The sequence below is a fragment of the Alteromonas sp. MmMcT2-2 genome, assembly GCF_022348305.1.
In the GTDB taxonomy this organism is placed as follows: Bacteria; Pseudomonadota; Gammaproteobacteria; order Enterobacterales; family Alteromonadaceae; genus Alteromonas; species Alteromonas macleodii.
Genome location: NZ_JAKRFA010000004.1, coordinates 1 through 115343, shown reverse-complemented (window position 1 = coordinate 115343; position 115343 = coordinate 1). Strand labels below are relative to the sequence as shown.

The window sequence follows — 115343 nt, the reverse complement described above, 5'->3', positions numbered from 1 at the left end:
TGCCAGAGCCCACGGTGAGGTCTATTTATCGCGGTGTGGATGCGTTCAAAACCCACGCTTATGACAGCATCATTGCTTTAGGTGGTGGAAGCCCCATCGATAGCGCAAAAGCCATCGCTATTTTGGGTAAGTACGGCGGCGAAATGCGAGACTACAAATTCCCGCGGGTTGTAGATGAAGCGGGACTGCCGATCATTGCTATTCCCACAACAGCGGGAACGGGCTCAGAAGCAACGCGATTTACCATTATCACCGACGAAGATACCACAGAAAAAATGCTGTGTGTTGGTTTAGGGTTTATGCCAACGGCAGCCTTGGTCGATTATTCATTAACGCAAAGTTTGCCTGCCCGCGTGACAGCCGATACAGGCATTGATGCGCTTACTCACGCTATTGAAGCGTTTGTTAGCCGCAAAGCCAATCTTTACAGTGATGCACAGGCGTTATCAGCCATGGCGTTAATTGCGCCTAATCTACGCACTGTATTTGCAGACCCAACAAATGAAACGGCGAGAGAATCAATGATGCTGGGCTCAACGCTCGCGGGCATTGCTTTTTCAAACGCCTCAGTGGCCCTTGTTCATGGAATGAGTCGACCCATTGGCGCTGCTTTTCATGTGCCCCACGGCTTGTCGAACGCCATGTTGTTGCCTGCTGTCACCGCCTTTTCTATTCCTAGTGCCTCTGTGCGTTATGCTCAATGCGCTCGCGCTATGGGTGTTGCTACCCAAAGTGATTCAGATGAGGTGGCGAATCAAAAGCTTATCAACGAACTAAAAGCACTGAATGCAGATTTGCAGGTACCTACGCCTGCCGACTTCGGTATTGATAAAGAGGCATTTTTTGCATCGACGTCAACAATGGCAGAACAAGCTCTGGCATCAGGCTCTCCCGGCAACAATCCACGCATCCCTACCATTGAAGAAATGGTTGCCATTTATGTATCTCTTTGGGAATAACGCTTTTTAGGATGGGTCAACTAAATGAAAAAAGACTGCTTATTGCAGTCTTTTCTATGTGAAAAGAAATATTGTGTAAAAAGCTAAGCGTTAAAAAGCTTGCGGGTTATCGAGCCGTCCAGCCCCCATCAAGCACCATGGTTTGCCCAGTTATATTGCGGGCACTGGGCGACATTAAGAAGCTTGCGGTATCTGCAAGTTCTTCAACGCTAACAAATTGCTTTTTAGGCATGGGCTCTAACATTATTTTTGTTATTACCTCTTCCTCGGTAAGGTTATTTTCTTTTGCCTGCGCTGCAATTTGTTTCTCCACCAATGGTGTTTTTACATAGGCGGGGCAAAGGGTATTGATAGTTACATCGCAATCTCCTGTTTCAAGCGCGATAGTTTTTGCGAACCCTAACAGCCCATGCTTCGCCGCTACATAAGCAGACTTATAGGGCGAGGCTACCAACGAGTGAATAGATCCTACATTGATAATGCGCCCGTAATTTTGCTTACGCATGGCAGGTAAAAACGCTTGGGTCAAAAGAGCAGGGCCAACAAGCATGATATTTATAAGCTGCTGCCACTTATCTGCAGGGAAGTCCTCGATGCGTGAAACGTGCTGAATACCGGCATTGTTTATAAGCACATCAACGGTATGTTTCCCTAGTACCTCAGGTAGCGCTGCGACTTGTTCTGCATTGCATACGTCTACCGCTACTGCGCTGGCCGATCCGTCTAAATGCGCAAGTCGAGTCACAGCCTCTTTTGCTGCCTGTTCTTTTATGTCGGCGATGATCACATGGTGCCCTTGTTTCATCATTGACTCAGCAATGCCAAAGCCAATGCCGCTTGCCCCACCCGTGATAAATATTGTGCGCTTAGTCATTGTTACTTCCGTTGGATTTATTTAGTGAAGGTGCACTATTTAATGAAAACAGCAGCTGTTTTACTGCGTTTATTTGTGCGCCGTTCCTGTTGGCGTAATCGCCAGAGGCATAGCCCCACCAATCCCAACAGCCTTGTGGATTTAACGGCATGAATAACGACTTCTTAGTTTGCGGATAAAGCACAACAATATTGTTGTCATCAGCCCATTCATTCAGCCCTGTTTGGGTAGTGTAGGCATCGCCAACGGCATCGGCATACTGGTTACAGCCGTGGAAACTAATATGGGCTCTGCACGGCTCGCCTTGTGCACAGCTTTCAGGCACATACACAAAACCTTCGCTTGCTAATGTTTTGGCATCGCCACCCGCTATTTTTTGCTGATCAATTGAATGAATTTGCCCTGACAGTGACTCGTCGGGTGTCGAAACATCTTCAACAAGATGAGAGAGCATGGCACCTGCTGCATCGTAATCGCAGTTTCCAATGAAGGGGCTCTCTGATTTCATGCAGTTAACCCCATTGTTTTTGGTGGGAAAAAGGTGAGCCATCGGTTTGTCATTGATATAGGCAATATTTTGTGTGTCTGTCCACAATTTGTATTGCTCAAATAATAAATCGCTCACTGGTGCAATCACTCTGGTGTCTTGCGTACCGTGAAAAAGCCAGACTTTTGTGTCTTTCATATTGGAAAGCGACGCAATTTTTCCTTCAGTTTCATACTGTTTGGCTTTTTCATTCAGCGCTTCAAGGTTAATTTCTCCCTCTACCTTATTCACGCACTGTGCCAGGGCAGTGGTTATATCACCTTGCGCACAGAAGTACGGGCCACCAGCAATAACGCCAACGCCTTTTACCCAGTCGCTGTGTGCTAACTGAAATTGTGTTGCCATGTAACCGCCTGACGATAAGCCAGATACGGTAACGTTCTTTAAATCAATGGTGAGTGAAGGGAGCGCGTCTTGCGCCGATGACTCGTTACCGAATACCGGTACACTAACGGCAAGTGCGCTTAATACAGACAGACAAAGCGCGTGGCGTAAAAAGGGGGTAGATTTCATCATTGCATTACTGCCTTATCATTTTCTAAAAATTGGCGAATAGCCTGAGCCTGAGCGGATACATTCGTCACGCCTTCCAAATGACCTAATTTGCCATTTAGCGTAACCAATGTGCTGTCGTTATTCATTGAAGTTAAACCATGGTGTGCACTTTGCGATAAGTAGGGCATAAGAAGCAAATCAGTTTGAGCTGGAATAAACAGCGTTTTCGCCTTTATCGACGCCAGCCCTTGCTCAAGATTACCTTGATGCCCAGCAACGAAGAGCTGGCAGGCTCGAACCAAATATAAAAGGTGGTTTGCGTCCATAGATTTTGCCCGGGTCTTTGCTCGCTCACGCAGCCAGTTCACAATACTGTGTGATTGACGTATGTCATTAAGCGGCGCCGACTCAACACTTTTATACCCCAACGTGTTGCCGGTTTGGTTAAAAAAGGAAGGGGTAAGGGCATTTTGCGTAATTAACATGAGCGAGGCAGCTAAGCCATTAAGGGGCGCTTGCTCTTTGGAATAAGCGCCGTTGTTCCAGTTTTTATCTAGAGTGATTGGCGTTGCCCAGTGTTCCAATGCCGCGGTAGTCCATGCATCGCTTTGACCTGCGCCGATAACTGAAATCATACGTTCAACCCAGTCTGGGTAAGCGCTCGCCCAATCGATAGCCTGCATAGATCCCATAGAAGGCCCAATAACCGCATACAGTTTGCTAATGCCTAAACTTTCGAGAAGTGCTTTTTGAACATTGACAAAGTCACGTATTGTCACGACGGGAAAGTCTAAGCCATAAGGTTTGCCTGTATCTGGATTTATTGACGTAGGACCGGTTGTAATAACGTGCGGGTCGTAAGCATTTAGATTGGCCAGCGTATCAACGCTTATTACATAAAAGCGGTCTGTATCAATCGCCTTGCCGGGGCCGATAATACTATCCCAGTAGCCTGGCGCTGGATCGTTTTCATCGTACTTTCCAGCGGCATGAGAAGATCCAGAAAAATAGTGGGTAATGAGGATCACGTTACTTTTGGTGTCGTTTGGTGTTCCGTACGCCTCCCAGCCAACTTTTACGTTTTTAATTTGTTTACCACCAAAGGTTGTGAAATGAGGCATTTCAAAAACGCGTTTTTCTACCATCAGCGAAGCGCTTGGCAAGGAAGAAACGGGCTCAGAAGTAGGTGCTTTTGAAGAACTGAGCGATGGCGATGTATCGTCGGATTCGCCAGCAATGCCTTGGCAATGTACCGTCAACATTAGTGTGGCAAATAATCCCACCAAGGAGCGCTGCTTTTTAACTAAATACACCTCAACCAAATTTGCTAATGCTAACTGTTTCTGCACTCGTTGTGAGCTGAGCTGTTTCAATAGCTTATTGATGCCTTTGCTCTTACTCCACACTAGCGTGGAAGCAAGCGTCTTTTTCCAATTCATACTTTCTTATCCCTTTCTCTGGCCGCATTTTTAGATGGCAATGTTTTGCTAGAGTGACTTATATATCGTGCGGCCTTAGGCCATATCGTTGGCTTTGACTAATGCTACATAATGCTAAACAGGCCAATGGCCATGGCAAGGCCAATAACTGGCACCACAACTGTTAGCGCACCAACCGCCCAGTAGGCAGCCTGATGGGTTTCGTTACAAATGGCGCGTATGGTAGTAACCACATAGCCATTGTGAGGTAACGAATCTAATGCGCCTGATGATATAGACACAATTCTATGTAGCTGTTCTGGCTCTACGCCTTGGTCAAGGTAATGCGGAGCCACCAAGGGTAAGGCAATGGCTTGTCCGCCAGATGCACTTCCTGTTAATCCTGCAATCACGCTTACGGCAATGGCGGCACCAATAAGCTCGTTACCAGGAATTTGGGTCATAAGCGCTACTGTTGTTTGAAACGCTTCGGTGTTTTTTGCTATAGAGCCAAAACCTACAACAGCGGCGGTGTTACCTATGGCGATCAATGCGCCGGTGGTACCCGCATTTATGGCAACCGGTAAACTGTGAAAATGTTTGTAGTTAATCGCCAGCAAACACAGTACGCCGCCGCCTAACGCCAGAATAAGTGCAAGCTGAGCGAGTTCTTCATGGAATAGAAACGAAATGACTAACACCACGACTAACGGCACAATTCCGGTAAGCGGGTGGGGTAGCGCTCTGTCTCGCACTTCAGGGTCGCTTGCTCTGGCTTCAAACACCTCGCCGTTATTAACGGCTTTTCTGATCATCTTAGCAAGCCACCAGTAACCGAAGCATGCCATGAATATGGCGACGACAAGGCTAACTTCCCACGCGGCAAAAGGGGAGGTACCCAAATACTTTATAGGGATCCAGTTTTGGATTTCTGGCGAGCCCGCGGAGGTCATCGTAAATGTTACCGACCCGAATGCCATGGCAGCAGGTATGAAGCGACGGGGTAGGTTGGCATCTTTAAACAAACTCACCGCCATAGGGTAAACAGAAAACGCTACCACAAACACGCTTACACCACCGTAGGTCAAAATAGCGCAAGCTAGCACAACAGCTAATACGGCACGCTTGTAACCAATTTTGGTGATAATCCAGCGAGAAACAGCATCTGCTGCTCCTGTGTCTTCCATGAATTTACCGAATAACGCACCAAGTAAAAACATGAAAAACCAAGAGGCGATAAAGCCAGAGAAACCACTCATATAGGTTTGAACGAAGTTTACGTCGCCGGTGAAGACGCCGATATTATTGGTAATGGCAACTACAAGCGCACACAAAGGTGCAGCAATAAAGAGGTTCATTCCGCGTATTGTCAAAACAATAAGCAACAACAGACCGCCTACTAAGCCAATCATACTTAACATAGTTATTATTCCTTAAAAAATCTGTGACCGCAGATGATCCGAAACAGTTAAGTCGATTTAAGATTTGCTTACAGTCAAAACCACAAAGTGTATACAAATCAGATAAAAAGCGTTCATAACAGACATAAAGTTTGACGTTACTTTTATCAAAATCCCATAGTACGATGGTACTACATACTATTAACAATTAATTAACTAAAGTGATTTTGACCGTAGGCAATACATCCGGCAGTGACCAGAACTTAGAACGACAAGGACTCACTATGTCTCAATCAATACACACAAATGGCTTGGTTTCACCCTACCAACCACATTCAGCCGCTGTTAGCACAGAAGAATGCAAAAGCGATTCAGTTAAGCCCCCCATGCACAGCCTATGTGCCCTAGCGGTGGCTAGCGTTTTAAGCACAGCGCCAGTATTTGCTCAGGATAGTCAAGCTGATGCCGATGCCGAAGCGCAAAAAGGAAAATTAGAACGCATTGAGGTGACAGCGCGAAAAACTGTAGAGTCGCTACAGGAAACGCCGGTAGCTATCACGTCTATTGGTGCGGTTGAACTTGGCGAAAAAGGGATTAGCGTGCTGACTGAAGTGCAGCAGTTTTCGCCCAACACTACGCTACAAACCAGTCGCGGTACCAATTCCACCCTGACGGCATTTATTCGCGGATTGGGTCAGCAAGACCCGCTTTGGGGCTATGAACCAGGGGTAGGTATTTATGTGGATGATGTTTATATTGCTCGCCCACAAGGGGCCGTACTTGATTTGTTAGACGTACAGCGTATTGAGGTGTTACGTGGCCCGCAGGGTACGCTTTACGGAAAGAATACTATTGGTGGCGCGGTTAAATACGTTACGAAAGAAATGACCGGCGATACACAGATGAACGTTGAAGCTACGGTAGGTAGTTACAGTCAGCGTGATATCAAAGTGACAGGTCAAATACCATTGATTGAAGACACGGTGTATCTAGGCGTGGGTTATGCCAACTTAAACCGCGACGGCTTCGGCGAATATCTGGTAAGCGCGTTGCCCAATCAAGATAAAGAGAATTATAACAAAGATCTCTGGGCAGCCCGTGTAACGCTAGAAGTTCACCCGAGTGAAGACTTGTTTTTCCGTATTGGATGGGATAAGACCGAAGACACATCAAATGCGAAAGGCGGCTACCGTTTAATCCCAAGTATATTAACTGATGCGCCCGTGCCTGATTCGGTTTTCGATTCGTACACCAGCTTACCTACATGGAATAAAGTCGAGTTAGAAGGCTATAACTGGCTGGCACGATACAGAGTGAATGATGATTTAGAGCTTAAATATATAGGTTCGCATAGAGAGAGCTATTCACCTACCAACATTGATTTTGACAATACGCCTCTGCCTATTTTTGATGTACCGGCAGAGTATGACGACAGTAATGATACTCACGAGATTCAAGCGAATTATACCGGGAACGCGTTTAGTTTAGTGTCAGGGCTCTATTTTAACGATGGTGAGAGTTGCGGTAATTTTGATGCCATTTTAGGTGTGTTAGGTCAATCGCTTGGTGCCTCAGGGTTGACGCGGGAAGTGACGGGTTGTAATAACTCAGAAAGCTGGGCTGCCTATGCGCAGATGAACTATGACGTAACTGATAAGCTATCGCTTTCGCTTGGTGCCCGATACACCGATGAAGAAAAGACCGCGTTTGTAAATAACGGTCTGGTATTCGCCAATGTTTATCCTTATACCGACTGGATTGATGGGTACGTGCGTCCCGACGGACAATTAGTGCCTCAAGTACTTGGGACAGACACCGATGGCGATGACGTGTTAGATGCGCCAGCGGTAGAGAGTTGGTCGCGCTTTACCCCTCGAGTGGGCGTGGAGTATCAAATGGACCGCGATACCATGTTCTTCGCGAGCTATTCACAAGGCTTCAAATCGGGCACGTTTAACCCTCGTGCTCAGACTAACGAGCCTGGTGTTGAACCAGAAGTCGTTGACAGCTTCGAAGTGGGTGTGAAGAGTGACTTAACCGACGCACTTCGTATGAATATCACATTGTTCTCTTACGACCACAAAGATCGTCAGTATATTGGTGTAGAAGGGGATTTGTCTGATCCAACAGCCCTCGACCAGCGACTGCGCAATGCTGCAGAAACGGCTGCAAAAGGCGCCGAGTTGGAGATGACGTGGGTAGCCACGGATAACCTTCAGTTTGACGTTGCTTACGGTTATATTGACTTTGAGATTAAGAAAAACAATGCAATTCCTCCGTTGATTGGTCTAGCAAGTACGCCAGAGAATACCTTTAATCTTAATGCCAACTACCTACTAGAAACGAGTTTTGGGGATATTACTTTCAACGCCAACTACTACTATCGCGATGATTATCTTATCTTTGAAACCAGCGATCTTATTCAACAAGATGCCTATGGTATGGTGAACTTAAGCGCGCGCTGGGAAAGCGTTGAAGGCGACTGGTATGCTGGACTACACGTCAAAAACCTGACCGATGAAGAGTATTTGGTTGGTGGTTATGACTTTGTCACTCAAGACGATGAAGGTAACTTTGGTCCGGGCCTTGGTGGCGATACCACACTTATCGGTTATTACGGTGACCCACGTACAGTTCACCTTACGGTAGGTTATCGATTCTAAACGGTATGTTCTGAAGAAGACCAGCAACACGTTTCACGCCTAGGCCATTGCGCTTAGGCGTGCTCACGTTTGCTCGACCTCTTTCGGTTGTGTAGGCCGGCGGATATGTCGAGTAGTGAAGGGCGTGGTGCAGACCCTTACCCAATTACAGATACGCAATAACAGATACGCCAATAAGATTAACCTTTTTTTATCGGCGTGGTAGTATGTTGATTAACAAGGTAGTTACAAGTTGATAGCATTATGTCTGTGAAAATCTTGATTGCTGACGATCATCCTCTGTTCAGGGCTGCGATGTGCCATGCGTTAGCTAGTGTGGAGCATATCGAACTTGTAGAAACTTCCACGTTCCCCGATACACTCGCTAGTCTTGAAGAAAATGACGACATCGATCTGCTTTTCTTAGATCTCACTATGCCAGGCAATGAAGGGTTAAATGGCCTTGCTGAGGTACATGCGCTCTATCCTGATGTACTTGTTGTTGTTATTACCGCACAAGAAGAGCCTGATGTTATGGCAAAATCGTTTGCGTTAGGCGCAAGCGGCTTTATACCCAAATCAGCTTCGGTCGATTGCATTATTGACGCGGTAAATACGGTGTTAGACGGTGAAACTTGGATCCCGCCTTCAGTTCACAATGCATCAGCTACGATGCCAAATGCCACTGCATCGAATGCGAATGGCCACTCTGGCCAAGATGATTTCACAAACCGATTAAAGCAACTTACCCCTCACCAACTTAAAGTGTTGCGAATGGTATCAGACGGCTTGCTTAACAAGCAGATTGCTTACGAACTGGCCATTTCTGAGTCCACCGTTAAACAGCATGTATCTGCAGTATTGAGAAAGCTTGGTGTTATTAACAGAACCAAGGCCGGTATCGCGTTCAAAAATGCAATGCATTTAAGTTGAGCACAGTACAAAACAAGAAGTAAGCCGAGACAGCTCATATTTTTTTGAGAAGGAGTGCGCGGTTAGTCACCCGTACTTGCCTTGTTTCCTTTTTGAAAAGGCATTTTTACAATGCAGCTCGTCGTGTTCAATCGATCTCCTTACATTCCTGTGATAGCGCAAAAGTAAAAAGTATTTTGATGCAAACCCACTACCAAAAGAAGATGAAATATTTATTGCCGTACTACAAATGCGATCACGAGTTCTCTATTAAACAAGCGATTGCTTTAGCAGTCGCTTAAGTGCCGCAGGCTTTAAGGGTTTTGGCAGGTAGCTAAATTGTTGCTCCGCTGCTTCTTCTCTTATGTTGTTACTTCTGTTGGCAGTGACTAGAATCTTTAAGGCAAAACTCACGTTATTTTCAGAAAGAATCGCTGCAACGTCAAAACCGGTTTCGCCATAATTTAGGTGATAATCGGCGACGAGCACATCAAAGTGTTCTTGTGAAATACTCGACACTTCTGCTCCGCCCGCTATCAATGTTGTACTCCCTCCCCAATCTCTCAGTAAGGTGCACATTGCATTTGCCACTTGCTCGTCGTTTTCTACAAGTAGAAAACGGGTGTCTTTTAAAAATGCATTGTTGTTTTTATTCGCTGAGTCTAAAGAGGGCATTTGATGGGAGTGCGAGGAGACAGGGCGAGAACGGCTGTCTAATGCGCTTTTTTGAACGCTTACTGAATTATTTGGCGCACTTGCTGAGTTCTTCGTTAATACCGAGTTATTAAAAGGAGAGTCAACATGGTTAGTGTTACTTACGTGCGCGGTGGGTATCGAGGCTTCGCTTTGAAATGCTCTAGATACAGCCACACTGAAGCAGCTTCCTTTATTTGGCGATGAAGTCAGCCCGACTTCATGACCGAGTAGTCGACATATCTTATCTACAATAGTCAGGCCTAATCCAATTCCTTCGCCTTTGTTGTTACTCTCTAGCTGGTGGAACTCACTAAATATTTCATGCTGTTGGTGATCGGCGATACCTAGTCCGGTATCGTAAACACAAAGCTTTATAACCTGCTCGGTATTTGTGACTCTTGTGCGTCTCACGCCCACCAAAATACGGCCTTTTGCGGTATAGCGGACTGCGTTGGACAGCAAGTTTTGAAGCACCCGTCGCAGTAGTACTTTGTCCGAGTACACCATAACTTTGGTCGGTACATACCTGAGCTCAATACCTTTTTGCTTTGCAATGACACTAAATTCCTGCACTAACGAAGACAACATATCACTGACTGGAAATTCAGTCTTTTGAGGGGTAAGTACGCCAGCGTCTAATTTCGTCATATCAAGAAGCATTGAAAGTAAGCTCTGCGCATTGTCCAAAGAATTTACCACGCCTTCAGATAGTGTGGCCAGTTCACTGCCTTGCGTCTTTTTGCTGAGCATGCTGGCAAATAATGTTGCGGCGTTGAAGGGTTGCATGAGATCGTGCCCAGCCGCGGCCAGAAATTTGGTTTTGCTCTCGTTAGCTTTGTCAGCGCGTTGTTTGGCTTCTTCTAATTCTGATGTACGTTGCGCAACCCTTGCCTCCAAGTCTTCTTTTGCACTTTCTAATTCTTTTTGAATTGCTATGTATTCAGTGATATCGCTATAGGTAGTCACGTAGCCGCCACCAGGCAGAGGCGCGCCATTAAGTTCTATCACTTTTCCGTCAGGCTGTTTGCGAATATGTTTATGACGGGTGCCTTCCAACATGTAGCTAACGCGCTTTTCGATAGATGAGGGGCTAAACAACCCCCGGTTTGCGTTGTAGCTAAGTATATCGGTAATGGCCATGCCCGCTTTTAGAAATCCTTTAGGGTAGGCAAATAATTCCACGTAGCGTTCGTTCCACGCCAGTAGCTGAAGTTTGTCATCAAGCACACTTATGCCTTGCTCAATGTTTTGCACTGACGATTGAAGTACCTCGTGGTTAAACTGAAATGACTGAGAAGCTTCTTCTACCCAGTCAACCAGTTCTGGAAAGCTATCGCTGCCTGTATCTGCTATGGCACCCAGTAATATACGAGCACTAGGTGCTCCTACTTGTGCAGCAAGCAACTTATTTACCCTGTCGATAAGCGCCTGACTGGCATAACCACTGCTAGCGGCGCGATTGACGTCAACTGATAGCTGCTTAACCAGTTGAGAGTGCGTGGCACTTTCGAGCACACGTTCGGTGAGTGCAATTAAGTCCCTCACTTTTACCAGTAAACGAGGTGTGTCGTGATCTGTGAGGAGCGTATCATTTGGCTTCATGCCACGTCTTGATGTAATCAATGCAACCGTAACGAATGTTAAGCAATTAGCCAATAAGGAAAAGGCAAAGCCCAAACCAAGCGCTTGGTCAGTGGGTGCTGGGTTGAAATAATAACTCGACAGTAAGCTTGGGTAGAGGAGGAATGCTGCCCAACATGTAAACCCTACCAATAAGGCGCAAATAGCGGCAGCTTTGTTGCTTTTCGTCCAGTAAAGACCAAACATAAGTGCAGGCATGCACTGTGCTAATAATGCTATAGCAATCACCCCGCTTTTAACCAGAGGTGCAGCCTGACTTATATTCAAGTGATACCAGAGCGCAATACTAAGTACGACCACAACGGTAATACGACGTATAGACAGTATTTTGTTTGGCTGCATTGAACGGTTGGGCGAAGCCTTTAGTCGCGCTTTTAGCCAAAGTGGCGTGACAACATTGTTCGAGATCATTATTCCCAGCGCCAAGGTTGCAACAATCACCATGCTGGTGGTTGCAGAAAGACCTCCTATGAAAGCAAATGACGACAGCGCGATATTTTCAGCATATAAAGGAAGGGCAAGCACGTAAGCATCAGAGCTCGTATCCACTGGCAGCAGCATTTTTCCTGCAAGTGCAATAGGAATTATAAAAAGGGTCATGCCAAATAAATAGAGGGGAAATAGCCACCTTGCCGTTCTAAGCTCTCCCTCACCGTTCTGCTCAACGAAGTTCATATGAAACTGTCGTGGCAAAACGAACATAGAACAAACGCCCAAAACAACATGTGATACATAAACCCAGGGTGCGCTATCAGCATAAATGACTTCTCGAGCACTGGCATTTGAAGCGGCGTTAGACACCAAATCCAACACACCATCAAACAGATAGAAGCAAACGAAAACACCTACAGCGCACAGGGCAACAAGCTTTATAACCGATTCAAACGCTATAGTAAGTAGCAGACCGGGGTGTTTGTCGGTCAAGTTGAGTGTACGGGTACCGAAGATAATGGCAAATAATGCGAGCAAGATAGCTACATAGATACTTAACCATGGCGTGCTTGTATGCGCGTCGTCAGTCAACAAGTTTATTGATTTCGTAATGGCGTCTAACTGCAGGGCAATGTAGGGCACTACACCGAAAAAACACAGTAAAGTGATAAGCGCGGCAATCAAGTGGGAGTGCTGATACTTAAGTGAGATGAGGTCTGCTAAAGAGCTGATGTTGTGTTGTTGACACAGTCTGCTTATATGAAGCACCACAGGAAACGCAAATGCCATAGTCAGCATAATCCCTAAATAAGTAGGGATGACTGCCCAGCCATATTGTGCTGCTTGCGAGGTAGTGCCGAAAAATGCCCAAGATGTACAATGCACGCCCAACCCAAGACTGTACAGTATTGGATGTTGCCGGTTGTCACGCAAACGCTTATCACCCCAAAATGCTAAAGCGAAAAGTGCGAGGAGGTAAAAACCAACAATAGTGCCAACCGTCCAAATACTTAGCATAGATATTCCGTCTCGTAGCGCTCGATGAGTTGAAATGGTAGTAGTGCGCTTTTCTCTGGAAATTACATTAACACGGTTTTTACACTCGTCACAGGTTCACGGAACAGGGCAGTAGATATTGGAGCTCTCCGGGCAAACAATAGGTTTAATGGCGGGGGGGATATGAACCTCATTTGAGCCGGAGTGAATATACCAAGGTTGAGCTTGGCGTTAGCGAATTAACATGAGTACGTTAGCCTCATTTCCCTACTTATAAATTTTTTAGCATTACATCCACAAAAATATTGTGGATACCCTTGAACACCTTAAATCTAGCCCCATAACTAAGCGCAACAGACTTATTCCCAATAATTTTAACGTTATTGGGCAATGCCTAATTAAGAAAAACGTTTGGAGGTAGGCATGAGCGATAATCGCGACGTGCAGGCAGAACAAGAAAATACAGTTGATCAAACTGTACAAAATGCTGAAGAAGCGCAAGTAGAAGCGTCACAAGCAGAAGGCGTAGAGCTTGATGAAAATGCACAACGCATTTACGAGCTAGAAACGGCACTTTCTGAGGCGCAAGCCACAATCAAAGAGCAGCAAGATGGCGTGCTTCGCGCGCGCGCAGACGCTGACAATGCACGTCGTCGTGCAGAAGGTGAAGTAGAAAAGGCGCGTAAATTTGCTCTTGAACGCTTTGCTGGCGAATTGCTTCCGGTTATCGATAACCTAGAACGTGCGATCGAAATGACCGATGGCGACAATGAAGCAGTTAAGCCGCTTTTAGAAGGTGTGGAAATGACCCACAAAACTTTCTTAAGCACTATTGAGAAATTTGGATTAAGCCTTATTGATCCGCAGGGTGAAGCCTTTAACCCTGATTTGCATCAGGCAATGTCGATGCAAGAAAGTGCAGACCACGAGCCAAATACAGTGATGGCTGTGATGCAGAAAGGTTATCAGATTAATGGTCGTTTGCTACGCCCTGCCATGGTTATGGTATCGCGTGCACCAAGCGGCGGTGTGGACACGCAAGCGTAAGTCACGCTTTTTGCGATAAACACACAAAAGTGTCAGTTTTTTTTACTGACATCTATTGAAAAGGCTGGGGAATAACCCCACTAAAAGTACAGAATTAAGAAACTTTTTCGGAGACACGAAATGGGTAGAATCATTGGTATCGATTTAGGTACAACGAATTCATGTGTCGCAGTTCTAGACGGCGACAAACCTCGCGTAATTGAAAACGCGGAAGGCGATCGTACAACCCCTTCAATCATCGCTTACACAAACGATGGGGAAACATTAGTTGGTCAGTCTGCAAAGCGTCAGGCGGTAACTAACCCGACTAACACATTATTCGCAATTAAGCGTCTAATTGGTCGTCGCTTTCAAGATAAAGAAGTACAGCGTGACATCGACATCATGCCTTTCAAAATTGTAGGTGCTGATAATGGTGATGCGTGGGTAGAAGCGAAAGGCGAGAAAATGGCGCCTCCGCAGATTTCTGCTGAAGTACTTAAGAAAATGAAAAAGACAGCTGAAGATTATCTTGGTGAAGAAGTTACTGGCGCAGTTATCACTGTTCCTGCTTACTTCAACGATTCTCAGCGTCAAGCAACTAAAGACGCGGGTCGCATCGCTGGTCTTGAAGTTAAGCGTATTATCAACGAGCCAACTGCAGCTGCTCTTGCCTACGGCATGGACAAAAAGCAAGGCGACAACGTTGTTGCAGTATACGACTTAGGTGGTGGTACGTTCGATATCTCTATCATCGAAATCGATGAAGTAGACGGCGAACACACCTTTGAAGTACTAGCAACTAATGGTGATACTCACCTTGGTGGTGAAGACTTCGATAACCGCGTTATCAACTACCTAGTTGAAGAATTTAAGAAAGACCAAGGTATCGACCTTCGTAAAGATCCGCTTGCTATGCAGCGTCTTAAAGAAGCCGGTGAAAAAGCGAAGATTGAGCTTTCTTCTTCACAACAGACTGAAGTTAACCTGCCATACATCACTGCTGATGCAACAGGTCCTAAGCACTTAGCTATTAAGCTTACTCGTGCAAAACTTGAGTCTTTGGTTGAAGACCTAGTTAAGAATTCACTTGAGCCGCTTAAGAAGGCACTAGCTGATTCAGATCTTTCTGTAGGCGACATTAACGACATCATCCTAGTTGGTGGTCAAACTCGTATGCCGCTAGTACAAAAGTACGTGACTGAATTCTTTGGCAAAGAGCCACGTAAAGACGTAAACCCTGACGAAGCAGTTGCAGTAGGCGCAGCAATTCAAGGTGGCGTACTGTCAGGTGACGTTAAAGACGTACTACTTCTAGACGTTACACCTCTGTCTCTAGGTATCGAGACTATGGGTGGCGTGATGACTGTGCTTATCGAGAAGAACACGACAATTCCAACGAAGAAGTCGCAAACGTTCTCAACTGCTGAAGACAACCAGTCTGCGGTAACAGTACACGTACTACAGGGTGAGCGTAAGCAATCAAGTGGCAACAAGTCTCTTGGTCAGTTCAACCTAGAAGGTATTCGTCCAGCAGCACGCGGTGTACCGCAAATCGAAGTAACATTCGATCTTGATGCTGACGGTATCCTACACGTGTCTGCGAAAGACAAAGACACAGGTAAAGAGCAGAAGATCACTATCAAAGCCTCTTCAGGCCTAAGCGATGAAGAAGTAGAAAAAATGGTAGCTGACGCGGAAGCGAATAAAGAGTCTGATAAGAAGTTTGAAGAGCTGATTCAAGCGCGTAACCAAGCTGACGGTATGGTTCACGCCACACGTAAACAGCTTGAAGAAGTTGGCGATGCACTAAGTGCAGAAGACAAAGCGCCAATCGAAGAAGCACTTTCAGCACTTGAAACTGCAGTTAAAGGCGAAGACAAAGCGGACATCGAAGCGAAAACGCAAGAGCTTATCCAAGCATCTAGCAAGCTGATGGAAGCGGCGCAAGCTCAGCAAGCTGCAGCCGGTGGCGCAGAAGGTGCAGAGCAGCAAGCATCTTCTGGTAAAGCAGACGATGACGTTGTTGACGCTGAATTCGAAGAAGTGAAAGACGACGACAAGAAGTAAACTGTTGTGTCAGGCCCGTTACTTAGCATGTTAGCGGGCCGTGTAAGCAGTTCAGGCGCAGCAGGAATTTCTTGTTGCGCCTTTGTTGTGTAAATGACTTGGCTTTATTGAATGTGTGTTCAGGTTATTTTCACAACAGTCAGATGTAGATTCGATGAGCATAAAATGCTTATCGACAAAAAGTAGGATATGTAAACGATATGTCGAAACGAGACTACTACGAAGTACTCGGGGTAGATAAAAGCGCAGGCGAACGCGAAATTAAAAAGGCGTATAAGAAGCTGGCGATGAAATATCACCCTGACCGTACGCAAGGCGATAAAGGCCTGGAAGATAAATTTAAAGAAATCCAGGAAGCCTACGAAATTCTGTCAGATTCGCAGAAACGTGCAGCATACGACCAATATGGCCACGCGGGAGTAGATCCTAACCGTGGTGGCGGTGGCTTCGGTGGTGGTGCCGATTTCGGCGATATTTTTGGTGATGTATTTGGTGATATCTTCGGCGGTGGCCGAGGAGGTCGTCAATCTCGCGCACGTCAAGGTTCAGACCTCCGCTACAACTTAGAGCTAACGCTTGAAGAAGCGGTTCGTGGCAAGAGCGTAGATATTCGCGTACCAACTTTGGTCGAGTGTGAAGTCTGTGATGGTTCTGGTGCGAAGAAAGGCTCTTCACCTAAGACTTGTCCAACCTGTCACGGCAATGGCCAAGTTCAAATGCGCCAAGGTTTCTTTGCTGTTCAGCAGACTTGCCCAACGTGTTCGGGCAAAGGCAAGATCATTGAAGATCCTTGTAACAGCTGTCATGGCCACGGTCGTAAAGAAAAGACTAAGACCCTTAACGTTAAAATTCCAGCTGGCGTAGATACTGGTGATCGTATTCGTCTATCAGGCGAAGGTGAAGCTGGGGAGAACGGTGCACCTCCAGGTGATTTATACGTTCAGGTCCACGTACGTGAGCACGATATCTTTAAGCGCGATGGCAACAATTTGTACTGTGAAGTACCGTTAAGCTTCACTACGGCAGCCCTTGGCGGCGAGCTAGAAGTGCCAACGCTAGATGGAAAAGTAAAACTGAAAATCAGCCCTGAAACGCAGACTGGCCGAATGTTCCGTCTACGTGGTAAAGGTGTTAAATCAGTGCGAAGTGGTGCCATGGGCGACTTAATGTGTAAGGTTGTGGTCGAAACACCAGTAAACTTATCATCTCGCCAAAAAGAACTACTTCAAGAGCTTGAAGAGTCGATGGGTAAAGCGTCAAGTAAGCACAGCCCGAAAGCGCAAGGCTTCTTTGACGGCGTTAAAAAGTTCTTTGACGATTTAACGAACTAATTGCTTAGTAGTACATACTTTATTTGAAAGCCCTCAGTTGAGGGCTTTTTTATTTTTGAAAGGCATTTAAACGCGCTCTTATGAGGGGCCAATTATCTATGCAGATTGGTATTTGTAATAGAAAGTGCTCACTTTAAGAAGGAAAGGGGGAGTTAGTCTTTTCTTTACTTACTTTTACCGCTAAAAATCTTGCGCATCATCCGACTATTCGTCACGATAACCCAAGTATCGGGACTTTTAGCTTGTTGATTACAAGGCTTAAAAGCCCGTTTGAGACCAATGAATAATATTTACCTAACAAGGGAACAGGCATGAAATTTTCAAGTAAATTGCTACTGAGCGCTGCCACGGCAGGCGCAATCTTATCAGGCTCGGTATTAGCTGCTGACGTGACAGAAGCAACGTCAGAAAAACACGCGGGAGCTGCAACACAATATCGCCAGGCCGTTTTTCAGTTAGTACGCAGTAACATGGGACCGTTAGGTGGCATGGCAAAAGGTGCTCTACCATTTGACGAAAGCGTTATGGAAACAAATGCCGTACGTCTAGAACAACTTGCTGACATGATGGGCGATTATTTATCAGTTGATACCCGTAAGTTTGACGTTGAAACTGGCGCAAAAGATGAAATTTGGGAAAATTTCTCAGATGTAGAAAAGAAAGTGATGGCACTTAAAACGGCAGCGCAAGGGCTTCAAGCAGCTGTTAAAGCGGGTGATGAAAGCGCGTACAGAGGTGCAATCGGTAAAATTGGTGCAAGCTGTAAATCATGCCATGACGACTATAAGAAGGACTAGCCCAAGCTTGTTTTTCAACACGTGAAAGCGCTCTAATATCGGGTCAGTAAGAATGTGCCTATTGCATTTTACTGACCCAAAACCTCGGTTAATACTTCGATGTGTTAATTAGTATTTTATAATTAAATCATATAGATAAATTGAGAATGGCGCTGAAGCGCAGACTCGCAACCTTCCTCAAACAGCAGTGTACTTTTTCGTCCAGGGCTTTGTAGGTAATAAGCATCAGGCATCGCCACACACTACGTTTCAATACCCGGATTGCGTGTACCGCAAAATATATCAATGAATAGCGGGCCAAAATGGCGGAATTAGTATCTCCGTTTAGCGATGTCGGCAAACTGTTTCTAGCGCGCTAAGCTCAGTAGTGTTAGATCCTGTTCAGATAAAAGAGCTCGCAAGTACTATCCCGGATTTCAAATAGTTAATTCGTAATAATAAGAACTTTCCGCGGGTTCGAAACGTTTCAATGGGTTTTTGCTGGAAATTTGTACAATTCTTGGCTATGTTAAACACTCAGGCTTGGCGATAATTTTCTTCGACTGAAGGTACGCGTTTAGGTCCCCAATCTTCGCAGGTCCTGCTTTTAAAAAATATAAAACAGCTCGTAGACAACTGAAACAGCAAAACTTGTAACGCGCTTAAAACCACGACACAACTTTTCATCCTTTTATTGTCGTGCTGCTATCGTTTGTGCTGAATTCGAAGAGATATCAAAAGGTTTGCTTAGATGGATTTACGCAGTGAACGCATGTTGTCAACCATGCGCACAACACAGCAAAACATTTCTGTGTTGCTCAATGAAAGTCGAACGAAAACAGAGGCTCTGTGTATATTACTTGCCTCGGTAAACCCTAGCAATGGAAGAGCAACGGTATTATCTTGCGACGTAAACCACCTATCATTAGAAGCCGAGAGTGTTGTTTTTCCTTCACATGTATTGCTCATGCTCCCGCTTACACCTTTGAGCGCTCCAATACCTTGCAAAGATTTTATCTTTCCCCCTTCACTCGAACATTATGCTGATAGCTATGTAGTAGTTGCTACCGTGCGAGATATGCAAAATGAAGTATTGGGTGTTGTTCTCACTTTTGTACGCCACAGTGTATTGAGCCCTCTACAACATACATTGATAGATATTACGCGCCAAAAAGTAGAGCTTAGTTACCAATATGAGCTGGCGCGTCATCCCTATTCAGACAAGTTATCCGAACAGCTTGCCTTGTTAGAAGAGGTGAGTTCAATTTCTAAAGTGGGCGCGTGGGAGATTGACAGATTCACAGGCGTACTTTCTCTGACTGAGGTGATGAAAGCCTTATTAGGCTTACCTCGTGTAAAAAGCGTCGGCATTAATGAAGTGCTCGATATGCTTACCTCGAGTGATAGAAGAGACTTAAAGCAGCGCGTTTTTAAAGCGCTTAAAGAAGATAGAGAGTTCGTGAAGCACTTTGAATTTCACGACAAGCAAGGTCGCAGAAAAAGTATAAAACTAACCGTGTTCTTACAGGTTCAGCGAGGAAATGCTAGCGGAATTAAATTAACCCGGCTTTATGGCGCAGTGCAGGATGAAACGGAAATACAGCGTCTATCGGATTCACAACATAACTACACAGATTATCTGACCAGTTTATTGAATAATGTGGATAGCGTGGTGTTAAGCATAGATGAACATGGCACTATTCTAACTGCAAATGAACGCGTTTATTCTGTATTAGGCTTTGAGCCCGAAGAGCTGATTGGCCAAGATATAAAATTAATATCAACCAAGGTGCAAAATACCGATGCGCCTTCTTGTTTCATAAACATACCAGCGGGTTTAGCATGGTGTAGCGAAAATGGCTCGGTAAACGAATGTCTTCGCCATAAAAATGGTAAACGTATTGCCTGTGAAGTTAATTTGTCGAAATGCTCTGTACATAATCAACAATTAATTATCGCCTCAGTGCGCGATATCACTAATCAAAACCACGAAATTGAGCATTACAAACAACTCGCTTTAATCGATACGGTGACAGGTCTTCCGAACTTACACCAATTTGAGCGATACCTTGGCGATAAAGCTCATGACGACAAGTCATCTAAACCATTTGCCATGTTTATGCGCGTTGCTATCTGTAACATAAAAGAATACGAAAATGCGTTTGGGGAGCCAACGATAGATTATATTCTGAGAATTTTGGCCAGTCGCTTCATTCGCATATTCGAAATTAACAAGCGCAATTCAGCCAGTATATTCAAATGTGAGAGAGGTGCTTTTTATATTCATCTTCATCAATATTTTAGTGAAGAAGCACAGTCTCTAAATGCTGCACACGATTGCGCTATTCTTATCCACGATCACGTGCTAGCGCCAATAACCCTGCACAACAGCCTCTTAAATATTGAAACGCAAACCATAAGTTGCACGGTTCCAACAAAGCATTTTTCGTTTAAAAAGATAAAAGAACTATTGTCGAGAAAACCTTTAAGAGAGGTAAAAAATACTTCTACTTTTAAGTCGGAGCACGAGTATTTTCATGTTAATGCAAGTGATATCGAGCGGTACAATTACATTAAACACTCTCTGAGCAGGGCTATTTCTAACAACGAGTTATATATTGAGCTTCAACCTCAATACGATGCAACGAAGAGCCTTATAAGCTCAGAGGTGTTGTTAAGGTGGAAGCATCCTCATATGGGTACAGTAAGCCCTTCTGAATTCATTCCTATTGCCGAAGAGAATGATTTTATTGCTGAACTCGGGCTGTGGGTGTGTAACGAAGCCTGCGGGTTACTTAGTGAATGCCAGTCAAAGAAAATTAACACTAAGTTGTCTGTTAATATCAGTGCAAAGCACTTAGCGCGAGCTGATTTTGTGAGTAAGTTCGTAGCAATAGTAAATAAGTGGCGCGTGTCACACAAAAATTTAACTCTAGAGCTCACTGAAGGTGCATTGATAAGAGGGGTGAGCGTTATTCAACGTCGCGTTAGAGAATTAGCGGAACAAGGGTTTAGTTTGTCTATCGACGATTTTGGTCTTGGTGACTCAAATTTAAATTATCTTCAAGATTTGCCAATTACCGAACTGAAAGTAGACAGGGTATTTGTCGAAGCGATGGAAGGCTCGCAGCAAAAAACATTATTAGTTACAAGTATTTGCAACATGGCCAAAGCGTTACACATAAATACCGTAGCTGAGGGAATAGAGACAACGGGTCAATTAGATCAAGCTAAGGCATGTGGTTGCGGAGCATTTCAGGGATATTACTTAGATAAACCCATGAGTGTAGGTGATTGGAAAAGTAAAATTAGTGAGAAGCAATATAAAGAAGGTAGTTAACCCTACGCAGTCGAGGGCTTATTCAAGTATGCGTTGAAACAACCGCTTCGATACCTCTTGTTATCAAATGGACATACAAAGTTTAAATTTATGTAAATCAATTTGTTAGTCGATCTACGCCTGAAGTCTTATTAGTAGATGTCATGTAACTATCGTAGGGTGAAGATAAACCCTACTCAGGACATGGTTATGACTTATAAAGATGAATATATTGCCTCGACCCAGCACCCCGATGAGTTTTGGTTAGAACAAGCACAAAAGCTAGCGTGGTTTCAACCTCCTCAAAAAGGATGCCAACCTACAGATAATGGTTACTTCGACTGGTTTAGGGGAGGGCAGCTTAACACCAGCTATTTAGCGCTTGATCATCACGTAAAAAATGGTCGTGGCGATAAAACCGCGCTTATTTATGACTCACCTGTTACACAAACCACTCAGCACTTTACTTACAAAGAGCTATTAAACCGTGTTGCCGAGTTCGCAGGCGGCTTATCTCGCTTGGGTGTGACGAAAGGCGACCGCGTGATTATCTACATGCCCATGATCCCGCAAGCAGTGATCGCGATGCTTGCTTGCGCCCGTTTGGGAGCTGTGCACTCTGTGGTGTTTGGTGGCTTTGCCGCAAATGAGCTTGCAGTACGAATAGATGACGCAAAACCGGTAGTTATTGTTACTGCGTCATGTGGCATTGAAGGCAATAAAGTTCTACCGTACAAACCTCTTGTTGATGAAGCAATATCATTGGCAGAGCACAAACCACAGGCATGCGTGTTGTATCAACGCCCTCAGCTAATTGCTGAGTTAAATGAAGCAACTGACCACGATTGGCTCTCTCTGATTGAAGCTAGCGTGCCAGCTTCTCCTGTTGCCGTCGATGCAACTGACCCGCTTTATGTTCTTTATACTTCAGGTACAACCGGTAAACCCAAGGGGGTCGTTCGAGATAATGGCGGGCACGCGGTTGCTCTTCATTATTCAATGGGCGCGATTTACGGTATTAGTGAGAACGATATTTTTTGGGCTGCATCGGATGTTGGTTGGGTGGTCGGTCATTCATATATTGTCTATGGCCCGCTCATAAAAGGCGCAACGACGGTACTGTACGAAGGAAAGCCCATTGGCACTCCTGATGCCGGTGCATTTTGGCGTATGATAGAGTCTCACAAAGTGAATGTGCTTTTTGCAGCTCCAACAGCATTTAGAGCGATACGAAAAGCGGACCCTGATGCTGAGTTTTTATCTAAATACAATACGTCGAGCTTGCGTACCTTATTTATGGCGGGTGAACGTCTAGATCCGCCAACATATTTCTGGGCGAGCGAGAAGGTTGGTGTTCCCGTTATCGACCATTGGTGGCAAACCGAAACTGGCTGGCCAATTTGTTCAAACCCGATGGGGCTTGAACCATTGGCCACGAAACCCGGTTCATCAAGCGTGCCTACGCCTGGATTTAACGTAAAGGTATTGCAAGGTGCTGATGAACAGCAAGTAACCGGTGAAAAAGGCGCTATTGCTATCAAGTTACCGCTTCCCCCAGGTTGTTTGACAACGATTTGGCAAGACCATCAACGGTTTGTTGATGGCTATTTACGAGAATTTGAAGGGTATTACAGCACCGGAGATAACGGGTACGTAGATGAAGATGGCTACGTATTTATTATGGGTCGCACCGACGATGTCATAAACGTTGCCGGGCACCGGTTATCTACCGGTGAAATGGAAGAAGTGCTTGCAGGACATCCTGCCATTGCTGAATGTAGTGTAATAGGCATCCATGATGCACTGAAAGGGCAATTGCCAGTTGGCTTGGTACTGCTAAAAGACGGCGTTACCGTTGATGAACAGGCACTTGAGCAAGATTTGGTTCAACGGGTTCGAGATAAAATCGGGCCAGTGGCGTGCTTTAAGCGAGCCATCGTCGTCAATCGTTTACCCAAAACCCGGTCAGGTAAAATACTTCGAAAACTGCTGCGTCAAATTGCAGCCAATGAATCTGTTGCCGTACCCTCAACCATCGATGATCCGTCAAGCGTAAGTGAGATTGAGACGCTCATGCGAGAGAAGGGCTTGGTCAACAAGCCCACGGCTGTTTAGCTAGTAGTAATATTCATCTGCCTGTTGAGCTGGCGGGTATACTTCAATAGCCACATATACAGCTGCTGCGGCGATGAGCGCCACAACAAAAGCACGTAGAATTCGCGAGTCAGTAATACCTGCTGTTGCTGACTCCTTATTGCCATGCACCATGGCGGGAACCAATTTTTGCTTCTTATACACGCTGTAAAATATTACCGCGCCTATATGAAGTGCGATAACGTAAAGTAACACATCAAAGGCAAGGTGATGCAGAGTGTTCATTAGCGCTAGTGTTTCTTCTCCGGCTAGCTGGCGATAGGGACCGTCTAAGAAAATATCATCGGTCATGAACAATCCCGATACCGCTTGTATGGCAAGCAACACTAGCATAACGACGACAAACCATCCGCCTAAAGGGTTGTGGCCAATAGCGGGTTCGGACTGCTTATTAAATAAGGTTTTTATATAATTGAAAACCGTTCTGGGACCAGTAATAAAGCTACTGAACTTGGCGTGTTGCGTACCAACAAATCCCCAGATTATGCGGAAAACGATAAGGAATAAGGTGAAGTACCCAATGTAAAAGTGCCATTGCACTTTGTTTTCAAGCCATTCTACTGTTGCATATTGCGCTAAAAGGCTCGCTACAATAAGCCAGTGAAAAAGCCGGGTGGGAATATCCCATATAAGAGTTTTTTGCATAGTAAATTTAGTTGGGTTGTATTCTGACCTATCCACACTTACCGTTCAGCGGTGACGAATAAGTACTCGGTCATCTGTTAATTGCCATAGCGTCGCTTAACTTACTCTATAAAACAAGTAGGCCCAACGGCAGAAAACCTCTGTTTGTCTTAGTGTTGCAATTAGGACATGTTGATCTTTGCATCAAAAATGCGCAGTAAAGCTCAACATGTCCTAAGCATCGTGTACTGAATTTTTTTAACATCCGAGCCTGAAGTTTTGGCATAGAACTATGCAGATTGGTACTAGTTAAATCTTACCGATTCCTTGTTATGCCTATTTAATATGAATCTCACATTGCAATAGTGACGGCATTTGGCAAAATGCCTCACAGTTGAAGGTTTATAAAAGTGTAAAACGAAAAAATGAAAGTAGGATTATTTGGCGCCAACGGGCGTATGGGACGGGTTTTAGTTGAAGCGCTAGATTTAAGTGACGATGCACAACTTAGCGTGGCAACGGTACGCGATGATTCACCTTGGGTTGGACTAAATGTGGGCGAACTTGCGGGCATTGGCAAAAAAGACGTTGATTGTACTGCGCTATCAGATTTAAGTGGTAATGATGCAGATGTAATGATCGATTTCACCCTGCCTTCGGTTATTGAAAGTAATCTTACGTGGTGCGTTAAAAATAAAATGCCTGTTGTTATTGGAACTACTGGATTAAACGATTCACAGTTAGCGGCACTCGACGAAGCAGCAAAGCATATACCTATCGTATTTGCGGCTAATTACAGTGTGGGCGTAAATTTAATGCTTTCCCTGGTTCGACAAGCTGCAAGTGTGCTGGGTGAAACGGCTGACATCGAAATAACAGAAGCACATCACAGATTTAAACAAGACGCGCCCTCTGGTACAGCCATGGCCATTGGTGAAGCCATTGCTGACGAATTGGGCCGTGATTTAAAAACCTGCGCTGTATACGGCAGAGAAGGAAAAGAGCCTGAACGCGACCAAGGTACTATTGGCTTCGCAACAATTCGAGCCGGAGACATTGTCGGTGAACACACAGCCTTATTTGCAGATATTGGTGAGCGCCTGGAGATTACGCACAAGGCATCAAGTCGACTTACTTTTGCGAAAGGTGCAGTGCATGCAGCAAAGTGGTTGTATGGAAAAGAACCTGGTCTATACTCCATGATTGATGTACTTGATTTAAAGCTATAGGCGTTTTTGGATGTTTGCTTGCTATGGCTTAAAAGCACGCAAACTCCAAGGCGTTATCAAAGTGTTAAACTAAAGTTGCACTTTAAATGAGCAATAAGCCGTACTTTCGGTGGTTCTGCGCAAAAAAGGTGGTAAAAGCGTTATTTTAGTAAATTATTACAAATAAATTTGCCATTTTCGGTCAGTGATGTATACTCGCCGGAATTTGCCAGAATTTCGTATTCTGAGGCCGGTAAAACGGCTCAAGAGTGCGGTTTTATTAGCTGCAAAGATCGTAAAACGGGATGTATTGTTATCAATAACTCCCGTTTTTTGTGGGGTTTGTGCAGAAAACTGCACAAACACATAGTTATCCTTAATCTGGAGGTTGACTTGGCTAATTCTGCCCTTTTGGTGTTAGAGGATGGTTCTGTTTTTAAAGGTACGGCGATAGGCGCTACAGGCTCCGCCGTTGGGGAAGTTGTTTTTAATACTTCCATGACCGGCTATCAAGAAATTCTCACCGACCCATCCTACGCTGAACAACTCATCACCCTTACTTATCCACACATTGGCAACACCGGCACTAACGAAGAAGACGTCGAAGCAGATAAAATCTGGTCGAAAGGTCTAATCATCCGTGACCTACCTCTTGTTGCTAGTAACTTTCGTCAACAGCAAACTTTGTCTGAATACCTTAAAGCGAAAGGCGTTGTGGGTATTGCCGACATTGATACACGTCGCTTAACGCGTATCTTGCGAGACAAAGGTGCACAAAACGGCTGCATTATTTGCTCTGATGAATTAGACGAGTCTAGCGCACTAGCGCAAGCAAAAGCTTTCCCTGGCCTTAAAGGCATGGATTTGGCAAAAGTAGTAAGTATTACTGAGCCAAAAACATGGACAGAAGGCAGTTGGGAACTTGGCAAAGGCTACGTAACACCAAGCGAGTTCAAATATCACGTTGTTGCATTTGACTACGGTGTTAAAAATAATATTCTTCGCATGCTAGCTGACCGCGGTTGTAAAGTTACGTTAGTACCAGCGCAAACGCCTGCTGAAGACGTACTAGCCATGAATCCTGATGGTGTATTTTTGTCAAATGGCCCAGGCGACCCAGAGCCATGTGACTACGCAGTAACCGCAATTAAAACTATCGTCGAAACGGGCACGCCTGTATTTGGCATTTGTCTTGGTCACCAACTGCTTGCAATTGCAAGTGGTGCAAAGACAGTGAAGATGAAGTTTGGTCACCACGGTGCAAACCACCCGGTGAAAGACCTTAAGCGCAATGTAGTTATGATCACCAGCCAAAACCACGGTTTCGCTGTAGATGAGTCTAGCTTGCCAGATAACCTAGAAGTAACTCACATTTCGTTGTTCGACAAGTCGTTGCAGGGTATTCACCGCACCGACAAGCCTGCGTTCAGCTTCCAGGGTCACCCTGAAGCCAGTCCAGGTCCTCATGAAGCGGCGCCGCTATTCGACCACTTCATCGAACTTATTGAACAACACAAGCAGTAGGAATTAGCCAACTATGCCAAAACGTACCGACATACAAAGTATTCTTATCATTGGTGCTGGCCCTATTGTTATCGGCCAGGCTTGTGAATTCGATTATTCAGGCGCGCAAGCGTGTAAAGCCCTTCGAGAAGAAGGCTACCGTGTTATTTTGGTTAACTCTAACCCAGCAACCATTATGACCGACCCAGAAATGGCAGATGCGACTTATATCGAGCCTATTCACTGGGAAGTAGTTCGCAAGATCATTGAAAAAGAACGTCCAGATGCCATCTTACCTACAATGGGTGGACAAACTGCGCTTAACTGTGCGCTAGAGCTAGACAAGCACGGCGTACTTGAAGAGTTCGGTTGTGAGCTCATCGGTGCAACGGCAGATGCAATCGATAAAGCAGAAAACCGCGAGCGCTTTGACAAAGCAATGAAAAACATCGGCCTTGAATGTCCACGTGCGGAAATCGCGCACAGCATGGATGAAGCGCACGATGTGCTAAGCCGCATCGGCTTCCCTTGTGTCATTCGTCCGTCTTTCACCATGGGTGGAACCGGCGGCGGTATCGCGTACAACATTGATGAATTTAATGAAATTTGTCACCGTGGCTTAGACCTTTCTCCTACCAACGAGCTTCTTATCGATGAATCGTTGCTAGGTTGGAAAGAGTACGAAATGGAAGTAGTACGCGATAAAGCAGATAACTGCATTATTGTATGTACTATCGAAAACTTCGACCCTATGGGCGTGCATACCGGCGACTCAATCACAGTTGCTCCAGCACAAACCCTGACTGACAAAGAATTCCAGCTAATGCGTAATGCAGCGATGGCTGTACTGCGCGAGATTGGTGTTGAAACCGGTGGTTCAAACGTACAGTTCGGTGTAGATCCGAAAACTGGTCGTGTAGTAATCATCGAAATGAATCCTCGCGTATCGCGTTCATCAGCGCTTGCTTCGAAAGCAACAGGTTTCCCAATTGCGAAAGTAGCAGCGAAACTTGCGGTAGGTTATACGCTAGATGAATTAGCAAACGACATTACAGGTGGCCTAACGCCAGCATCTTTCGAGCCGTCTATCGACTACGTAGTGACTAAGATCCCACGCTTTAACTTTGAGAAGTTTGCCGGTGCTAACGACCGACTGACTACTCAAATGAAGTCGGTAGGTGAAGTGATGGCCATTGGCCGTAACCAGCAAGAATCACTGCAAAAAGCCCTTCGCGGTCTTGAAGTAGGTGCGACAGGCCTTAACCCAATGGTTGACCTTGAAGACCCTGAGTCACGTAATAAAGTGGTTTACGAACTTCGTCAACCTGGTGCAGAGCGCATTTGGTACATCGGTGATGCATTCCGTATGGGCATGACGGTTGAAGAGGTATTTAACCTTACCAATATCGACCGCTGGTACCTTGTACAGCTTGAAGATCTTATTCTTCTTGAAGCTAAAGTAGCAGAGCTTGGTTTACCAGGTATTGATGCTGACTTTATGCGCGCACTTAAGCGTAAAGGCTTCTCTGATGCGCGTCTTGCTGAGCTAACCAAAGTGGCAGAAAGCGATATTCGTGAAACCCGTCGTGACTTTGGTATTTCTCCTGTCTACAAGCGTGTAGATACTTGTGCAGCAGAATTCTCTACCAGTACAGCTTACATGTACTCAACGTATGACGAAGAGTGTGAAGCAGCGCCAACTGACAAAGACAAGATCATGGTTTTGGGCGGCGGTCCAAACCGAATTGGTCAAGGTATTGAGTTCGACTACTGCTGTGTTCACGCGGCGCTTTCAATGCGTGAAGACGGTTACGAGACCATTATGGTTAACTGTAACCCTGAGACAGTATCTACCGATTACGACACATCAGACCGTCTGTACTTCGAGCCAGTAACGTTGGAAGATGTACTTGAAATCGTTGCTAAAGAGCAGCCTAAAGGCGTTATCGTGCAGTATGGTGGCCAAACGCCACTTAAACTTGCCCGTGCACTAGAGGCGGCGGGTGTACCGGTTATCGGTACCTCACCAGAAGCGATTGACCGTGCCGAAGACCGTGAGCGCTTCCAGCAAATGGTGAACAAGCTTAACCTCAAGCAGCCGGCGAATGCCACGGTAACTAACGTTGAGCAAGCGCTAACTATGGCTAAAGAGATTGGCTTCCCGCTAGTGGTTCGTCCAAGCTACGTGCTAGGTGGTCGTGCGATGGAAATCGTGTATGACCTCAAAGATCTTAAGCGTTACCTTAATGAAGCGGTTAAAGTGTCCAACGACGCGCCAGTATTGCTAGACCGTTTCTTGGATGATGCTATTGAAGTTGATATCGACGCTATTTGCGACGGTAAAGACGTAGTGATTGGCGGCATCATGGAACACATTGAACAAGCGGGTGTTCACTCTGGTGACTCTGCGTGTTCATTACCTCCACACTCGCTTTCAAAAGAGATTCAAGATGTCATGCGCGAACAAGTTAAAGCCATGGCGCTTGAACTTGGCGTAGTCGGTCTGATGAACACACAGTTTGCGATTAAAGATGGTGAAGTATACCTAATCGAGGTTAACCCTCGTGCAGCACGTACCGTTCCATTCGTTTCTAAGGCAACGGGTGTACCTCTTGCTAAAGTTGCAGCACGTGTAATGGCTGGCGTGAGCCTAGCCGAGCAGGGCGTAACAGAAGAAGTGATTCCACCTTTCTACTCTGTGAAAGAAGTGGTGCTTCCATTTGCTAAGTTCCAAGGTGTTGATCCACTGCTAGGCCCAGAGATGCGCTCAACGGGTGAAGTAATGGGCGTTGGCGATACCTTCGAAGAAGCCTATGCTAAAGCTAACTTAGGTGCGGGTGCGCCACTACCTAAGCAAGGTAAAGCGCTTATTTCAGTACGTGATACCGACAAGCCTCGTATGATTGCTCTGGCAAAAGCGTTGGTTGAAGCGGGCTTCAGCATTGAAGCTACCCGCGGTACAGCTACCGAGCTTTATGATGCAGGCATCATGAGTACTGTGGTTAATAAGATGTCTGAAGGCCGCCCTAATATTGTTGATGCAATCAAAAATGGCGAATACGCGTATTTGATTAATACAACAGAAGGTCGTCAAGCCATCACCGACTCAGTGTACATTCGTCGTGAAGCCTTGCTAAACAAGGTAACCTACACCACGACAATGAACGCAGCGTTCGCAACTATCCGTGCTAAGTCTGCTGATGACCGCAATAAAGTGGCGTCAGTTCAAGAACTACACGCTAGACTCAAACACTAATGACATACGCTAGGATACGAGGTATCCTAGCAATATTACATTTGTGTGATCGAATAAAAAGTGCGCCTTCGCGGCGCACTTTTCTGTTTAAATTACTAGCTAAGTGAGACGGTATTCATGAGTCAGTATCCAATGACAGCGCGCGGCGCTCAAATGCTGCGTGACGAATTAAATGAGCTAAAAACCAAAACACGCCCACGTATTATCGAGTCTATTGCCGAAGCACGTGAACATGGTGACTTAAAAGAAAATGCTGAGTATCACGCGGCCCGTGAGCAGCAAAGCTTCTGTGAAGGCCGCATTCAAGATATTGAAGGCAAGCTATCAAATGCACAGATTATCGACGTTACCAAAATGGAAAATACGGGTAAGGTTATTTTCGGTACTACCGTAACCATTCTAAACGTCGATACCGATGAAGAAACCACCTACCGTATTGTTGGTGATGACGAAGCTGATATTAAGAACAACTTGATTTCGGTTAATTCACCTATCGCTCGTGGCCTAATAGGTAAAGAGCTTGATGACATGGTAACGATTCAAACGCCAGCCGGCGCAGTTGAAGTTGAAATCATCGAAGTAGAATATATCTAACTACGCAAGCCAGCAGAGTCTTTCTGCTGGCTATCTCCACTCCCATACTTTTTAATTATTCTCTGCTTTTCTCATACACTAGCTCATTTATTGATCTTTTTTATCAGTTACTAAGCCTTTTCGATACCGTGCAGAGAGATTCACGTAAGTAATCATTGCTCAATCATCTTACTCTAAGTATGATTTTTCCTTTTTTTCGAAAGGATGCAGCATGGCTTATGATTTTGGTTCTCAGACGCTAGGGATAAAGAACCCGTTTAAGACAGAAGGAGCGCTTAGAACACTGGGTGGTGTCTTAACGCTATTGTTAGCGGTTTACGTTGTTTTCACCGTACCTGCGATATTTGAAGCCAACAAGGTGAAAGGCTATACCTTGCTAGCGGTGGGTTTTGTTTTAGTGGTATCGGGAATACGCCATACGGCGGTTGGTATCCTCCAACTTATGCGCTTTTTTGTAGGTAGAACGGTCCCCACTTCACTGGCCTACAACTTCTCAAAATCTGAACAAGATGCTGCTCAGGCAGAGCAAAAATCTCTGCTTTACTCAAAAGAGTCACTGCACTCTATGCTTATGGGAAGACGAAATACTACCTTCGAGGAGCCAAAAGGCTGGCTCGCTCGGCTAGTTCACAGCGTTTTTCCTAAGCTTGTTTTCTTACCTTACCCGCTACGCCATCTTGCCCAAGAAATTTTAGCCATGGGGGCGACACTTATCGTGGGCTTAGTTACCTACGCCATCGTCTATTTTTTAGTAAGTAATGGCTTTGCAGGTGAAGTCGCAAAAATTGTCGTTATGCCTGTTCTTTCTTTGGTATTGCTTATCTATTTTGTTGCCAACTGGACCTCTACGGCAAAGGGCATCCATAACGAAGGAAACTCGCAACTTGCTAAAGCGGGAGGGTTGTCAATTGGTGTAATCATTGGATTAGCACTAGTCGTTCCTCTTGTTGCGGGTGTGTTTCTCGATGGTGTGGTGGGAAGTAATATCAATGAACTTAAAACCTGGTCTGAAGAACACGCTTTTTTTAGCGCTTGGCTGAACTTTGTATACCTTTTCATCAGTATCGGCGTGGTGATAGGTCTTGTATTTCCATTACTTAAAAAGCGCATGGATTTAGTGACACCACAAACTGACGTCAGCGAATTTCGAGCAAACATGCAAGAGTCTGTTCATCCCAATGAGATTTTTATCAATATAGAAAACATCGTGCTTGCCAACCGTCGTTACAAGGAAGTCCCAAACAGAATATACGCCGATTTTGTTCCTAAGCTTAAAGAGCAGGCTGAAGGGAAGGGTAGTTTTGAAGGGGAATTACTGATAGAAACTCAGCCAACCCTCAGTGAGGGGGTAGCATTACCCAAAGGGGCTAAAGTAGCGCTGAGCGCCATTGCGCAAGTTGCCGTCGTTGTTGCCGCGGTATTGTTTTACTCATCTGGCGTACAGCTCGCTGAGCTACTACATCTGGTTATCAATATCGGTGTAGATAACAGCGCACTGTTGAATAATGCTTTTTCTATGGTCAATAATTTGCTCATGCTGATATTCGCTTGGCTTACTTTCAGAGCGGCAGGAAGTATTTTAAATAACGCGTCTCACATGTTTTGGGGCGAGCTGAACTTTAACTCTTTGCTGATGTACATGAAAACCGAAGGCACGTATACCGAGTCTAGAGTTTCAACAGGTATGGCAATTCACGATTCTACACGGTCTGAAAATGTCGTAGTTAGAAGCAGTATCACACCGTGGATCATTACTAGCCGAATTAACACTTCTATATTCGCCACTAGCGGTATGAACAATCTGGAAGCCCCGCGCTTTGTAATGGGAATGAACAAAAACGACGGAGAATTGAAGGAAATCGTCGACGAAATTAAAGCATTCTTACGCGGTAGAGAGACCATCGCTTCAATCACTAATGAATCAGACTTAGCCAATGCAAGTACCATTCATCAAGTTAATCAACAAACCCGAGCGTTTAATAAAAACCCTGACGATCGCCTAACACTTAAAGAGACGGAAGAAAGTGCAGGTTTTCTTCGAAACGAAAAAGACAGTGAGTGAGGAGTGAGGCATGGCTGATATTAAAACACTAGATACAAAAGTTGTGTACGAAAACAAATGGCTTCGCGTAAGAGAAGACAAAATACAACGCAGCAGTGGAAACGAAGGCATTTACGGCGTGGTGGAAAAGCCTGACTTCGCTATTATTTTGCCGATAGAAGGCGATACGGTTTACATGGTTGAGCAATATCGCTATACCATAAAAGAGCGCCAGCTTGAGTTGCCTCAAGGTGCATGGGAAAGTAACCCTGATGTCGACCCTGTTGAATTGGCGAAAGGTGAACTTAAAGAAGAGACTGGCTTAACTGCAGATTCAATGGAATATGTGGGTTTTCAATATTTAGCATACGGTTTTTGTAATCAGGGTTATCACATTTATGTAGCTAAAGGCCTCACCCAAGGCGCACAAAAACTCGATGTTGAGGAAGAAGACTTGCGCGTTGTTTCACTCCCCTTAAATGAGTTAAAGGAGAAAATAAAACGTGGAGAAATCAAGGACGCAAGCACCTGTAACGCAGTGGGGTTAGCCATGCTTAAGGGGATTATCTAAACACCCTGTTACAATTTGCTGACTGTTTTTTTCTTTCTGAGAAGCTAGGGTTTACAGTTTATAACTAAAAACCATTTATAAAGAGATATTTATGGCGTTCAAAGGAAGCTTTTCCATTACTCAATGGGACGAAGACACACTTAGTGAAAGATCAGAGGGAATTAAGGTATCTCACGCTAGTATTAAGCAGGTGTATTCTGGTGAAATGAGTGGCGAATCTAATGTCGAGTTTTTGATGTCTTATCAATCTCAGATGTCTGCCAAATTTACCGGGTTTGAAACCTTCGTTGGTGTAGTAAACGGTATGCGCGGCACGGTTACTTTTCAGCATGCCGGTAAGTTTGAGAATGGAGTTGCAAGCAGCGAATTTATATCAATTGAAGGGTCTGCTACAGGTGAACTGACGGGAAAAAACCTTCGAGGTAACTTTAAGTCTGGTGAATCGGGTAAAGCTGATTACGCCATTGAAATCGACAACGCTTGAGTAATGGGTAAGTGGCAACGAAAAGCGATTTTTTTAAGCCCAAAAAAAACGGCGCCGAAAGGCGCCGCTAAAAGTTGGGAAACAAACCAAGAAACTAACTATTAATTTTCAATTAAACGAGAACCAATCTCTATTTGACGAGGCTTCTTGGCTTCAGGAATGACTCGCTCCATATCGATGTGTAACAGACCGTTTTCCATATCTGCAGCTAGCACTTTTACATGGTCGCCAAGTTGGAATTTACGCTCAAAGTTACGCTCTGAAATGCCCTTGTGTAAGAACTTACGCTCTTTGCTTTCTTTATCGTCCGCTTCCGTTTTCTTCGTGCCCGTAATCGTCAACGTGTTTTCTTCAACCTGAATAGAAACGTCGTCTTTACTAAAGCCGGCGATAGCCATGGTTACACGATACTTGTCATCGCCAAGTAACTCTATGTTATACGGCGGGTAGGTACTTTGCTTCTCAGCACGAGATGCTGCATCAATTAATGACGCTAGGTGATCAGAACCAATGAATGAACGGTAAAGTGGAGATAGATCGATAGTACGCATAGTCATATCCTCAAAATTAAGCAATATGTTAAAAGTTTAAATGCCCCGACTCTGCGGCGGCGGTTTTGTCGACCTGACCTTTCAGCGCCGACAAATCAGATATAGGAATGGTCCAAATACTTTTCAAGAAAGAAAATGCATATTTTTTCCAAAAAACTTGGATTTAATTTTAAGTGTATGTATTTATTGGTTTTATTTGTTTCTTTTTTTACGGCATGAAATAAATCGCATGCTTTTCAATAAATATTGAGAAAAAACCTCACATACAATAAGTGTATGCGATGTTTTTTATAAAACATTTAGCAATTGTTTAACCAATCCGGTTGTTTATAAATGCTACAATTTGGTTAAGCAAAATGTCTTACCACTTTTATTTGTAAATTTAAAAAATGAAGAAAGAAGTTATAGTTTTAAATTGCGGCAGTTCGTCCGTAAAGTTCGCGATAATTGACGCTGACACTGGAGAGGCTGGACTGTCTGGTATTGCTGAAGCACTAGGTAATAGTGATGCTAGTTTGTCTTACAAGTTAAACGGCAAGAAAGAAAAACGCGCACTACCTGAAAAAGCTGGCCATACCGAAGCGTTAAGCGCAATTTCAGAAGTTATCGCTAGTACGGGCGTTAAGCCTATCGCAATAGGGCATCGTGTTGTTCATGGTGGTGAAAAGTTTAAGCAGGCTGCACTTGTCGATGATAGCGTACTAAAAGCAATTGAAGATTATGCAAGCATGGCTCCGCTTCATAATATGGCGAACCTAAAGGGGATCGTCACGGCGCAAGAGGCTTACCCTGACCTGCCTCACGTAGTCGTATTTGATACTTCTTTCTTTCAAACCTTACCCCAAAAAGCCTTTATTTATGCTTTACCCATGTCGCTTTATCGCGAGCACGGCATAAGACGCTACGGATTCCATGGAACCAGTCACAAGTTCATACTTGATAGCATGGCAAAAATTTTTGAGAAGCCGGTTTCAGATACCAGCATTATCAGTGCCCACCTAGGCAATGGCTGCAGTGTGTCGGCTATAGAAAAAGGTGTGGCGGTAGACACAAGCCTTGGCTTTATTCCTCTTGAAGGCTTAGTTATGGGCACTCGCTGTGGCGACTTAGATCCGAGTCTACCGGGAACGCTGCAGAAGAAGCTTGGCAAAACCGTAGATGAGATAAGTGATTTACTGAACAAACAGTCTGGATTACTTGGTATCTCAGAGCTGAGTAACGACTGTCGAACCCTTGAAGATGCGGCGCTTGAAGGTCACGAAGGTGCATTATTGGCCATTGAAATTTTTTGCTATCGCTTAGCTAAATACATCGCGGGTTATATGGTAGCCGTGCCCACGTTAGACGCTATTGTATTTACAGGCGGAATAGGGGAGAACTCATCGCTTATTCGTGAGACAACTATGGGGTATTTCGCCCACTTTGGAATTAGCTTAGATGAGCAAAGAAATGCCGACGCGCGATTTGGTCAAGGTGGAAAGATTACCGCTGATACCGCATCAACGGCAGTTTATGTTGTGCCTACAAATGAAGAATGGGTGATAGCCGCAGAAGCTGCAACCTTCGCGTAAATTATATAAGCAACGCCAACGCGTTAGCAAAAGCAGGAGTAACTATGTCTCGCAGAATTATGTTGATCCCCGTAGGCACAAGTGTTGGCCTAACTACGGTCAGCATGGGCCTTGTTCGTGCTATCGAGGAACAAGGCATAAAGCTCAATTTCTTTAAGCCCGTTGCACAGCCGCGCAAAGGCGATAACGGCGAAGAGCGCTCTACAGCAATTATTGCGCACCATGCCAGTGTGTCTCCCATCACGCCTTTCGAGCTTGAATACGTAGAGCGAATGATCAGTAACGACAGTACCGATGAACTCTTAGAGGAGATCATCGAGCGGTTTGAAGAAAGCAGTGTTCAAGAGGCTGTTACTGTTATTGAAGGATTGGTGACAACTCGCCATCATCCTTATGCAGAACGCCTGAATTTAGAAATTAGTCGGGCACTTGATGCCGACATCGTTTTCGTGGCTGTGCCGGGAAATGAGTCGACCACGGATATCAATCATCGCCTCGAAATCGTTGTAGACACCTATGGCGGTCACAAAAGTCAAAAAGTAGTGGGCTGTATCTTCAATAAGGTTAACGCGCCTTTTGATGAACATGGTCGCTTACGCGCTGATATTGGCGCAATAGAAGCCCCTGAGCACGACGAAGAGCGATCCCAAGCGTTACGTGATTTGCCTATTTTCAAAAAGGGCTTGAGTCTACTTGGCACAATTGACTGGAGCGCTGATTTAGTATCTCCTCGCGCCACCGACGTAGCGAAGCATCTTAACGCTAGCTTGTTAAACGAAGGTGAGCTGGCTGAGCGGCGTTTAAGTAGTGTCACGTTTTGCGCGCGAGAAATTCACAACATGACGCACACCTTAAAGCCGGGGGCGCTACTTGTAATGTCGGGTGATCGCGGCGATGTTTTTGTGTCGTGCTGTTTAGCTGCATTAAACGGCACAAAGCTAGGCGCGCTCTTGCTTACCGGCGGCTATCAGCCGGATGAAAACATTATGGCGTTGTGTAGCCAGGCCATGGAAACGGGCTTACCGGTTATGCTGGTAAATTCCAATACGTGGCAAACAGCACAAGCACTTCACGCTTTTAATCAGGAAGTACCTGTAGATGACAGTAAACGCATTGAAAAGGTGATGGTTCACACTGCGGAAAGTTTAGACGCAAGTTGGGTAAATTCACTTACCCAAAAAGTGTCGCGCCAGAAAAAACTCTCTCCATCAGCGTTTCGTTTTTACCTAACAAACCGTGCAAGGCAGGTAAATAAACGCATTGTGCTTCCTGAAGGAAACGAGCCAAGAACCGTGGTGGCGGCCTCTATTTGTGCCAAACGGGGTCTTGCTCGTCCTGTATTGCTAGGCGATGAAACTGAGATTAGACGGGTAGCAGAACAGCAAGGTGTTGTACTGAGCGAAGGCGTTGAAATTCTCTCGCCGTCGGCCATTAAAAAAGACTATGTTGAGAGCTTAGTGGCGCTACGCGGCCATAAAGGTGTGACGGAAGTGGTTGCCCAAGAGTTGTTAGAAGATAACGTAACTCTGGGCACGATGATGCTTCAGCAAGATGACGTGGATGGATTAGTGTCAGGTGCAGTAAATACAACTGCGAACACTATTCGCCCAGCGCTCCAGTTAATAAAGACCGCTGAAAACGCGTCTTTGGTGTCGTCAGTATTCTTTATGCTGTTGCCTGACCAAGTTTTGGTTTACGGCGACTGTGCAATTAACCCAGATCCCAACGCTCAACAGCTCGCTGATATTGCTATTCAATCTGCGGAATCTGCACAAATGTTTGGCATTGAACCGCGGGTTGCGATGATTAGCTACAGCACTGGTTCGTCAGGAGCAGGAAGCGATGTAGAAAAGGTGAGAGAAGCGACCAAAATTGCGCAAAGCCTTCGCCCTGATTTACTTATTGATGGTCCACTTCAATACGATGCAGCGGCTATCGAAAGTGTGGGCAAGAGCAAGGCACCAAATAGCCCTGTTGCTGGTAAGGCAAACGTGTTTGTTTTTCCTGACCTCAATACCGGAAATACCACTTACAAAGCGGTACAGCGTAGCTTCGATCTAGTGTGTATTGGCCCAATGCTGCAAGGCATGCGAAAGCCCGTTAACGATTTAAGTCGCGGTGCATTGGTTGACGATATTGTATTTACCATAGCACTTACTGCTATTCAGGCGGCAGGTAACGTTTAACAGGGTAGACTACCTATCTGTTGTAAGGTAGTTGCTGCTAACAAAAACGGCGCTACTTCAAGTGAAGTTAGCGCCGTTTTTTATTTCTTAGTCTGATGCAGTGTGATGTATTGCTAAGCTATTAACCTTGCGTAGCGACTATCCTCTGCTATGCTCCGTGCAGCAAGCTGCAATCTATGAACTACAAGCTAAAGATTTTCCTTTAGCGGCCATTCATCACATCGCGTACTGCTTCACAATTTGTCCATCTTTCATAACAAAGCCCACTTTTTCCATAAGGCTCATATCATCTAGTGGGTTGCCGGGCACTGCGACGATATCTGCCAGCTTACCTTTTTCCAAACTTCCAAGGGTAGCTTCTTGTTTCAGTAAGCGGGCAGGGTTAATAGTAGCAGCTTGAATAGCCTGAATGGGGGTCATACCGAACTTCACCATCCGGGCAAACTGCTTAGGATTATCACCGTGAGGGTAAACCCCGGCATCGGAACCAAATACCATATTTACACCAGCTTTAACTGCCTTCTCAAAGTTTTCGCGCTGAGTTTTACCAACAATACGCTCTTTATTCAGGCTTTCTTCTAGAATACCGGCTTTCTCTCCTTCACCCAGAATATATTCAGTTACGTAAATATCCATAGAGAAGTAAGTACCGTTCTTTTTCGCTAAATCTATCGCTTCGTCATCAAGCAAACTTACGTGTTCTACTGAATCTACACCCGCTTTAATGGCTGCTTTAATGCCATTAGTGCCATGAGCATGAGTCGCTACTGTCAAACCACGCAAATGGGCCTCATCAATGAGGGCTTTCATTTCTTCGAATGTGTATTGCTGTGCACCTACTTTTGTGCCTTTAGACAAAACGCCACCTGTAGCGCAGAATTTGATCACGGTAGCGCCGTACTTAATATTTCGACGTACTTTTTTGCGTACTTCCCACGGGCCATCGGCTACACCTTCGCTATAATTGTCATACTCATAGGGCAAAAGATTGCTGTCACAATGGCCGCCAGTTACGCCTAGGCTTGGCCCAGCTACAAACATGCGCGGTCCCACTACGTCGCCCGCGTTGATGGCATCTCTTAACGCAACATCAGCAAAACCAGGTGCACCCACATTACGCACAGTGGTAAAACCTGCATCTAACGTTGCTTTAGCGTGTTTAACGCCAGTAATAGCCGCGCGGGGGAGTGATACTTCTAAACGCTTGTACCCGTGTCGAGTTGCATCACTGGTTAAGTGTACGTGCATATCCATTAACCCAGGCATTAGCGTGGCATTGCCTAAATCAATACGTGTTGCTTCGTTTGGAACTGTCAGGTCTTTAAGACGACCAGATGCAGTAATTATATTGTCCGTTACAATAACAGCCGCCTGTTTGACGACTTTCCCGTTAGCAACGTCAATCATGCGATCTGCAGTAATTACCGTTGTCTCTGCGAAAACAGCAGTAGAGCAAACAATGGCAGTGATAGAAAAGGTGAGTAGTTTTTTTGAAAAAAGAGAAACCCAGTTCACAAGTATTTCCTTAATTAGCACACATTGAACTTTGCAAAAAAACAAGTTCAACATGTCCTACATCGAGTTAGTATTATTATTGAATGACTATTGTGTCGGTACCTTTAACTTGTACAGATTATCTCTGTCTTCGTCTAAGAAGTAACGCACAAACAAACAGCAAAATAACTATAAACCAAACACCTAGCTCTTGAAGATGGTAATACGGTGTAAACCCTCTGGTTGCGACAACTGGCGCCGAAATATTACCTGACATGAATTGAGGTAGCCGAGCAGTTATTTCGCCTCTGTGGTCTATAAAAGCCGTAATGCCATTATTTGTCGCTCTAACGACAGGGCGGCCTAACTCAAGGGCGCGCATTTGCGCTATCTGCAAATGCTGAGCAGGCCCATGTGAGTGACCAAACCACGCATCATTACTCACGGTTATGATCATGTCGGTATTTTCATATACATTTGCCATCACTTGATGAGGAAACGCAATTTCAAAACAGATAGCGGGGGCTAGGTGAATGCCGTTAGCTTCAAGGTTTGCCTGTTGATAGTCACCGCGAGAGAATGATGACATAGGTAAATCGAATAGGGGAGCGAGCGGGCGAAGCCAGTCTTCAAAAGGTACGAATTCGCCTACGGGCAATAGATGATGTTTCGAAAATCGGTTATTGTGGAAATATTGATAGTCGGGATAAGCGGCATCTGGCGTACGTTTACCTAGCACAATTAGGTTGTTCCACGCTTCATCAGTTTCCCAGTTGTAATTAACAATACCCGTAATAAGTGCCGTGTTTTCTTGAAAGGCTCTTTCGTTAACTTTAGCAAGATAAGGTTGGGCTAATGGCTCAAGCTTTGGAACCGCGGCTTCAGGCCAAATGATGAGGTCGTTGTCCCACAAGCTTTCAGTTAATTTCCAGTAGGTGTCCATGGTTGGACCATCTTGCTCTGGCACCCATCGCAGACTTTGCGCGATGTTGCCTTGAGCCATGCCTACTGAGTAGGTTTTTTGGGGGGCAACCCAAGTATGTTGTTTAAGAAGGTAGCCACTGGTAAATAAGCACAGCGCCACTAGCACTGCGTTGGCGAAAGTTCGCTTATTGTGTATCAACGCAAATAGCGTAGCGCTGATAACGATAAGAGCGCTTATTCCCGTTTCTCCGATGATTGGCGCAAAGCCTGAAAGAGGGCTCTCTAGTTGACTATACCCTAAAGATAACCATGGAAAGCCGGTTAGCATCCAGCTTCGTAACCACTCAGCCGCAACCCAGAAAAGAGGTAACACCATTGGCCACAAGTGGGGAGAGAAGAACTTGGCGGTTAACTTGGTGGCAAGCGCAGGATAAAGCGATAAGTAGCCACATAGCAACGCCATAATGCCAATAGATGCCGCAATGGGAAGCCCGCCAAAGTCGGCAATACTCACATGAACCCAGCTTATACCCGCTCCAAACCATCCCGCACCGAACAGCCATCCGGCTAAAAATGGGCGATGTTTGAGCTTTATCACCTGACGTATAGCAAGTGCAAGCGCAGGAATAGTTAAAAGCCACATGTTAAAGGGAGCAAAAGCAAGGGTTAAGCTTGCACCACTTAGTAAAAGAAGAAGGTGGGGAGTAAACCGTTTCAGCATAGGAGTCATCTGATCGTGGTTAATAGAGTTGTTACGTCAACATAGGGTGAGCACGAATAAAATCATGCTGCCCTATGCTGAAACAGGCGTAGTTCGCGTTACTTCACTATTCGAGTGAAGGCACTGAAACCTTAAGTTGGATAAGTCGGCGCTTATCAGAGTTAGTCACTTTAAATTGAATGTCGCCAATGGTGATTTCGTCATTGGTTTCAGGCATATGACCAAACGCTTTCAGCACAATACCGCCAATAGTGTCGGCTTCTTCTTCGCTAAACTTGGTTTCAAAAAACTCGTTAAAATCGTCAACCGGCGTTAAGGCTTTAACGGAGTATGTTGATTTATTTAACGGGCGAATATCATCGGTACCATCTTCTTCTGTATCGTATTCGTCTTCAATTTCACCCACGATAATTTCAAGGATATCTTCAATCGTGACTAGACCAGACACACCGCCATATTCGTCTACAACAATGGCCATGTGGTAGCGTTGCTGACGGAACTCTTTAAGCAGAACGTCCACGCGTTTGCTTTCTGGAACAATAACCGCAGGGCGAAGAATATCGCGAAGGTTAAATTCTTTTTCCGCGTTAAATGCAAAAGCCAAAAGATCTTTTGCTAACAGGATACCTTCGATGTGGTCTTTATCTTCGCTGATAACGGGGAAACGGGAGTGAGCAGATTCAAGCATTACAGGTAAAAACTCTTCTACCTTTTGCTCTACATCGATGGTGGTCATTTGAGCGCGAGGGATCATGATATCCCTTACTCGCATTTCATTTACCCCAATAACCCCTTCAATCATTTCGCGGGTTTGTGGGTCTATGATTTCGTTCTGTTCAGCATCAGTAATAACCGATACTAACTCTTCTTTACTTCTCGGCTCGCCAGAAATTGAATTTTTTAGTTTATCTAACCAACTCTTGCCTGATGAGCCGTTGGTAGAGTGAGGATTATCGTCGCTCATAATGTCCGTTTAATTGTTAGTTCAACGCCAACGTTAAAATGGTTCTCGCTGGTCGTCAATGTTTTATTGTTATTAAGTGTTAAAGTACTTAACTAACAATGATTTATATTGAATTGTTAATCAATAGATTCGTAAGGATTAGCAATGCCAAGGTGCGCAAGAATATCAATTTCCTTGCTTTCCATTTCCTCAGCTTCCGCATCGTCAATATGGTCGTAACCCATTAAATGCAATAGCCCGTGAACAGTCATGTGCGCGTAGTGGTTGCTTACGTCTTTATGCTGTTCTTCGGCTTCTCGACTAATAACGGGGGCACAAATAACCAGGTCGCCTAAAAGGTTTATTTCTATACCTGGAGGCGCTTCAAACGGAAAAGATAAAACATTTGTGGGTTTATCTTTTCCTCGGTATTCATGGTTAAGGCTTTGACTTTCGGCTTCGTCAGTAAAGCGAATGGTCACTTCTTGCTCAGCTAACCCTTCGTAATTGAGCACGGCGTTAGCCCAAAGCTCAAGTTCCGAAGGTGAGGGAATGGCCGACAAAATGGCCTCGTCACCTTCAAACGCTTGCTGTACATCAATAATGGCACTCACGATGCGTTGTCGTCTTTCGTTTGCGTGGCATTATCGTCTTGAGAAGCCTGTTCACGTTGAAGTCGCAACGCTTCTTCTTTACGTGCTTTGCGAAGACGCTCTTGTTCAGCATCGTGCACTTCATAGGCTCTTACGATGCGCGCAACCACAGGGTGGCGGACCACGTCTTCAGCGTTAAAGAAGTTGAAAGAAATGTCATCCACTTCACTTAACACTTCAATAGCATGACGAAGACCTGATTTTGCACCGCGAGGTAAGTCTACCTGCGTGATGTCACCGGTGATCACCGCTTTTGAATTGAAGCCAATACGGGTTAAGAACATTTTCATTTGCTCTACCGTGGTGTTTTGACTTTCATCCAGGATAATAAAGGCATCGTTCAGCGTTCGACCGCGCATATAGGCCAGCGGTGCAACTTCAATGACGTTGCGTTCCATAAGCTTTTCTACTTTCTCGAAGCCCAACATTTCAAATAGGGCGTCGTAAAGCGGACGAAGGTACGGGTCAACTTTTTGTGAAAGGTCGCCGGGTAAGAAACCGAGCTTTTCACCCGCTTCTACCGCCGGGCGGGTAAGCAAGATACGGCGAATTTCTTGTCGCTCAAGCGCGTCCACAGCAGCAGCGACCGCTAGGTAGGTTTTACCCGTACCGGCAGGTCCAATACCAAAAGTAATATCGTGGTTTACAATGTTCGCCACATATTGCGCTTGGTTAGGGTTACGCGGCTTAATCACACCGCGCTTGGTCTTAATATTGACTTCTTTGCCATAGCCGCCTGTTGCGTCTTTTTCAATAACGCGGGCTTCTTGAATGGCAAGATGAACTTGTTCTGCTTCTAGCTCGGGAATACGGCCCTTAATAGGCTGAGTTTCTATATAAAGAAGCTTAAGTAATTCGCTGGCACTTTTTATTTGCTGCGGTTCACCCAACACCTTGAATGCGTTATTTCGGTAGGTAATTTCTACCCCTAACCTGCGCTCAATTTGTTTAATGTTGTCATCAAAGGGGCCACATAAACTCGACAAACGTTTGCTATCTGCCGGTTCTAATTCAAATTCGTTACTAACCAATGTACTCAAGCTACTTTTTTCCTCGCTATAAAATGTATTTAGGCTGGGTTAAATTGACCCACGCCAAGCTCATCGGGCAAATCTGCCTGATGCTTTGCCATGATAGATTGGGGCGAAACGGCAACACGCAAGCCCATTTCGCTCTCTCTGCGCACAACTTCACCACGTAATGAGTTAGTGAATACGTCAGTGATGTTTACATCAACGAATTCGCCAATCATGTCTGGTGTGCCTTCGAAGTTCACTACACGGTTATTTTCAGTACGTCCCGAAAGCTCCATTGGGTTTTTCTTTGACGGACCTTCAACCAATATTCGCTGCTCTGTACCAACCATGTGACGAGCAATACGAAGAGCCTGTTGCGTAATACGCTGCTGTAGTAGGTGAAGACGTTGCTTCTTAGTTTCTTCACTTACGTCATCTACTGCGTCGGCAGCAGGCGTACCCGGGCGAGCACTGTAAATAAAGCTGAAGCTAAGGTCGTAATCGACTGCCTGAATCAAATCCATGGTGGCTTCAAAGTCGGCACCTGTTTCACCTGGGAAACCAATAATGAAGTCACTCGACAAACTAATGTTCGGGCGAATTTTCTTCAGCTTACGCATTTTAGACTTGTATTCGATTGCTGTATGGCCACGCTTCATCAAGTTCAATATACGGTCAGAGCCGCTTTGAACAGGCAAGTGTAGGTGGTCTACTAACTCCGGAATAGACGCGTATGCTTCTATAATGTCATCAGTAAATTCAACCGGGTGTGAGGTGGTGTAACGAATTCTGTCGATACCGTCTATGGCCGCTACCAATTCAAGCAGCTCAGAGAAACGACAAATTGTACCGTCGTAATTTTCACCGCGATACGCGTTAACGTTTTGACCTAGAAGATTTACTTCACGCACGCCTTGACCTGCAAGCTGAGCGATTTCAAGCAACACGTCGTCAACAGGGCGGCTTACTTCTTCACCGCGGGTGTAAGGCACAACACAGAATGTGCAGTATTTTGAACAGCCTTCCATGATTGAAACGAACGCCGTTGGACCTTCAGCACGTGGTTCAGGCAAACGGTCAAATTTTTCAATTTCCGGGAAGCTAACGTCAATGACTGACTTTGCGCCGCCCTGAAGCTGATTGATCATTTCAGGCAAGCGGTGCAGTGTTTGTGGACCAAATACTAAGTCTACGAAAGGCGCGCGCTGACGAATAGTATCGCCCTCTTGAGAGGCTACACAGCCGCCCACACCGATAATAAGTTCAGGTTTATCTTGCTTAAGTGTTTTCCAACGTCCCAGCTGGTGGAACACCTTTTCCTGTGCTTTTTCACGAATTGAGCATGTGTTAAGCAAAATAACATCGGCTTCTTCAGCACTTTCTGCAGCACTGTAGCCATGCGTTGAGTCTAGTAAGTCTGCCATTTTCTCCGAGTCGTACTCGTTCATTTGGCAGCCCCAGGTTTTGATATACAGCTTTTTAGTCATAACAACTATTCGATAACCTGTTAGTGTTCCTGTAAGTGAGAGCAGTTTCACCGTTGTTTAGAAAAGGTGGCTGCCAGAATGTTATTTTACGTAAGGCGCTTAAATCACCACGTAAAAAACACTGATAATGTCAGTTACAGGAAGATGTTCAAAATAGCCGCATATTTTACCTGTTATGCAAGCATATTCCCAGTATCTTGAGACGATTCGTTAAGAATTGATCTAGGGCAAGCCAGTTCTACGTTTTACTTCACAGCGCTTTGTGTTTTAAGACATAATGCAAGTGCGTGTTTTAAGGAGAGTAAATGGTCGATTTTTGTATAAATGGCGGCGGTATGGTAGGTGCTGCACTTGCGTTGGGACTTGCTCAGCAGCAGTTTAAGGTAGCAGTGATAGAGCCGTATCTACCAGCACCTTTTAACGCTGAGAAGGGGCCCGACTTAAGGGTTTCAGCCATCAGCGAAGCATCGGTAACGCTGTTAAAAGCCCTTGGTGCTTGGGAGCACATAGCCGCCATGCGTGTTAAACCTTACACAGGCCTTAGCGTGTGGGACGACCCAGCCCATCGAACAGACTTTACCGCACAAAGTATCGACATGCCCCAGCTAGGCTTTTTTGTGGAAAACCGATTGTTGCAGCTGGGGTGCCACCACGCATTAAAGCAGTTTGACAATGTAGAGCTCATTACCGGACAAACGGTGCAAGATATTCAATTAACGAATACGGCTAAGGTCAGCCTTTCGAATGGCAGAACCATTGAAGCGAGCTGGCTTGTTGGCGCAGATGGTGCAAACTCTCAGGTAAGAAAGGCGGCGGGCATTGGCACCACAGGTTGGCAATATGCGCAGCAGGCGATGGGGATCACTATAAAGATGGAGAACGCCGTTGAACCTGTAACCTGGCAGCAGTTTACATCGAGTGGCCCTAAAGCCTTTTTACCTATGTTTGATAACTTCGCTTCGCTGGTTTGGTATGACTCGCCTGACGAACTCAGACGGATTAAAAGTTTAAAAGCGAGCCAACTTGAAAGTGAAATTCTTAAAACGTTTCCCGATGAATTGACCAGAAATGGCAATCGCTTTTCGGTTATTGATAAAGCGATTTTTCCGCTTACCCGTTCTCATGCCAATCACTATGTGAAAGGCTGTTGTGCGTTAGTTGGTGATGCAGCACACACTATTAATCCGCTTGCCGGACAGGGTGTTAATTTAGGTTTTAAAGATGTAGAAACCTTTCTTTCTGTGTGTACTGAATTCAAGCCATTCGGTAGCGACAACGCATTGTCGCTAACCGATAAAGTATTTTCTCAAAGGCTTATCAGCAATTATGAAAAGCCACGAAAGCGAGATAATTTGGTGATGATGACTACAATGGATGGGTTTTATACCTTGTTTAGCAATGACGTTGCCCCCATAAAATGGATAAGAAACCAGCTTCTTTCTGTGGCGCAGCGCATAGAGCCTGCTAAACAAGAAGTGCTCAAATATGCGATAGGGTTACGATAATGGAAGTGTTAATTTTACTGGCGGTGTTATTTGGTGCGCTAGCATTGATTATACCGCTAATAGAACGCTCTAAAATGCGAATCAGTAATGAGGATGCTGCGAAATGGGCTAAGTGGATTTGGCCCTTAATGGGGATTTTGCTTATCGCCCAGTTGTTGCGGTTACTGTTCTCTTAGCTGCTGCTTAGGTTTAAAAAGTCACAAAATCTAGCCACTTGCCGAACTCAAATCAATTCACTTTTTCAAAGGTTCAAAGGAATGACCGTACAATTTTCGCAAGGGTTCTCCAATCAATGTCCGTGGGTTAATCTAAAAGGCTATAGCCTTTATTATATTTGGCAAGGGCATCCAGCAGACGAAGGCGAAAAACACTTTTATCAGTTGAAGAGTAAACCTGACCCTGAAAAGGTTGAGGTGATGTCTGCCTGCTGGGATGGCTATGCAGGCAGTTACCAGTTAAGTGCTGAAGGAAGCCTTATTCTCACTCGGTTTCATTACTTCCTCCCCAACGGATTGGGCGAGTCCGATGCCTTACTTGAGGAGTTACACGGCGACTTTTACTTAGAATTTAGAACCCACTTTGAAGGCGATCAGCTATATGTACCGTTTGCTGATGGTAAAGTGACTGTTGACCAGGAACAGTGGGTTGAGGTAAAGCGAGCCTACGTTAATCTGAAAACGGACAAAAATGGTTTTTCCACTTGGTTTAATCGGTTCATTCCGAGCCGCTTAGTTAAGTAAACCAGGGCTCATCCAACTGGTTTCACGGCAATTTTCATGAAATGCACTGCGTCAGTTTTTGTAAGCCTTCATCTACATTAATGTGTTTGTTGTGGCCATTGTCCTTTCAAATCGATAATGACTTTGTCTATCATCTTAATAGTTGTTTGATTATCGTCTTGCAGTAAGGCAAACGCTCGTAAGCCAACGAACTGATTTTGAAGCCACTCTGCGGCTGTTGACGTTGGCGTATGTTCAGGCAGCTCACCTTTTTCGATACAGGCTTCAATAATATTTCTAAAACCAGCCTTAAGGGTTTGCATGCTCTCAAGTACAGCTTTTTTGGCAATATCACCAATGAGTTCTAATTCTGCAATAGACTTAACCAGCAAGCACTGGCGCATGTAGCGTTGCTCGTCGGGGCCAGTTAATGCTGTTTCAAAAAAGTGGTAAAGAGCATCTAAAGGTGATTGAGCTTCTGTGACTTGCTTTAAACGTTTTGCACTGTTGTCTGCATAATGCTCAACAACAAGTTTGAATAAACCTTCTTTGCTTTGAAAACGCGCATAAATACTACCCGGACGCATATCCAATGCCTGCTGAATATCACGCATGCCAGCCGCCTGAAAGCCTCGTTGCCAAAAAAGCGTAGTGGCTTTTTCTATAATCTCATCGTGGTCATATTTCACCGCTGCATACCTTATACGTGAATATTTTGAACATATGTTCAATTATCACTTGAACGATCGTTCAAGTAAACCTATTATTATTGGCATACGAGTTGTGAGTAGCGCAAAGCGTTGCTTGCAGTTTTGGATCACATCAATAGGAGAGTGACATGAGCGATTTTACTTTACACACGAAAGAGAGTGCGCCAGAAGCAGCAAAGCCTTTACTTGATAATTCGCAAGCAGCATTTGGAATGATTCCAAATCTACATGCAGTAATGGCAGAAGCGCCGACTTTGCTTGAAGGCTATCAAGTGCTGCATAAACTAGCGCAAGAAACATCGTTCAATGCAGAAGAGTTAACGGTGGTTTGGCAGGCAGTGAATGTAGAGCACGCATGTCATTACTGCGTTCCAGCGCATACGGGTATTGCGAAGAGTATGAAAGTGCGCGATGACCTAATTGAAGAGTTGCGAAACGATGAAACACTGTCTGACAGCAAATTGAATACGCTTAAAGAAACTGTGCTGGCTTTAACTCGCGGGCGAGGTAATGTTGATAATGCGCAGCTTGACGCATTTTACAGTGCTGGATACAAGCATCAGCAATTGTTAGAAATCATACTTATATTGGCGCAAAAAGTGATGAGTAATTATACCAATCATTTGGCCGATACGCCTGTTGACGAACCTTTCAAAAAATTTGATTGGTCGCCTAAATAATCATTTGATAGCTCTTTTAAAACGGAAGCAAGGCTTCCGTTTTTTGTTTCTGGCTTAAACGCTTGCGAGCAATCTCGCAAAAACTGAATAGCAGTAGGCTACACAGTGTGTAGATAAAAAGCGCAAACAGCATTTTTCTATTCCTATTCAAAATACGACTATTAAGACGCTAAGGGCAGCTGCGGGCTTAATTCTTCTACGGTTTCCATTGCAACTAACTCTTCGTATCCCTTTTGCTGCAACAGTGTTTTCAAATCGTCGCAATTACTGCATTTATTTTGTTTCGCGATAGCCACTGCTTCGATGAAACACGATAGGTGAGTTATAGATTGTGCTTGTGTCATGGTCTACTTCACTTTTAATTTTACGTAAGTTCGTTGTTTCCATTTTTATTGGGATTACTTTGGCTTAGCCTGAAGTCACTAATGTGACGCTAGCATTATGCTTTTATGAAAAATAAGGGTGAAAAGTTCAAAATACCTTGAAATGTATATACATAGGATATACATTTAAAATTCGAATAATGTGGTAGTACTTGCAGAATCTCATTGAACGACATACTGCACGTATTGGTATTTGCAAGGATTTAAGGTGTCTGAAAAAAACAATAAAAAGAAGAAAAAGAATAGTCAGATGATTATTCGAATCAACGACGAAGAGCGTGCTCAGTTTATCGCGTTATGCGAAGACCTAGACACTTCTGCTGCTCGTGAAGTTAGACACTTTATTCGAGAATTTATTGCCAAACACGGCGATCAATAGCGGCTTTGCTAAACGTTATGTGAGTGAAGCGAACACTACAAATAAAGATAAGGATTTACATCATGGCTAAGAAAAAAGAGTTAAAAAAAGCGATTAAAGCAACTAAGGCGAAAATTTCTAAGCAAGAAGGAAAACTGAAAAAGCTTAAGAAGAAGCTTAAAAAAGCATAAGCGCCTATTTGGCACTCATTAGTGCAAATTTGGTATGAAAAGCGCTCTGAACGGAGCGCTTTTTCTGTATCATGTACTCTAGTCCAAATTACCTTTTGTGAAGGAGGTACCTTCCTACCGCCTCTTACCACCAGTGCAATAGATGATTCCGTCGCTTCATCTTCAAAATTCTGCCTGTCGTCGATATTAAGGATTTATTACAACTTTAGTATTGTGCGAGCGAATCTTTTTGTGATTTACTCAGCCTTCAAGCACCGCGTGCTTTTCATCTCTAATAATAATAAGTCTGATCAGACAATCTGGCGTTTAGCAGTACCCCAACAACAGAAAGAAGATATTGTATTTCAACGCGTTTTTGATTCACGAAATACAAAACTACACACTTCGAAAAGTAAAATTTAAAAGAATTCAGGAACAACACAATGCAACAGGCAAAATTTAACGCTTCTGCTTTCAAGCTTTCCCTCATTGCTTCTGCAATTGCAGGAACGGCTTTTTCCTCTTCGTCAGTGCTTGCACAGGAGCAAGCTTCTGTTGATGAGCAAGATGTTGAGCAAATCCAAATTGTAGGTTCACGTCGCGTTGGTCGCACCATCAATGACTCCCCTGTACCTATCGACATTATCGATGCTTCATCTATAGAAGCAACGGGGCTCACTGAAACCAACATGATCTTAAACCAGTTACTGCCCAGCTTTAACTTCCCTCAGCCATCTATTACTGATGGCACCGACCACGTACGACCAGCGCAGCTGCGTGGTTTAGCACCAGACCACACGCTGGTATTAGTTAATGGTAAGCGTCGTCATACCTCTGCGCTTCTTAATTTAAATGGTTCGGTGGGGCGTGGCTCTTCAGCGGTAGATTTAAACGCTATCCCGGCTAATGCTATTAAGCGTATTGAGGTGTTGCGTGACGGTGCTGCGGCTCAGTACGGCTCAGACGCCATTGCCGGTGTTATAAATATTGTTTTGAAAGATGCTGCCGAAGGCGGTGAAGTGTCGGCAACGTATGGTGCTAACGTTACAACAATGGACGGTGTGCCTAACCTTGAAGGTGTGAGTGTTGGCGCTGACGGTAATTTAGCATTCGCTGAAGGAAGCGACAGAGACGTAACCGATGGACAAACCTTTACCCTTCGCGGCAACTTAGGCTTCGAATGGGGAGACGACGGCTTTGTTAACGTATCAGGTGAATACCGCGACCGTGGACAGGCGAACCGTTCGGACTACGACCAGCGAGAAAACTATGCGCGAGACGCGGACGGCAACCTAGACCCTCGTGAGCTTACGGTCAACCGCTACAATCACGTTTACGGAAATGGTGAGGTAGAAGATTACGCCTTGTTCATAAACGCGGGCAAAGCCCTTACTGATAGCGTTGAGTTTTATACTACCGCAGGCTACAGCACTCGTGATTCGGTAGGCGGAGGCTTTTACCGTCGAGCTCAAGATTCACGAAACGTAGTTGAAATTTATCCAGACGGATTCCTACCTTCTATTCAAACTGACATAACCGATATGTCGCTGCTTGCTGGTATTAAGGGCTATGGCGATGTGTGGAATTACGACTTGTCCGTAACACATGGTGGTAATGAGCTTGAGTATGGTGTTATCAACACCCTAAACACGTCTTTAGGTCCAACGAGTCAAACTGAGTTTGACGCGGGTACGCTAGAATACAACACCACAATTGTGAATGCTGACGCGTCACGTTTGGTAGATACCGGGTATTTCTACAGCGAAATGAACTTCGCCATGGGCGCAGAATATCGTCATGAGAGCTATGAAATAACTGCAGGTGAAGAAGGGTCTTACATACAAGGTACGTTTGGACCTGGCGGCGTGGTGACTGACCCGGTAGACGGCCCGTTTGGTGCTGCTGGTTCGCAAGTATTCCCAGGCTTTACACCAGAATCTGCAGGTGAAAACAGCCGTCATAACTATAGCTTCTATGTGGATGTAGAAGCTGACGTTGTAGAAAACTGGAACGTAGCAGTGGCAGGGCGCTATGAAGATTATTCTGACTTCGGCAGCACGTTTAATTGGAAAATGTCTCACCGTGTAACCCTGAGTGATGCATTTGCACTTCGAGCGTCAGTATCAACCGGCTTTAGAGCACCATCGCTACAACAGCAATTCTTCACCTCAATCGCGACGGTATTTGTTGATGGCGAGCCAACAGAAACGGGCACATTTGCGCCGTCAAGTGATGTTGCGCAAGCGCTGGGCAGCCCAGGTCTTGATGCAGAAGAATCGAATAACTACAGTGCAGGTTTTACCTACTCGCCAACTGCCGATTTCAACCTGACAGTAGACTTTTATCGCATTGATATCGACGATCGTATCGTGCTGTCTAACAACCTATCAGGTGAGGGTATAGAAGCACTACTTGCGGGTACGGGAGCTAATCAGGCTCGATTCTTCTTAAATGCGATAGATTCGCGTACGGAAGGTGTTGATATTGTTTCTACCTATACGCTCAATACGTCAGATTATGGTGCGTTTAACTTTAACGCAGGTGCCAACTTTAACGATAACGAAGTAACAAGTGTTATCGATGCACCTGAGGTGTTGCAAAATGCAGGCTTCGACCAGGCTAACTTGTTCGATGATGTTGAACTACGTCGCTTCGAAACGGCTTCGCCTGACAGCAAACTGAATTTAGGTGTTACGTGGAATTATGACCGCTACACAACAACCTTACGTACTACTCGTTATGGTGAAGTGGAAGACCCATCGTCAGTTGAAGCACGCAATGAAATCATTCCGTCAGAGTGGATCACAGACCTAGACGTTCGCATTGCGTTAACAGAAGGACTTACCGTTTCTGTTGGTGCTAACAATTTGTTTGATGTGTACCCAGAAACAACCCGTGAACTTGTGGATGATGTAACTACGTTCTCGCGTTTATTCCCGTATTCAGGCTTTTCGCCTTACGGTTTTACAGGCCGTTTTGTTTACGGAAAAGTTTCGTATAGCTTCTAAATAGCACCGGTTCTTGAGTGCTGAAAGCCAGTTGATTAATACGCAACTGGCTTTTTTTGTACCTGTTACTTAGTCATTTTTCTCAAAGGTAACCGCACAGCGATGTTCGTTTAAAAGCGCAAAGTCTTCTTTGGGAATAAAAGCGTCGTAATCACGTTGCAGCTTAACTTGTGCTTCTTTGCGAATTTTACTGCGGCGTATAGCCGTTACGAAATTGCGCATTTCATGGTGAGTAGATAACTCTAGCTCAGGGACTGAAACAGGTGTGCCGCTGTCATCTTTGGCAACCATGGTAAAAAAGCTGTTGTTGGTATGTTTGACCTCGTTGGTTTTGATATTTTCCGTAGTGACTTTTATCCCTACTACCAAGGATGTGTTTCCGACATAATGAACGGTAGCGTCGAGGTGAAGTAAGTCACCCACTTCAACAGGCTGTAAAAACTCGACGCCATCAACGGTAACGGTTACACAATAGGCCCCTGCGTGTTTACTTGCGCAGGCATAGGCGACTTTATCCATTAACGATAAAATGACACCGCCATGCACCTTACCGCCAAAATTAGCAAAAGATGGCACCATTAATTCAGTCAGTCTTGTTCTTGAAAAAGCGACATTACGTGCAGTCATAAACAACCTTTGATCTTAAGCCCTTGAAAAGCGCCGAATAAGCGTTCATATCAGTATTAGATTTACCCTACCACAAATTTTAAGGAATGGTTTTGTCACAAACGCATTTTTATCAACCAAAAGAAGGTCATGGCTTGGCTCACGATCCGTTTAACGCGATCATCGCACCGCGCCCAATCGGATGGATCTCTACAAAATCAAAAACGGGAGTGTTAAACCTTGCTCCTTACAGTTTTTTCAATGCGTTGAACTACACGCCGCCAATAATCGGCTTTTCAGTAGTAGGCAGTAAGAAAGATTCACTGGTAAACGTGCAGGAAACGGGTGAGTTTTGCTGGAATCTTGTATCGGAAGATTTGATTGATGCGATGAACACGACGAGTAAACCTCTGGCACCTGAAGAAAGTGAATTTGACCATGCAGGGCTTCAAACTGTAGAAAGTGAAGTGGTAAGCGTTCCCCGCGTAAAAGCGAGTAAGGTGAGCATGGAATGTAAGCTAACTGATGTGGTACAGCTTAAGACCGCCTCAGGTGAGGAGGTGAATAGCTGGTTTATCATGGGTGAAGTAGTGGGTGTACACATTGATAAGTCACTCATAGAGAACGGCGTTTACAGCACGCTGAAAAGTGCGCCAGTTACCCGTGGTGGCGGACGAGGCGATTATTACACTATTTCCCGAGATAACTTTTTCGAAATGCTAAGACCAGAGGGATAGAGCTGGCGATGCTATCTCGATAGATTATTGAGGTCTTCTTGTAAGGCCTCTATTTGTTCTAGTACGGCTAAAAATTTATTTCCAAACTCTGTTACTTGGTATTCAACCCGAGGCGGGAGCTCGTGATACACCGTTTTTTTCAGAATACCAAATTCCGTGTTCTTCTTCAGGCATTGATTTAATACTTTGGTGCTTAGTCCGTCTACAGTACGCACCATTTCACCGGGGCGGTTAATGCCATTTGCCAAGAGTTGGTAAATGGTAAGCGACCATTTACAGCCGTAAATCGTCTCTACCATGCGCGCGCTTTCTTGAGGTGGTATTTTTCTCTCGATTTGTTTTTCTTTAAAATTCATAAAGATGTACCTAAAAGTACTTACTGAACCAAATTATACTTACTATTCATGGAGTTATCTAAGGCGTAAGGTTATCACGAATTGAAAACAGTGAGGGAATTTAAAATGTCACTTTTAAATGATTTTTGTGAAAACCGTAACGCGTTAATTGTAGGCGGTTCAAGTGGTATAGGTCTTGCCACCGCTAAGTTATTGGCGAATGAAGGTGTTAACGTTGTGCTTGTAGGCAAGAATGGTTCCAAACTGGAAGAAGCAGTGAAAGCGGTAAGTACATTCACAAATGTTTCAACCATTAGCATAAACGCTATCCAAGTTGACTTATATAAGCCTGCAGACGTACAAAAATTAATAAAGTATGTAGAAGATGCAGCTATACCTTTTCATTACTTAATAAATGCTGCAGGGTATTTTAACCCTAAGCCATTTTTACAGCATACATGCGAAGATTATGATGTTTATCATGATTTGAATAAAAGCCTATTTTTCATCACCCAAGCGGTAGCCAAAAGAATGTCTCAGCACAGTGTTGGCAGTATTGTTAATGTTGGTTCTATGTGGGCCAAGCAGGCCGTTAAGGCGACTCCTTCGTCTGCTTACTCCATGGCAAAAGCAGCGCTGCATTCACTTACTCAGCATCTGGCCATGGAACTTGCCGACGATGGCATACGTGTAAATGCAGTATCGCCAGCGGTAGTTAAAACACCTATTTACAATGCGTTCGTTCCAGAAGAGCAAACCGATGAAGTATTGGAAGGTTTCAATGCGTTTCATCCGATAGGACGTATAGGAACTCCAGAAGACGTGGCACATGGCATCCTTTATCTGTTATCAGAAAGAGCTAATTGGACTACCGGTACCGTATTAGATATTGATGGTGGTGTAATGGCAGGTAGGAACTAATAAAACGAGATTATCAATGATGCTTAATATGAACTTTGATGAACGCCTAGCGATTAATACGCAAATGCAAGAGTGGCAAGCGTCACCGTCTTCTGCGGTATGGCGTAAACCCTTAGAGCGTGAAGCAAAAGAGTCAGGTCATACAACTAGCGTTGTAAAGTACGAAGCAGGCGCGAGTTTTAAGCAGCACAGTCATCCCTATGGTGAAGAAATTTTGGTGCTTGAAGGTGTGTTTTCCGATGAACACGGTGATTACCCTGCGGGCACTTACTTGCGTAACCCGCCAGGCAGTAAACATAGCCCTTTCAGTAAAGAAGGCTGTGTAATTCTGGTTAAGCTGAATCAGTTTGATAAGCGCGACTTGAGTGAAGTACGGGTAAATACAAATAAAGCACAATGGCTGCAAGGGCAGGGCGGTTTACAAGTGATGCCGCTCCACAACTTTGAGCATGAACATGTAGCGCTAGTTAAGTGGCCCGTGGGTGAGGTATTCAAGCCTCATAAGCACTTTGGTGGTGAAGAGATTTTCGTACTGTCGGGTACATTCAAAGATGAGCATGGTGAATACCCAAAAAGCACGTGGATAAGAAGCCCACATATGAGTCAGCATCATCCCTACGTGGATGAGGAAACAGTAATTTGGGTGAAGACAGGGCATTTGCCAGTAGCGTTGTAGGCCGCCATTTCATTTGTTGCAGGTAAATCAAAACCAGTGTTTTACTTGCGGTCAATTGCTACAAACGAAAAAGGCTAACCCGAGGTTAGCCTTTCTTTTGTCAAAACTTACTTTAATCTTAATTAGTTAACGTTAGCGTGATAACACCTAATTTTAAAACACTAACCTAGTAAAAGCCGGACTTAATCCCAAATACCATCTTCTGACTTACCCTGTATTTCACAGTCGCCCGCTTTGTATTCCATGTTTGTGCCACTGTCTTTTTTCTTAAAGTAGTCTTTGCTGATAGACACAATGGTAGGGGTCATCCATACAATAGCAATGATGTTTATCACCGTCATTAGGCCCAACGCCATATCGGCCATGGCCCATACCTGAGGTAGTGCCGCCTGTGCGCCCCAATAAATCATGCCTAAATAACCAATAGTGTAAACTGCACGGCCTATTTTGTTATCTAGCTTGAACATGTGCAGGTTACTTTCGCCATAAGCGTAGTTTGCTACTACAGATGTGAATGCAAATAAGCTGATGGCGGCTGCCACAAAGTCAGTACCGCCTTCGCCTAGGTGACTGCTCATCGCATCTTGGGTTAGGCGTATGCCTTCCATTTGATCAGAGCTTGAACCGCCAGCAAGTAAAATGATGAAGGCAGTAGACGTACATAGCACGAGTGTATCCAAGAAAACGCCTAGCATTTGAATGTAACCCTGTGATACGGGGTGATTAGGGTTTGGCACAGCACTCGCCGCAGCGTGCGGTACAGAGCCGCTGCCCGCTTCGTTTGAATACAGTCCGCGCTGAATACCATTTTTAATGGCCGCACCGAGTGCACCAGCGCCAGCTTCCTGCAAGCCAAATGCTGATTTAACGATATCGAGCAGCATGGCTGGCAGTTCGGAAATATTAATGAAGGTAATAGCCAATGCCACAAGCACGTAGCCTATTCCCATAAAGGGCACCACAAACTCGGCAAAGCGCGCAATGCTTTTAAGGCCTCCCACGACGATTAAAGCTGCCAGAGCAATAATGGCTAGGCCTACATATTCCGTGGGGAAAGAGTACGCATTGTTTAATGCATCGGTAATAGTATTGGCTTGAACGGCGCTAAAGACAAAGCCGTAACCAAAGAACAAACATAGAGAAAATGCGACTGCAAGCCAGGTTTTGTTCAAACCCTGCTTGATATAATAAGCAGGGCCGCCACGGAACTCGCCGTTTTCGTCACGGACCTTGTATAGCTGACCTAGTACACTTTCGGCAAAGCCAGTGGCCATACCGAGAAGGGCAATCATCCACATCCAAAAAATAGCGCCCGCACCACCTAGAGATATAGCAACCGCGACGCCAGCTAAGTTACCCGTGCCTACACGAGCCGATAAGCTGGTACACAAAGCTTGGAATGAACTTATCCCATCCTTAGTAGAAGTGTTACTGCCCTTTAGTAGGCTGAACATATGGCCGAAGTGCCTAAGCTGCACACCGCCAAGTTTAACGGTAAACCAGATACCACATGCAAGCAGCATAATGATAAGTACCTGACCGTCTCCCCAAAGAATATTGTTAACTAATGAAACGAATTCGTTTATCACGCACTTTCCTTCGTTATTGTTTTAATTATTGCTCGGCGTGTAGAAATGAACTGAACATGACAGGTGCGTTGTCAGAACAAACGCTTCGGCTTAAGCAAACTTGTATTTGCTAAACCTTGGAATAAGCCGAGCTATATCGATAAAAACCAATACTAGCACGACAATTAAATGATTGGACAATGAAAACGTACTGAAACTATGACGTTTTATGCTCGCATATAGCAAATTTATTCATTCATGGGGGAGAAGAACACATTTGCAGAACAAAACGGGAGTACAAACAAAAAAGCCGCTCAAAAGAGCGGCTTTTTCAAGAATATGGCTGGGGTAACAGGACTCGAACCTATGAATGGCGGGATCAAAACCCGCTGCCTTACCAACTTGGCTATACCCCAATATTGGTGCGGAAGGAGAGACTTGAACTCTCACGCCGTGAAGCACTGGAACCTAAATCCAGCGTGTCTACCAATTCCACCACTTCCGCAATGTAGACTTCCAATTAAGGAATAAGTAAAAGTTGGTGGCTACGGCGAGATTCGAACTTGCGACCCCATCATTATGAGTGATGTGCTCTAACCAACTGAGCTACGTAGCCTAAACTTTTATCTTCAATAAAAAGCCGCTCGATGAGCGGCTTCTCAAGAATTTGGCTGGGGTAACAGGACTCGAACCTATGAATGGCGGGATCAAAACCCGCTGCCTTACCAACTTGGCTATACCCCAAATGGTGCGGAAGGAGAGACTTGAACTCTCACGCCGTGAAGCACTGGAACCTAAATCCAGCGTGTCTACCAATTCCACCACTTCCGCGTAGACGCTAGCTATAATAGTCATTCAAAAAGAATGGCTGGGGTAACAGGACTCGAACCTATGAATGGCGGGATCAAAACCCGCTGCCTTACCAACTTGGCTATACCCCAGTCGTGGTGCGGAAGGAGAGACTTGAACTCTCACGCCGTGAAGCACTGGAACCTAAATCCAGCGTGTCTACCAATTCCACCACTTCCGCGCAGCTAGACTTTCCTAAAAGAGATAAGTGAGAATTGGTGGCTACGGCGAGATTCGAACTTGCGACCCCATCATTATGAGTGATGTGCTCTAACCAACTGAGCTACGTAGCCTTGCTATTCTCTTCCCTCTCAGGAAGTGGCGCGTATTATGCGTATATGACTGGCAACCGTCAACCCCTTTTTTACTAACTTTTTTTAAATGCTCATTAAGTGTGCGCATTAGGGCGAAATACGCGCAAAAAGCCGTGAAATTGAACAACTTGCACGAAATAAGCTAGCTATTTACCACGCTTTGTTACTGGTTTTTGTTTGGTAATAACATACGTCAATAGGGCGCGGGCCATACGTATTGTCATGAAAAAACGGGTTATCTAAGTTTCTTCCTGTGTTTGCCCGTTTTTTGTATTCTTCATGATGCGGTGTTTGCAGAAAATAAGGTGTAGCGTTGTTTGCATGCACAAAAGCCTGCTTAATTTTGCTTTCTTGCGTTATATCATCTAGAACGCCACCTCTGTCCATATTTCCTCGCGGCAACTTTTGAAGCACATCCATACCGTGCAGTACGCGACCAACGACCGACATATTTCTGTCTAAGTGTCGTGGTGCTTGCCCAATCACAATATAAAACTCCGTACTGGCTGTATCTTTCTCGCTATTGCGAGCAAACGCCACAACACCTGGGCAATGAAGTCCCCACATTTCTTTACGGCTTTGATCAATGCCTACTGGAAAGCCATCTAAAAAGCCGGTGTTAGGCGCAAACATATCTTTGCTCTCAACTACGTTCACATTGCTATTGAGCGGTTGGGTAAATTCAGCGTTAATAGGTTTAAGCAGATTCGGCGGAAATTGTGATGCGTCATGCGTATCGTTGCTGCCTGCCTGTGCCACAAACCCGTCTACTACACGATAAAATGCTTGTTCGTTATAAAAGCCTGCGTCTATTAAACTTTTAAACCTGGCCACATGTTTTGGTGCAAGGGTAGGGTGAAGCGCAATAACTACATCGCCATATGCAGTTTTAAACGTCACAGTATTACTCTGAGGAACTTGATACCAACTGGCAGTGTTACTCGCTAATGCTGGTGCCTTTTCAACAGCATCGCTACTGATTTGTGAATTCACTGGATTAGTTTGGGGGTCACTGGCAAAAGAAAAATTAGCCAGGCTTAACAAGCACAACGCTTTAATTGAGGTTCTTAATACAGAAAACCGTTTGGCGTGCTGTGATTTGCTGCAAGTTAAAGGGGGCGAAGCGCAAAGCTGATTAATAGTCATTACAAAAGCCGTTAGTTTTTTACTAGTTATATCAGGCCTATGTGCGCTTCACAATTATTCGCTAGAAACAAAAAAGCCACCTTGCGGTGGCTTTAGTAAACAGTGCTAATTTCTACAATAGAAATTACACGTTAAAGCGGAAGTGAATAACGTCACCGTCTTTAACAATATAGTCTTTACCTTCTAAACGCCATTTGCCTGCGTCTTTCGCACCTTGCTCGCCATTGAACTCAACGAAGTGCTCGTAGCCTACGATTTCAGCGCGAATAAAGCCTTTTTCGAAGTCGGTGTGAATTTTACCTGCCGCTTGTGGTGCAGTTGAGCCTTCAGGGAAGGTCCACGCACGTACTTCTTTTACGCCTGCAGTAAAATAGGTTTGTAGTGTAAGAAGACTGTAACCCGCACGAATTACGCGGTTAAGACCTGGTTCTTCTAGACCCATGTCTTGCATAAACTCTTCGCGTTCGTCGTCTTCAAGCTCAGCAATATCAGACTCGATTGCCGCGCACACTGCAACTACAGTGGCATTTTCGCCTGCTGCAATTTCTTTAACCTGATCAAGGTACGGGTTGTTTTCAAAACCGTCTTCATTCACGTTTGCAATGTACATGGTTGGCTTAAGGGTAAGCATGTTCATGTAGCTGATTGCCGCAAGCTCTTCTTTAGTCAGCTCAAGTGAACGTAGTAACAAGCCTTCGTCTAGGTGCGGCTTAATCTTCTCAAGCACTTTCATTTCGTACTTGGCATCAGCATCGCCACCTTTGGCGCGCTTAGCAACACGGTGAAGTGCTTTTTCTGTCGTTTCTAGGTCAGCAAGTGCAAGCTCGGTGTTAATAACATCGATATCGTCTTTAGGGCTAACGCGACCTGCAACGTGAACAATGTTCTCATCGTCAAAGCAGCGTACTACGTGACCAATAGCGTCAGTCTCACGGATGTTAGCAAGGAATTTGTTTCCTAAACCTTCACCTTTAGAGGCACCTTCAACCAAGCCAGCAATGTCTACGAATTCCATGGTAGTAGGAATAACGCGCTGAGGCTTTACGATTTCAGCCAACTTGTCCAAACGAAGATCTGGCACAGGAACAACACCTGTGTTTGGCTCGATAGTACAAAACGGGAAGTTTGCCGCTTCTATACCTGCTTTAGTTAATGCATTGAAAAGTGTTGATTTACCTACGTTTGGTAGGCCAACAATACCGCATTTAAAACCCATGGTATGGATCCTTAGTTTGGAAAAGTGATAACTGGCTAGGTTTACCCTTTGTGCGAGTGTAACCTGTTTTGTGCTTGCTTAAGGTCTTCTTTCAGCAAAATTTCTGTACAGCGTACCGCTTCATCGATGGCACTTTCAATGGCTGCTTTTTCTTCTGCTGGTGGTTTTCCAAGAACATGGCCGGTAACGCGGCTTTTATGACCTGGATGACCAATACCTATGCGCAAACGCAAAAAATTCTTGTTGTTACCCATTTTAGCCACAATGTCACGCACGCCATTTTGACTAGAGCTTCCGCCCACTTTGTATTTTGCAACACCTGGGGGTAAATCTAACTCGTCAAACGCTACTAATATTTGTTCTGGTTCTATGCGGTAAAAGTTAGCCAGTGCTGCTACGGCTTGTCCACTTTTATTCATAAAGGTAGTGGGGTAGAGCAAACGGATATCTTTGCCTGCAATGGTAATGCGAGCAGTTTTACCGAAGAATTTGGTTTCTGGTTTTAGCGGGGCGTTGTAGGTGTCGGCTAGTTGGTTGAGAAACCATTCACCGGCATTGTGTCGGGTATTTTCATATTCGGGGCCTGGATTACCCAGACCCACGATAAGGCGGATATCAGCCAAGAGGATTATTCCTCAGAAGCTGCTTCTTCGCCGTCTTCTTCTGCGTCAGCCGCTTTAGGAGCAGGCTTAACAGTTACAACCGCTAGGTCGTGAGCTTCGTCGTTCTTCGCAAGTTCTACTGAAGAAACGCCAGCTGGAAGAGTTAGGTCAGAAAGGTGTAGCGTTTGACCCATTTCAACACCAGCCATATCTACTTCGATGAACTCAGGAAGGTTCTTAGGTAGACAAGTAACTTCGATTTCAGTTACGTGGTGCTCAGCAATACCGCCAGCTTTAACAGCTGCAGATTTTTCTTCATTTACGAAGTGAAGTGGTACGTTAGTGTGAACGTCTTGACCAGCGATTACACGTTGGAAGTCAATGTGTGTGATCTTTGGCTTGAACGGGTGACGTTGCATATCTTTAACTAGAACTTCAACAACTTTACCGTCAAGGTTAATCTCAAGAACGTGAGAATAAAACGCTTCAAAGTCAGCAGAGTTGTTTACTTTGTTATGATCTAGTGTGATAGAAACTGGTGCTTCTTCACCACCGTAGATGATACCAGGAAGCTTGTCTTCGCGACGTAGGCGGCGGCTCGCACCTTTCCCTAGGTCTGTACGAACAGAAGCGTCTAGTTTGAAATTTGCTTCAGACATTGTCTGTCTCCAAAAATATAAGTCTAATGATGTGAGCTTTTGCGACCAAAACCCACGGTAAAATGATGTGAATTACGTTTAAAAATAACTTTTTATGCGCAATAAAACACCAGCCCAAAATTCAAGGGCGGCGAATTCTAACACCACCTACCAAAACATACAATTACAAAGGCAGATAAAATATCCAACCAAGCTAATGCAAGTATTTGCGTTACTCACAATAAAAGAAGCGCACCTTGGCGCGCTTCTATCATAATTTATAGAGAAAAGCACTTTGCTAAGACTAACTTGTCCGTTAATGTCTCTTTCCTATGGCTTCAAAAGGTCAACAGGCCTTGGGAACATAGCAACTTTTTACACAAGCGTTTACTTCGTCAGCACAACTCTGTAATGGGCTTTACCTTCTCTTAATCGAGCAATAGCGTCATTCACGTCATCAAACTTGAAGGTTTCGGTCACAGGTTCAATATTGTGGTGTGCAGCGAAATCTAGCATGGTTTTAATGGTCGCGGGGCTTCCCACTGGCGAACCTGACACACTTTTCTGACCACCAATTAAGTTAAACGCACCAATATCTAGAGGTTCAAGGGTGGCGCCTACAAAGTGAAGTCGGCCTTTCGGTGCCAATGTAGATAGGTACAAATTCCAGTCTAGCTTCACATTTACAGTTGAAATAATTAAGTCAAACCGACCGCGCGCTTTTTTAATCTCATCTTCATCACGGCTATTAATCGTATCTGACGCACCTAGCTCTAGCGCTTCCGTCTTTTTAGATTCGCTAGAAGTGAACGCTACTACCTTACATCCCCACGCATTTAAAAACTGCAGGGCAAGATGACCCAGGCCGCCAATACCAACTACACCCACTTCACTCGCTGGGCTAATACCAAACTGGACTAATGGGTTGAAGACGGTAATACCTCCGCAAAAAAGAGGGCCTGCCTTTGTGCTATCGATAGCATCGGGAAGGGGAATAACGGCACGTGCTTGGGCGCGGACTTTATCTGCAAATCCACCGTGACGACCACCTATGGTCATCGTAGCATCGGCACACAGGTTATGATCGCCTTCTTCGCAGGTTCTACAACTATTGCAGTAGCCTGAATGCCAGCCTAAACCGACACGCTGTCCCACCTTAAGTGACGTTACATGTTCACCTATTTGGCTAATTGTGCCGACAACCTCGTGACCAGGCACAAAGGGATATTCTGTCATGCCCCATTCATTATCGAGCATGCTTAGGTCGCTGTGGCAGATACCACAGCTTTCAACGTCTATTTCAACGTCATGTGAGCCAAGCTTACCGGGGTCGTATTGAAACTTTTCTAGTTTTCCACCCGCTTCTTTAGCGGCATATGCATTTATCATCAATAACCGTCCTTTTAAGTGTTGCAGTGCAACATTCACGCGTAAGCAAAAATTCTATAATTGCTAAATCGCTAGCTTAATTACCTTTATAAGTAATTTGCTACACGCAAAGCTATATTCGCGATCATTGTGTTTGCAGGTTATCAATGACTTTACTGGTATCGAGTACTTTAACGCTTGATACTTGAAGTACCGTACCGAATTGCGTAAATGTCATCATGTCGGGTTTAGGCGTACCTTTAACTTCAACAATAAGGCCGTTCTTTTGATAGGTTTCATCTAAGCCATGTAGCGTATAACGATCGCCGTTTTTAGCAATAAAAGCATAAAAACCGCCTTCGAGATCTTTATAAATAATACTGCCCTTCATGGTGACTTCACCTTTTGCATTATCTTCTACGGCTTCAGCCTGAGTAACTGGTTCGGCTACCAGTTCCTTGGGCATAGACGCCTTATCGTTAGCTTGAACTGTGGAAGATTTGTCTTTCATTTCAGTTCCTTGTTTCTCAAGATCTGCTTGTTTCACTGAGTCGTCATCTCCAGAGCAGCCTGCTGTATTTAAAAGGGCAGCAATTACTGCAACAAGGCATAGTGTTTTTGTTTTCATTTTATGTCCTTAATATTAGTTTTAACGCACAACAATTCTTAACGTTAAACCTAAAATTGATGAAAAGAAAGTCACATTAATGAGTCGGAAAACGGCAATAAAGTATATTTAAGGCGTAAACGGAATGTGTTTGGCTTGATGTACTGTTCTTATTCTTAAGGCGATGTTCGCTTTCAAAGAAAAAAGAAAGGTAAAAAAAGAGCCGGCGCCACTTACATGGGCCAGCTCTTTGGTAGGAGTAACAATATTTAAATTTTAGTATTCAAACATTGCTGAAATAGACTCTTCGTTGCTGATACGACGAATAGTTTCTGCAAGCATCTCAGATAAAGTAAGCTGTTTTACTTTTCCAATTTGCTTCATCTCTGCACTTAATGGGATAGAGTCGGTAACGATAATTTCGTCAATAACAGACTCTTTAAGATTGTTTGCAGCGTTGCCTGAAAAGATAGCGTGAGTCGCGTAAGCATAAACACGGCGCGCGCCATGTGCTTTAAGTGCTTCGGCTGCTTTTGCAAGCGTACCGCCTGTATCAATCATGTCATCGACAATGATGCAGTCTCTGTCTTTTACGTCACCAATGATGTTCATTACCTGAGCCACGTTCGCTTTAGGGCGACGCTTATCGATAATGGCAAGGTCGGTGTCGTTAAGTAGTTTCGCAGTAGCACGTGCACGTACAACACCGCCAATGTCAGGAGAAACGACTACAGGGTCGGCAAAATCACGTCTTACCATGTCAGCAAGAAGGATAGGAGTACCGAATGCGTTATCCACCGGAACATCAAAGAAACCTTGAATCTGTTCGGCGTGTAGGTCGATAGTAAGTACGCGGTCAACACCAACGTTAGACAGGAAGTCAGCCACTACTTTCGCAGTAATTGGCACCCTAGCTGAACGAACACGACGGTCTTGGCGTGCATAACCAAAGTAAGGAATTACTGCTGTAATACGACCAGCTGATGCGCGACGTAGTGCGTCGATCATCACAATAAGTTCCATAAGGTTATCGTTAGTAGGTGCACACGTAGACTGGATAATAAAAACGTCCGAGCCACGGACGTTTTCATGAATTTCTACGCTGATTTCACCGTCACTGAAACGGCCAACTTTGGCATTTCCAAGTTTGGTGTAGAGGCGATCGGCAACTTTCTGGGCAAGTTCTGGTACGGCATTACCTGCAAAGAGCTTCATATCTGGCACAAGTGGTTCCTCAGTGCGTTGATAAAAGAGGTTTGGCTGGGGTAGCAGGACTCGAACCTACGAATGGCGGGATCAAAACCCGCTGCCTTACCAACTTGGCTATACCCCAATTTTTAAGTTCTTGTCCGATGTGGCGTACACGCTATCTTTGTTGTTCTAATTTGTCTAATAGTGGTGAGCGATTCACACCTTTTGCGACAAAACTCTGCCAGGTTTCAGGCATTTGAGCCCTAACTTGTTCGGCTAAAGTGTAGTCAGAAAAAGTGGCAAACACGCATGCACCTGTGCCCGTCATTCGCGACGGTGCGTAGTGTACCAACCACTGTAATAATTTTGCAACTTCAGGATAGCGATTCGCGACTAATTGCTGACAATCATTCCAAGTTTTTTCAAATTTATAGTCTTCCCAACGTATCGCAGGTGTATTTCTGGGCAAATCCGGCGAGGTGAACACTTCGGCTGTGCTGACATGAACATTTGGGTTCGCTACAAGAAAATACTGTTCTTTTTGGGGAGCTGGCGTTATCTCTTCTCCAACGCCTCCTGCAAATGCCGTTAGACCTCGCACAAAAATAGGTACATCAGCGCCTAAAGATAACCCAAGCTCAGCCAGTTCATCTTCACTTAGCCCTGTGTTCCAAAGGTGATTAAGCGCCACTAACGTGGTTGCTGCATTCGATGATCCCCCGCCAATGCCGCCCCCCATAGGAAGGCGCTTATCTAACGAAATAACGGCACCTTTATTCCATTTTGTTTTTGTTGCCAGCAGTCGCGCTGCTTTTACAATTAAATTGTCATCGTCTGGCACACCATCAAGAGGTGTTTCCATGCGTATGATTGTGTGGTCTGTACTTATGTCAAAGGCGAGTGCATCGCCGTAATCCAGCATTTGAAACAGACTTTGAAGCTGGTGATAGCCGTTGTCGTAGCGGCCAAGTATATGCAAGAAAAGATTCAGTTTAGCGGGGGAAGGCCACCAATCTTTATGTTCTGAAACAGATGAGTTCACTACAGAGTCCACTGATAAATTTTAATTTTAAGCTGAGTATTAGGCATGTCCGGCGTTTCATTCTGGGTAAGCGTTATGCTGTGAGGCAACCATACAGATGTGCCATCATCTAGCTCAACACTACCGTAGTTACCGTAAGCAACTTGCCAATTGCGGCAACCTTGGCAATAGCTCTCTAGGGTATTAACCAACCCTTTTTCAGTTAGGGTGAATTTATCACCGTCTAGCGGTAAGCCTTTTACCCAAGACAACAGTGATTCCACCGGAATGACCATTCCCGTAATCTGATAAATAAGTGGTTCTGGTAAAGCATCTACATACGTTTCACCGTCAGCCTCTAATACCGACTGCTGCTGGGTAACGTTAAGGTTAACCAGACTTACCCCTAAAAAATTGGTTAATCGAAAATCAAAATCACCGGAATCGTTTTTCCAGACTAAATTAAGGCTGGCCGCTTCTTTTCCTTGGCGAAATGCAATTTTTCCGCGCATTTGCCACTGATGTACTTCAGCGACTTTTTCAAGTTGAGCCGTGAGGTTTACCGCGTTTTCTGGGCCTTTGGGAGCGGTTGTGCATGCGCTCAGTACGAAGCAGAGAAACAACAGTAGGGAAATAAAGCGAATCATTAAGGCGCGTTACCTGTATAAAAATAAAACACATTTAATTGTGACATTATGGGAACACAGTTTCACCAACACTTTCAATCATTTTGGGTTTTTCGTACAATGCCGCTCCGACGTTGCCAGCACAGATTTTAATGACTTTACTCGCCCTCGGTATTAACCACAAAACAGCACCAGTAGCACTTCGCGAAAAAGTGGCCTTTACACCAGATTCTCTGGTGGAAGCGCTTGCGAGTTTAAAAAAGCTGGAAGGGGTAGATGAGTCTGTCATTGTATCGACCTGTAACCGCACTGAGCTATACGTCAATACTCAAGACGACACCGGCCAAAAGCTTCTACAATGGTTAAGTGACTTCCATCACTTGGATGTAGAAGAGATTGCCAATAACAGCTATGTGCTCGCGCAGGATGAAGCGGTAAAGCACATTATGCGTGTAGCCAGCGGACTTGATTCACTGATTTTGGGAGAACCTCAAATCTTAGGTCAGGTGAAGCAGGCGTTTGGTGATGCAAAACACTCAGGTATGGTGAGCAGCGAATTTGATAAGCTGTTTCAACATACGTTTTCGGTGGCGAAGCGAGTTCGCAGTGAAACAGATATAGGTGCAAACGCGGTAAGCGTGGCATATGCAGCCGTTCAGTTGGCCAAGCATATATTCGCTGAACTACCAAAACGTTCAGTGTTATTAGTGGGAGCTGGCGAAACCATTGAACTTGTGGCTCAGCATTTGAAAGAGCAGGGCGTGAGCTGTTTGGCGGTGGCGAACAGAACCGTAGCGCGAGCAGAAGCCTTAGCCGAAACACTAGATGCGAGTGTGTTTACCTTATCGCAGGTGCCAGAGCACTTAAAAGACTTTGATATCGTGATAAGCTCTACCGCTAGCCAACTGCCCTTAATTGGCAAGGGGATGGTGGAGAAAGCCCTTAAACAGCGCAAAAATATGCCGATGTTTTTGGTGGACTTGGCGGTACCACGAGATATTGAGTCAGAGGTTAACGAGCTAGGCGATGCCTATCTTTATACTGTTGATGACCTGCAGCATATTGTTCAGAAGAATTTAGAAAACCGCGAGCAAGCAGCAAAAGAAGCCGAAAAGCTCATCGACAAACAAGCTGGCGACTACATGACGTGGAAGCAGTCGCAGCAATCGATAGATTTAGTAAGACAGTATCGCCAAAAAGGCATGGCACAGCGTGACGATATTGTGGAAAAAGCCAAAGCGCAATTAGCGGAAGGTAAAAATGCCGAAACGGTATTAGAAGAAATGGCGTATAAATTAACCAATACGCTATTGCACCCAACAACCTTAGCGTTACGCGAGGCTGCCATGCACGATGACCCGGCATTGAGCCGATGGATGGGACAGGCATTAGATTTATCTGACTTTTCGTCAGACGATAATAAATAAGGTAATAAGAAGCATATGAAAGAGTCGGTAGTTAGGAAACTCGAACACTTAGTCGAGCGTTTCGAAGAAGTTCAGGCGTTGTTAGGCGACCCTGGAGTTATCGGCGATCAGGATAAGTTTCGCAACTTGTCAAAAGAGTTCAGTCAGCTAGAAGATGTAGTGGCAGGCTTTAATGCTTATCAGCAAGCACAAGAAAACTTGGCTTCAGCGCAGGAAATGCTGAATGAAGACGACGCTGAAATGCGCGAGATGGCACAAGAAGAGATGAAAGAAGCCAAGGCGGAAATTGAACGCCTTGAAACTGAACTTCAGGTGCTACTTCTGCCTAAAGATCCTAACGATGATAACAACTGTTTCTTGGAAATTCGCGCTGGTGCGGGTGGTGACGAAGCGGCAATATTTGCAGGTGACTTGTTCCGCATGTACAGCCGTTATGCCGAAAGTCGTGGCTGGCGTGTAGAGTTGGTTAACGCCAATGAAGGTGAGCACGGCGGTTATAAAGAAGTCATTGCGAATGTTAGCGGCGATGGCGTGTACGGCGTATTGAAATTCGAGTCGGGCGGTCACCGCGTACAGCGTGTACCAGAAACCGAATCACAAGGCCGTATCCATACCTCGGCATGTACCGTGGCGGTATTACCAGAAATTCCAGAGTCGCAGGCTATTGAAATTAACCCTGCAGAGCTTCGCATCGATACCTTCCGTGCATCAGGTGCGGGTGGTCAGCACGTTAACAAAACCGACTCGGCTATTCGTATTACTCACTTGCCAACAGGCTTGGTAGTGGAATGTCAGGACGAGCGTTCACAGCACAAAAACCGTGCGAAAGCGATGTCGGTACTTCAAGCGCGCTTAAATCAGATTGAAGAAGAAAAGCGTGCAGCAGAAGAGGCTTCTACTCGTAAGAGCCTAGTCGGTAGCGGTGACCGCTCTGAGCGAATTCGTACTTATAACTTCCCGCAGGGACGTGTAACCGACCACCGTATCAACCTGACTATTTATCGTTTAGACGAAGTGGTGGAAGGTGACCTTAAGCAGCTTATCGACCCAATTTTGCAAGAGCATCAGGCCGATCTACTGGCCTCTCTGTCTGACGAATAACGCTGTCTTGTTACACAAACTGTTTATAGAAAAACAATGCGCATAGACAACGCCTTAACATGGGCTGCTGAACAACTAGAGGGTGGGGAGTCACCCTCTATTGATGCCAAAGTCATGTTGGCGAACATTCTAGGTAAGTCACAAACTTACCTATTCACATGGCCTGATAAAACCTTGGATGCCGCCCAAAAAGCGCAGTTTGAAGCGGATGTGGCCAAGCGTAAACGGGGTGAGCCCGTGGCGTATATTATCGGCAAGCGTGATTTCTGGACCCTGTCACTGTTTACCTCGCCAGATACATTAATTCCACGACCGGATACAGAAGTATTGGTTGAGCAGGTGTTCAATTGGGCAAATCAACAATCCTCTGCATCCTTATCTATCTGTGATTTGGGAACCGGTACGGGCGCTATTGCGTTGGCATTAGCGAGCGAACTGCCAGAAGCATCCGTTACTGGCGTAGACTACCAAGAGGGGGCGGTGAAGCTTGCTACCCGCAATGCTCAAGCTAATAGCATAGCCAATGCGCATTTTGTGCAAAGTGACTGGTTTAGTGCGCTGGCAGGTCAAACCTTCGACATTATTGTTTCAAACCCACCTTACATAGAAGAATCCAGTCCATACCTTAATGAGGGCGACGTGCGTTTTGAACCTAAAACAGCATTAACCTCGGGCACTGACGGCCTAGACGACATAAAACACATCATCAATAGCGCGCCGCAATATCTCAATAAAGATGCCTTACTTGCATTCGAACACGGCTTTGACCAAGGGGTTGCGGTTAACGCTTTGCTCGTAGATGCGGGATTTGTAGACGTCAAAACTGTTAAAGATTACGGCAACAATGACCGTGTAACGCTAGGACAGTGGCAGTAGTTTTCAACCTCCAAAGAAGTTATCTTTTCTGTAGTTATCAAAATTTAATTGCAAACTTGCTAATATTTTGTTTTGCATTAGTATCTATTAAGCGGTTGTAAGACCTCAAAAAGCGCTAGAATATACCAATCTGCATAGATAATTACCCACTCAGCGAGAGTTAAAATGTTCGTAATCGCGGCGTGTTACCGTAGTTATAGTGGTTCTACATCAAGGTGACACAACAAAGAGTACGGACATTTTAAACTCGCCCTTCGGGAAGGTCTGGCAAGCTTCATAGCTGCATTCTGGGAATTTAAAAGGGAACAGCCATTCCTGCATTCCCACGCTTTGCTAGGAAACTTGCCAGCGCCTTCTGAATGGGCAATTATCTATGCGGATTGGTATTGAACAATCTCTTACACTACAGGACGTACCAGATGAATGATGACTTTCTTTTCGCAGAAGATGACGATGAAAATGAAGTAGATGATCTGGGTAGCTGGAAAGTACTCATTGTTGATGATGAACCCGAAGTACACGCCGTTACCAAGCTGGCGCTAAATGACTTTAGTTTAAATGGCAAAACCCTTGAGTTTGTTAGTGCCTATAGCGGAGAGGAAGCGAAGGCCATTTTCAAAACCCATGATGATATCGCCGTTGTGTTACTTGATGTTGTTATGGAGACTGATGACGCCGGTCTTAAAGTGGCGGAGTATGTTCGTAACGAATTAGACAATCATTTCACGCGTATTATTTTGCGTACCGGACAACCTGGCCAAGCCCCTGAAAAAGATGTCATCATTAATTACGACATCAACGACTACAAGTCGAAAACCGAACTCACCGCGCAAAAACTTTTTACTGTTATCATTGCAGCGCTCCGCTCATATCGAGATATTATCGTTATCGAAGAAAATAGACGCGGCCTTGAAAAAATTATAGATGCGTCTGTGGATTTATTTTCCTCCCGTTCCCTCGAAAAGTTCATGCAGGGTATTATTCAACAGCTTGCATCTATTTTGGGCTGTTCAAAGGATGCTGCCTACATTACCACTGCGGTGGCAACCACATCGCGTACTATCAACACCAGCAACAACAAACTGGGTGACGACGAACTATATGTTTTTGCTGGCAACGGTGAGTACGCCAGTAAGGAAGGGGTGCCTTTAAAAGACGCGATTAGCGCACAAGAATATGCCCTGTGCGCAAGAGCCATGCGCGATAAGCAAATTGTTTATGCAGAAGATCACGTTGTGGCTTATTGCAACAGTAAAAGTCACAATGGTGCACTCTTGTACTTGTCAGGATTACCGAGACGAATAGGGGAAAGTGATCGTCATCTGGTAAAACGCTTTTCAGACAGTGTTCAGCTTGCTTTTGACAATGTACTTAAAACCGTTGATGTTGAAGCGACGCAGAAAGAAATAATTGAGCGTTTAGGTCGAGCGTTAGAGCATGAGTCAAATGCATCAAATAATCTCACAAGAATGGTTGAAATGGCGCAACTGTTGGCAGAAAAGGTTGGGCTGAACGAGCAAGACATCCACGCATTACGCCTTGCCGTGCCACTCCATGATATTGGGACGTCTATAGTGCCTAAATCTATTTTGCACAAAACGACGCCGTTAACCGAAGAGGAAGTATTTAAAATACGTCAGCATGCTGAATTTGGTTACCAGATTTTGCGAGATTCAAGCCGGCCCACTATCCAACTTGCAGCAATGTTAGCAAAGCAACATCACGAACGCTGGGATGGAAAGGGATATCCAGACGGGCTTAAAGGCGAAGAAATTGATATAAAAAGCCGTATTGCCACGTTAGTTGATGTGTTTGATGCACTGTTAAACGCAAGGCCGTATAAGCCAGCGTGGACAATTGATAAGGTTGAAGCCGTATTGAAAGAGGAAAGTGGCAAGCACTTCGACCCTGATTTAGTTCAGTGTATGCTAAATGACCTTCCGGCCTTTATGGCAATTCAAGCTCAATTCCCTGACGCATAATGATTTATTTCTCCGTTATTTACGTACTGTAATACGTTACAATAACAGCCTTTAAACAGGCGCCATAATTAAAACGAAGGCAGGTGCTACATGCACCTGTTTTTTTGAGTCTGCTACTCGTATTCTGAGTCTGTTGAATTTTACATTGCTGTAAAACTAAATCGGCTCAATTAACACCTGTGTTAAAGTAACCAGAAGCAGCCTTACTATCTAATAAGAACAGGAACACATTATGTACATGATGGCTAAACACCTTCACATGACCGCCGTTGGCTTGAGCATATTATTTTTTGTCTTTCGCTTTATATGGAGTCAATTCGACGCTACAGCACTTAGCAAAAAATGGGTTAAAATTCTCCCTCATATCATTGATACCGTGCTATTAGCCAGCGCAATTTGGCTATGCATTATTTTGTCTCAATATCCTTTAGTTAATGCATGGCTCACATTTAAAGTTGTGGGCGTGGTGCTGTACATAGTGTTTGGATTGTTTGCATTGAAAAAAGCCAAAACAGCGTTAGGCAAATGGAGCTTTTTCGTAGCAGCGCTTGTTGTGCTTATGGCAACGGCTATGGTTGCTGTAACCAAACAACCTCTTTTTTAAGATTTAATTGGAAATAGATAATGTCTGAATCTCAACAGATTATTAATGTAGGTAACGTTGACGTTGCCAACCACTTGCCGTTTGTTCTGTTCGGTGGAATGAACGTACTTGAGTCTCGCGATCTCGCTATGCGTATCGCAGAACACTATGTTGAAGTAACGCAAAAGCTCAATATTCCGTACGTTTTTAAAGCCTCGTTTGATAAAGCGAACCGTTCATCAGTGACTTCTTACCGTGGGCCTGGCATGGAAGAAGGGTTGCGTATTTTTGAAGAAATTAAGTCGACCTTTAACGTTCCGCTTATCACTGATGTGCACGAACCGCACCAAGCAGCTCCTGTAGCTGAAGTGGTGGATGTTATTCAACTGCCTGCTTTCTTGGCGCGCCAAACCGACCTTGTGGTTGCAATGGCAAAAACCGGCAGCGTTATCAATGTGAAAAAGCCTCAATTCTTAGCACCGCATGAGATGCGTCACATCATAGGAAAACTAGGCGAAGCGGGGAACGATAAGGTTATTCTTTGTGAGCGTGGTAGCTGCTTTGGTTATAACAATTTAGTTGTGGATATGCTTGGCATGGACGCAATGAAAGAATATGCCCCAGTAATATTTGATGCGACGCACGCACTTCAAATGCCGGGTGGCCGTGCGACGTCTGCAGATGGTCGTAGAGCGCAAGCTGCACAGTTGGCCAGAAGCGGTATGGCGCTAGGTTTAGCGGGCTTGTTTATTGAAGCTCATCCTAATCCTGATGAAGCACTATGTGATGGGCCTTGCGCACTGCCGTTGGCAAAATTAGAGCCTTACTTGCAGCAGATGAAAGCACTAGATGAATTGGTGAAAGGTTTTGACGCGTTAGATACAAGTAATACCTAAGCTAGTAATTGATGGCGTATGCCGGTGCAAGCACCGGCATGCGTATCAGGTGTGTGAGTTGCTTATTCCGCTTCAGAAACGTTTACGCGCTCTTCACCTTTTGTCATTGCTAATAAGTTCTTGTGAAGCTGAACTTGCGTCTCTTCAGCTAAAATCGCTTTAGACTGCTTTTTCACAACAATGTGTGCATCGTTTTCTGGCAGTACTTCGGCCATTTTTACGCTGGTCATTGCTGTGTTGATTAACGATTGTAGATTGATCTTTTCTGGTTGTGCGTTAGCATTTGCAGCAGCGCTTACAAAAGCCATTACAGAAACACTAGCTAAAAGTAATTTTTTCATTTTCACACCTAATAAAAATAATTAAATAATTGTTGATGAATGTTAAAATGTTTAACAAATGTTCATCATAAAATGCTGAAATTAAATGTTCTTTTTTAATTTCGGGCAAATTATAGTCAGTAGGTGGTGAAAAATAAAACGAGTAAAAGTATGGGTTGTCATTAGAAAAACTAATGAATTTGTCATGCTTCGGTCACACTGGATTAAAAACGATATATGCATCGACGTTTACCCCCTCTCAACGCCTTGAAATCGTTTGAAGCGGCTGCTCGCCATTTGAGCTTTACTAAGGCTGCCGATGAGCTGTTTGTTACGCAAGCTGCCGTTAGCCACCAGATAAAAGCGCTTGAAGATTTCTTATCGATGAAGCTATTCCTTCGAAGAAATAGAACCCTGCTTCTAACCGAAGAAGGTCAAGCTTATTTTCTTGAGCTAAAAGATATCTTCAAAAACTTACAAGACGCGACAGAAAGGCTACTTGCGAAGGGCAGTAAAGGTGCTATCACGGTAGCGATGCCGCCCAGCTTTGCGAGCCAATGGCTGGTACCCCGTATTCATAAGTTTAGTTTGGCGCATCCAGACATCGACGTACGCATCAAGGCAGTTGATTTCGATGAAGGCTTCTTAGAAGACGATGTAGACGTTGCAATATATTACGGTAAAGGTCGTTGGGCTGGTCTTCAGGCCGACCAGCTACATCGAGAGTTTCTAACTCCGCTTTGCTCTCCAATGCTTTTTCAAGGTCCCAAACCTTTATCCAGCCTGTCTGACTTACGGCACCACGTGTTGCTTCACGACTTAAGCCGTACGGCATGGAAGAATTGGTTGAAGCATGTAGGTGTGGTTGGCGTAAACGTTAACCAAGGCCCGGTTTTCAGTCACTCTATGCTAGTTTTGCAGGCAGCGGCGCTAGGGCAAGGTATTGCGTTGGGTAACACGGTACTTGCAAGGCCGGAAATTGAAGCGGGGAGACTGGTTATGCCGTTCGAGGAGCGAGTGGAGAGTCGAGACGCGTTTTATTTAGTGTGTGAGGAATCACAAGCTGAATTAGGAAAGATTGCTGCATTTAGAGACTGGATCTTAGCGCTGGTTGAAGCTGAACAAGAGGACTTACTGTAATATGACTACATCGAATGCCACCGCTGAACAGCCTGGTTTTGACATTGAATTGCATGAAGCCGATAAGCCTATAGCGTGCTTGATATTGGGCCACGGAGCTGGTGCGGGAAAGGAACATGAGTTCATGCAAGCGATGGCGTCGGAGCTTGTTGCAAAAGGCATATCGACCGTGCTTTTTAACTTCCCTTATATGCAAACCATAAAAGCTACCGGTAAGCGTAGGCCTCCCGATAAAGCCGATAAACTTATGTCACACTTTACTGCGGTGATTGAAACCTGCAGTAACGATAACAAAGCCTTGCATAACTTGCCTGTTTTCATCGGTGGAAAGTCGATGGGCGGGCGAATGGCGACTATGGTGTATGAAGCGGTGAGCAATGTAAAAGGCGCGATAGCGCTGGGCTATCCGTTCCACCCTCCTGGTAAGCCAGAAAAAACACGCACCGAACATCTGCAAACGGCGTCTAAACCTTTGCTTATTATTCAGGGTGAACGAGATACCTTTGGTACGAAGAGCGAAGTGGAGAGTTACAAAAAGAACGGCGTGTTATCTTCCATGATTGAGTGCGCATATTTAGAGGACGGCGATCACAGTTTTAAGCCTCGAAAAGCAAGCGGAAAAACGCAGGAAGAACATATTGCTAAAGCTGCCACACTTACCGCGTCTTTTATAGAAGCCAATTTGAATAATTAATGATGAATTAGAAATCAGAGCGAACGACTAATTTAATGAAAACTGAAAAACTTGGGTTAGCCACCGTTGCTAAACCTTATCTTATTGCAGGCGCATTGCTAGCGGGCCTTTCGGTCATATTAGGTGCGTTCGGCGCACATGGATTAAAAAGCGTGTTAACTGCACAGCAGCTCAACACTTTTGAAATTGGCGTGCGTTACCAAATGTATCACGCATTAGCCTTACTGCTTTTGCCTGCGCTGTCAGGGGTTGTCTCATCAACGTGGGCCAACAGAGTAGCGTTTTGTTTCGTTACCGGTACGGTGTTGTTTAGTGGAAGTTTATACGCGCTAGGAATGAGCGGCATAAAATGGTTTGGGCCGATAACCCCTTTGGGAGGCATGTTCTTTATTATTGGATGGGTGTTGTTAGTGATTGGACTGATAAAAGGTCATGATTTAAACAAGCAACAAAAAGAAGAGCAGAACAAAACTCACCACATGCCGGGGGCAGGTAATGCCTAACACCAGTATTTTAGGTTATTGCCGACCTGGTTATGAAAACGATACGGCTAACGAGCTTACCTCTCGTTACGGTGAAGCCCAGTGTTATGGCTACCCAGTATCTAAGAAGAACAGTGGCTTTGTACTTTATCATTTATATGATGCCACGCAGCTTGAGCAAACCATTACCCAGTTTGCTGTTCACGACAGTATCTTCCCTCGTCAACTGGTGGCTGTTTTTGCCACGCTAAACGATATAGAGAAAGAGGACAGGGTAGGGCAAGTGCTCGAGGCTTTGAAAGAGGTAGAAGAACCATTTCAAATTTTTGGCGCCATAGACGTCGAATACCCAGATACAGAAGAAGGTAAAACCCTCGCAAAGTTCTGCCGGAAGTTTACGGTTCCTCTTCGCCAAGCCCTAAGAAAGGCGGGATGGCTCACCGCAAAGGAAAATTTAGGTAAACCGAAGCTACATATTTTCTTTGAGTCATTTGAGATTTGCCATATTGGCTATACATTACACAGTCATGCTAGTGGCGATCACTTGGGTATTTGCCGGTTAAAGTTCCCAAGTGATGCGCCGAGCCGCTCGACGCTTAAACTTGAAGATGCCTTAGTGAATATGCTGAGCGACAAACAGCAGGCTAAGGTACTTCGAAGCGGTGGACGTGCCGTGGACCTAGGTGCATGCCCGGGCGGTTGGACATATCAGCTGGTGAAGCGCGGAATGTATGTTGAAGCTATCGACAATGGACTTGTAGCCGATAGTTTAATGAGCACGGGCTTGGTTGAACATCACGCGGCAGACGGGTTTACCTATCGACCACAATTTGGTCGTGTAGATTTGCTGGTATGTGATATGATAGAGCAACCCGATAGGGTAGCTAAATTGATGGGTGATTGGTTAGTTAAGCACTGGGCAACGCACGCAATATTCAATTTAAAGTTACCTATGAAACAACGTTATGAAACTGTAGTTGAAGCCATGACGTTGCTAAGAGGCCGATTAAATGCCTTGGAAGATGCATTTGCGGTGAAGGTGAGGCATCTCTACCACGACAGAGATGAAGTTACAGTAACAATTGTTCGCACTTCAAAAGATGAGGTGTGATTTTGTTATTTTTCAAAAAAGTGTCATTAATTAATAAGTTATTGATACTTAAAGAAAAGAATTAATGGTGGCGCGGATTTTGGCAAACGAATTTAAGGTTTATGCTAAAAAAGGTGTAAATCTGGTATAGAAATCCTTTATAATCCGGCCGTTTTTTTACACTGAACCAATGAAAGTGAACTAATGTCAGAACTATCTCATTACAGAAACATTGGTATTTTCGCCCACGTAGACGCGGGTAAAACTACCACAACAGAACGTATCTTGAAGCTTACCGGCCGTATTCACAAAATCGGTGACACTCACGATGGCTCAACTACAACTGACTTCATGGAGCAGGAAGCTGAGCGTGGTATTACCATCCAGTCAGCCGCAACAACCTGTTTCTGGAAAGATCATCGTATGAACATCATCGATACTCCGGGACACGTTGACTTTACAGTTGAAGTATATCGTTCACTGAAAGTGCTTGACGGCGGTATTGGTGTATTTTGTGGTTCTGGCGGTGTTGAGCCTCAGTCAGAAACTAACTGGCGCTATGCTAACGAATCTGGCGTTGCCCGCTGTATTTTCGTTAACAAGCTAGATCGTATGGGTGCAGACTTTTACCGTGTTGTAGGTCAAGTTAAGAAAGTACTTGCTGCTAACCCACTAGTAATGACGCTTCCAATCGGTATCGAAGACGAGTTTAAAGGTGTTGTTAACCTTCTAGATATGAAAGCGTACATCTGGGACGATTCAGGTCTTCCTGAAAACTACGAAGTTGTAGATATCCCTGCAGATATGGTTGATAAGGCTAACGAGTACCGTGAGCAACTAATCGAAACTGCTGTTGAGCAAGACGACGATCTAATGATGGCTTACATGGATGGCGAAGAGCCGTCTTTAGAAGACATCAAGCGCTGTATCCGTAAAGGTACTCGTGACCTAGCGTTCTTCCCAACCTACTGTGGCTCTGCATACAAGAACAAAGGTATTCAGCTTGTTCTAGACGCGGTTGTAGACTTCCTACCTTCTCCAACAGAAGTAGATCCACAAGATCTAACTGACGAAGAAACGGGCGAGCCTACTGGTGAAGTTGCAACAGTATCTGTTGACGAGCCGTTCCGTGCACTTGCGTTCAAAATCATGGACGACCGTTTCGGTGCCCTTACGTTTATCCGTATCTACTCTGGTAAGCTAAACAAAGGCGACACTATTCTTAACAGCGCAACGGGTAAAACTGAGCGTATCGGCCGTATGGTTGAGATGCACGCTGACGAACGTACTGAACTTACTTCAGCACAAGCGGGTGACATCCTAGCAGTTGTTGGTATGAAGAACGTTCAAACTGGTCACACATTATGTGATCCGAAGCACCCTTGTACACTAGAGCCAATGATCTTCCCTGAGCCAGTAATCTCGATTGCTGTTAAGCCAAAAGACAAAGGCGCTAACGAAAAGATGTCTATCGCTATTGGTAAACTAGTAGCAGAAGACCCATCTTTCCAAGTTGAAACTGACGAAGATTCTGGCGAAACCATCCTTAAAGGTATGGGTGAGCTTCACCTAGATATCAAAGTAGACATCTTGAAGCGTACTTACGGCGTTGAGCTAGAAGTTGGTCAACCTCAAGTTGCTTACCGTGAAACTATCACACAAGCAGTTGAAGACAGCTACACGCACAAGAAGCAGTCTGGTGGTTCTGGTCAATTCGGTAAGATTGATTACCGCATCCGTCCGGGCGAAACTAACTCTGGCTTCAAGTTCACATCTACTGTTGTGGGCGGTAACGTTCCTAAAGAATTCTTCCCTGCAATCGAAAAAGGTTTTGCAGGTATGATGGAAGTAGGTCCTCTAGCGGGCTACCCAGTACTAGACGTTGAAGTTGAGCTATTCGACGGTGGTTTCCACGCAGTTGACTCATCAGCAATCGCGTTCGAAATTGCAGCTAAAGGTGCATTCCGTCAGTCAATGCCAAAAGCAGGTCCTCAAATTCTTGAGCCTGTGATGAAAGTTGACGTATTCAGCCCAGAAGACAACGTTGGTGACGTAATCGGTGACCTTAACCGTCGTCGTGGTATGATCAAAGACCAAGAAGCTGGCGCTACTGGCGTTCGCATCAAGGCTGACGTACCTCTATCTGAGATGTTTGGTTACATCGGTCACCTACGTACTATTACATCTGGTCGTGGTCAGTTCTCTATGGAATTCAGCCACTACTCAGCTTGTCCTCAGAACGTAGCTGACAAAGTAATTGAAGAAGCGAAAGCACGTAAAGCTGCTAAGTAATTAGCCTTTGCGAACGTAAGCTGACCTTGGGTTAGCTTACGCTTCAAGAAATACTAAAAAGCCGGTCGCATGACCGGCTTTTTTTATGTCGGGTGTCCCGTCCTAAAATACGTTTAGTACATCTTATATGGCAGAAACTTCCCTGACATCACTACGCTGACACGGTCGCCTTTAGGGTCGTTCTCGCGCTGTAAATCCATCGAAAAATCAATGGCACTCATGATGCCGTCGCCAAACTCTTCATGAATTAATTCCTTTAATGTAGTGCCATACACACTCACTAATTCATACCAGCGGTAAATAAGTGGGTCGGTAGGGACTTCTGTGGGTAACGAGCCTTTGTAAGGCACGATTTGAAGCCAGGCAATGGCTTCGTCGGTAAGCTCAAGTAACTCACCCACGGCTTCAGCTTGCTGTTTTGTCATGGCCATTTGTCCTAAGCAAGCTGCTGTACTCCATTCTTTTGATTGACCAACAACTTCGGCAATCTGGCTCCACTTTATGCCTTTTAAAATTTTGGCTGACTGGATCATGTCGGTAACTTGGGTTCTCGATGTAATCATTTACATTTCCTTAAAGGGTTAGTTAAACAAAATGAGCGTAACTAGATTGCTAAAAATAAGTGCCAGTATTAGCACCTTGTACACAAAAAGAGGGTGTCGTTTTACTAACGGCTCGTACTCCGTATGTTGTGATGGATTTGGGTAGCGAAGCGAAAAAAGAAACTCAGATAGTGAAGAAAATCGCTTGTCAGGGTTCACATGCAAAGCACGTTTAAGAGCGCTATCAACCCAATTAGGTATTGGCCGATTAGGAGCCAATGCGGTTTGGTATTTTAACTTTTTCTGCTCGGCCAACGTGCGACAATGAGCGAGCTTTGTGCCATAGGGGTAACGCCCGCACAAGAGATAGTAGGTGAGTACGGCTAAGGAGAACAGATCAGAGCGCTCTGTGCCAACATTTCCTAAAAAGTATTCAGGTGCGGAAAAAAGTGCAGCGCCAGGAATAGGTGTGTCACTATAGAGGCTTGGGGCATCGGCTAAGGCTGCTGAACCCAAATCTATAATTGTACAGTGCCCTTGTTCGCTAATAATAATATTGTCAGGGCGTATATCCCTATGAACAATGCCCTGACGGTGCATTGCCTGTAAACCTTTACCAACCTGCTCGATTATATTTCTAACTTGCTCTAATGGCGGCGTAGGGTTATCAACAGCCCATTGAGCTAGCGTTTGACCTTGTACATATTCACTTACGCTGTAAAAAGCAGAAGGAGAGTACGGTAGACCCAAATCAGTAAACGTTGGGCTTTTAATAACGTGTGCCGAATTAATCCGTCTCGAAAACCAGCTCTCTATTAGGAACCCATTTACCATTTCTGGTGATAGGGTAAAGTCGGTAGCCGGCGTTTTTACAACCACAGGGCTGTTTCTGTGCGTAGCTTCACAAGACGAATTGGTGGCAATAAAAACATGGCTTCGGGCCGACGTATAAAGCTGTCGTTCTAGCTTCAGTCCATCAACATCATCACCCGTCTTAAAGTTTGCGGCAGCAGGCTCTTCGCATACATGTTCATCAGACTGCTGATTTGAGTAATGAATCGCAGCATCAGAAACCTCAGAATTGGTTATCAGTTGGTTGCCCAACGGCCTGTTAAGTACAGATGAATGAGGTGAAGTTGAAACGCCTGTATACAGTGGGTGTCTGTGATCGTCTAGGCCATCATGGCTAGCTACAAGAACCTTTACGAGAAGTAAGGTGAGGTTGTCATCGCTCCCTCTAGTAAATGCCTCATGTACTACCAACGCAGCTTGGTTTTCAGAAAGCGTATCGGCCTCACTGATTTTCATAAGAATGGTAGATAGCGAAACAAACTCATAAACCCCGTCGCTACTTATCGAAAACGTGCTCGATGAGTTGAGGGTGAGTGTTGTGTGGTCGATGTCTATATGTGCTTGAACGCCTAATGCTTTAGTAAGATAACTCTGCGAAGGCTCACTTTCCGATACTTGACGATGAGGTTTTGTGAGTAAGACAGGCGACTGTGCGTTCTTAGAAATAGCCTGAATTTGACAATCTCCCACATGAAATACATCCATGTGATTGCCTGTTACCACCGCCACTGTTAACGTGCACACATAACCTTTTTCTGGTGTATAGCAGAAGGGACTTCTTTGCGTACGTGTGTAAAGCAGCGCGTTTATCTCTTTAATAATGGTTTCAGCGCGCATCTTAACCGACCATTGTTCCGGCGCCATATTAAACAGTTTAATAAACTGACTGGTAGCAAAGTCGCTAGCAACTTGGCTAACCGTACTGCTACTTACACCGTCGGCGATAACAAAAACGCTGCTTTGATTTGGGTTATCAGAAACATGAAAAGCATATGCATCTTGGTTTATCGCTTTAACGCCGGCTGTAGAAAATGCACTTACACTGAGCGTGTTAGCTGGTGGGTTAATTGGGGCGTTTAACGCGGCTCGCTCATTCATGTTTAATTGTTTCTTACCTGCATATTTAATTATGAGCCCAATTAGTTATTTCCAAGGAAACGGATAACGCCATCATGACGTGTCTTGTAGGGACAAGGCATGATGGCTTTAAGATAAGCGCCTTAATTAAATAGGCAGTGTTTGCGATGCAGCGGCTTTATCAACAGGGATAGTACGTTTGGGTAGCGTCTTAACGTGGGTGGTGTACAGGGTTAGTCCAGTAAAGGCGAGGCCACCAACAAGATTTCCAAGTGCAGTTGGGATCTCGTTCCAAATGAAGTAGTCCATAACCGAGAAGTCGCCGCCCATAATAAGGCCAAATGGGAAAAGAAACATGTTTACTACTGAGTGCTCAAAACCCATAAAGAAGAACAGCATGATTGGCATCCACATGGCTAGTACTTTTCCGCTAACGTGAGTTGAAATCATTGCACCCACTACGCCTAGCGACACCATCCAGTTACACAACATGCCGCGAATAAAAATGGTGAACCAGCCTGCAACGCCGTGTTCTGCGTAGCCCAATGTACGAGCTTCGCCAATGCTGGCTACCTTAGTCGCGATGGCACCGCCATCCACGTTATACCCCATGGTAAAAATAAACGACATCATAAAGGCCACGGTTAATGCGCCGCCAAAGTTACCTAAAAATACTAATCCCCAATTTCGTAGAATTTGTTTTGGCGTGACGCCAGGTCGCTGTGCAAGCCAAGCGAGCGGGGTAAGTACAAACACGCCGGTTAATAGGTCAAACCCCATAAGGTAGAGCATACAAAAGCCCACTGGGAATAACACTGCGCCAAGAAGAAATACGCCGGTTTGAACGGCAATGGTAACGGCAAAAACAGCGGCAAGGGCCAATATTGCACCTGCCATATAAGCGCGGATTAGAGTATCTCGTGTAGACATATAAATTTTGGCTTCGCCTGCATCTACCATCTTGGTTGCAAACTCAGCGGGGAGAAGATAAGCCATGGTTTCACCTCACGTTGTCGTTATTAATAAGTTGTCATCTGTGTGTTGGCGTTTACTGTTTCAATGCGTTCCAGAAGATCAAAAAAAGGCGTCCGCAGCGCTCTCGTAAGAAAGAACTGGGGACGCCTTTGTCCAAAACTCATGCATTGTGGTAGCTAACAAATAAACCGTCGGTTATGTGTACGCCTTTGTACTCTAAAGCCCGTTGGCAACTAATACTTGTATAAGCGCCTTCGTACTTTTGTTATCCATTTGTACAAAGCTAAAAAAGTGCCAATAACCAAAATGTACCTAAATGTGTTATTTATTGCTATTTAAAACAATGGCTTGTGTAAATTCGTGGCTGTATTGATAGTCGCTTGCGCCAAGGCACTATTAATTAGTCTGCACTAAAAAGGGGGGAGTGTGAGTGTTTAAGGTGCAACCGGTTTAACTATTTCCTACTTTAATGCCTGTTTTAACATTTTTAGCTGACGCTTCATGGTTGGATAAACTTTTGCCTCTTGTGTTCGGTGTGCGTATTTTTCATGCTCAAATAGTTCACACAGAAGTGTTAGTGCCTTGGTAGCATCTTCGTTTATCAAAGGGTTAACTTCACTCATAAAGGCGGACAAGGTTTTATTCCCTCTTTCTTTTCCTGTTTTAGCTTCAACGCATTTTATTGCGTTTAGTAAAACTCTGTGTGAGGGCGACAACGTGGTGCGATGCGTTTTGGGTAAAAAATAAAGTGCTAAAATAAGCCCAATTAGACCAATGGCGGAAAGAAATACAACTCGCATTTTTTGCGGGGTTAGCGAGCCTAGTAATTCTTCAAGCATGTTGGTTTGCGCAGTATTGTCAAAGCCCAGTACCCATTTACTCCACGAGTAATCGAGCTGTTGAAACCAGCTTTGTAACGTTGCAAAAATAGCAGCGTTGCTAAGGTCGCCCAAAATACTGGCTTCACGAGACTCCCCAAGCTCTTCCAACGCACGTTCAAGTCCAAAGGTTAGGCGAGACGGTGCCACCATACTCGTTGGGTCGTGTCGAACCCAAACACCATCGATAAATGCTTCCACCCATGCATGTGCATCGTACTGCCTTACTTGAAGCACATTGTCATTAAGTGCGCTTCCGCCCTGGTAGCCTGTCACCATTCTTGCCGGTACCCCTGCGGCGCGAAGCACATACACCATGGCGCCTGCGTAATGGGCACAAAAACCTGAGCGTTCTTCAAATAAAAAACGGTCGATGGGGTCGGTAGGCATGGCGTTCGGCGATAGGGTGTAGCGGAAGCCCCCTTGATTAAATTCACGCATTATTGCGCTAACTATTTGCTGTGCGCTTGAGTATTGTTTGGCAAGTGTCTGTCCCCATGCTCTGGCTTGAGGGTTGCCATTCATGGAAACCTGAAGGTTTAGTTGCGATTCAAAATTTCCTATTCCGCTAGTGATTTGAGCAGTTGGATAGTAGCGCAGATAAAACGCTTTTTTACTGGATATTGGGCTATTCGCCCTTAACGTAAAATCAAAAAGACTTCTTACGAAAATACTGTGCTCGCGGTTGTTGGGGGTCGAAGGCGCTAACGCAAACAGCCACGTTTGCTGTGTGGGTTCCACGATCAATTCATAACTTATCACTTGAGGCGTACTTTCCTCGGCCAGAGCTGACAAGGGTGTTGGCTTGCCCATGTAAGCTAGCTGCTGCTCTGCCTGTTTGCGTTTGTCGCTAATAGACCAGGTTTTCCCGTCAAAATGTTCTAAGGTCATAGCGCGCCAATACCTGGACGGTGCATCGGGGACTTCTTCGGCGCTTTCAAATGTGGCGCTGAAAGCTAATTCAGATGAACTTGCAAGTGACGCAATATCACCAGGCGTCACCGTGTCAGAAAGCCCGGTTTCAGTCGACTTTGACGTGGGCATCTGCCAAAGCGGAGGGAGTTGGGGAAGCAGTAAAAACAGTAGCAGCGCGATAGGGAAAGCTTGGACAATAAGCACGGTCACGAATTTAATGCTTTTTGATTTGAGTATTCCTGCACCGTGATAAATGGCAGTCGCAAAGAGCAGCAGGGCCAGTATTCCTGTATAGCCAATCCACGCAAATACGCTTAGAGACGAGATAAATCCGCAGCCGATCAAGAACAAACAGGTACATACAATTAAGTGAAAATCTCGTTTTTTCTCAACCAGCATGATTTTGAGCGCGCAAGCGACGGTCAATAGGTTGATCATGCTATCAAGCAATCCTACTGAAAAGCCGAACCACGATAATGCGAACACTGCCAATATCGCCAGCAAGTTAACCGTGCGTGATGTGGGCAAACTATTCAACGCACTAAGGCCTGCGGCCCTCACTGTCACAGCACATCCACCTAGCATAATTACCCATGTCATAAGTGGCGCGGTAAGAGAAAAAAGAATAAGAGAGAAAGCTATGCAGAGCATAAGCACAGCCACGGACGTTGGTTGGCTAAACACGCTTTTAACAACGGTTAATTGTGATAAACGGCTTAAGATAGCGGAGATCATTTCGTTGACCTCGCTCTTTCACTCTTTATGGAAGATATTGAGACCGTTTTATTTGAGGTTGAAGAAGCTTGTGATGAATGCGAATTCAAACAAGCAAGCGCACTAAGACATTCGTGCCTATGTTTTACCCCGTGAGCAGGGGCAATATTAAGCCCTTTGTACTGTATTCCAAATACCCGGTCTGCGCCTGTCCAAGACAATGCTGCATAGGTAAGCGCCGACACGGCAGTTTCCACATCGATGTTTGAGGAAACTGAAAGTACAAAACTGTCGCTTTGCAAGGAGGTAAAGGATTTCGAAACCCAATTTCCGTTTTTCGCCACATGCTTCCACGATACGCGATTAAGCGGCTGTCCAACTTCGTAATCGTTTAATGCGTAAAAGTCTTCGTTACTTGTAAGGTCGTTAACCTGACTGACGCTATCCGACTCATTAGAACTCGCTACCTTGTTAACAGTGACCGGACCTTCTTGAGGTTTTGCGTAGACAGTGACTTGTTGGTCAAAATCGAGGTGGGTCCAGCATTTGTATAATCCCAACGGAAAATCGCATGCAATGGTTAGTCTGCCGAGTGCAAATCGGCCCCGTACTGGTATTGAAAGAGGCACGCTGAGGGTTTGCGTTTGTCTTGTACCCGCAACTTCATTGTCGTTTAAAGAAAAGCTGTACGTCTGCTGGTCCACTGAGATGTTTTCATTGCTTGCAAGAACAGTGGTTTCCATGGGGCGCGCTGTATTTAGCCACTTTATTGCTAATACACCATTGCACGTTTTCGTTGGCGCTGCCGCAAGAGGGATAACCTGAAGCTGCAATTCACCCTGTAAGTTACAGTGAAATGGACTGGGGGGCGTCGCCTTAAGCGCTAAACGCGCAAAGTTTTGATGAGTGTAAAACAGCGTTAATAGCATAATGCTTAAGCACAAATAGCTAAGCAGCAACATCAAGTTGTTTTGGTAGTTAGTGCCAAGTAAAAACAAACACAGCGATAGAATAATAAAAGACCAACCGAATCCGCTCGGCAATATAAAAATACTGTTTACGTTGAGGTGATGTTCGTGAGAAGCCGGCATTCGCCTGTCTAACCACTTTAACAGCCTGCGTTGTAGGTAATTCGAAAGTGAAGCTGGCATTCTACGCACCTTTAGCGCTCCGAAAATTCATGAATGCTAGGCTGCCAGTGGGTCAATACTATCGAGTAATTTCTGGCTCAGTTTTTCACCGTCAAAAGCATGGGTTTGCTGCCCTTGTGCCAACTGATGTGAAGACAATGTTAGCCTATGAGCGGTAATGGCCACGAAGACGGCCTGTACATCTTCGGGAGTAACATATGATTTTCCGGAAACAAACGCCCAGGCTTTGGCACCTTGGAGTATCGCTCTACTCGCTCGTGGCGATAGGGGATTAGGGTAAACATTACTTTCTCGACTTTCACTCACCAATCTTAGAATGTAATGAATAATGGCATCGCTGGTATGAATAGCGGCTACCTCTCGTTGCATCTCGCGCAAATTCTCCTCATTTAGTATTTGTGCAAGCGGTGCTGATGCATCCTGTTGCAATAGCATGGCTTTTTCTGCTTCCCACGCTGGATAGCCCAAAGAGATACGCATAAAGAAACGGTCAAGTTGGGACTCTGGCAAGGGATAAGTGCCCGATTGATAGCTTGGGTTTTGTGTAGCAATAACAAAAAATGGAAAGGGTAGCGCGTGGGTTACACCATCTATACTTACTTGTCGCTCTTCCATCGCTTCTAACAGGGCGCTTTGTGTTTTGGGACTGGCTCTGTTTAGCTCGTCCGCTAACACCACTTGGCTAAAAATAGGGCCGTGTCTAAATGAAAAGCGCTTTGCCTCGTCTTGTTCATTACTATGAAAAATGTTTACGCCCAACATATCTGATGGGAGTAAGTCAGAAGTAAATTGAATGCGAGAATATTGTAGGCCAAAAACTTGGGAAAGCGCATGAGAAAGGGTGGTTTTACCCATTCCTGGTAAGTCTTCAATTAATAAGTGGCCATTGGCAAGTAAACAGGTTATTGCGAGTTTTAACTGGTGATCTTTACCAATAATTTTCTGACTAAGAGCCCGCTGTACATTAATGATATCTTGGCGCATGTAATTGTCACTTAAGTTTAAAGTTACTCTGTCACACTACGTATTAAACAGTGAGAAAGCGATTCAGGCTTTTCTAAGGATGTTGCGCAATGATGTTTAAGTTCATGTCTGAGTTCATGTTCTAGTTTACATGTTTAGCGAACGGTAACGAGTGCCGACAATGCGGTGTTTCGAAGGTCACTACTTCTTAATAATAGCAACGATAGTGAAAGGCTTTCTATTGAATTACCTGTTAAATTTTATACGCAGGTATATCAGCGACTTGATGGTTCGTTGCGTTGTTTCTCCTATGTTCTTAATGTTGTTAAGGCGACGTCTATTTTTGAAAAAGTAAAAACGGCTTACATGGACTTTATCGACAGCAAATACGACGGAACGGGAAGCAGTAAAACGTCACTTTCTTACCTTATTAGCATAGATTCCCGCAAAACATCTGTTATTAAGTGCTGCGTAGTTTATCTGTGTTGTCTATAATGGTGCCTCTTAAAAAGGAAGTAGTTATGAAAAGCATTGAAATAGATGACGATTTATATGCCTTCATCGCCAGCCAAACGAAGCATATTGGTGAGAGTGCATCACAAATTTTAAGACGTTTACTTTTGCCTGAAGACGGTGCCGTGTCCCAAGGTGTCCAGCATGGTGGCGCTTCATCTACATCTGTAAAAACAAGCGAACCAAAAAGTACAGACGTTGTAGAAACCGCAGATAACGCAAGTGAGTCAACACCCGAAGTTGAAACTCAAGTGGCGACTAAAGTACAAACCAAAGCGCCTTCTAAAGCGACAGCCAGTTCAGCAGTTAAAGCAGCGCCAAAGGCTGCAGCGAAGAAAGCTACAGCTAAAGCAACGGCAGCAAAAGCGCCTGCGAGCTCAAGGGCAGCTAAAAAGGTTTCGGAAGTTTCTTCAGTAACGCCAGCAACAGAAGCTCACTCGAAAAGAGACATTCTTGAAGCGGTGTCAAAAGATGCATTAGGCACATTTACCAAGCGCGTTGATCAATTCCTGTTTGTTTTAAGTGCAGCGCACAAGCTTAATGCAGAAAACTTTACTCGTGTTGAAAGTATAAAAGGTAAAAACCGTACGTACTTTGCGACAAGTAAGGCGGCATTGTTGGAAAACGGCAGCAGTACTAATCCTAAAGCTATCCCTGATAGCCCGTTCTGGGTGGTAACCAATAACAATACTGCCAAGAAAACGAATATGCTGGAACAAGTTTTGCGTAACTTAGGCTATCAACCCGATGTTATTGAAACCGTGATTGCGCGTTTCTCTTCAGAAGGTAAATAGCAAGCCAAGGTATAGAACAACGAAACTTCTAAATAAGGATTTTTTTCATGGCATTACATCCGCAGGCTGGACAGCATGCAGCAAAAGAGCAACTCATTAACGTAGCGCAGTTAGTGAGCCAGTATTACAGCTATAAACCGGATATGAATGACCCGGGTCAAGCGGTCTCTTTTGGCACGTCAGGTCACAGAGGTACAGCTTTCAACGCTACGTTTACCGATACCCACATCAGTGCAATTTGCCAAGCATTGGTAGAGTATCGTAAACAAGAAGGTATCGACGGTCCGCTGTTCGTTGGTAAAGATACCCACGCGTTATCTGAGCCTGCCATGATTACCGCTATCGAAGTTTTGTGTGCAAACGGTGTCAATGTTGTCGTGCAGCGCGCAGACAATGAAAGCATGGGCTATACGCCGACACCTGTTATTTCACGTACTATTATTCGCTACAATCGCGCAGGTAACACCGACAAGGCAGATGGTATCGTCATTACGCCTTCTCATAACCCTCCTTCAGACGGTGGATTTAAGTACAACCCGCCTCACGGTGGCCCTGCCGATAGTGATGTAACCAAACAAATTCAAGAACGCGCCAATGAATTAATTGCCGATGGCAATAAGAATGTTAAGCGCATTGATATTCGTCAAGCTACCGCGCGCAAATTGGTTCGTGAAGAAGACTTCATGGAACCTTACATTGAAGACCTTGCAAGCGTTATCGACATGGAAGCGATTGCAAAAGCTAACTTGAAGTTAGGTACTGACCCATTAGGTGGTGCAGGCATAGGTTATTGGTCGCGAATTGCAGATAAATATGGCTTGGACATTACCGTTGTTAACGACGCGGTTGACCCACAGTTTGGTTTTATGCGCCGTGACAAAGACGGTAAGCTTCGCATGGATTGTTCGTCTGCCTATGCGATGGCAGGGCTTATCGAGCTGAAAGATAACTTTGACTTAGCTTGGGGCAATGATCCTGATTTCGATCGTCACGGTATTGTGTGCAAAAGTGCGGGCCTAATGAACCCAAACCATTATTTGGCCGTGGCTATTAACTACCTTTATACCCACCGTCCAGAATGGCCTAGCGATCTAAATATCGGTAAAACACTGGTGTCTAGCAGTATGATTGACCGCGTAGCCAACAGCTTAGGTAAACCTTTAGCTGAAATGCCGGTAGGCTTTAAATGGTTTGTTGATGGTTTATCAAACAGCACTATTGGTTTTGCGGGTGAAGAAAGTGCTGGTGGAATTTTCCTTGAACGCAATGGAAGCACGTGGGCGACAGACAAAGACGGCTTTATTCTTTGTTTGCTGGCAGCTGAAATCCTAGCCATCACAGGTAAAGATCCTGGCGAGCACTACAAAGCGCTAACGGAAAAATTTGCAGCGCCGGTTTACAGCCGTGTTGACGTGGCAGCAACACTTGAACAAAAGCAAAAGCTTTCGGCGATGGATGCATCTGTCGTCACTAGCGATACGTTGGCGGGCGAGCCTATCACTGCCGTTCAAACCCATGCGCCAGGTAATAACGCGGCAATTGGTGGCGTTAAAGTATCGACAGAAAATGGCTGGTTCGCAGCGCGTCCTTCTGGCACCGAACAAATTTATAAAATTTATGCGGAAAGCTTTAACGGTGAAAGCCACTTACAGGATCTAATTGCTGAAGCCGAAGCCTTAGTCGGAAAAATAATTAAATAAGTACAAAAACAAATCACTTTAAATTCCTTTTTGTAAATTAATTGTTAAAAATCGCATGAATGCATACGAATTCATGCGATTTTTTGTTATTTTAACAAAATTATTACAACATAATCGTTTAAGCGCTGCTATATTGCTGTCATATTCTGAAGTTATTCTGTAATTAAATTACGTTTTCGGTGTGTAAACACCGCTTCTACTTAAGAGTGAGACGCAAAATGAACGCAAAAGCGACCAAGACGCAACCCTCTCCAGTGATCGATAAGGCTGCATTCAAAGCAGCGGTTATTAAACACTTACACTGCACGCTAGGCACCGACGAAAACAAAGCAAACAATCACGCTTGGTGGAAAGCAACGTGTGCTGCAATTCAAGAACAAGTACTTGAAGGGTTGCGCAAAACCCAGAAAAGTCATTACCTGAACGACACCCGCGCCGTTCATTACTTCTCTGCTGAATTCCTAATGGGCCGTTTGCTTTCAAACAACCTGCAAAACTTTGGCTTGTTCGATGTAGCGAGTGGTGCGCTGAAAGAGCTAGGTGTTGAGATTTCAGACATTCTTGAAGAAGAGCCTGATATGGCGCTAGGTAATGGTGGCCTTGGCCGACTAGCGGCTTGCTTCATCGACTCACTGGCGACAATGGAATTACCTGCAATAGGTTATGGTATTCATTACGAGCACGGTTTATTCCGCCAAGAAATTAAAAGCGGTGCGCAAATCGAGCGTCCAGATAGCTGGCGTGACTACGGTAATCCATGGGAAATTTGCCGTCCGGAATCTATTCAAGAAGTATCGCTTTACGGCTATGTAGAGACTAAATACGGCGACAACGGACGAGTGCTGAAAGAATGGCACCCTGGCTCAATTGTTAAAGGTGTGCCGTGGGACATTCCGGTTGTAGGCTACGAAGGTAAAACCGTAAACGTACTGCGATTGTGGCAGTCAGAAGCGTCTGACTACTTCAATTGGGACGTATTCAATGCGGGTGGTTATGTTGATGCACAGCGTGAAAATGTATCAGCTGAAACGATTTCAAAAGTACTTTATCCAAACGATGAGACCGAAGCGGGTAAAGAGCTGCGTCTTATTCAGCAGTACTTCTTCTGCTCGTGCTCGCTTAAAGACATTATCCGTCGTTACAAGCGTGCTCATGGTGACGATTGGAGCCGTTTCGCCGATCAGGTTGTTATTCAGCTAAACGATACGCACCCAGCTATTTCTATACCAGAGTTAATGCGCATTCTTGTTGACCGCGCAGAGCTTGGTTGGGATGAAGCGTGGGGCATTTGTACAAAAGTATTTGCATATACCAACCACACCTTGCTACCAGAGGCACTTGAAAAGTGGCCTGCGCGCATGATTGAGAAGATCCTTCCTCGTCATCTAGAAATCATTTATGAAATTAACCACCGCTTTATGGCAGAGGTTGATAAGAAGTGGCCTGGCGACAATGCCATGAAAGCTAAGCTTTCAATCATTGAAGAAGGTAACGAGAAGATGGTTCGTATGGGCCACCTGTCGGTAATCGGTTCATTTGCTGTTAACGGTGTGGCAGAAATGCACTCTCGTCTTGTTAAGTCGTCTCTGTTCCCAGAGTTCGATGAACTGTATCCAGGTAAGCTAACTAACGTAACCAACGGTATTACACCACGCCGCTGGTTGAAAGCGTGTAACCCAGCGCTGTCTAAGCTAATCGATAAAAAGATTGGTGAAGACTGGCCGCGCGACTTAGACAAACTGCAAGGGTTAGCTAAATTTGCGAGCAATAAAACGTTCCAGAAGCAGTTCATGAAAGTGAAGCTTGAGAACAAAGAGTTGCTAGCAGAGGAAATTCGCAAGTCACTTGATATAGAAGTAGACGTTAACGCCATTTTCGATGTGCAGATTAAGCGTTTGCACGAGTATAAGCGTCAACACTTAGCGCTTCTGAATATTATGGCGCTATACCGTCGTATTCTAGAAAACCCTGATTACGATATGCACCCGCGTGTATTTGTGTTTGGTGCTAAAGCCGCACCGGGCTACAAGCTTGCGAAAGATATTATCTTCGCTATTAACAAGGTAGCGGATAAAATCAACAACGATCCGCGCGTAAATAACAAGATTAAAGTAGCATTCTTACCAAACTACCGCGTATCACTCGCTGAAAAAATGATTCCAGCGGCAGACGTATCTGAGCAAATCAGTACGGCAGGTAAAGAGGCATCAGGAACCGGTAATATGAAGCTTGCGCTGAACGGTGCGGTAACTATTGGTACACTTGATGGTGCAAACGTTGAAATTGCTGAAGAAGTGGGCGATGACAACATCTTTATCTTCGGACTTACAGTAGAAGAAGTGAACGAGCTTAAAGCGAATGGCTATAACCCACATGACTACTACTATAAAGATCCAGAAATTAAAGCTGTGCTGGATTGGTTAGAAACGGATTACTTTACGCCAGGTAAACCAGGTGCATTGGTGTCAATTAAGCAAAGCTTACTTGATAACGGTGACCCGTACATGGTGCTTGCAGATTTCCGTGCTTATTCTGATGCACAAATTGCAGTTGATGCTGCATACCGCGACAAAGAGCGTTGGGCAGAAATGGCCATCATCAATACAGCGAAGATGGGTAAATTTACCTCAGATCGTTCAATTCGTGACTACGTAGAACGCGTTTGGAAACTTTCACCGTGTAAGATTGAAAGCTAATCGCAGAACCGTAAAGAAATAGCCCGGCAGTGGTACACTCGCCGGGTTTTTTATTACCCTCTAAATACTTCTTCATTGTTTCGTATTGGGTTCAAAATACGGCACAGTTTGTTCTTAACGTCACCAGAAATAAGTACTACAGCCATGTTTTTTGTCCAATATTAGGCTAATGTTGTACAAAAGTATAAGACGGTATACAAAATAATACGTTACTGTCGTTGCGCCATTCGTAGCGCCATGGTTTTATATAACTAGTTGTTTTTAGTACCTCGAAGCGTAAAGCTCAAGGAAAACATCATGAGCCAACACACATCACTGGCAACCATTCCCAATCGCTATGCGTTTATCGATAGCATTTCGAAGCAAGCATCTCGCAGTGCTTCTATTTCATTGATGCTGGTCGATGTAGTACGTTTTTCTGATGTGACAACCAGTCTGGGCATTCATGTAGGCGATCGCTTTTTACTTGAAATAGCCAACCGCATCCAACTCCTATTTGGAACTGCGGTATCGATTGGCCGTATCAGTGGTGATGTTTTTGGCATCGTTTTTCCTAATGAAAGTAATGAAACCGTAATGCGACAAATGTTCGAACGCTTAGTCGAGCATTTCAAAACGCCTATGCATTATGATGGTACGGCTTTTATTGCAGACTTTAACGTAGGTGTGGTGTGCAGTATTAAGAATGACTTTGATATCACTTCCTTTGTTTCCCGAGCGGAAACGGCTTTAAAACAAGCAAAAGAAAACAAATACGAAAATTACTTCGCGTTGACTAAGTCAGACAAAACCGACACGGGCAGAAGTTTGGCGCTAAAAGCAGATTTAAAACGTGCATTAGCACAAAATGAACTCGAGCTTTACTATCAACCAAAAGTCGATCTGACAACGCTAGAAGTAGTGGGGGCTGAGTGCTTACTTCGCTGGAATCACCCTCTTGATGGCGTCTTATTTCCAGGTCCGCTAATCGAAGCGGCCGAGTCGTATAATATGATGAGCGAACTGGGCTACTGGACGCTTGAGCAAGCCTTTAGGGCGCTCTCGGAATTGGACCTAATGAAGCGGTCTTTAATGCTGTCTGTGAATATTTCTCCCACACAGTTATACGACAACCAGTTAGTCCCAACACTGACGATGCTGAGTCGTACGTATTCAATGCCGCTTTCGTTAATCGAGTTGGAGCTCACCGAGGACGTGGCACTGTCTAATTCATTAATGGTGAAAAAGCAGTTAGATGAGCTGCGAAGCTTAGGCGTATCTATTTCTGTAGATGATTTTGGTAAAGGGTATTCAAATCTTGCTTATATTCGAGATCTGGATTTGGATGCGCTGAAAATCGATAAGTCCTTTGTGATGGAACTTGAAGCTCACCCTGTTAATCGCGCCATTATCGAAGCGGCGAAAGTGATAGGGCATGCAAAAGAGTGCTGTGTAGTAGCCGAGGGCATAGAAACCGTAGAGCAGCTTCACATACTCAGAGAAATAGGGGTGACACAAGGGCAGGGATACCTATTCTCTCGCGCCATTCCATTCGATGATTTCGTACAGCTTACCCAACAAGAGATAATTATCGGCAACTCGCCTAGACGCGCTCAAGCCTAGTATTTGAAAGTGCGGCAATCTGTAGTTGCGTTGTTCAATCCTTACAGCTACTGGGAATTAAACAGTGAGATAACGTGATTTTGAAGGCCTGTCTGGGTACACTGGAAGCATTCGAGATTAGACAACGTAGACAAAGCTCACACTTATGCAAGAACTTATAGAAAGCGGCCAGTTTTTAACACTTTCTCGCCGTAATTCCGCATTATTTGAACGCTCTCATCAATTTACATTAGCTAATGGTACGCTCGTCGATATTACCGCACCTGGCATTATTAGTTTTTCAGTTCAGCCAACCTCTAAGCCTAACAAACGCATTGTTTTATCGTGTGGTGTGCACGGTAATGAAACCGCACCTATCGAAATCTGTGATGATTTGGTTAAGGGGATCCTTACAGGGAACATAACGCTGGCACATGATGTTTTGTTCCTATTTGGCAACCTGCCCGCGATGGATATTGCAGAGCGTTTCGTTGAAGAGAACATGAACCGCTTGTTTAGCGGTGCTCACTCGAAGGGCGAAGGTTTAGTGAACGCAGAGCGCGTTCGTGCTAAACAGCTCGAAGATGCTGTGGCGTCTTTCTTTGAAGCGGGTGAGGGCACCCGATATCACTACGACCTACACACTGCAATTCGCGCCTCTAAAAATGAAAAGTTTGCGGTATATCCGTATCTTCATGACAGAGTACACAGCAAAGGGCAGCTTGCATTCCTTGCCGCGTGTGGTGTGAAAACCATATTGCTGTCGGAAAGCTCGACAACCACCTTTAGCTATTTCTCGTCATATCAATACAACGCGCACGCGTTTACGGTTGAACTTGGCAAAGTGCGTCCATTTGGGCAAAACGATATGCGTCGATTTGAAGATGCCAAACAAGCGATAACGCAGCTAATTACTCAAACCGAGTACGCGCCAACGGTTGAGATGGATGACCTTGATATTTATCGCGTGAACCAAGTTATAAACCGAAACGAAGAACAGTTTACGCTTCATTTCAATGACGATACGCCAAACTTCACTGACTACCCTAAAGGCACGGTATTGGCTTCTGAACCGGGTAAAGAGTACATAGCAGAGCAGGACGGCGAAGCCATTGTTTTCCCGAATGCAAAAGTGGCCATTGGGCAACGCGCCTTGTTAACCGTTGTGCCTACTACGTTGGATAAGCTAGATGTTTAAACTTGATAGCCGTTTACACAATGATACATTTTTTGTCTGTGATCTTTCGCTGTGTCGTGTACTGTTGATGAATGATAGTCAGTTTCCGTGGCTCATTTTAGTGCCGATGAAAAATGATATTGCGGAAATTATCGATTTGTCAGAAGAAGAGCAGATTACTTTACTCAAAGAGTCTGCATTGGCATCAAAAGCCATGCAGTCCTTGTTTTCACCACTTAAACTTAATGTGGCAGCACTAGGCAATGTGGTAAGGCAGCTTCATGTTCATCACGTCGCACGTTTTGAAAATGATTGTGCGTGGCCAAACCCCGTGTGGGGCAACCAGCCAGCAGTGGCATATAACACAAACGATGCTCAGGCGCTTGTTAAGTCTGTTAAGCAATGGTTTGAAAACAACAGCTAGAGGGTGCACGCCCTTAATAGCAACAAATAAACAGTTCACATTAAAAGGAATTATGCATGATAGTTTCAACTACCCCAACGCTTGAAGGGCATAAAATTGAAGCTTATTACGGTATTGTTGTGGGCGAGGCCGTGATGGGCGCAAACGTATTTAAAGATCTTTTCGCTTCTATTCGCGACATCGTGGGTGGTCGTTCTGGGTCGTATGAAGAAGAGTTAACCACCGCACGTAAGCTCGCCTTTACTGAGCTTGAGCACGAGGCGAGAAGCATGGGCGCAAATGCTGTGGTTGGCATCGACTTAGACTATCAAGTGATTGGCGATAAAGGCAGTATGCTTATGGTGAGCATTAGCGGTACTGCGGTTAAAACGACCCCTTTATAAAATCAAAAAGCTCGCACACCTTAAGGTATGCAACTATCTAATGAATCGAAGCGAGGTTTTTCGCCAGTTATTTACAACTACGGCGAAACCTCGTTTTCCTGTTTCTATATACCCTCAAAAATCTAACTAAGGATATTTAATGCTAAGAAAATGGATGTGTTTCCTACTCGTTGCATGCTCCTGTCAGCTATTTGCGCAAGACGCACTGCAATACCAAAAGCCGTCAAAAGAAATACTCGATTTAGTAGACGTTACGCTAGCTCCTACCACACTAGTAGACGATGCACAGCAGAATATGCTGCTGTTGTTTCGCGACAACTATAAATCTATAGAAGACTTATCGAAAGAAGAGCTTCGCTTAGCTGGACTAAGAATTGACCCTACTACTAACATTGGAAGCCGCGTAACGTATTACAACGATCTTCAGGTGCAGCGGGTAGGTAGTAAAGATAGCCTGACTATTAAAGGCATGCCTGAAACGCCGCGTTTAACCAATTTTACTTGGTCACCTAATCAACGCTATATGGCATTTACCCATACAGCAAAAATGGGCGTAGAGCTTTGGGTGCTTGATATCGAAGCGGCTGAAGCTAGAAAGCTCTTCGATAAACCCATAAACGCGAATATGGGCGATACCTTAAATTGGAATGCAGATAGCAGTTCCCTTCTGGTAAAAGTCGTACCCAAAGATAGAAAAAACTTAATCGACACCAGCGTGGCGGTGCCTACCGGACCCACGATTTCAGTGAGTGATGGTAAAAAAGCACAAAATCGCACGTATCAAGATTTGCTTAAAAATAAAAATGATGAGTTTAATTTTGAGCAATTAGCCCGTTCAGAGATTTATAAAGTGCCGTTAAAAGGGAAGGCATCTCCTTGGCTTGCATCTGGTATGTATGGCGATGTAAGCGTTTCTCCCGCAGGCGACTACGTGATGGTAGAGGAATACAAGCCGCCGTTTTCTTATTTAGTGACCTACCGTCGCTTCCCTCACACTATTAGCTTGTATAGTAAAAATGGAACGTTAGCTAAAACACTTGTTGACGTTCCGCTTATTGAAGACCTACCACAAGGTTTTATGGCTGTTCGAACGGGGCCTCGCGATGTTCAATGGCGCAACGACAAACCCAACACGATTGTGTATGCCGAAGCGCTTGATGGGGGCGACCCAGAAGTCGAGGTGACGCACCGCGATAAACTTATGCAGCTAGAAGCACCGTTTAACGGTGAAGCTGAGCAAATTCTTAAAACAGAAGACAGGTTCTACCGCTTCATTTGGAATAACGATAGCGTTGCCATCGCCATGGATTATTGGTGGAATACGCGCAATATTAAAACGTACTTGTTTAGCCCAGACCAAAGTCAGTCTGCACAAATTATTTCAAATCGAAGCTATCAAGATAAATACAGCGACCCTGGCAACTTTGTTACCCGTAAAAATGGCTATTTTAAAGATGTGCTAGCAGTAGAAGGAAATAATGCGTTTTTGTTAGGGGATGGGTTTACACCTGAAGGACAGTTCCCATTCTTGGATAAGTTAGATTTAGAAACCCTTGAAACATCGCGCGTATATAAAAGCGCGTACACAGACAAATTTGAGGACTTGCGTGATTTCAATATTAAAAACGATCGCTTGTTGGTAAGAATTGAGTCTAAGCGTGACTACCCTAATTACTATTTCCGCAATTTAAAAAACAACACGTTGACGCAATTAACACACTTTGAAAACCCGTTTGAAAGCATTCAAAACGTAAAAAAAGAAGTGATTACGTACAAGCGTAACGATGGGTTGGACTTAACGGGCACTTTGTATTTGCCAACAAACTATGAGCAAGGCAAGCGCTACCCTATGATCTTATGGGCTTATCCAGAAGAATTTAAGGACAAGTCAAGCGCAGGTCAAAACACGCAAAACCCCAATCGATTCATTTACCCGTGGTACGGTTCACCTATTTATTGGGTTACCAAGGGCTACGTAGTATTGGACGATGCTTCATTCCCTATCGTAGGAGAGGGTGATGAAGAGCCAAATGATACCTTCAGGCCTCAGCTCGTTGCTAATGCAAAAGCGGCGATAGATGCACTTGACCAAAAAGGAATTATTGACCCAGCGCGTGTTGCAGTGGGCGGGCATAGTTATGGTGCGTTTATGGTGGCAAACCTGTTGTCGCACTCTGACTTATTTGCCGCAGGAATTGCACGTTCTGGTGCTTACAACCGCACACTCACACCATTTGGTTTTCAGTCGGAGGAGCGCCATTACTGGGATGCACCAGAGGTGTATTACACCATGTCGCCATTTATGCATGCTGAAAAAATGAAGACCCCGCTTTTACTTATTCATGGTGAGGCTGATAATAATTCCGGTACATACCCAATGCAAAGTGAGCGTTATTTTAACGCGCTTAAAGGCTTAGGTGCGGTGACACGTTTAGTTATGTTGCCTAAGGAGAGTCATGGATATCGTGCCAAGGAAAGTGTTTTGCACACGCTTTGGGAACAAGATCAGTGGCTTGAAAAGTATGTGAAAAACAAGGGCGCTACACAATCAAAGTAGCGTGTTGTTCGAGTTGCTAACAAGACTAAAAAGGTGGCAAATGCCACCTTTTTCTTTTGCTATAAAGCGCAGTTCTATTTGGCCGTATTTTCTATTGGCTGCTCTTCAACAGCATCAGCATCGATGGAAATCGTATCTACGATCACCGCGCATGCTGCATCACCCGTAATATTTAGCGCAGTACGGATCATGTCGAAAATTCTGTCCAAGGCAAATAACAGAGGTAAACCTTCAATGGGAATGCCGGCAGCAAGTAACACGGCAACGACTAAGAATGATGGCCCAGGTACACCCGCTTGGCCTACGGCGCCAAGGGTAGACGTTAGGATGATGGCAACATATGCACCCATTGATAAATCTATATTGAAAAGCTGCGCAAAAAACACCGCTACCAAGCCATAATAAATGGCATTTCCGCTCATGTTGATGGTGGCGCCTAACGGCAGTACAAAAGATGCCGTTGCGTTTCTTACACCTAGCTCATTCTCTACTGTATTCATAGTGACCGGCAGTGTCGCCATGGATGACGCAGTCGAAAGAGCTACCGCCTGAGGCTTTTTCATGGCGACGAGAAATGATTTAGCCGACGTTTTTGTAAATAGCTGTACCAAAAGCGGGTAAACCACAAAACCAAACACTAAAATCGCCGCAGTAAACACCAAGAAGAGTTTGAATACCACCATGAGCGCGGCGAAACCAAATGTTCCTACTGCCTCTGCCATTAAACCAAAGACGCCGATTGGCGCGATTTTCATCACACAGTTGATCATCCACACCATGGCATCAACGATAGTGTTCACGCCATTTAAAATAGGCTCGCGGTTCTTTTTAGGTTGTTTAGAAAGGGCGAGGCCAAAGAACAAGCAAAACACCAGAATTTGAAGAATGTTCGCGTTGGTTAACGAGGCAAATACGTTGGTGGGGATCATACCCGTAACGGTAGCCCAAAATGAAGGTAGCTCACCTTTAGAAGCGTATTCACCAGAGAACATACCTTCTACCGCAGAAACGTCGATACCTATTCCTGGCTTAAACACTTCACCCATAATGAGGGCCAGTGTTACGGCAAGTGCTGACGTTAACGCAAAATAAGCAAGGGTAGTTAGCCCCACTTTTCCTGCATTAGTGCTGTTGCCAAGCCCCGCAGCGCCAGAGATAAGCGCTACTGCCACCAGTGGAATGACCAGCATTTTAATTAAATTGATAAATATGGCACCTAGTGGAGCGAACATTTCAGCGCTTTCACCCATAAAGGCGCCAACAGCGGTGCCAATAATCATAGCAATGACAACTTGTACGCCGATATTGCCCAGTAAGGATTGTTTTTTAGACACGTCTAGAACCTCTTAGAGTGTGTTTAAATGTGAAAAGTGATTTGTGAATGAATAATTGAGAGCCCTAATACTCAAGTGCCCGCGTCGGCATAAACAATGGGTAAAAGCTTCTAATTATAAAAGCCTCGAATTATAAAAGCTTTACTTAGGCTTCGATTAAAATGCCGCGATTGACGCTATCAGAATAGGGTTATTTCATAGGGGTGTTGCTGTCTTTATCTTGGTCTTTAAGGGATGTACTCGTGCTTTCACTGTCCTTGTTTGAATCGTCGTCACTATCATCATAAGGTTTAGAAGGTGTCGGAAATTTAAATCTAGCACTGTATTTAAGCAGCGTGATATTCCCAATCACAACGCCCAATACTAAAACAATAATGATGATGACCCAGGTAGTACTCATAAAAATTCCGTAGGCTACAGCCCTTTGTTCAATACATAGCGATTATACAAGCTAGGTAGCTGTGGCAAAATACATGTTTTGCCTTCTATATCGCTTTGTTCGATGGCTTTCGTAAAGCCATCTAAGTGCCTGGCATTTTCGAAAGCACACGCTGTGTTTCGAAAGCTTAAATGCCATGGCTCTACTGCGACGCCACCCGTATTAACCGAAAAAGGGCGATAAAAGCCAAACTGTTCCATATTGTCAGCTAGCCAACATGAAAGGGCATGGCACGGTCCGCCAGAAAGGTATTCGCGTTCGACAAGATTAAACTTGCCCCCCCAGTTATGCACGGCAGCTCTGTCGTACACGTCGATGTCAGTGCCCCAGTGGTGGCGACTGCCGCCGGGAAGTGCTGACCATGTCAAAATAGCATGAAGCTTTTCATTATCGCTTAGTGCCTCGAATGGCAGTTCATCACCGTTGGTATCAAGAAGCTGTGCTTGACCTGCCCATTTGCGGTTAAAAATAGCAGTTTGCCTGTCGAAATCTCGAAAGCTACTGACCAACTGTAAGTCTATACCGTCTTTTTGCGCAGCATCTTGCATGGCAAGAAACGGCGATATCACGTCGCGATGCAGTCTATGGCCGTTGCCAGCATCAACGAGATAGTCGTTGTGCTGGCCTAACCACGCTTTTTCTGGCACTTGATTCATAACCATCAATAGCGGCTATTTAGCCAGCAAGCGTTCTAGGATACCGAAGTACATATCAGCAAGCTGTTCAAGATCAGACATTTTCACGCACTCGTCAATTTTGTGAATAGTGGCATTCACCGGGCCTAGCTCTATCACTTGTGCACCTGTTGGCGCGATAAAGCGACCATCTGATGTACCGCCAGCAGTAGACAGCACGGTAGGTGTTCCTTTAACCGCCGCTATTGCACCTTGAGTGGCTTCTAACAGGGCACCCGTATCGGTCAAAAAGGGTTGACCGTTAAACGTCCATTTAATCTCGTACTCCAGTTCGTGGGCTTCCAAAATTGCCGTGACTCTCTCAATGAGAATTTGGTCGGTTACTTCCGTTGAAAAACGGAAGTTGAAGCAAACGTGCATCTCGCCCGGGATCACATTGCCCGCACCTGTACCCGCGTGAATGTTTGATATCTGGAAACTGGTGGGAGGGAAAAAGTCGTTACCGTTATCCCAATGAGATTTAGCTAGCTCGCCAAGGGCCGCCATTGCACCATGAACAGGGTTTTTAGCTAAATGAGGGTAGGCGACATGGCCTTGGATACCTTTTACTATTAAATCACCCGTTAATGAACCTCTACGGCCATTCTTAACAATATCGCCTACTTCATCGGTTGAAGAGGGTTCGCCAACAATACACCAATCAATTTTTTCGTTGCGGGATTCAAGGGTATCAATAACGCGGGTGGTACCGTTTATAAAAGGGCCTTCTTCGTCGCTAGTAATAAGGTACGCAATACTTCCCTTGTGATCAGGGTATTTGTTCACAAACTCGCGGGTGGCTACTAGCATAGCGGCAAGACTGCCTTTCATGTCAGCTGCGCCGCGCCCGTGCAGATAGCCGTCAACTTCTGTCGCGGTAAATGGCGGTGTTTTCCATGCTGACTCAGGGCCACTAGGCACTACATCAGTGTGGCCTGCGAAACAAAATACCGGGCCTTCTTTACCTCTGCGAGACCAAAGGTTCGTCGTGTCTTCAAATACCATGGTTTCATTATTAAACCCTAAAGCACCTAAAAACTCGCCCATGGCTTCTTGGCAACCTGCGTCTTCTGGCGTTACAGAACGGCGGTTTATTAATTGTTTAGCAATTTCAATAACAGAGTCGTTTAACAAAATATTTCCTCATACTGCGCGGGTTTGAAGCCAATATAAAACGCGTTGTCATGAACAAGGATAGGGCGTTTAACCATGGCAGGATGAAGCTCTAGCAGGGCCAGTGCTTTATCTTTATCTAGATTCGCTTTCTCTTGCTCTTCTAGCTGGCGAAAGGTCGTGCCGCGTTTGTTGAGCATTGCTTCCCAGCCAAGCTCAGACTCTGCTCGTACAAGAAAGTCGTTATCTATCCCGTCCTTGCGGTAATCGTGAAATGTGAAAGCGATATCGTTGTCTACTAACCATTTTTTTGCTTTTTTAATGGTGTCACAGTTTGGGATCCCATAAAGGATTGTGCTCATGGTGATTTATTCCGTACTACTTTGTTGTTTGTAAATGAAAGACGCTGGTTAGAACAGTGCCATTATGTGGCGCTGTTTCGAAGAGCTAGAGAAAATAGAAAACCGCAATAGCCCGAAAACAGTGCGCCTGTACATTTTTGTTTTTCAATGTGCTCCATCATACAAGCTGTTGATACGTTGATAAACTCACTTGCGATGATTTTTAATAGTAAATCACTCAGGGCTGAAAGCCTGTTTTACAATTAGGTCAACAGGCCTTAGAGGTAAAGTGTCAACAACGTATCTTCGCCTGCTTCGACAAACTTTTGATGTGTAGGCACCACGCCGATAAGCGCATTTGCATTAAGCAACGTCATTGAACAGGTATTGCTAACACCGCGCTGCTTTAGCCATGCAGCGTTCACGGTAAAAAGTACTTGTTTAAGCCTTATTTCATCGCCCCGCTTCAAAGAACAGGCGAATTGTGCGCCATGCAAATGACTAGTATCGCCACCATATTTAATCTTGCATTTAAGGCCCGCGCTAGACTGTATGTCGATAGCGTAATCTAGCGGGGAAACGCTCAATACTTTACCAGCGAAAGGCGATAAGACAGTATTTGATGTTGAGCTTATTGCTGCACCAGGCCCCATAAGGCCACTTTTAAAATAGGGATCGTCAATGTGTGAGAGTGAAACCACTTGCCCTGAAAATGGGCTTAAAGTTACAAACTGCTTGGTAAAACTGTCTGGTGCATATTGTAGTTGCTTAGCATTCACGGTATTAAACGTCCTCACTTACCGAATAGCCAGCTTTCTTAAGAGCACTAATGGCATCTTTTAGTTTGTTGTCTTTTATTAAAAAGAAGTCAGTGTCGAAGGTTGATACCACAAATATAGCCACTTTTGCTGATGCTAACACTTGGCCGATTTGGGCCATGATCCCTACCATGGACAAGTGCAAAGGCCCTAACAGTTCAAGTGCACGCCAACCTTCATCACTATCTAGTGACGGTACGTCTACCGAGTCAGGCACAACAATAGATAGTTCATCTTCTGTTTTACCTAAGAAAAAAAGAGGGCTATTAAGCACAGATGCGGGGATATTGGTTTCAGGATCCAAGCTGTGAATGGTAAACAAAGATTCTCTGACTAAAAGTGTTTGTTTGGGCATGAGAAACCGAAAAAAAGATAACTTCGAAGATATTCACATTAAACCACTAACTGTGATTAAGTGCTACGTGTTATCCACTTAATCTGTGGATAAGTTTGTTGAGTAGTTTGGGGCTTTGTTGTAAGTATATGTATTTAAAGGAATAAATAAACTGTACAAACAATGTTCAGTGGATAACATTCTCAATTTCACAAGCATTTTCCACAGGCCATGTCTACAACTAAAATAAAAAATGTTTTGTAATTTTGCAATTTCTTAGCTTGACAACCATGGCTTTTTTCAGAAATTTGCGTATTACTAAAACGCGAGATTCAAATGATCGAGCTCTTTTTGCCATGTTGATCTTTGATGTACAGCAAAGGTCAATAGACTCTAGCCTTTTTACCTTGAAAACATCGGTACATTAAAATGATCTATTAGTTAACAAATATTCAGTAAGGGACTACTGTTAGTAGTTAATTTAGTCTTGGGTTTTGCTTATTGAAGCAATGGGGCATTGCGCTTATCAGTTATGTAGCTTACTGGGTATTTGATCTCTAACCAGAACAAGAGCGCTGACTAGAAAAATGCCTCAACCATAAATAGAGCCCTAACAAAACAACAGCCGTAAACAAAAAACAGAGGGAGAGACAATGTCAGATTCTTCATGGTGCGATATTACGGTAGAAAACGCAGACGAACTTGTCAGCTTTTATGAAGCTGAAATACCAGTCCGCATAGATATGGGTGGCTACAATGATTATGTCATGATGAAGGCCGACGGCACACCTGTGGGCGGCATTTGTCATAAGCAGGGTGTAAACGCGCAGTACCCAAGCGGATGGATTAATTACTTTACCGTAGAAAATCTAGATGCCGCGTTGAAAGAAGTTACTTCCAAAGGTGGAAAACAGGCGGGTGATATACGTCATCACGGCAAAGACAGCTTTTGTGTCATTATTGACCCAAGCGGCGCTGCGTGCGCGCTTTATGAAAAAGGCAGCAAGTGATGAGACTTGCTGCCCTAGTATTGCGTTAGCTATCTACTTACTTGTTTAGTACGCCGCGATTTACCTGATCGCGTTCAATCGACTCAAATAGTGCCTTGAAGTTACCCTCGCCGAAACCTTCGTCTTGTTTGCGTTGGATAAATTCAAAGAACACTGGGCCGAAAACGGTTTCAGAAAATATCTGAAGCAGTAGGCGAGGCTCACCATTTTCCGTTGTGCCGTCCAATAGAATACCGCGCTTTTGTAGCTCATCTACGTTTTCGCCGTGCCCAGGAAGACGTTCTTCAAGCATATCGTAGTAAGTGTTTGGTGGAGGCGTCATAAACTTCATACCTTTCGCTTTAAGCTTATCTAAACACGCCACTAGGTCGTCACAAGCGAAAGCGATATGCTGAATACCTTCACCATTGTACTTCATTAAGAACTCTTCAATTTGGCCACCACCGCCAACCGCCTCTTCATTTAGCGGTATGCGAATTTTACCGTCTGGTGCAGTCATTGCTTTCGATAATAGACCCGTGTATTCACCTTTAATATCGAAATAGCGAATTTCTTTAAAGTTGAATAGCTTTTCGTAGAACCCTGCCCAGAAATTCATGCGGCCGCGGTACACATTATGGGTGAGGTGATCGAGCGTATGGAAGCCACATCCTTCAGGATGGCGATCAACGCCTTCAATCCAATTGAAGTCGATGTCGTAAATGGTATTTTCGCCTTCATAACGGTCTATAAGGTAAAGCATCGCACCGCCAATACCTTTAATAGCAGGAAGTTTCAGTTCCATTGGGCCGGTATGGGTATCCATAGGCTGAGCACCGCGGGCAAGCACTTCTTTATATGCGTGCTGTGAATCTTTAACGCGGAATGCCATACCGCACGCTGATGGACCGTGTTCTTCGGCATAATAGGCTGCATGACATTTCTTTTCGTAGTTACTTAATAAATTGATGTCGCCTTGACGCCATAATTCCACGTCTTTTGATTTGTGGCGAGCAACAAGGGTAAAGCCCATAGCTTCAAAAATGGGCTCCAACATGCCCTTTTTAGGCGCAGTGAACTCTAAAAATTCAAACCCGTCTAAACCAATAGGGTTTTCAAACAAATCAGCCATAGCGATACATCCTCAACGTAAATCACATTTTATAATTGTTACCTGATTGTAAGGGCGCAGTGAAAAAGCAAGCAATAGGTGTCGAGTTCAAGGATTTTGGGCATGGAAAGCAAAGCTGTAACGTTTTGTTTTCACCCGTGAATGAGATACTGAGTTAGGGAAAGCTAACTTCCCCTAACTTGTTGAAAATAAATGCTATTGAGCAAAGGTGATGCTTGTCGGTTGTGTTCAAAAATCAGTACAATTGCTTGTTTAGGTATCGGTACGTGTAACGTTACAAATCCCAGGGCGCTTATTTTTCACCATCGTAGTACTTTTTAAGGCCTTTCCAGCACGCCAAATAATCTCGTTGACGAATATCACTGTTTAAAGCGAACTCCGTTGGCGCAATGGCATAGCGAGATTCAAACATAAACGCCAGCGTGTTTTCATAACGCTGCGGTGAAAGCTCGGCGTTCGAGGCTTTTTCAAATACTTCAGCTTCTGGGCCATGGGGAGTCATACAGTTGTGAAGGCTCATGCCGCCGGGCACAAAACCGTGTTCTTTGGCGTCGTACATCCCCTCAATTAGCCCCATAAACTCGCTCATAATATTTCTGTGGTAATACGGCGGGCGAAAAGTATTTTCAGCAACCATCCACCTTGGAGGGAAAATAACGAAGTCAACGTTCGCCGTACCTTCCAGCTCAGATGGTGAGGTAAGCACGGTAAATATCGACGGATCCGGGTGGTCAAAACTTACGGTGTTCATAACGTTGAAACGGGACAGATCATATTTATAAGGGGCAGAGTTACCTACCCAAGCCACCACATCAAAGGGAGAGTGATCGAGTTTTGCTTCGAACAAATTTCCACAGAACTTGTTTACCAAAGTGTGAGGCGTCTCATTATCTTCAAACCAGGCCGTGGGGTAGCAAAAATCACGCTGGTTCGCATAGCCATTCGCGCCTACCGGGCCGCGCTCTGGCAGCACAAAAGGATGACCGTAGTTTTCGCATATATATCCGCGAATTGGCCCATTAATAGGGTTAACCGAAAAACGAACGCCACGAGGAATAACGGCTATTTCACCTACAGACAGGTTGAGCCTACCAAACTCGGTGGTGATCAGCATGTCACCTAGCTGGGGGACAATAAGCATTTCTCCGTCTGATGAGTAGAAAACACGATGTTGCATATTAGTATTGGCACTGTAGCAGTGAATGCCCATACCTACTTGGGCTTTAGCGTCACCGTTAGTGGCGATGGTTACAAGCGAGTCTACAAAATCAACGTCTTTGTCTGGTAAGGGAACAGGATCCCACCTAAGTACATTCGGAGGGCAATGGACATCAGACTCAGGTGCTGTTTTTACCAGGCCGTTATCAATTTTTTCAAAGTCGCCCATGGCAATAGAGGGGCGTAAACGATAGGTCCAGCTGCGGCGGTTTTCTGCTCGTGGGGCAGTAAATGCTGTACTGCTAAACTGTTCAGCGTAAAGCTTATAATTCACTTTTTGTGGGCTGAACTGGCCTTTAGGAAGAGCACCCGGCAGTGCCTCTGTCTCGTGCTCGTTGTTAAAACCCGTTAAATACGACAAATTATCCATAAACCCTCCCACAGGCGGCCATCGATGTGGCTGTACAGATGAATGCTAAATAAAGTAGTTACAAATGAAACTATGTGGTTTAGGCTAGAGGTAAATGAAATGTAAATCAATGGCCGTGGGCGAGTAGAGGGAATGGAGCCAACGTCATTTGGTACGCTAGCTTTACACCTTTTATTTGAGGGCCATTACAAGGTTACACGTATTGCGTGTTTTTAATGCACGATGTTAGCTGTGAAAGTTACCTGGGTTAATGTTGAACGTGCCTGAACGCTCGACCGATGGTAGCGACACTGTGGGTATAAGTAACGCCTAAGGTAAATGAAAAACAACCATGGCTTTTAAGGCGGTCACAGAAGTAAAAATAGCAAGAGTAATACGGTGATAAGGGCTTAAAACATGCAGCTAGAAGATATGCTTGCCTACAAGGTAGCCATGCTTGCGAGCGATTTAAGTGAATCGCTCTCAAAAGAATATGCAGAATATAAACTTACTAAACCAGAGTGGCGAATCTTAGCCACATTAGGCGGCCGAAATGAAAGCTCGCCAAAATCACTGCTAACGGCAAAAGAAATCGCTATTGCAACACGACTAGATAAAGTGCAGGTTTCGCGAGCGCTGGAGCGATTGGTTAAGCGAGATGCTATCGTTAAGCGTGTGAGCAAGCGAGATAAACGGGCCACATTAATTTCATTGTCAGTGGAAGGAGAACGAATCTATCGGGCGCTGTTGCCTAAAATTGTGGCTTGGCAAAATAAGCGTTTGGAAAATATCACTGAAGATGAGTATCGAATATTTGTAAAAGTGATAGATGCACTAACGCCTTAAGATTCGGGTGAAGTCGTTGAAAAGTCTGGTCTGAGCAGATGTGAGGGCATTGCTATAAAGGTTACTTTCGCGCCTTTAACTGTTAAATTCCCCCGAAACTAATTAAATGGGGAAGTTATTGGATTTATTAGTCATGGCTTGCTACCCCCTAAATATTCATCAAGCGCTTCTATTCGGCGCACAGCGAGGACATTGAGTGGCACCCTTAGAAATATACGCAGGTAAAAAAGCACGTGAATCCATAATGAAAAACGGATTTACGCCTGAGTTATTTAGCTATTTTCTGGGGGCATCTGGCGGCCCGAAATGGTTTTCTCTGGCTGGTCTAGATCGCGTACTGTTCCCTGAGTGGTTTGCCAACGTTAAGCATCAAATTCACGTGATTGGCTCTTCAGCAGGTGCGTTTCGTACCATTTGCGCTGTTCAAAATGATCCCCTAGCAGCCATAAATCGTCTAGCCTCTTCTTATTCAACAACGACCTATAGCAGTGATAAGCCTACGCCTAGAGAAATTACGGCTAAAGCTGAAGACCTGCTGAAAGAAATGGTGGATGAAGCAGGTAAGCAAGAAGTGCTGTCTAACTCCCGCTTTAAAGCTCACCTGATCGTTGCTAAATGTTTAGGTGCTACTCGTTTTGAAAGTAAGTTTAGGCAACTTTCGGGCTTGGCGATGAGTGCAGCGGCCAATACAGTGAACCGACGACACCTTTCTCGCTTATACAAGCGCTATGTGTTCTCAACGCCGGGTACGGAGTTTGCGATAAACGACCCGTATCAACTGCCTACTCAGTACCATGCATTAACTCATGGAAATATTCATACCGCGCTGCTAGCGTCTGGTTCTATTCCTGTGGTAATTGAGGGCGTACAGCAAATTGAAGGTGCGCCAGCCGGAATGTATCGAGATGGCGGTATTATTGACTACCATTTCGACTTGTCCTTCGGACCAGATGATGGCTTAGTGTTATACCCTCATTTTTATGACAAGCCCATTCCAGGCTGGTTCGACAAGGGCTTGAAGGGCAGAGTGCCTCATCGTTCAAGCTACGATAACGTTGTAATGCTTGTGCCTTCTGCATCGTTTGTTGCTAATTTGCCTTATAGCAAAATCCCCGATAGGAAAGATTTTGAAGTACTCGATGCAAAAACGCGCATCCAGTATTGGCAAACAGTATTGAAAGAAACTGACAGGTTGGGTGAATATTTTATGCGTGCTGTTAACGACGGATCCTTAGTAGACGCTATCAAGCCGCTTCCATTTAAAATGATTTAAGTTAATCGCAATTGTTGAATAAAATGGCCAATTGCTGTCAAATTAGTCACTTGAATCGTCATTTGATAAGTTTTCCTTGCAGGCAACGCTCGTGCTAAGTATTATACGCGCCGTTGCTTGGCATTCGCCCACCTATCAGGTGCAACAAAATTCTATATGCGTCTATAGCTCAGTTGGTTAGAGCGCTACCTTGACATGGTAGAGGTCCCCTGTTCGAATCAGGGTAGACGCACCATTAATTTTTATCCTGAAAACTACATTAATTGCCATTTTAAAAATTTTTCATTCTATTAAGTCATTGATGGCAATAGATTAATTAGTTCTATGCAGTTTTTTCAAAGCTTCCGCCTCCCTTTATTTTTTCCTTTGAGAATAGATGAATTTTGTCAGGATGGTCACGAGTGGTCACAATTCGTGACCACTCGTGACCAAATTTTGTTTCCACCCCTTGTTATTTATCGTTGAAGAAATTGAGATTTCCTCTTACGGCATTTTGTAATAAACAAAGTAACTCTAGAATATTTTCCATTCTGTTTCGCACAACCACACAACAAATAATGCAATGCCATTTTTTTAAATAGAAGCTTCAATAAACTGCAATAACGTGTCACTTTCTTGGCTAAAGGATTTAGACAAGTTTGCAAGTACAGCTACATTTGACCAGAGATTGAATCGCCTAAATATAGCACTCCAATCACCGAATTCCTTGGACAAGTCTCTGCATTTTGACTTCGGTATTGGTTGGTTTTGGCGAAAAGAATTATATTAATTTTCATGGTGTTGACCTTTTAATTTGCAAAGACCAAAACGCTCTAATAACGGTAAAATAGTAGAGTATCGAAACGATAAAATATGACACTTAGATATTATTTAGCTCTAACCCTTGTTTCGCTTTGTCCAGTACGCGTTGTTTTATGAAGTCAGGGCCTAGTAATCGTATTTCATGCAATTGGCTAAGTATCCAATTTTCTAGCTCGACGGTGTGTGGCACAGAGACTTTAACCGAAACCCAGCCATCGGATAACAAGGATACTTCCTGACTTTCATTGAGTTCGCTATCGTTTAATAAATTTTTGACGTAGCCTTTAGCTTCAAACGTTAATTCAATCTTTTCTTGTTTCAGTAAAACGCCAGCGGCTTGGTTGGCAATATAGGCTTTTAAAGAGAAGTCAGACTGATATGTTTGACTTAATATTTCTACAGATTTCAATCTATGCACTAATAGGTTTCGCATATTATCAAAGCCGTCATACTGACAAACCAAAACAAGCTTTGAATCACGAATTATCACACCTAATGGTTTTATCTTATAGGTTTTGTTCTTCGTATCATATTGAATTTTCAGCCAAGATTTTGTTAACAGACCTTGATAAATGCTATCAATAAACTCTTGTTTTACATTCGTCGGCTTAAACGATAACGCCTGTGGCATTGGTTGCACTAAATTAAGCCAATCTTTTGTCTCTGATGATTTTTTTAAAACGTCGTCTGACTTCTTGAATAGCGCTGTCAGACGGTTATAGACGTGACTAGGCAAGTATAGCTTAAGGTGTTCCTTCACCAGTTTTAAAGATAGCGCTTCCTCCCTAGAAATTGCTGGAATGAACTGGTTGGGAGAATCAAAAGCAAAAGACCATTTGTAACCTTCTGGTGACTCTCCAAAAGTTAAGCCCATAATATCCGATAACTCAATTAAATCACGTTGGACAGTTCTTAGACTGACATCAGGATCGATACTTAACAAATGTCTGTGTATTTGATTAGTAGTTAAGAACTTAGGCGCGACAGGAATACACTTAAGCATGGCTAGAGTTCTAGTTAACGATTTCACTTTTCTTGCTGGCATAATTAATTCTTAAATTGCTTTCTGCACACAACAAATGACTATTGCGACAAAATAAGTCATTGCTTCACTTTAACTGGCGACTTATTTTGTCGCAATATAATGGTTTTATGAATTTACTTTAAGGAAACTGCGAATAAGTCCTGCAATTTAGTTCTTGAACCAGCCTTTGCACTTACCGTCTAATTTTTGAACGCTAAAATTTCAATTTCGGCAAATATACTGCCGTTTTAGGCCTGATTTCGGCCTTATTCCGGGTTATTCCCGGATTTCAGATAGATCTTGGCTGTCGCCTTAACATCTGGTCTACTTTAAACAGGTTCGCTAAGGTGAATAACATGGCTAACTGTGAGTCATTTTTCATCAGCCCTTTATAACGTGCTTTGATAAAGCCAAACTGACATTTGATGATCCGAAACGGATGCTCCACTTTTGCTCTGATGCTGGCTTTTAAGTATTCGATGTTAATGGCCGTTTTGTTTTTGCGAGGATGCTTTTTCAGTGCCCGGACTTTTCCGGGGCGTTCAGCAATCAGCCATTCCACATTCGTATCTTGCAACTCTTCCCGCATCGAAGCGCCCTGATAACCGGCATCGCCGGAAACGAATTCTTCTTCGCCATGCAACAGGTTCTTCAACTGGTTCAGGTCATGCTCGTTTGCGGCGGTGGTCACCAGCGTATGGGTGAGGCCACTCTTGGCATCCACACCAATATGGGCTTTCATACCGAAGTGCCATTCATTGCCTTTCTTGGTCTGATGCATATCAGGGTCTCGTTCATTCTTTTTGTTTTTAGTGGAGCTGGGTGCTTCAATAATCGTCGCATCCACCAGTGTACCCTGCGTCATCATCACACCGCAGTCAGACAGCCATTGGTTGACCGTTTTGAATAATTTGCGAGTCAGCTTGTGCTTTTCCAGCAAGTGCCGAAAGTTCATAATGGTAGTGCGGTCTGGAATGGCTTTATCCAATGACAGTTGCACAAACTGACGCATCGAGGCAATTTCATATAACGCATCTTCCATGGCTTCATCACCGAGGCTATACCATTGCTGCATACAATGAATGCGAAACATGGTCTCAAGCGCGTACGGACGTCTACCATTGCCAGCTTTAGGATAAAAGGGTTCAATCACTTCCAGCAGTTGAGGCCACGGCAGCAGTTTATCCATTCTGGATAAGAATATCTCTTTACGAGTCTGGCGGCGCTTGCTGGAAAACTCACTATCGGCAAAAGTTAACTGTTGGCTCATGGGCGGTAATGGCTGTGATTTACTATGCAGCTATGATCTCACATCGGGGACTTATTCGCATCTTCCCTAAATATAGGGAAGATGTTGAAGAGCGTTTCGATGAATATGACGTAATCGGTATATTTCTAACCTTAAATGAAGAAGAGCCAGAGGAACAAAGCTATTCAACTTTAAATTATGCCGCTTGCTTTGAGTTAATTGGTTTATTACTAGAGCATCATGCAGATGTAATCTCCTCCAAAGTTTATACATTTATAGAACACTACAAAGACACCTTAGGAAGGATAACAGGGATGAATGAAGAAAGTATTAATATGAAAAATTTGGCAATAAAAATGTATCGTGAGCATAAAGCGGCAATCGATTTTATTTATGAAAATGGCAAATCAACCGAGTTTCAGTTTGTTTCACAATCTTTGAAATCAGAAGGCGAGATATTTATTAAAGAAGGCATTAAATTTAGATATTTTAATGACACACCAACAAATTTTTCATTTTTGCCTGAGAGTTGGTTGAATGAACTCGAAAAGGCAGAATTTTACTGTTGGGCTGGGTGCGAGAAGTGGTGGGCTGGTTACCCTTTAATTTGCTGGATTGCAATTCAAGGTCAAACACTAAAGTTATATGCAGAAGTAGGCCCATTGTCTAATTATAAGTTGAGAGCACTATTAATCGAATCATTAGAGGGACTTAATAGTAAAATAATTAAGTTTAATAAAAATGCAAAAGAAGAAAATGCGAAGTACTCTAAATTTTTAAATGATAAGAATCTAAAATCCACATTAAAAGATGAAGAGGACCTTCAAAATGCAGAAAAATTGGAAGTTTCAATTGAAAAGATTTTAAAAGCTTTTTCTAACTCCACTGTCAAAGTAGTTGAGGAAGCGCTTAAAACGTTTATAAATAAAGCCCATGAGGATGGTTTAATAGAAATAAAAAAATAGACAAGGAGTAACGCATGAAAATATTAACTAGCAGTGATATTGACTATGACAATGTTGAAGAGCTGGGCAAAGTGTTTTCAGGTTTTGGATTTAATACCGTTTGCATGTTCCGGCCCATTCCGATCACCCATTTCGGTTCAATCCGATCACTGATTTCGGTCTAATCCGATCGCCTATTTCGGCGTTATCCGATCAAAAAT

The 115343-nt window shown here is 44.6% G+C and carries 96 protein-coding genes and 10 tRNA genes (1 of these 106 running past the window's edge); 52 read left to right on the top strand and 54 right to left on the bottom strand.

The genetic code is table 11. From position 1 onward, the window contains the following. Window positions 1-959 carry the 3' portion of an iron-containing alcohol dehydrogenase gene (locus MHM99_RS04400; RefSeq protein WP_239218329.1) on the top strand. 229 nt of this gene lie to the left of the window's left edge, so only the last 959 of its 1188 coding nucleotides appear in the window; its start codon lies beyond the left edge, outside the window; it ends in the stop codon at window positions 957-959. A gap of 106 nt (window positions 960-1065) precedes the next feature. Here the strand turns inward: MHM99_RS04400 and MHM99_RS04395 are convergent, their stop codons facing one another. The 4 genes from MHM99_RS04395 to MHM99_RS04380 form a co-directional block, all read right to left on the bottom strand. Continuing rightward, window positions 1066-1833, bottom strand: a complete 768-nt coding sequence (locus MHM99_RS04395) for a 3-hydroxybutyrate dehydrogenase (protein WP_239218327.1) — start codon at window positions 1831-1833, stop codon at window positions 1066-1068. Further along, window positions 1826-2896, bottom strand: coding sequence for a PHB depolymerase family esterase (locus tag MHM99_RS04390; RefSeq protein WP_239218325.1), 1071 nt, complete (start codon window positions 2894-2896; stop codon window positions 1826-1828). The genes MHM99_RS04395 and MHM99_RS04390 overlap by 8 nt, the downstream gene beginning before the upstream one ends. Next, window positions 2893-4314, bottom strand: coding sequence for a homoserine O-acetyltransferase (locus MHM99_RS04385; RefSeq protein ID WP_239218323.1), 1422 nt, complete (start codon window positions 4312-4314; stop codon window positions 2893-2895). The genes MHM99_RS04390 and MHM99_RS04385 overlap by 4 nt, the downstream gene beginning before the upstream one ends. A 104-nt stretch (window positions 4315-4418) precedes the next feature. Beyond that, window positions 4419-5714, bottom strand: a complete 1296-nt coding sequence (locus MHM99_RS04380) for an SLC13 family permease (RefSeq protein ID WP_014976110.1) — start codon at window positions 5712-5714, stop codon at window positions 4419-4421. Window positions 5715-5977: 263 nt separating this feature from the next. Between MHM99_RS04380 and MHM99_RS04375 the strand changes: the two genes are divergently transcribed. Both MHM99_RS04375 and MHM99_RS04370 read left to right on the top strand, forming a co-directional pair. Then, a complete protein-coding gene (locus MHM99_RS04375; RefSeq protein WP_239218321.1) occupies window positions 5978-8356 on the top strand; it encodes a TonB-dependent receptor in 2379 nt (792 codons plus the stop codon). Between the two features lie 243 nt (window positions 8357-8599). Further along, on the top strand, window positions 8600-9268 hold the full coding sequence (locus MHM99_RS04370) for a response regulator transcription factor (protein ID WP_239218319.1): 669 nt from the start codon (window positions 8600-8602) through the stop codon (window positions 9266-9268). Window positions 9269-9517: 249 nt separating this feature from the next. On the opposite strand, the gene MHM99_RS04365 is transcribed toward MHM99_RS04370, so the two are convergent. Then, the gene (locus MHM99_RS04365) at window positions 9518-13033 is read right to left on the bottom strand and encodes a PAS-domain containing protein (RefSeq protein ID WP_239218317.1); all 3516 of its coding nucleotides are present in this window, start codon (window positions 13031-13033) and stop codon (window positions 9518-9520) included. Window positions 13034-13435: 402 nt separating this feature from the next. Between MHM99_RS04365 and grpE the strand changes: the two genes are divergently transcribed. From grpE to MHM99_RS04335, 6 genes are all read left to right on the top strand, one after another. Then, window positions 13436-14059: a nucleotide exchange factor GrpE gene (gene grpE / locus MHM99_RS04360; protein ID WP_061485368.1), complete on the top strand. Its 624-nt coding sequence runs from the start codon at window positions 13436-13438 to the stop codon at window positions 14057-14059. Between the two features lie 120 nt (window positions 14060-14179). Continuing rightward, the gene (gene dnaK / locus MHM99_RS04355; RefSeq protein ID WP_014948972.1) at window positions 14180-16108 is read left to right on the top strand and encodes a molecular chaperone DnaK; all 1929 of its coding nucleotides are present in this window, start codon (window positions 14180-14182) and stop codon (window positions 16106-16108) included. Between the two features lie 200 nt (window positions 16109-16308). Then, a complete protein-coding gene (dnaJ, locus tag MHM99_RS04350; protein ID WP_014948973.1) occupies window positions 16309-17439 on the top strand; it encodes a molecular chaperone DnaJ in 1131 nt (376 codons plus the stop codon). 311 nt (window positions 17440-17750) lie between these two features. Next, window positions 17751-18236: a cytochrome c gene (locus tag MHM99_RS04345; RefSeq protein ID WP_014948974.1), complete on the top strand. Its 486-nt coding sequence runs from the start codon at window positions 17751-17753 to the stop codon at window positions 18234-18236. 730 nt (window positions 18237-18966) lie between these two features. Further along, window positions 18967-21555, top strand: a complete 2589-nt coding sequence (locus MHM99_RS04340; RefSeq protein ID WP_239218307.1) for a bifunctional diguanylate cyclase/phosphodiesterase — start codon at window positions 18967-18969, stop codon at window positions 21553-21555. A gap of 189 nt (window positions 21556-21744) precedes the next feature. Beyond that, window positions 21745-23649 (top strand): propionyl-CoA synthetase, encoded by a 1905-nt coding sequence (locus MHM99_RS04335; protein ID WP_239218305.1) that lies wholly within the window; start codon window positions 21745-21747, stop codon window positions 23647-23649. Here MHM99_RS04335 and MHM99_RS04330 read toward each other — a convergent pair whose 3' ends face one another. Next, window positions 23650-24333: a cytochrome b/b6 domain-containing protein gene (locus tag MHM99_RS04330; RefSeq protein WP_239218303.1), complete on the bottom strand. Its 684-nt coding sequence runs from the start codon at window positions 24331-24333 to the stop codon at window positions 23650-23652. Between the two features lie 404 nt (window positions 24334-24737). Here MHM99_RS04330 and dapB point away from each other — a divergent pair, with 404 nt between their 5' ends. From dapB to MHM99_RS04295, 7 genes are all read left to right on the top strand, one after another. Beyond that, window positions 24738-25541 carry a 4-hydroxy-tetrahydrodipicolinate reductase gene (dapB, locus tag MHM99_RS04325; protein WP_239218301.1) on the top strand — a complete coding sequence of 268 codons (804 nt, stop codon included), beginning with the start codon at window positions 24738-24740 and terminating at the stop codon, window positions 25539-25541. A gap of 372 nt (window positions 25542-25913) precedes the next feature. Next, the gene (gene carA / locus MHM99_RS04320) at window positions 25914-27044 is read left to right on the top strand and encodes a glutamine-hydrolyzing carbamoyl-phosphate synthase small subunit (RefSeq protein WP_014948979.1); all 1131 of its coding nucleotides are present in this window, start codon (window positions 25914-25916) and stop codon (window positions 27042-27044) included. 13 nt (window positions 27045-27057) lie between these two features. Continuing rightward, window positions 27058-30279: a carbamoyl-phosphate synthase large subunit gene (carB, locus tag MHM99_RS04315; RefSeq protein ID WP_239218298.1), complete on the top strand. Its 3222-nt coding sequence runs from the start codon at window positions 27058-27060 to the stop codon at window positions 30277-30279. Between the two features lie 117 nt (window positions 30280-30396). Next, on the top strand, window positions 30397-30873 hold the full coding sequence (gene greA / locus MHM99_RS04310; RefSeq protein ID WP_014948981.1) for a transcription elongation factor GreA: 477 nt from the start codon (window positions 30397-30399) through the stop codon (window positions 30871-30873). 211 nt (window positions 30874-31084) lie between these two features. After that, the gene (locus MHM99_RS04305; RefSeq protein ID WP_239218296.1) at window positions 31085-32935 is read left to right on the top strand and encodes a hypothetical protein; all 1851 of its coding nucleotides are present in this window, start codon (window positions 31085-31087) and stop codon (window positions 32933-32935) included. Between the two features lie 10 nt (window positions 32936-32945). Next, window positions 32946-33485 carry an NUDIX hydrolase gene (locus MHM99_RS04300; protein ID WP_168462757.1) on the top strand — a complete coding sequence of 180 codons (540 nt, stop codon included), beginning with the start codon at window positions 32946-32948 and terminating at the stop codon, window positions 33483-33485. Window positions 33486-33576: 91 nt separating this feature from the next. Next, window positions 33577-33969, top strand: coding sequence for a DUF3224 domain-containing protein (locus MHM99_RS04295; protein ID WP_014948986.1), 393 nt, complete (start codon window positions 33577-33579; stop codon window positions 33967-33969). Between the two features lie 101 nt (window positions 33970-34070). Here the strand turns inward: MHM99_RS04295 and MHM99_RS04290 are convergent, their stop codons facing one another. Then, a complete protein-coding gene (locus MHM99_RS04290; protein ID WP_014976128.1) occupies window positions 34071-34520 on the bottom strand; it encodes an Hsp20 family protein in 450 nt (149 codons plus the stop codon). A gap of 389 nt (window positions 34521-34909) precedes the next feature. Between MHM99_RS04290 and MHM99_RS04285 the strand changes: the two genes are divergently transcribed. Both MHM99_RS04285 and pta read left to right on the top strand, forming a co-directional pair. Then, window positions 34910-36091 carry an acetate kinase gene (locus tag MHM99_RS04285; protein WP_168462756.1) on the top strand — a complete coding sequence of 394 codons (1182 nt, stop codon included), beginning with the start codon at window positions 34910-34912 and terminating at the stop codon, window positions 36089-36091. 44 nt (window positions 36092-36135) lie between these two features. Beyond that, window positions 36136-38277 carry a phosphate acetyltransferase gene (pta, locus tag MHM99_RS04280; protein ID WP_168462755.1) on the top strand — a complete coding sequence of 714 codons (2142 nt, stop codon included), beginning with the start codon at window positions 36136-36138 and terminating at the stop codon, window positions 38275-38277. 216 nt (window positions 38278-38493) lie between these two features. Here pta and MHM99_RS04275 read toward each other — a convergent pair whose 3' ends face one another. From MHM99_RS04275 to miaB, 6 genes are all read right to left on the bottom strand, one after another. Next, window positions 38494-39792 carry an amidohydrolase family protein gene (locus tag MHM99_RS04275; protein WP_039230292.1) on the bottom strand — a complete coding sequence of 433 codons (1299 nt, stop codon included), beginning with the start codon at window positions 39790-39792 and terminating at the stop codon, window positions 38494-38496. A 118-nt stretch (window positions 39793-39910) separates the two neighbouring features. Beyond that, entirely contained in the window at window positions 39911-41416 is a 1506-nt protein-coding gene (lnt, locus tag MHM99_RS04270) for an apolipoprotein N-acyltransferase (RefSeq protein ID WP_049586782.1), read from the bottom strand. 106 nt (window positions 41417-41522) lie between these two features. Next, window positions 41523-42380, bottom strand: coding sequence for a CNNM family magnesium/cobalt transport protein CorC (gene corC / locus MHM99_RS04265; protein ID WP_014948991.1), 858 nt, complete (start codon window positions 42378-42380; stop codon window positions 41523-41525). A gap of 116 nt (window positions 42381-42496) precedes the next feature. Next, window positions 42497-42973: an rRNA maturation RNase YbeY gene (ybeY, locus tag MHM99_RS04260; protein WP_039225624.1), complete on the bottom strand. Its 477-nt coding sequence runs from the start codon at window positions 42971-42973 to the stop codon at window positions 42497-42499. After that, window positions 42970-44052, bottom strand: a complete 1083-nt coding sequence (locus MHM99_RS04255) for a PhoH family protein (RefSeq protein WP_039216249.1) — start codon at window positions 44050-44052, stop codon at window positions 42970-42972. Before MHM99_RS04255 ends, ybeY begins: the two co-directional genes overlap by 4 nt. Window positions 44053-44081: 29 nt before the next feature. After that, on the bottom strand, window positions 44082-45515 hold the full coding sequence (miaB, locus tag MHM99_RS04250; RefSeq protein ID WP_239218294.1) for a tRNA (N6-isopentenyl adenosine(37)-C2)-methylthiotransferase MiaB: 1434 nt from the start codon (window positions 45513-45515) through the stop codon (window positions 44082-44084). 305 nt (window positions 45516-45820) lie between these two features. On the opposite strand from miaB, the gene MHM99_RS04245 reads away from it, so the two are divergent. From MHM99_RS04245 to MHM99_RS04235, 3 genes are all read left to right on the top strand, one after another. Continuing rightward, window positions 45821-47020: an FAD-dependent monooxygenase gene (locus MHM99_RS04245; RefSeq protein ID WP_239218292.1), complete on the top strand. Its 1200-nt coding sequence runs from the start codon at window positions 45821-45823 to the stop codon at window positions 47018-47020. Beyond that, on the top strand, window positions 47020-47196 hold the full coding sequence (locus MHM99_RS04240) for a hypothetical protein (protein ID WP_014948996.1): 177 nt from the start codon (window positions 47020-47022) through the stop codon (window positions 47194-47196). The genes MHM99_RS04245 and MHM99_RS04240 overlap by 1 nt, the downstream gene beginning before the upstream one ends. 81 nt (window positions 47197-47277) lie before the next feature. Further along, the gene (locus tag MHM99_RS04235; protein ID WP_239218290.1) at window positions 47278-47760 is read left to right on the top strand and encodes a hypothetical protein; all 483 of its coding nucleotides are present in this window, start codon (window positions 47278-47280) and stop codon (window positions 47758-47760) included. Window positions 47761-47837: 77 nt separating this feature from the next. Here MHM99_RS04235 and MHM99_RS04230 read toward each other — a convergent pair whose 3' ends face one another. Continuing rightward, window positions 47838-48428, bottom strand: coding sequence for a TetR/AcrR family transcriptional regulator (locus tag MHM99_RS04230; RefSeq protein ID WP_014976138.1), 591 nt, complete (start codon window positions 48426-48428; stop codon window positions 47838-47840). Window positions 48429-48577: 149 nt separating this feature from the next. On the opposite strand from MHM99_RS04230, the gene MHM99_RS04225 reads away from it, so the two are divergent. After that, window positions 48578-49129, top strand: coding sequence for a carboxymuconolactone decarboxylase family protein (locus MHM99_RS04225; protein ID WP_069944045.1), 552 nt, complete (start codon window positions 48578-48580; stop codon window positions 49127-49129). Between the two features lie 161 nt (window positions 49130-49290). Here the strand turns inward: MHM99_RS04225 and MHM99_RS04220 are convergent, their stop codons facing one another. Continuing rightward, a complete protein-coding gene (locus tag MHM99_RS04220; protein WP_039216244.1) occupies window positions 49291-49473 on the bottom strand; it encodes a hypothetical protein in 183 nt (60 codons plus the stop codon). A gap of 247 nt (window positions 49474-49720) precedes the next feature. Here MHM99_RS04220 and MHM99_RS04215 point away from each other — a divergent pair, with 247 nt between their 5' ends. Beyond that, complete coding sequence (locus MHM99_RS04215; RefSeq protein WP_014949001.1) at window positions 49721-49891, top strand: hypothetical protein; 171 nt, start codon at window positions 49721-49723, stop codon at window positions 49889-49891. A 592-nt stretch (window positions 49892-50483) separates the two neighbouring features. After that, window positions 50484-53048 carry a TonB-dependent receptor gene (locus tag MHM99_RS04210; RefSeq protein ID WP_239218288.1) on the top strand — a complete coding sequence of 855 codons (2565 nt, stop codon included), beginning with the start codon at window positions 50484-50486 and terminating at the stop codon, window positions 53046-53048. A 69-nt stretch (window positions 53049-53117) separates the two neighbouring features. Here the strand turns inward: MHM99_RS04210 and MHM99_RS04205 are convergent, their stop codons facing one another. Next, on the bottom strand, window positions 53118-53675 hold the full coding sequence (locus MHM99_RS04205; protein WP_069944046.1) for an acyl-CoA thioesterase: 558 nt from the start codon (window positions 53673-53675) through the stop codon (window positions 53118-53120). 92 nt (window positions 53676-53767) lie between these two features. On the opposite strand from MHM99_RS04205, the gene MHM99_RS04200 reads away from it, so the two are divergent. After that, window positions 53768-54391: a flavin reductase family protein gene (locus MHM99_RS04200; protein WP_014976143.1), complete on the top strand. Its 624-nt coding sequence runs from the start codon at window positions 53768-53770 to the stop codon at window positions 54389-54391. A gap of 11 nt (window positions 54392-54402) precedes the next feature. Here the strand turns inward: MHM99_RS04200 and MHM99_RS04195 are convergent, their stop codons facing one another. Continuing rightward, window positions 54403-54747 carry a helix-turn-helix domain-containing protein gene (locus MHM99_RS04195; protein WP_239218286.1) on the bottom strand — a complete coding sequence of 115 codons (345 nt, stop codon included), beginning with the start codon at window positions 54745-54747 and terminating at the stop codon, window positions 54403-54405. A gap of 105 nt (window positions 54748-54852) precedes the next feature. Here MHM99_RS04195 and MHM99_RS04190 point away from each other — a divergent pair, with 105 nt between their 5' ends. Both MHM99_RS04190 and MHM99_RS04185 read left to right on the top strand, forming a co-directional pair. Next, complete coding sequence (locus MHM99_RS04190; protein ID WP_052235371.1) at window positions 54853-55647, top strand: SDR family oxidoreductase; 795 nt, start codon at window positions 54853-54855, stop codon at window positions 55645-55647. Between the two features lie 19 nt (window positions 55648-55666). Beyond that, the gene (locus tag MHM99_RS04185; protein ID WP_239218370.1) at window positions 55667-56323 is read left to right on the top strand and encodes a cupin domain-containing protein; all 657 of its coding nucleotides are present in this window, start codon (window positions 55667-55669) and stop codon (window positions 56321-56323) included. A gap of 182 nt (window positions 56324-56505) precedes the next feature. Here the strand turns inward: MHM99_RS04185 and MHM99_RS04180 are convergent, their stop codons facing one another. The 19 genes from MHM99_RS04180 to lolB form a co-directional block, all read right to left on the bottom strand. Next, on the bottom strand, window positions 56506-57912 hold the full coding sequence (locus MHM99_RS04180) for an alanine/glycine:cation symporter family protein (protein WP_239218284.1): 1407 nt from the start codon (window positions 57910-57912) through the stop codon (window positions 56506-56508). Window positions 57913-58231: 319 nt separating this feature from the next. Next, window positions 58232-58307: transfer RNA gene (locus MHM99_RS04175), tRNA-Gln, on the bottom strand. A 4-nt stretch (window positions 58308-58311) separates the two neighbouring features. Further along, window positions 58312-58396: transfer RNA gene (locus tag MHM99_RS04170), tRNA-Leu, on the bottom strand. Window positions 58397-58430: 34 nt separating this feature from the next. After that, window positions 58431-58507, bottom strand: a tRNA-Met gene (locus MHM99_RS04165). Between the two features lie 52 nt (window positions 58508-58559). Next, window positions 58560-58635: transfer RNA gene (locus tag MHM99_RS04160), tRNA-Gln, on the bottom strand. Window positions 58636-58637: 2 nt separating this feature from the next. After that, window positions 58638-58722 (bottom strand) — tRNA-Leu (locus MHM99_RS04155). A 34-nt stretch (window positions 58723-58756) separates the two neighbouring features. Then, a tRNA-Gln gene (locus MHM99_RS04150) sits at window positions 58757-58832 on the bottom strand. Between the two features lie 4 nt (window positions 58833-58836). After that, window positions 58837-58921: transfer RNA gene (locus MHM99_RS04145), tRNA-Leu, on the bottom strand. A 35-nt stretch (window positions 58922-58956) separates the two neighbouring features. After that, a tRNA-Met gene (locus tag MHM99_RS04140) sits at window positions 58957-59033 on the bottom strand. A gap of 171 nt (window positions 59034-59204) precedes the next feature. Continuing rightward, entirely contained in the window at window positions 59205-60047 is an 843-nt protein-coding gene (locus MHM99_RS04135; RefSeq protein WP_239218282.1) for a peptidylprolyl isomerase, read from the bottom strand. 277 nt (window positions 60048-60324) lie between these two features. Beyond that, the gene (gene ychF, locus MHM99_RS04130; RefSeq protein ID WP_075176301.1) at window positions 60325-61416 is read right to left on the bottom strand and encodes a redox-regulated ATPase YchF; all 1092 of its coding nucleotides are present in this window, start codon (window positions 61414-61416) and stop codon (window positions 60325-60327) included. Between the two features lie 41 nt (window positions 61417-61457). Then, the gene (pth, locus tag MHM99_RS04125) at window positions 61458-62039 is read right to left on the bottom strand and encodes an aminoacyl-tRNA hydrolase (protein WP_039225631.1); all 582 of its coding nucleotides are present in this window, start codon (window positions 62037-62039) and stop codon (window positions 61458-61460) included. A 5-nt stretch (window positions 62040-62044) separates the two neighbouring features. Next, window positions 62045-62677 carry a 50S ribosomal protein L25/general stress protein Ctc gene (locus MHM99_RS04120; RefSeq protein ID WP_014976150.1) on the bottom strand — a complete coding sequence of 211 codons (633 nt, stop codon included), beginning with the start codon at window positions 62675-62677 and terminating at the stop codon, window positions 62045-62047. 366 nt (window positions 62678-63043) lie between these two features. Beyond that, window positions 63044-64045, bottom strand: coding sequence for an NAD(P)-dependent alcohol dehydrogenase (locus tag MHM99_RS04115; protein ID WP_239218280.1), 1002 nt, complete (start codon window positions 64043-64045; stop codon window positions 63044-63046). A 124-nt stretch (window positions 64046-64169) separates the two neighbouring features. Beyond that, entirely contained in the window at window positions 64170-64652 is a 483-nt protein-coding gene (locus MHM99_RS04110) for a hypothetical protein (RefSeq protein ID WP_014976152.1), read from the bottom strand. A 255-nt stretch (window positions 64653-64907) separates the two neighbouring features. Beyond that, on the bottom strand, window positions 64908-65855 hold the full coding sequence (locus MHM99_RS04105) for a ribose-phosphate pyrophosphokinase (RefSeq protein WP_014949014.1): 948 nt from the start codon (window positions 65853-65855) through the stop codon (window positions 64908-64910). Window positions 65856-65888: 33 nt separating this feature from the next. Continuing rightward, window positions 65889-65964 (bottom strand) — tRNA-Gln (locus MHM99_RS04100). Between the two features lie 33 nt (window positions 65965-65997). Next, window positions 65998-66864 carry a 4-(cytidine 5'-diphospho)-2-C-methyl-D-erythritol kinase gene (gene ispE, locus MHM99_RS04095; RefSeq protein ID WP_239218278.1) on the bottom strand — a complete coding sequence of 289 codons (867 nt, stop codon included), beginning with the start codon at window positions 66862-66864 and terminating at the stop codon, window positions 65998-66000. Further along, the gene (gene lolB, locus MHM99_RS04090) at window positions 66864-67490 is read right to left on the bottom strand and encodes a lipoprotein insertase outer membrane protein LolB (RefSeq protein ID WP_069944051.1); all 627 of its coding nucleotides are present in this window, start codon (window positions 67488-67490) and stop codon (window positions 66864-66866) included. The genes ispE and lolB overlap by 1 nt, the downstream gene beginning before the upstream one ends. 131 nt (window positions 67491-67621) lie before the next feature. Here lolB and hemA point away from each other — a divergent pair, with 131 nt between their 5' ends. The 6 genes from hemA (at window position 67622) to kdsA (ending at window position 74334) form a co-directional block, all read left to right on the top strand. After that, on the top strand, window positions 67622-68896 hold the full coding sequence (hemA, locus tag MHM99_RS04085; protein ID WP_014949017.1) for a glutamyl-tRNA reductase: 1275 nt from the start codon (window positions 67622-67624) through the stop codon (window positions 68894-68896). A gap of 15 nt (window positions 68897-68911) precedes the next feature. Continuing rightward, window positions 68912-69997, top strand: a complete 1086-nt coding sequence (gene prfA, locus MHM99_RS04080) for a peptide chain release factor 1 (protein ID WP_014997976.1) — start codon at window positions 68912-68914, stop codon at window positions 69995-69997. A gap of 36 nt (window positions 69998-70033) precedes the next feature. Beyond that, window positions 70034-70873 (top strand): peptide chain release factor N(5)-glutamine methyltransferase, encoded by an 840-nt coding sequence (gene prmC, locus MHM99_RS04075; RefSeq protein ID WP_239218276.1) that lies wholly within the window; start codon window positions 70034-70036, stop codon window positions 70871-70873. A gap of 419 nt (window positions 70874-71292) precedes the next feature. Further along, window positions 71293-72855 (top strand): response regulator, encoded by a 1563-nt coding sequence (locus MHM99_RS04070; protein WP_014949020.1) that lies wholly within the window; start codon window positions 71293-71295, stop codon window positions 72853-72855. 238 nt (window positions 72856-73093) lie between these two features. Beyond that, window positions 73094-73459, top strand: coding sequence for a SirB2 family protein (locus tag MHM99_RS04065; protein ID WP_230598726.1), 366 nt, complete (start codon window positions 73094-73096; stop codon window positions 73457-73459). Window positions 73460-73479: 20 nt separating this feature from the next. Then, on the top strand, window positions 73480-74334 hold the full coding sequence (gene kdsA, locus MHM99_RS04060) for a 3-deoxy-8-phosphooctulonate synthase (protein WP_014949022.1): 855 nt from the start codon (window positions 73480-73482) through the stop codon (window positions 74332-74334). 62 nt (window positions 74335-74396) lie between these two features. Here the strand turns inward: kdsA and MHM99_RS04055 are convergent, their stop codons facing one another. Beyond that, a complete protein-coding gene (locus MHM99_RS04055) occupies window positions 74397-74675 on the bottom strand; it encodes a hypothetical protein (protein ID WP_014949023.1) in 279 nt (92 codons plus the stop codon). A 216-nt stretch (window positions 74676-74891) separates the two neighbouring features. Between MHM99_RS04055 and MHM99_RS04050 the strand changes: the two genes are divergently transcribed. From MHM99_RS04050 to fusA, 5 genes are all read left to right on the top strand, one after another. Then, window positions 74892-75794, top strand: coding sequence for a transcriptional regulator GcvA (locus tag MHM99_RS04050; protein ID WP_014949024.1), 903 nt, complete (start codon window positions 74892-74894; stop codon window positions 75792-75794). Window position 75795: 1 nt separating this feature from the next. Further along, the gene (locus tag MHM99_RS04045) at window positions 75796-76488 is read left to right on the top strand and encodes an alpha/beta family hydrolase (protein ID WP_239218274.1); all 693 of its coding nucleotides are present in this window, start codon (window positions 75796-75798) and stop codon (window positions 76486-76488) included. Between the two features lie 35 nt (window positions 76489-76523). Further along, on the top strand, window positions 76524-76991 hold the full coding sequence (locus MHM99_RS04040; protein WP_239218273.1) for a DUF423 domain-containing protein: 468 nt from the start codon (window positions 76524-76526) through the stop codon (window positions 76989-76991). Continuing rightward, window positions 76984-78081: a 23S rRNA (cytidine(2498)-2'-O)-methyltransferase RlmM gene (gene rlmM, locus MHM99_RS04035; protein WP_239218272.1), complete on the top strand. Its 1098-nt coding sequence runs from the start codon at window positions 76984-76986 to the stop codon at window positions 78079-78081. Before MHM99_RS04040 ends, rlmM begins: the two co-directional genes overlap by 8 nt. Window positions 78082-78264: 183 nt before the next feature. After that, window positions 78265-80352 carry an elongation factor G gene (fusA, locus tag MHM99_RS04030; RefSeq protein ID WP_049588862.1) on the top strand — a complete coding sequence of 696 codons (2088 nt, stop codon included), beginning with the start codon at window positions 78265-78267 and terminating at the stop codon, window positions 80350-80352. Window positions 80353-80465: 113 nt separating this feature from the next. Here fusA and cynS read toward each other — a convergent pair whose 3' ends face one another. From cynS to MHM99_RS04000, 6 genes are all read right to left on the bottom strand, one after another. Next, on the bottom strand, window positions 80466-80915 hold the full coding sequence (gene cynS / locus MHM99_RS04025; protein ID WP_014949029.1) for a cyanase: 450 nt from the start codon (window positions 80913-80915) through the stop codon (window positions 80466-80468). 18 nt (window positions 80916-80933) lie between these two features. Continuing rightward, complete coding sequence (locus MHM99_RS04020) at window positions 80934-82844, bottom strand: protein phosphatase 2C domain-containing protein (RefSeq protein ID WP_239218270.1); 1911 nt, start codon at window positions 82842-82844, stop codon at window positions 80934-80936. A 126-nt stretch (window positions 82845-82970) separates the two neighbouring features. Beyond that, on the bottom strand, window positions 82971-83819 hold the full coding sequence (locus MHM99_RS04015; protein ID WP_014949030.1) for a formate/nitrite transporter family protein: 849 nt from the start codon (window positions 83817-83819) through the stop codon (window positions 82971-82973). Between the two features lie 440 nt (window positions 83820-84259). Then, a complete protein-coding gene (locus MHM99_RS04010; protein WP_239218268.1) occupies window positions 84260-86326 on the bottom strand; it encodes a DUF3488 and transglutaminase-like domain-containing protein in 2067 nt (688 codons plus the stop codon). After that, a complete protein-coding gene (locus MHM99_RS04005; RefSeq protein ID WP_239218266.1) occupies window positions 86323-87456 on the bottom strand; it encodes a DUF58 domain-containing protein in 1134 nt (377 codons plus the stop codon). The genes MHM99_RS04010 and MHM99_RS04005 overlap by 4 nt, the downstream gene beginning before the upstream one ends. A 36-nt stretch (window positions 87457-87492) precedes the next feature. Further along, window positions 87493-88440 carry a MoxR family ATPase gene (locus MHM99_RS04000; RefSeq protein ID WP_239218264.1) on the bottom strand — a complete coding sequence of 316 codons (948 nt, stop codon included), beginning with the start codon at window positions 88438-88440 and terminating at the stop codon, window positions 87493-87495. 500 nt (window positions 88441-88940) lie between these two features. Between MHM99_RS04000 and seqA the strand changes: the two genes are divergently transcribed. The 8 genes from seqA (at window position 88941) to MHM99_RS03960 (ending at window position 100244) form a co-directional block, all read left to right on the top strand. Further along, window positions 88941-89726, top strand: coding sequence for a replication initiation negative regulator SeqA (gene seqA, locus MHM99_RS03995; RefSeq protein WP_187447310.1), 786 nt, complete (start codon window positions 88941-88943; stop codon window positions 89724-89726). Between the two features lie 47 nt (window positions 89727-89773). Next, window positions 89774-91426 (top strand): phosphoglucomutase (alpha-D-glucose-1,6-bisphosphate-dependent), encoded by a 1653-nt coding sequence (pgm, locus tag MHM99_RS03990; RefSeq protein WP_239218262.1) that lies wholly within the window; start codon window positions 89774-89776, stop codon window positions 91424-91426. A 218-nt stretch (window positions 91427-91644) separates the two neighbouring features. Beyond that, the gene (locus MHM99_RS03985; RefSeq protein ID WP_014949036.1) at window positions 91645-94122 is read left to right on the top strand and encodes a glycogen/starch/alpha-glucan phosphorylase; all 2478 of its coding nucleotides are present in this window, start codon (window positions 91645-91647) and stop codon (window positions 94120-94122) included. A 297-nt stretch (window positions 94123-94419) separates the two neighbouring features. Next, on the top strand, window positions 94420-95724 hold the full coding sequence (locus MHM99_RS03980) for a bifunctional diguanylate cyclase/phosphodiesterase (protein WP_039230212.1): 1305 nt from the start codon (window positions 94420-94422) through the stop codon (window positions 95722-95724). Between the two features lie 145 nt (window positions 95725-95869). Continuing rightward, window positions 95870-96901, top strand: coding sequence for a succinylglutamate desuccinylase (astE, locus tag MHM99_RS03975; protein WP_239218260.1), 1032 nt, complete (start codon window positions 95870-95872; stop codon window positions 96899-96901). Then, window positions 96894-97304, top strand: a complete 411-nt coding sequence (locus tag MHM99_RS03970; protein WP_239218258.1) for an HIT domain-containing protein — start codon at window positions 96894-96896, stop codon at window positions 97302-97304. The genes astE and MHM99_RS03970 overlap by 8 nt, the downstream gene beginning before the upstream one ends. Window positions 97305-97360: 56 nt before the next feature. After that, entirely contained in the window at window positions 97361-97687 is a 327-nt protein-coding gene (locus MHM99_RS03965; protein WP_014949040.1) for a heavy metal-binding domain-containing protein, read from the top strand. 139 nt (window positions 97688-97826) lie between these two features. Next, a complete protein-coding gene (locus tag MHM99_RS03960) occupies window positions 97827-100244 on the top strand; it encodes a prolyl oligopeptidase family serine peptidase (protein WP_239218256.1) in 2418 nt (805 codons plus the stop codon). A 74-nt stretch (window positions 100245-100318) separates the two neighbouring features. On the opposite strand, the gene MHM99_RS03955 is transcribed toward MHM99_RS03960, so the two are convergent. From MHM99_RS03955 to MHM99_RS03925, 7 genes are all read right to left on the bottom strand, one after another. Continuing rightward, a complete protein-coding gene (locus tag MHM99_RS03955; protein WP_081099354.1) occupies window positions 100319-101578 on the bottom strand; it encodes a dicarboxylate/amino acid:cation symporter in 1260 nt (419 codons plus the stop codon). Window positions 101579-101768: 190 nt separating this feature from the next. Continuing rightward, window positions 101769-101978, bottom strand: coding sequence for a DUF2897 family protein (locus MHM99_RS03950; RefSeq protein WP_061094716.1), 210 nt, complete (start codon window positions 101976-101978; stop codon window positions 101769-101771). Window positions 101979-101992: 14 nt separating this feature from the next. Beyond that, window positions 101993-102679 (bottom strand): M15 family metallopeptidase, encoded by a 687-nt coding sequence (locus MHM99_RS03945; protein WP_187447306.1) that lies wholly within the window; start codon window positions 102677-102679, stop codon window positions 101993-101995. Window positions 102680-102688: 9 nt separating this feature from the next. Next, window positions 102689-103825: a succinyl-diaminopimelate desuccinylase gene (gene dapE / locus MHM99_RS03940; RefSeq protein ID WP_168463477.1), complete on the bottom strand. Its 1137-nt coding sequence runs from the start codon at window positions 103823-103825 to the stop codon at window positions 102689-102691. Next, on the bottom strand, window positions 103819-104166 hold the full coding sequence (locus MHM99_RS03935; protein WP_110287914.1) for an ArsC family reductase: 348 nt from the start codon (window positions 104164-104166) through the stop codon (window positions 103819-103821). Before MHM99_RS03935 ends, dapE begins: the two co-directional genes overlap by 7 nt. A gap of 257 nt (window positions 104167-104423) precedes the next feature. Then, the gene (locus MHM99_RS03930; RefSeq protein WP_239218254.1) at window positions 104424-104924 is read right to left on the bottom strand and encodes a PTS glucose transporter subunit IIA; all 501 of its coding nucleotides are present in this window, start codon (window positions 104922-104924) and stop codon (window positions 104424-104426) included. Window positions 104925-104928: 4 nt separating this feature from the next. Beyond that, window positions 104929-105318, bottom strand: a complete 390-nt coding sequence (locus tag MHM99_RS03925; protein ID WP_239218252.1) for an ACT domain-containing protein — start codon at window positions 105316-105318, stop codon at window positions 104929-104931. A gap of 632 nt (window positions 105319-105950) precedes the next feature. Here MHM99_RS03925 and MHM99_RS03920 point away from each other — a divergent pair. Then, window positions 105951-106307, top strand: a complete 357-nt coding sequence (locus MHM99_RS03920; protein ID WP_168463479.1) for a VOC family protein — start codon at window positions 105951-105953, stop codon at window positions 106305-106307. Between the two features lie 37 nt (window positions 106308-106344). Here MHM99_RS03920 and hppD read toward each other — a convergent pair whose 3' ends face one another. Beyond that, window positions 106345-107418 (bottom strand): 4-hydroxyphenylpyruvate dioxygenase, encoded by a 1074-nt coding sequence (gene hppD, locus MHM99_RS03915; RefSeq protein WP_014949049.1) that lies wholly within the window; start codon window positions 107416-107418, stop codon window positions 106345-106347. 292 nt (window positions 107419-107710) lie between these two features. Next, window positions 107711-109006: a homogentisate 1,2-dioxygenase gene (hmgA, locus tag MHM99_RS03910; RefSeq protein ID WP_239218250.1), complete on the bottom strand. Its 1296-nt coding sequence runs from the start codon at window positions 109004-109006 to the stop codon at window positions 107711-107713. A gap of 396 nt (window positions 109007-109402) precedes the next feature. On the opposite strand from hmgA, the gene MHM99_RS03905 reads away from it, so the two are divergent. The 3 genes from MHM99_RS03905 (at window position 109403) to MHM99_RS03895 (ending at window position 111339) form a co-directional block, all read left to right on the top strand. Continuing rightward, window positions 109403-109831 (top strand): MarR family transcriptional regulator, encoded by a 429-nt coding sequence (locus MHM99_RS03905; protein ID WP_014976177.1) that lies wholly within the window; start codon window positions 109403-109405, stop codon window positions 109829-109831. Between the two features lie 196 nt (window positions 109832-110027). After that, a complete protein-coding gene (locus MHM99_RS03900) occupies window positions 110028-111104 on the top strand; it encodes a patatin-like phospholipase family protein (protein ID WP_239218248.1) in 1077 nt (358 codons plus the stop codon). A gap of 158 nt (window positions 111105-111262) precedes the next feature. Beyond that, window positions 111263-111339, top strand: a tRNA-Val gene (locus MHM99_RS03895). Between the two features lie 624 nt (window positions 111340-111963). Here MHM99_RS03895 and MHM99_RS03890 read toward each other — a convergent pair. Then, window positions 111964-112950 carry a WYL domain-containing protein gene (locus MHM99_RS03890; RefSeq protein ID WP_187447301.1) on the bottom strand — a complete coding sequence of 329 codons (987 nt, stop codon included), beginning with the start codon at window positions 112948-112950 and terminating at the stop codon, window positions 111964-111966. A 268-nt stretch (window positions 112951-113218) separates the two neighbouring features. Beyond that, complete coding sequence (locus MHM99_RS03885; RefSeq protein WP_230237739.1) at window positions 113219-114199, bottom strand: IS5 family transposase; 981 nt, start codon at window positions 114197-114199, stop codon at window positions 113219-113221. Between the two features lie 8 nt (window positions 114200-114207). On the opposite strand from MHM99_RS03885, the gene MHM99_RS03880 reads away from it, so the two are divergent. After that, a complete protein-coding gene (locus MHM99_RS03880; RefSeq protein WP_239218246.1) occupies window positions 114208-115143 on the top strand; it encodes a PD-(D/E)XK nuclease family protein in 936 nt (311 codons plus the stop codon). Window positions 115144-115157: 14 nt separating this feature from the next. Then, on the top strand, window positions 115158-115307 hold the full coding sequence (locus MHM99_RS03875; RefSeq protein ID WP_239218244.1) for a hypothetical protein: 150 nt from the start codon (window positions 115158-115160) through the stop codon (window positions 115305-115307). Window positions 115308-115343: the final 36 nt, after the last annotated feature.

What these genes read in the sequence shown, in the direction of transcription:
- MHM99_RS04015 (WP_014949030.1), bottom strand. Translation starts at nt 83,819, where the DNA reads ATGGCTTATCTTCTCCCCGCTGAGTTTGCAACCAAGATGGTAGATGCA.
- MHM99_RS04245 (WP_239218292.1), top strand. Translation starts at nt 45,821, where the DNA reads ATGGTCGATTTTTGTATAAATGGCGGCGGTATGGTAGGTGCTGCACTT.
- MHM99_RS04240 (WP_014948996.1), top strand. Translation starts at nt 47,020, where the DNA reads ATGGAAGTGTTAATTTTACTGGCGGTGTTATTTGGTGCGCTAGCATTG.
- MHM99_RS04235 (WP_239218290.1), top strand. Translation starts at nt 47,278, where the DNA reads ATGACCGTACAATTTTCGCAAGGGTTCTCCAATCAATGTCCGTGGGTT.
- MHM99_RS04375 (WP_239218321.1), top strand. Translation starts at nt 5,978, where the DNA reads ATGTCTCAATCAATACACACAAATGGCTTGGTTTCACCCTACCAACCA.
- MHM99_RS03885 (WP_230237739.1), bottom strand. Translation starts at nt 114,199, where the DNA reads ATGAGCCAACAGTTAACTTTTGCCGATAGTGAGTTTTCCAGCAAGCGC.
- astE (WP_239218260.1), top strand. Translation starts at nt 95,870, where the DNA reads ATGCAAGAACTTATAGAAAGCGGCCAGTTTTTAACACTTTCTCGCCGT.
- carB (WP_239218298.1), top strand. Translation starts at nt 27,058, where the DNA reads ATGCCAAAACGTACCGACATACAAAGTATTCTTATCATTGGTGCTGGC.
- lnt (WP_049586782.1), bottom strand. Translation starts at nt 41,416, where the DNA reads ATGCTGAAACGGTTTACTCCCCACCTTCTTCTTTTACTAAGTGGTGCA.
- MHM99_RS04390 (WP_239218325.1), bottom strand. Translation starts at nt 2,896, where the DNA reads ATGATGAAATCTACCCCCTTTTTACGCCACGCGCTTTGTCTGTCTGTA.
- MHM99_RS04205 (WP_069944046.1), bottom strand. Translation starts at nt 53,675, where the DNA reads ATGACTGCACGTAATGTCGCTTTTTCAAGAACAAGACTGACTGAATTA.
- MHM99_RS04040 (WP_239218273.1), top strand. Translation starts at nt 76,524, where the DNA reads ATGAAAACTGAAAAACTTGGGTTAGCCACCGTTGCTAAACCTTATCTT.
- MHM99_RS03950 (WP_061094716.1), bottom strand. Translation starts at nt 101,978, where the DNA reads ATGAGTACTACCTGGGTCATCATCATTATTGTTTTAGTATTGGGCGTT.
- corC (WP_014948991.1), bottom strand. Translation starts at nt 42,380, where the DNA reads ATGAGCGACGATAATCCTCACTCTACCAACGGCTCATCAGGCAAGAGT.
- MHM99_RS04380 (WP_014976110.1), bottom strand. Translation starts at nt 5,714, where the DNA reads ATGTTAAGTATGATTGGCTTAGTAGGCGGTCTGTTGTTGCTTATTGTT.
- MHM99_RS04385 (WP_239218323.1), bottom strand. Translation starts at nt 4,314, where the DNA reads ATGAATTGGAAAAAGACGCTTGCTTCCACGCTAGTGTGGAGTAAGAGC.
- MHM99_RS04020 (WP_239218270.1), bottom strand. Translation starts at nt 82,844, where the DNA reads ATGAATGAGCGAGCCGCGTTAAACGCCCCAATTAACCCACCAGCTAAC.
- MHM99_RS03960 (WP_239218256.1), top strand. Translation starts at nt 97,827, where the DNA reads ATGCTAAGAAAATGGATGTGTTTCCTACTCGTTGCATGCTCCTGTCAG.
- ychF (WP_075176301.1), bottom strand. Translation starts at nt 61,416, where the DNA reads ATGGGTTTTAAATGCGGTATTGTTGGCCTACCAAACGTAGGTAAATCA.
- MHM99_RS03905 (WP_014976177.1), top strand. Translation starts at nt 109,403, where the DNA reads ATGCAGCTAGAAGATATGCTTGCCTACAAGGTAGCCATGCTTGCGAGC.
- MHM99_RS03945 (WP_187447306.1), bottom strand. Translation starts at nt 102,679, where the DNA reads ATGGTTATGAATCAAGTGCCAGAAAAAGCGTGGTTAGGCCAGCACAAC.
- MHM99_RS04395 (WP_239218327.1), bottom strand. Translation starts at nt 1,833, where the DNA reads ATGACTAAGCGCACAATATTTATCACGGGTGGGGCAAGCGGCATTGGC.
- dnaK (WP_014948972.1), top strand. Translation starts at nt 14,180, where the DNA reads ATGGGTAGAATCATTGGTATCGATTTAGGTACAACGAATTCATGTGTC.
- MHM99_RS04285 (WP_168462756.1), top strand. Translation starts at nt 34,910, where the DNA reads ATGAAGAAAGAAGTTATAGTTTTAAATTGCGGCAGTTCGTCCGTAAAG.
- kdsA (WP_014949022.1), top strand. Translation starts at nt 73,480, where the DNA reads ATGTCTGAATCTCAACAGATTATTAATGTAGGTAACGTTGACGTTGCC.
- MHM99_RS04010 (WP_239218268.1), bottom strand. Translation starts at nt 86,326, where the DNA reads ATGATCTCCGCTATCTTAAGCCGTTTATCACAATTAACCGTTGTTAAA.
- MHM99_RS04290 (WP_014976128.1), bottom strand. Translation starts at nt 34,520, where the DNA reads ATGCGTACTATCGATCTATCTCCACTTTACCGTTCATTCATTGGTTCT.
- MHM99_RS04070 (WP_014949020.1), top strand. Translation starts at nt 71,293, where the DNA reads ATGAATGATGACTTTCTTTTCGCAGAAGATGACGATGAAAATGAAGTA.
- MHM99_RS03880 (WP_239218246.1), top strand. Translation starts at nt 114,208, where the DNA reads ATGGCTGTGATTTACTATGCAGCTATGATCTCACATCGGGGACTTATT.
- rlmM (WP_239218272.1), top strand. Translation starts at nt 76,984, where the DNA reads ATGCCTAACACCAGTATTTTAGGTTATTGCCGACCTGGTTATGAAAAC.
- hmgA (WP_239218250.1), bottom strand. Translation starts at nt 109,006, where the DNA reads ATGGATAATTTGTCGTATTTAACGGGTTTTAACAACGAGCACGAGACA.
- MHM99_RS04195 (WP_239218286.1), bottom strand. Translation starts at nt 54,747, where the DNA reads ATGAATTTTAAAGAAAAACAAATCGAGAGAAAAATACCACCTCAAGAA.
- MHM99_RS03925 (WP_239218252.1), bottom strand. Translation starts at nt 105,318, where the DNA reads ATGCCCAAACAAACACTTTTAGTCAGAGAATCTTTGTTTACCATTCAC.
- MHM99_RS04000 (WP_239218264.1), bottom strand. Translation starts at nt 88,440, where the DNA reads ATGCGCCAAGATATCATTAATGTACAGCGGGCTCTTAGTCAGAAAATT.
- MHM99_RS04120 (WP_014976150.1), bottom strand. Translation starts at nt 62,677, where the DNA reads ATGTCTGAAGCAAATTTCAAACTAGACGCTTCTGTTCGTACAGACCTA.
- prmC (WP_239218276.1), top strand. Translation starts at nt 70,034, where the DNA reads ATGCGCATAGACAACGCCTTAACATGGGCTGCTGAACAACTAGAGGGT.
- MHM99_RS04295 (WP_014948986.1), top strand. Translation starts at nt 33,577, where the DNA reads ATGGCGTTCAAAGGAAGCTTTTCCATTACTCAATGGGACGAAGACACA.
- MHM99_RS03920 (WP_168463479.1), top strand. Translation starts at nt 105,951, where the DNA reads ATGTCAGATTCTTCATGGTGCGATATTACGGTAGAAAACGCAGACGAA.
- MHM99_RS04365 (WP_239218317.1), bottom strand. Translation starts at nt 13,033, where the DNA reads ATGCTAAGTATTTGGACGGTTGGCACTATTGTTGGTTTTTACCTCCTC.
- MHM99_RS03935 (WP_110287914.1), bottom strand. Translation starts at nt 104,166, where the DNA reads ATGAGCACAATCCTTTATGGGATCCCAAACTGTGACACCATTAAAAAA.
- dnaJ (WP_014948973.1), top strand. Translation starts at nt 16,309, where the DNA reads ATGTCGAAACGAGACTACTACGAAGTACTCGGGGTAGATAAAAGCGCA.
- MHM99_RS03980 (WP_039230212.1), top strand. Translation starts at nt 94,420, where the DNA reads ATGAGCCAACACACATCACTGGCAACCATTCCCAATCGCTATGCGTTT.
- hemA (WP_014949017.1), top strand. Translation starts at nt 67,622, where the DNA reads ATGACTTTACTCGCCCTCGGTATTAACCACAAAACAGCACCAGTAGCA.
- fusA (WP_049588862.1), top strand. Translation starts at nt 78,265, where the DNA reads ATGTCAGAACTATCTCATTACAGAAACATTGGTATTTTCGCCCACGTA.
- MHM99_RS04345 (WP_014948974.1), top strand. Translation starts at nt 17,751, where the DNA reads ATGAAATTTTCAAGTAAATTGCTACTGAGCGCTGCCACGGCAGGCGCA.
- MHM99_RS04065 (WP_230598726.1), top strand. Translation starts at nt 73,094, where the DNA reads ATGATGGCTAAACACCTTCACATGACCGCCGTTGGCTTGAGCATATTA.
- MHM99_RS04300 (WP_168462757.1), top strand. Translation starts at nt 32,946, where the DNA reads ATGGCTGATATTAAAACACTAGATACAAAAGTTGTGTACGAAAACAAA.
- MHM99_RS04335 (WP_239218305.1), top strand. Translation starts at nt 21,745, where the DNA reads ATGACTTATAAAGATGAATATATTGCCTCGACCCAGCACCCCGATGAG.
- hppD (WP_014949049.1), bottom strand. Translation starts at nt 107,418, where the DNA reads ATGGCTGATTTGTTTGAAAACCCTATTGGTTTAGACGGGTTTGAATTT.
- MHM99_RS04110 (WP_014976152.1), bottom strand. Translation starts at nt 64,652, where the DNA reads ATGAAAACAAAAACACTATGCCTTGTTGCAGTAATTGCTGCCCTTTTA.
- prfA (WP_014997976.1), top strand. Translation starts at nt 68,912, where the DNA reads ATGAAAGAGTCGGTAGTTAGGAAACTCGAACACTTAGTCGAGCGTTTC.
- MHM99_RS03985 (WP_014949036.1), top strand. Translation starts at nt 91,645, where the DNA reads ATGAACGCAAAAGCGACCAAGACGCAACCCTCTCCAGTGATCGATAAG.
- MHM99_RS04305 (WP_239218296.1), top strand. Translation starts at nt 31,085, where the DNA reads ATGGCTTATGATTTTGGTTCTCAGACGCTAGGGATAAAGAACCCGTTT.
- cynS (WP_014949029.1), bottom strand. Translation starts at nt 80,915, where the DNA reads ATGATTACATCGAGAACCCAAGTTACCGACATGATCCAGTCAGCCAAA.
- MHM99_RS03965 (WP_014949040.1), top strand. Translation starts at nt 97,361, where the DNA reads ATGATAGTTTCAACTACCCCAACGCTTGAAGGGCATAAAATTGAAGCT.
- pta (WP_168462755.1), top strand. Translation starts at nt 36,136, where the DNA reads ATGTCTCGCAGAATTATGTTGATCCCCGTAGGCACAAGTGTTGGCCTA.
- MHM99_RS04055 (WP_014949023.1), bottom strand. Translation starts at nt 74,675, where the DNA reads ATGAAAAAATTACTTTTAGCTAGTGTTTCTGTAATGGCTTTTGTAAGC.
- miaB (WP_239218294.1), bottom strand. Translation starts at nt 45,515, where the DNA reads ATGACTAAAAAGCTGTATATCAAAACCTGGGGCTGCCAAATGAACGAG.
- MHM99_RS04210 (WP_239218288.1), top strand. Translation starts at nt 50,484, where the DNA reads ATGCAACAGGCAAAATTTAACGCTTCTGCTTTCAAGCTTTCCCTCATT.
- MHM99_RS04225 (WP_069944045.1), top strand. Translation starts at nt 48,578, where the DNA reads ATGAGCGATTTTACTTTACACACGAAAGAGAGTGCGCCAGAAGCAGCA.
- greA (WP_014948981.1), top strand. Translation starts at nt 30,397, where the DNA reads ATGAGTCAGTATCCAATGACAGCGCGCGGCGCTCAAATGCTGCGTGAC.
- MHM99_RS04330 (WP_239218303.1), bottom strand. Translation starts at nt 24,333, where the DNA reads ATGCAAAAAACTCTTATATGGGATATTCCCACCCGGCTTTTTCACTGG.
- MHM99_RS04045 (WP_239218274.1), top strand. Translation starts at nt 75,796, where the DNA reads ATGACTACATCGAATGCCACCGCTGAACAGCCTGGTTTTGACATTGAA.
- MHM99_RS03875 (WP_239218244.1), top strand. Translation starts at nt 115,158, where the DNA reads ATGAAAATATTAACTAGCAGTGATATTGACTATGACAATGTTGAAGAG.
- MHM99_RS03890 (WP_187447301.1), bottom strand. Translation starts at nt 112,950, where the DNA reads ATGCCAGCAAGAAAAGTGAAATCGTTAACTAGAACTCTAGCCATGCTT.
- dapB (WP_239218301.1), top strand. Translation starts at nt 24,738, where the DNA reads ATGAAAGTAGGATTATTTGGCGCCAACGGGCGTATGGGACGGGTTTTA.
- MHM99_RS04190 (WP_052235371.1), top strand. Translation starts at nt 54,853, where the DNA reads ATGTCACTTTTAAATGATTTTTGTGAAAACCGTAACGCGTTAATTGTA.
- MHM99_RS04185 (WP_239218370.1), top strand. Translation starts at nt 55,667, where the DNA reads ATGCTTAATATGAACTTTGATGAACGCCTAGCGATTAATACGCAAATG.
- MHM99_RS04220 (WP_039216244.1), bottom strand. Translation starts at nt 49,473, where the DNA reads ATGACACAAGCACAATCTATAACTCACCTATCGTGTTTCATCGAAGCA.
- pgm (WP_239218262.1), top strand. Translation starts at nt 89,774, where the DNA reads ATGGCATTACATCCGCAGGCTGGACAGCATGCAGCAAAAGAGCAACTC.
- lolB (WP_069944051.1), bottom strand. Translation starts at nt 67,490, where the DNA reads ATGATTCGCTTTATTTCCCTACTGTTGTTTCTCTGCTTCGTACTGAGC.
- MHM99_RS04115 (WP_239218280.1), bottom strand. Translation starts at nt 64,045, where the DNA reads ATGATAAATGCATATGCCGCTAAAGAAGCGGGTGGAAAACTAGAAAAG.
- MHM99_RS04050 (WP_014949024.1), top strand. Translation starts at nt 74,892, where the DNA reads ATGCATCGACGTTTACCCCCTCTCAACGCCTTGAAATCGTTTGAAGCG.
- grpE (WP_061485368.1), top strand. Translation starts at nt 13,436, where the DNA reads ATGAGCGATAATCGCGACGTGCAGGCAGAACAAGAAAATACAGTTGAT.
- MHM99_RS04340 (WP_239218307.1), top strand. Translation starts at nt 18,967, where the DNA reads ATGGATTTACGCAGTGAACGCATGTTGTCAACCATGCGCACAACACAG.
- MHM99_RS04005 (WP_239218266.1), bottom strand. Translation starts at nt 87,456, where the DNA reads ATGCCAGCTTCACTTTCGAATTACCTACAACGCAGGCTGTTAAAGTGG.
- MHM99_RS04370 (WP_239218319.1), top strand. Translation starts at nt 8,600, where the DNA reads ATGTCTGTGAAAATCTTGATTGCTGACGATCATCCTCTGTTCAGGGCT.
- seqA (WP_187447310.1), top strand. Translation starts at nt 88,941, where the DNA reads ATGAAAAGCATTGAAATAGATGACGATTTATATGCCTTCATCGCCAGC.
- MHM99_RS03970 (WP_239218258.1), top strand. Translation starts at nt 96,894, where the DNA reads ATGTTTAAACTTGATAGCCGTTTACACAATGATACATTTTTTGTCTGT.